This is a genomic window from Avibacterium paragallinarum, assembly GCF_011765605.1.
Classification (GTDB): Bacteria; Pseudomonadota; Gammaproteobacteria; order Enterobacterales; family Pasteurellaceae; genus Avibacterium; species Avibacterium paragallinarum.
Genome location: NZ_CP050316.1, coordinates 1950297 through 2065639, shown reverse-complemented (window position 1 = coordinate 2065639; position 115343 = coordinate 1950297). Strand labels below are relative to the sequence as shown.

Genomic DNA, 115343 nt, shown 5'->3' with positions numbered 1-115343 from the left:
TGTATTGATCTAAAAAATAGACACTGGAATATGTAACAGAAATTTTTGCCCAATCAATATTAAGAAGATGGTGTAATATCACGTAGAATAGGATTTTGCATTGAAATTAATGTTTCTGTTGATTGTATATCATCAATTAGCTGAATCTTTGTTGCTAACACAGCGTGTAATTCCGCAATAGTATGAGTCATTACTTTAATAAAGATTGAATAATTACCAGTTGTGTAATAAGCCTCTACCACTTCTTCAAATTTTTCTAGCTGAGCAATAACTTTCTCGTAGTCTTTTGCACTTTTTAAAATAATACCGATGAAACAGCATACATCATAGCCAAGTTTACGTTGATCAATACGGATCTTAGTACCCTGAATAATTCCAGATTGACGCATTTTTTCTACTCGAACGTGAATAGTACCAGGACTAACTCCAAAATTTTTTGCCATTTCGGCATAAGGTGTTCGAGCATCGTTAATTAATACACGTAAAATCTGTTTATCTAAATTATCAAGATGATGCATTAAAATCTCCCAAATTAAATTTTATTTAAAATCAATGTATTTTATTTGAATTAAATCTAATTAAAATCTTATTTGTTTTTATAAGTATTGAAATCTATACTTGTTTTGTTGAATAATACATAAAAATTTCAAACTCATATAAATAAGGTAAATACAATGAAAAAATCATTCATTCTACAACAACAAGAAATCAGCTTTACTAAAAATACGTTTACACAAAAACTTTCCGAGCATTTAGGGCTTGTTGAAGTTCAAGGTCCTATCCTAAGCCAAGTAGGGGATGGTATTCAAGATAATCTTTCAGGTATAGAGAAAGCAGTTCAAGTAAATGTGAAACAGATCACAGATGTGACGTTTGAAGTTGTGCATTCTTTAGCAAAATGGAAACGACATACCCTTGCTCGTTTTGGTTTTGCCGAGGGAGAAGGCTTATTTGTGCATATGAAAGCATTACGTCCAGATGAAGACAGCCTTGATCAAACTCATTCTGTTTTTGTTGACCAGTGGGATTGGGAAAAAGTTATCCCAGCAGGCCGCCGTAATTTATCTTATCTCAAGGAAACAGTTCGCTCAATTTATCAAGCGATTTTGGAAACAGAGGCTGCAGTGAGTGAAAAATTTAATCTAGAGCGTTTTTTACCACAAGAAATTACTTTTGTGCATAGTGAAGATTTAGTAAAACGTTACCCTGATTTAGATGCAAAAGAACGTGAAAATGCGATTTGTAAAGAATATGGTGCGGTATTCTTAATAGGTATTGGCGGAGTACTCTCTGATGGAAAACCTCACGATTTACGTGCACCAGATTATGATGATTGGACAACAACTTCAGAAGGTGACTATAAGGGACTAAATGGTGATATTCTCGTTTGGAACCCGATACTAGAACGAGCCTTTGAAGTATCATCAATGGGGATACGCGTTGATGAAACTGCATTGCGTAAACAGCTTTCTCTTACAAATGATGAGGAACGTTTACAATTTGATTGGCATCAAAAATTAGTTAATGGACATCTACCACTTTCGATTGGTGGAGGAATAGGGCAGTCTAGACTTACGATGTTACTTCTTCATAAGAAACATATTGGTGAAGTGCAATCGAGCGTGTGGCCAAAAGAAGTCACGGAGAATTTTGAAAATATTCTTTAATCACCTTGGAAACTAATTTTTTCTAGATCTAATCATTACAATAGAGAGTAAGTGCGGTATTAAATTTTAAAGAAAAAATATACCGCACTTTTTATACCTGTTTTAATTGTGCTTTTAATAATTGAATAATTTCTTGCAATGACTGAATTTCTTTATCTTTTTGTTCAATAATTTGATCTTTATATTTGAGGGATAATTTAAGTTTTTCGTTTTCAAATAATGTTGGTTCAGATGAACCATAATAAGTTGCTGATGTATGATCGCCATTTTCACTCATCATAAAATAGACACTTCTTTCATTTGGTTGTAATAATTCGATAATATCCACATCAAAAATCTGTGCAATTTTTTCTAATTTATCAAGATGCAGCCGTGTTTCTCCACGTTCTATTTTACATATTTACAGAGGTTTATCTATGAAAACTTTACTTAAAGTTGCATTTCTTTCTAGTGCATTAGCACTTACAGGTTGTGCCACAATTGTTAGCGATAGCAAATATCCTGTACTCATTAAATCAGAGCCTTCAGGTGCTGAATTTACGATTAAAAACGCAAAAGGAGAAATTATTTCTAGAGGAACAACACCTCATACGGTAATACTCAAAGCAGGCGATGGCTATTTCAAAAAAGCCCAATATACAATTACTTTCCGCAAAGGAAAATCTATTTCAACCGTTGATGTTACGCCAAAAGTTGATGGCTGGTATATTGGTAATTTATTATTTGGTGGCTTAGTAGGATTACTCATTGTTGATCCTATCACAGGAGCAATGTACAAACTTCCGGCAGAAGTTACTGGCACATTAAGTACCCAAAAAGAAAGAGCATTAAATATTATTGATATCAACACATTAACAGCAGAACAACGAGCTAAATTAGAACAAATTCATCTATAGGAGGGGCTTTTAGCTATGAGAAAAATATTATCCGTAACGATATTTTTGATGACACCGATTCTCAGTCAGGCAACAAACTTTGAAGGTGGGTATCTAGGTGGTGAACTCGGTTTTAATAAACAATCTTTTTCTATTCCAGCCGAAGAAATTGGTTATTCTTCTAATGGGAATTATACAGGTTCAAGCTCTCGCTCCGTGGGCATTAGCGTGATCGGTGGATATGCTTTTGATTATGGCAACAATTTTATTGGAATGGTTGAAGGAAAATTAAGTATTCCAAATAACAAAATAAAAGACGATGCAGGAGAAGAAATCGCGAAAGAAAATTTCCGTGTAGGGCTTCACTATTTGCAAGGCTATCAAATCGATAACATTCTTCCTTATGTTAAAGTTGGGGTTGAAGCAGGGAATTTTGATATGAATGAGAGCAACTCCAATTTTGATAGGGTAACCTTTGAAAACAGCGGTGCATTCGGTTTCAGCTATGGCTTAGGGGTGAAAGTTAAATTCGCAGATAACCTTATCGCAGGTTTAGATTATAGCCGTGTAACCTTAAAAGCGAAAAATGAGATTGAGTTTAAGAGCAATACTCTTGGTTTAAATGTGAGCTATTTATTTTAACTAACGCAGAAAGCCAAAGCCGCAATCAGAAAATTGAAGATGGCGAAATCTCAGTAGAAATCGGATTAGGTTTCAAAAAAACACACAAAAAAGCCACCGCACTTTTCGGTGGCTTATTTTTTACCCTAAAAAATATCGATAAGCTGGGCTATCTGTTACATCTTGATAGGTGTAGGCGAGTTCTTCGAGGTGTCCGTTGAAGCGGATTTCATCATTTTCATCAAGTTGGAAGCCTGCAAGCACATTGCCGTAGTCTGTGCCGTGGGCGCGGTAGTGGAACAGTGAGATGTTCCAGTGTGTGCCGAGCATTTCAAGGAATTTAAGTAACGCACCTTTTTGTTCTGGAAACTCAAAGCTGTATAAGCGTTCTTTCGCCTTGCTTGATGAGCGTCCGCCGATCATATAACGAATATGAGTTTTCGCCACATCATCATCAGAGAGATCCATAACGGAATAGCCGTGCTGTTGCAACTGCGCGATGATTTCATTTTTTTCATCTTCACCACGAATTCTCACTCCGACAAAAATACAGGCTTGCGCTTGATCCGCATAGCGGTAGTTAAATTCCGTAACGGCACGATCGCCAAGCAAGTGGCAGAAACGCAAGAAGCTGCCTTTTTCTTCAGGAATGGTTACTGCAAGCATAGCCTCGTGTTTTTCACCGATTTCGCAACGCTCAGATACATAACGTAGCGTATGGAAATTTAGGTTAGCGCCCGATAAAATATTCACCAAGGTTTCCCCTTGAATGTGATTTTCTTTAACGTATTTTTTCAATCCTGCCAGCGAAACCGCGCCTGAAGGTTCTGCAATCGCGCGTACGTTTTCAAAAATATCTTTCATTGCGGCACAAATTTCATCGCCGTCCACCAGCACCACATCATCAAGATATTGCTGGCATAAACGGAAAGTTTCATCGCCAATGCGTTTTACTGCCACGCCGTCCGCAAATAAGCCGACACGTTCGAGATCCACTGGTTGCCCTGCTTTTAAGGCTTGATACAGGCAGGCTGAATCTTTGCTTTCCACGCCGATCACTTTAATTTCTGGCATTAATTGTTTGATTAGCACGGCAACACCAGCGGCTAAGCCACCGCCGCCCACGGGGACAAACACGCGATCAATGTTGGAAGATTGTTGCAATAATTCCAACGCCAACGTGCCTTGCCCTGCGATCACTAAAGGGTGATCGAAAGGGGGAATGAAGGTCATATTTTTGCTTTTGGAAAGTTCAATCGCCTTACTTTTGGCTTCATCAAAGTTTGCACCGTAAAGCAGCACTTCGCCACCAAAATGACGCACCGCCTCTACTTTAATGCTTGGCGTATTTTGTGGCATCACGATTAATGCTTTCAAGCCCAATAATTTGGCGGATAGTGCCACGCCCTGCGCGTGGTTGCCCGCAGAGGCTGCAATCACGCCAGCTTGGCGTTGTTCATCATTTAAGGCGGCGATCATTGCATAAGCGCCACGTAATTTAAAGCTATGCACAGGCTGGCGATCTTCACGCTTAATCAAAATTTGATTTTCCAAGCGGGCGGAAAGTTTTTCCATTGGCTGTAACGGCGTGCTTTGTGCCGCTTGATATACCACAGAACCCAGTTTCAAAATGGTTTTTAAATAATCATCTCCGCTCGGAGTTGGATTGTTAAATGCAAGGGTTGTCATTTTATTATCCTTAAATAAAACCAGAAATAATGTTAATTAATAAGGAAAGCACGGTTACGTTGAAAATAAAGGCGACAATGCTATGAATCCCGCCTAACACTCGCCCCGCTCGGGAGGAAAACATCACATCGGCCGTTTGTGCTGATGTGCCGATAATCAAGGCGGTGTAGATAAAATCATAGTAATTTGGCTCGGTTTGATAGCCATTTTGCCCGTTGCTTTGTGGAATTTGCAGTGGCATTGGCTCACCGCTGACTTTCGCGTGATAGAATAAATGGGCGTAGCGAATCGCAAACAAAATATGGATCACCAACCAAGAAAGAAAAATGGAAATAATCGCTAAGGTGATATGCCACGCCTTTTCCATTGGCGGGAGATTTTGTGCAATGCTCACTAAGCGAACCAATGCCACGATACATGCGATAATGATCACGCTTACAATTAAAAACATTGCTTTTGTGCCAGTTTGACGTTCTTGAAGTATCGCGGTCATTTGTTCACGGTGGCGATGTTGTTGGCGAATTGTCCAAAATGTCCAAAATAAATACAGGCTCATTCCCATATCCCAAGAATAAATGAGATCGGTACTAATATCGCCTTGCGAAAGTAGGCGAAACGCCATAAAAGAGAGAACCACCAAGATCAAACTGGTGAAAAATTTAATATGCTGTTTTAGCATTTTTTGCATTTTGCTTTCCTTGTATGCCTAAATTTAGGCAGAAATTATAAAAAATTCGCGAAAAAACGACCGCACTTTGATTTACACAAGGCGGCCATTTTGATTTAGTCGCTTAATTTGGAACGATCTCGCACCGCGCCTTTATCTGCTGAAGTAGCGAAATAGCCGTACATTTTGAGTGCGAAAGACACTTCACGCTGACGATTTACAGGCTTCCAGCCTTTGGCATTTTGCTCTGCTCGGCGTACGCTCAATTCTTCCTCGCTAACCAATAATTGGATTGAACGGTTTGGAATATCGATCTCAATGGTATCGCCGTCTTTCACCAAGCCGATTGTCCCGCCTGCTGCGGCTTCTGGCGAGCAATGCCCAATGGAAAGCCCCGATGTGCCGCCCGAAAAACGCCCGTCCGTTAATAAGGCACAGGCTTTGCCTAAGCCCATTGATTTCAAATAGCTGGTTGGATACAGCATTTCTTGCATACCCGGTCCACCTTTTGGCCCTTCGTAGCGGATAACCACCACGTGTCCCGCTTGCATTTTGCCGCCGAGAATGCCGCTTACCGCATCTTCTTGGCTTTCAAAGACAATGGCTTTGCCGGTGAATTTCAAAATGGATTCGTCCACCCCTGCGGTTTTAACGATACAGCCGTCTAAGGCGATATTACCAGAAAGCATTGCTAAGCCGCCATCTTGGCTATAAGCAAAGGCTTTACTGCGAATACAGCCATTCTCGCGATCGTCATCAAGGCTGTCCCAACGGCAATCTTGCGAAAAGGCTTGAGTGGTGCGAATACCCGCAGGCCCTGCACGATAGAATTGGCGAATTTGTTCATCTTGCGTGAGCATAATGTCGTATTTGGCAATTTGCTCAGCTAGGCTTAAACCTAATACGGTGCGAGTTTGGTTATCAAGCAATCCTGCACGATCTAACTCGCCAAGGATCGCCATAATACCGCCTGCACGATGCACATCTTCCATATGATATTTAGCCGTATTCGGGGCGACTTTGCTTAAGCAAGGCACACGGCGGGAAAGGCGATCAATATCTGCCATTGTGAAATCCACTTCCGCTTCTTGAGCTGCGGCGAGTAGGTGTAACACGGTGTTGGTTGAACCGCCCATTGCAATATCTAAGCTCATTGCATTTTCAAACGCAGGCTTAGTGGCAATGGAACGTGGCAATACGGATTCATCATCTTGCTGATAATATTTATTGCACAGTTCGACAATTTGTTTGCCTGCGTCTAAGAAAAGCTGTTTACGATCAGCGTGGGTCGCAAGGCAAGATCCATTGCCAGGTAGGCTTAAGCCTAAAGCTTCGGTTAAACAGTTCATTGAATTTGCGGTGAACATTCCTGAACAAGAACCACAAGTTGGACAGGCAGAACGCTCAATGGTTTCCACATCAGAATCTGATACATTTTTATCCGCACTTTGCACCATAGCGTCCACTAAATCCAATTTGATGAGCTGATCGGAAAGTTTGGTTTTTCCCGCTTCCATCGGACCGCCAGAAACGAAAATCGTTGGAATATTCAAGCGCAATGCTGCCATTAACATTCCTGGGGTGATTTTATCGCAGTTAGAAATACACACCATTGCGTCTGCACAGTGAGCATTCACCATATATTCTACGCTATCGGCGATTAAATCACGGGAAGGCAAGGAATACAGCATTCCGCCGTGTCCCATTGCGATCCCATCATCAACCGCAATGGTGTTAAACTCTTTCGCCACCCCGCCTGCTTGCTCAATTTGCTGAGCCACCAGCTGCCCGATGTCTTTAAGGTGAACGTGACCAGGGACAAACTGGGTGAAAGAATTGACTACGGCGATAATCGGCTTACCAAAATCATTTTCTTTCATTCCTGTGGCGCGCCACAAGGCTCTTGCTCCAGCCATATTGCGACCTTGTGTGCTGGTCGCGGAACGTAATTTAGGCATAATCTCTCCAAACTTTATTAATATTATAATTTGTGTTTGCGGGCGAACATTCCGCCCAATAATAAACTTAGTGTAAATCTAGCACGTCGGGCAATTTAACTAATTGATTAATAAGCAATTCAACCTCTCTTTCACTTTGCACCTTGAGCTGTAAATGGAGCGTTTTTTCTTGCGTTTCGCTGTGTAATGAAATCACTTCAAAGCCACGATGACGCACCACACGCAATAAACGCTCTAAGGTTTCTGGGCGGCGATTCGCTGTAATAACTAATTGATATTGTTGCATAATTTCCCCACTTTTTATTCCATTATTGTTCTAACATATCCACATTGCACGCATTGGGTGGCACAAGTGGCCATACGTTTTCTTCTGCAGGGATACAAATATGTAATAAATACGCCCCTTCGCTCGCGAACAAACGGTCTAACGCCGCTTGCACTTCCTCGCCCCGTTCAATGCGTTCCCCTTGAATGCCAAAGGCTAAGGCGAGGGTAACGAAATCAGGGTTATCATCTAAAATCGTATTACTATGGCGTGCTTGGAAGAACAGGGTTTGCCACTGACGCACCATTCCTAAGCGTTGGTTATCCAGCAAAATTATTTTGATTGGTGTTTTTGCCCGCTTAATCGTACCGAGTTCTTGCACATTCATCATTAATGAACCATCGCCCGTTACCAAAATCACTTCATCTTGTGGACGGGCTTTTTTCGCCCCAATCGCTGCAGGCAAGCCAAAGCCCATTGTGCCGAAGCCTGCGGAGGTGATGAAATTTTCAGGGGCATAATGTTGCATATGCTGAGCCGACCACATTTGATGTTGCCCCACGTCCGTGGTAACAATGGCGTTTTTATCTTTTTGCTGTGAAACGCTGTGGATTAACCACCAAGGATTAATTGGTTGGTTGCCGTGATTTTCTGCATAACGGAAATCAAATTGTTGTTTTAATTGATTAATTTCCTTATGCCAATCCGCAAGATCCAACTTCACCGTGAGGGCGTGGAAAATTTCGCTGAGATCACCACGCAATGCCACGTCAGGACGGCGTAGTTTGCCTAATTCTGCCACGTCAATATCACAATGAATCACTTTGGCATTTGGGGCAAAGGTGTCTAATTTCCCTGTTACCCGATCATCAAATCTTGCCCCGAACACCAATAATAAATCCGATTCTTGTGTCGCTAAATTGGCGGCTTTGGTGCCGTGCATTCCAACCATTCCCATATAATAAGGCGTATCAGGCAAAATCGCCCCCAAGCCTTTTAGCGTTGAAATGCTTGGGATTTCGCTCACAGCCAAAAATTCACGCAAGGCAGGCACCGCGTTCGCCATTCCCACGCCGCCGCCCACATAGACAATCGGGCGTTTTGCATTTTTCAATAACTCAAGGGCTTGTTCGACTTGCGAATGATCAAGTGCGGTCGGTTTTTCAACAGGAATGGTGAAGGGTTTGAGATCCGTTTCAGCAAATTGAACGTCTTTAGGAATATCAATTAACACGGGGCCAGGGCGACCACTTTGTGCGATTTGAAAGGCTTTGGCGATAATTTCAGGAAGTTCGTCAATGCTTTGAACGATAAAACTATGCTTGGTACAAGCTAGCGATAATCCCAACACGTCAGCCTCTTGGAATGCGTCCGTCCCAATTAATGACGTTGCCACCTGTCCCGTTATTGCCACCACAGGAATGGAATCCATTAACGCATCACCTAATCCTGTGATTAAATTAGTTGCACCTGGGCCTGAGGTAGCAATGCACACCCCCGTTTTCCCGCTTGCTCTGGCATAGCCAATCGCAGCCATCGCAGCTCCTTGTTCGTTACGACATAAAATATGTTCAAGCCCTGAATCATAAATGGCATCATAAACAGGCATTATCGCCCCACCTGGGTAGCCAAACACCACATCAACATTATGGGCTTTCAAACATTCTGTTACTAATCTTGCACCATTCATCTTTCACCTACTTCATTGATTAATCACTTATAAAAAAAGCCTCTCGAGGGTCTCTGCGAGGGGCTTTCTAATCTGACAAGTTAAGTTATAAATTTACTCTAGTTATTAGCAAGCCAAAACCCCGCGATGAGAACCACCACGAGGTTAATAATAATGCCAATAAGAGAGTGAATTTTTGTCATTGTTTGTGTTGAATTTACATAAATTAAATTACTGGGTGTTATTGATACCATATTTAGCATAGAAATCAAGGGATTTTTTCAATTTCGCAATCGTTTTCTTTAAAACATGGGAAAAGAAAAGTGCGGTGCAAAAAATATCAAAAAATCCTACCGCACTTTTAAACTTGTGCAAATTGCTAGAATAAAAATCGTCAAGCTCCTGCTAGCGGGCTGGCACATAGGATTGCTCTTACAATTAGCTGAATAATTTCATTCGATGAAAATAAAAGCAGTTTCCCCATAAATTTGTTATGATAACGCCATTCTATTTAGGGAGTTTAACAATGCAAAATCAACCATTCCGTGCCGTTGTTTCTGATTTAGACGGCACGTTACTCAACGGAAATCACGTTATCGGTGATTTCACCATTGAAACCCTTGAAAAACTGGCACAAAAAAAGATTGATATTATCCTTGCCACTGGGCGAAGTCATCAAGATGTCGCTCACATTCTCGGTAAAGTGAAGCTTGATAACGCGGTGATGATTACCTCAAACGGTGCAAGGGTGCATAACCTGCAAGGTGAGTTATTATTAAGCAACAGCCTGCCTGAGGACATTGCCCTTGAGATAATGCAAACCCCGTACGATGAAAAAAATGTTTTCGTCAATAGCTATCAAGATGAAGGCTGGTTTATTAGTTTAGATTTGCCCGAGTTGGCGAAATATCATCAAGATTCTGGCTTTAGCTATCAGGTGGTGGATTTTCAGCACCACCACGGGCGTGGCACGGAGAAAGTGTTTTTTATTGGACGCACCGCTGCTGATCTCGCTCCTATCGAACAGCATTTAAAACAACGCTTTGGCGATGCCATTTACCTCACCTACTCCACACCGCAATGCTTAGAAATTATGAATAAAAATGTGTCAAAAGCCACCGCACTTGTACAGGTAATCGCCCCGCGTGAATATGGCTTAACTGCCTGCATCGCTTTTGGTGATGGAATGAACGATGTGGAAATGCTCAGCGAAGTGGGTAAAGGCTGCATTATGGGCAACGCCGATCCTCGCTTAAAACAAGCCTGTCCGCAGTTAGAGCAAATCGGTTTAAACCGCCACGAAGCCGTGGCAAGCTATTTGCGTGCGACCTTTGGTCTGTATTAAGTCAGAAAGCAGGTAAAAATGGCGATTTGGCAATCTTTACTCATCATAAGTAGCGGTGCGGCAATCGGGGCTTGCACCCGTTGGTGCTTGAGCGAATTGCTAAATCCGCTGTTTTCTTTTCTTGCCTTTGGCACGCTTATTGCCAATTATCTTGGCTGTTTTTTAATCGGCATTTTGATCGCCTTACTTTGGCAATATCCGCAAGTTTCTAGCGAATGGCGATTATTTTTAATCACTGGATTTTTAGGCAGCCTCACCACCTTTTCTTCCTTTTCTGCTGAAGTGGTGAATGATTTTTTAACAGAAAAATGGGCAACCGCTGTTATTGTGATTGCCCTGCATTTAGGCGGAAGCCTGTTCTTTACCTTGTTGGGCGTGCTGTTGTGGCGGGCTGGGAAATAAAGGCGTTAATCATTTCTAAGGCTTGAGTGCGAAGCGGATCTCGTTCAAATAAAATTTCGTGTTTCGCATTTTCTAGCGTGATAAGTTGCCCTTGCGGTAAGCAGCTAACTAATTTTTCAAGTCGGTCATTTGCTACGATTTTTTCTTTGCCCGCTTGCAACACCAACACGGGAATTTCAATGCGTGGCAGGATTTTTTCCAGCCCCTTAATCGCCGTTAAACACAAATGCACCCAGCGAAATGTTGGACCTCCAAGGCTTAATTCAGGAAAATAGCGATTGATACGGTTCATCCATTTCATTCGCGTTTTGCAAAAACTTAGCTCATTGTGCTGTAAGTTGGCGGGCTTATAAGGGGCTTTGCCGAATACATAACGCTGTCCTTGTCCAAACAGCATCATCAAACTAATGATCAGCTCATCACGCAATAAATGCTTGGTTGGCAAGCCAAAAAAGGGCGAAGAAAGCACCGCTCTTTGAATATGATGATCATAGTTCGCTAAATAATACGCCGAAATCAGCGAGCCTAAAGAATGAGCGAGCAGATATTGTTGCGAATAAGCATAATGGTGAGTGATTTGCTTGATGACCGCGTCCATATCTTCACAATAAAAGCGAAATTCATCAATATAGCCTTTGTCTTTATCCGCTAATAAACGCTGTGAATAACCCTGCCCGCGGTGATCGAAAAGCAGCACATCATAACCCCATTGATAAAAATCATAGGCTAATTCTGACCATTTGAGAATATTCTCAGCACGCCCATTGACTAAAATTAGCAATTTTTTTACCGCACTTTGCTGATGCACAAAATGCCGATAGGCAATTTGGCAACCCTGTTTACCCGTTAAATATTGGATGGGAAATTGATCCACAAAGGGCATTAACTGTTGCAACGCAAAGCGACAAAAATGGGGTTCTCTATGAGGATGGCAATTTTGCATTGATTTTATCCATTTACAGTGATAATCGATATCGTATTTTACTCTTCTTTATGCTCAGGGTAGAGTGTAGCACCTTTAGCCAACATTCTAAGTTGTAAAATAACACGTTCTTGTAGCTCACAGCGTTCTTGTTTATGCATATCTAATGCATTTGCTCCAGCCGTAAATACCAATGTAACAAAGCCTTCAGCTTGAACATAGGCAAGATAATAGGGATCACCATTTTTTTGGGTAATATACTCGGTGAGTTCATCAATAAAATGTTTAATTTCACGAGCAGTAGCTGTACGAAATGCTTGTGATGTTCCTGAACTTTCACGCAGTAGAAGTCGGAAATAGTTAGGATTATGGGTAATAAATTCAAAGAAGGTATTAACGGAAATGGCAATAACACTGCCACCATTTTCCAAGCGTTTTCGTGCTTGTCGCATTAATTGACGTAGCATTAGCCCAGCTTCATCGACCATTTCTAAGCCAAGTTCATCCATATCTCGGAAGTGACGGTAAAAAGAAGTGGGGGCGATACCCGCTTCTCTAGCTACTTCTCTTAGGCTGAGATTAGAAAAACTTTTTTCAGCACTAAGCTGATTAAACGCTGCTTCAATTAATGCCCGTCTTGTTTTTTCTTTTTGAAGTGCTCGAATACCAACCATTTTTATCCTTCTTAATTTATTCTCCAAGGGCTAAGATTTGCTTTATTTGTGTACTAATCGTATTGGCAACTCTTTCATAACGAAGCTTTAATGGTGAGCCTGGTCGGTAGATTAGTGCAATAGTGCGAGAAGGTTCGGGAACACAAGGAAGATATTTTACTCCTGTTCTACTCCCTTCGTTTAATACGGCAAGCTCAGGCATTAAAGTGATTCCAGCATTGGCAGAAACCATATTGCGTAAGGTTTCAAGGCTGGTGGCTTGGAAATGTGGATTTTCTTTTGCTCCTGCGGTGAAGCAATAGCCAAGAGCTTGATCGCGTAAGCAATGCCCATCATCAAGCACTAGCATTTCGCAGCCTTTGAATTTGTCCATTGGAATACTGTTCTCTTTTGCCCAAGGATGCTCTTGTGAAATTGCAAGCAACATTTTTTCTTTAAATAATGGCACTTCAATAAAGGCTTCGGTTTCTGGCACGGTGGCAAGAATAGCACAATCTAAGCGTCCACTTTCGAGCTGTTCCAATAGTTGGTGTGTTTGTGCTTCATATAAAAATAATTCCAAATCAGGGAAGGTTTGTTTGAGGAGTGGCATAATATAAGGTAGCAAGTAAGGTCCTAAAGTTGGGATCATTCCGATATGCAATGGTCCTGTCATTTCTTTACCTTGATTGCTTGCCATTTCTTTAAGTAATTTCACTTCACGCAATACGGTGCGCGCTTGATCCACGAGTAATAAGCCCGATTGGGTAAACAGCACTTTACGGCTGGTGCGTTCTAATAAAATAATGCCCAGTTCGTCTTCCAGTTTGCGAATTTGTCCACTTAAGGTAGGCTGGCTAACGTGGCAGGCATCGGCGGCACGGCGGAAATGCTTGTGTTCAGCCAGTGCGACTAAATATTCTAAATCTCGGATATTCATTATTTCCTCTCATTATAGAAAGAATCAATTAAAAGGATAGGTATTAATCGTTTGTAACTATATCACGATTTTCACTATAATTCACCCCGTCAATAAGAAATCATTATTTTAATCATAATAGGAGAAAGATTATGACAGCAACAATGGAAGGAAAAAAAGTTCCTCAAGTGACATTCCATATTCGTCAAGGCGATCAATGGGTTGATGTAACCACTTCAGATTTATTTGATAACAAAACGGTCGTGTTATTTTCATTACCGGGTGCATTTACCCCAACTTGTTCATCAACACACTTACCACGTTATAACGAATTAGCGTGTGAATTCAAAGCATTAGGTGTGGACGATATTATCTGTTTATCTGTAAATGATACTTTCGTAATGAACGCGTGGAAAGCGGATCAAGAAGCAGAAAACATCACCGTAATCCCTGATGGTAACGGTGAATTTACTGAAGGTATGGGTATGCTTGTGGATAAAGATGACCTTGGCTTTGGTAAACGTTCTTGGCGTTATTCAATGCTTGTGCGTAATGGCGTGGTGGAAAAAATGTTCATCGAGCCAAATGAGCCAGGCGATCCGTTCAAAGTGTCTGATGCAGATACAATGATCAAATACTTAAAACCTGATTGGCAAGCAAAACCTTCAGTGTCTATCTTCACTAAACCGGGCTGCCCATTCTGTGCGAAAGCGAAAGGGTTGTTAAAAGTGAAAGGTTACACCTTTGAAGAAATCGTGTTAGGTCGTGATGCAAGCACTATTTCTGTGCGTGCAATTACTGGTAAAACCAGTGTGCCACAAGTATTCATCGGTGGGGAGTACATCGGTGGTAGCGATGATTTAGAAAAATACTTCGCAGAATAATATTTAGCACTATAACATAAATTAGAACCTCTTATAAATTTTGGCTAATCCTTGTGATTAGCCTTTTTTATTGCCTTAATAATGCGGTGGCGGGGTTTCTTCTGCTTGGCTTGCGATATTCGAGGGCTGTAAATCTTTCAATTTGGCAGCGAGATGACGCAACTGCATTTTTTCAATGATGAATTGTTGATCAATCAGGGCTTGGTTTAATTCTTCAATGGCGTGTTCCTGAAATGCCACTTTTGTTTCTAATTCGGCAATTTGTTTTGCTTGCTCAACTTGAATTTGCATAAATAATCCTTAAATAAAGGTTGTTAAATTGCACAATACAATTTAACCTATCGAAATCATTCGATCATTATAAAGGATTACAAAAAATGTTAAAAATTCAAAAATATTCACTGATCACGCTCGCATTAAGTGCGGTGGTTTCTAGCACCGTTTTTGCTGATCAAGCAGCGGACAAAAAATTCAATTATGAAGCCTCTTATGCTGTGGGTTATGCTACTGGGAAACAATTCCTTGAAACCTTAATCAACGATCAAAAAGATGTGATCAATTACGACAAAGCCCGCGTATTACAAGGCGTGAACGATGCTTTAGAGGGCAAAGGGGATTTAACGGATCAACAAATCCAAGAAAAATTAAAAGCCATTGGCGACAAAGTGTATGAAGCACGTCAAGCGAAAGTACAAGCTGAAAACGAAAAATTCACCGCGGACTTTATGAAAAAAGAGGGTGCGAAAAAAACCGCTTCAGGCTTAATGTACCGCATCGAAAAAGCGGGGACAGGTGAAGCGATCAAACCTGAAGATATGGTGAAAGTGCATTACACAGGAAAACTGGCTGATGGCACGGTGTTTGACAGCTCAGTGCAACGCGGTCAGCCAGCAGAATTTAAATTAAATCAAGTGATTAAGGGCTGGACAGAAGGGCTGCAATTAGTCAAAAAAGGCGGCAAAATTGAATTGCTCATCCCCGCTAATTTAGCTTATGGTGAGCAAGGTGCGGGTCCAATTCCGCCTAACTCTACCCTTTATTTTGATGTGGAAGTATTAGACGTAACCCCTGAGAAAAAATAAGAAAAAAACCACCGCACTTTGTATCCATTGAAAGAAAAGTGCGGTGGATTTTTCCATCATTTTGAGATAAACCCAATGCTAACGGATAGACGCCCTTTTACTGATGAAGATCGTGCGATTTTGAATTCCTATGTGGCGGTGGTGGACGGCGTGAGTGCCTTAATCGGCAGTCATTGCGAAATCGTGCTACATTCTCTCGAAGATTTTGAACATTCTGCCATTTGCATTGCCAATGGGCATAACACTCACCGCAAAGTGGGATCGCCCATCACGGATTTTGCCCTAAAATCCCTTAAAACAATGCAAACGGAAAATGTGTCCAAACCTTATTTCACCCGAGCCAAAGGCACGGGGCTGATGAAATCGGTAACCATCGCCATTCGCAATCGAGAAAAACGCATTATCGGTTTACTGTGCATCAATATTAATCTCGATGTGCCCGTTTCGCAGTTTATTCAGGCATTAATGCCCGATTCCGAACAACATTTAGCCTCTGACGTGAATTTTGCCAGCTCCGTAGAAGAGTTAGTGAGCCAAACCATTGAACAAACGGTAGAAGAAATTACTGCTGATCGTCTTGTGGCGAACAACAATAAAAACCGTCAAATCGTGCTTTCGCTTTACGAAAAAGGGATTTTTGACATCAAAGATGCCATTAATCTGGTGGCAGAACGGCTCAATATTTCACGCCATACGGTGTATTTATATATCCGTCAAATCAAGCAGGATGAGGCAAAATAATGCGGTATGTATTGGCGATAAAACAGCCCGTTTATGGCTCACAAGGGGCATTTTTAGCCTACCAATTCGCACAAGCCCTACTCGAAAAGGGGCATCAAATCAGCCAAGTGTTTTTCTTCCAAAATGGCGTAAGCAACGGCAATGGCTTTGTTTACCCTGCCAACGATGAATTTAATCTTCAACAGGCGTGGCAAACTCTCAGCCAACAGCACCAAATCCCGCTTCATTTGTGCATTGCCGCCTCGCAACGGCGTGGCGTGGTGGATGCGTTAAGTAGCAAAGACAAACAGCAAAGCAATCTCGCTGACGGCTTCGTACTCGCAGGCTTAGGGGAATTTAGCCAAGCCGTATTAACCGCTGACCGAGTGATAACCCTATGATTAAATTGGCATTTGTATTTACCCAAGCCCCCTATGGCACAGCAACGAGCCGCGAAGGGCTAGACGCACTGCTCGCCGCCACCGCTTTTTGTGATGAAAGTGAAATTGCGGTTTTTTTCCTTGATGACGGGGTTTTCAATATCCTTGCCAATCAGCAAAGCGAACAAATTTTGCAAAAAAATTTCACTCAAGCTTTCAAATTGCTGGATTTATACGACATCGAACAGCGTTACCTGTGCCACCAATCGGTGCAAGCCTTTCAGCTTGAACAGGCGAATTGGCTGCTTGATTGTGAAATCTTACCGCGTTCCGCATTAATCGAAAAATTACAACAAGCAGAAAAAGTGCTGACATTTTAACTCTTGATTTATTGGAAATACCGATGCTTTATACTTTTGCTAAAGCTGATTACGACAGCCAAACCCTCACCCGCCACTTCGCTCATCTCACCCCGCAGGATTGTCTTGTGTTATGGCAAGACGGCGTACTCCTCCCTCTCAAACACCCCGCCCTTTTTGCCCGACTAAGCGTACCTTGCTACGTGTTGGAAAATGATCTCACCGCCCGAAACCTCCACGAAATCCTACTGCACTTTACGGATAATAAAACAGATAACGAGGCGGATAAGAAACAAAGCAAAGTGCGGTCAATTTCTTTAACCGATTTTGTGGATTTAACAGAAAAGTATTTCCCGCAGGTGGGGTTGTAAGGCTTCTATGGAAGAATAATAATTAGCGGAATGGTTAAGGTTTTCCCTAACAAAACAAAGTGCGGTGGGATTTTTTTTTGTGTTTTTTATTGCGAAAAAACATAGTGGAAATTACACCGCACTTTTTGCTTTTAGGGGATTTTAGTTGGCATAATCCACTAAAACATCGCTTTCTTTAATAGTATCACCATAAATCGGCAGTAGGGTTTTGTCGTAGGCTTGTTTGAGTGTGCCGTTTTTGCCGAGTTTGACTATTTCGTCATTGAGCCAGTTTAAGAGTTGGGTGTCGCCTTTTTTCACTGCGGGGGCGATGAAATCTTGATCGCCGAGGTTTTTAATGCCTACGGTGAAGCCTGGGTTTTCTTTTGCCCACGCGAATAATAGGGTGTTGTCGTGGGCGAGGGCATCGCCACGTCCGTCGCGGAGGGCTTCAAAGGTTTCGGTGTTTTGTTCAAATTTTAATAGCTTAATATTCGGGTAGTTTTTGCTGAAATAGGCATCGGCGGTTGTGCCTTTGTTTACCAGCAATGTTTTACCCTCAAGCTGTTTCACGTCGGTGATCACCGCCCCGTCTTTGGACACCACGCCCAATGCCACTTGCATATAAGGCTTGGTAAAATCCACCACTTCTTGGCGGGCTGGGGTTACGGTGAAATTGGCGAGGATAATATCCACTTTGTTTGATTGGAGATATTCCACGCGGTTCGCCGCTTCCACTAGCACATATTGCACCTTGTTTTCATCGCCGAGCAAATCTTTGCCGATAGCTTTGGCAATTTCCACATCAAAGCCTTGGCTTTCGCCTTGATTATCCACATAGCCGAACGGCGGTTTGTCGCTGAAAACGCCAATGCGAACCGTGCCATTTTTTTGTAGGGCTTAGATCCGATTTTCGGCATTTTCTTTGTCATTACAAGCGGTTAGTCCGAGTGCAAATAAGCTGGCGGCAAAAAGTGCGGTGAGTTTTAGACGATGTTTTTCTTAGCCTTGACATTGCACGCATTCAAGATTAAAATTCGGCGTCTATCTATTCTAAGATAGAGTAAAAAGTAAACATTCTTTTATGAATAACATTTAATAAACTGGAGCTTTTTTAATGGCAACTATCAACCAGCTAGTACGCAAACCGCGTGTTAAAAAGGTTGTAAAAAGCAACGTTCCTGCATTAGAGGCTTGCCCGCAGAAACGTGGCGTGTGTACTCGTGTGTACACAACTACACCTAGAAAACCGAACTCAGCATTACGTAAAGTATGCCGTATTCGTTTAACAAATGGTTACGAAGTAACTTCTTATATCGGCGGTGAAGGTCATAACCTTCAAGAGCACAGCGTTGTGCTTATCCGTGGCGGTCGTGTTAAAGATTTACCGGGTGTGCGTTATCACACTGTACGCGGTGCATTAGACTGTGCTGGCGTTAAAGATCGTAAACAAGGTCGTTCTAAATACGGCGTGAAACGTCCTAAAGCTTAATGGTTCTCCGTTAAGTAAGGCCAAACGCTAATTAAATTAAATAATTATCATAAACTCCAGTAAACGTAAGCTCTCTTACACAACAGAGTTTTGGATAATCCTGAAGATTAAAAAACGGAGAAATTGCAATGCCACGTCGTCGTCGTATTGAACCACGCAAAATTCTTCCAGATCCAAAGTTCGGATCAGAATTACTTGCGAAATTTATTAATGTATTAATGGTAGATGGTAAAAAATCTATCGCCGAATCTATCGTTTATGGTGCGTTAGAAACTTTATCTCAACGTACAGGTAAAGAAGCTTTAGAAGCTTTTGAAATCGCATTAGAAAACGTTCGTCCAACTGTTGAGGTTAAATCTCGTCGTGTTGGTGGTTCGACTTATCAAGTGCCCGTTGAAGTACGCCCAACTCGTCGTAACGCATTAGGTATGCGTTGGATTGTTGAAGCAGCTCGTAAACGTGGTGATAAATCAATGGCTTTACGTTTAGCAAACGAATTATCTGATGCTTCTGAAAACAAAGGTGCAGCAGTGAAAAAACGTGAAGACGTTCACCGTATGGCTGAAGCCAACAAAGCGTTTGCTCATTACCGTTGGTAATTTTTTATTCAAACGATTGCTAGGCTTCATCTCATTTTGTGCGGTGAAGCCTTGTGCATATTTAAAATTTTAATTTATTGATTCCAAGCAAGGAAATCAAACAAGGAAATAATAATGGCTCGTGTAACTCCTATTGAGCGCTATCGTAATATCGGGATTAGTGCTCACATTGATGCTGGTAAAACAACAACCACAGAGCGTATTCTATTCTATACAGGTGTTAGTCACAAAATTGGTGAGGTGCACGATGGTGCAGCTACCATGGACTGGATGGAACAAGAACAAGAGCGTGGTATTACCATCACTTCTGCGGCAACAACGGCTTTCTGGTCTGGTATGTCGCAACAATACCCACAACACCGTATTAACGTTATCGACACGCCGGGACACGTTGACTTTACTATCGAAGTAGAACGTTCAATGCGTGTTCTTGATGGTGCGGTAATGGTGTACTGTGCAGTAGGTGGTGTTCAACCTCAGTCTGAAACGGTATGGCGTCAAGCAAATAAATATAAAGTACCTCGTATTGCGTTCGTAAATAAAATGGACCGTACAGGTGCAAACTTCCTACGCGTTGTTGAGCAAATCAAAACTCGCTTAGGGGGAAATGCTGTCCCTCTTCAACTTCCAATCGGGGCTGAAGAAAATTTCAAAGGTGTTGTTGACCTGATCAAGATGAAAGCAATTAACTGGAATGAAGCGGATCAAGGTATGACATTTACCTATGATGATATTCCTGCAGATATGCTTGATTTATGTGAAGAGTGGCGTCAAAATTTAGTTGAATCTGCTGCTGAAGCTTCAGAAGAGTTAATGGAAAAATACCTTGGCGGTGAAGAATTAACTGAAGAAGAAATCAAAGGTGCACTTCGTCAGCGTGCATTAGCGACAGAAATCATTCTTGTAACCTGTGGTTCTGCGTTCAAGAACAAAGGTGTACAAGCAATGCTTGATGCGGTAATTGATTACTTACCAGCACCAACAGACATCGCTTCAATCAAAGGGATTAACCCTGATGAAACTGAAGGCGAGCGTCACGCAGATGATAATGAACCGTTTGCAGCACTTGCATTCAAAATTGCAACCGACCCATTCGTGGGTAACTTAACCTTCTTCCGTGTGTATTCTGGTGTGGTTGAGTCTGGTGCAACCGTATTGAATTCTGTGAAAGATAAACGTGAACGTTTTGGTCGTATCGTACAAATGCACGCTAACAAACGTGAAGAGATCAAAGAAGTTCGTGCAGGAGATATTGCAGCAGCGATCGGCTTAAAAGATGTGGGTACAGGTGATACATTATGTGCAGTTGATGCACCAATCATTCTTGAACGTATGGAATTCCCAGAGCCAGTAATTTCTGTTGCGGTAGAGCCAAAAACAAAAGCTGACCAAGAGAAAATGGGCTTAGCGTTAGGACGTCTTGCACAAGAAGACCCTTCATTCCGTGTTCATACTGACGAAGAATCAGGTGAAACCATTATTTCTGGTATGGGTGAGTTACACTTAGATATCATCGTTGACCGTATGAAACGTGAGTTTAAAGTGGAAGCAAACATCGGTAAACCACAAGTATCTTACCGTGAAACTATCCGTACTCGCGTGAATGATGTTGAAGGTAAACACGCAAAACAATCTGGTGGTCGCGGTCAATATGGTCACGTTGTTATCGACTTGTACCCATTAGATCCAGAAGGTCCAGGTTACGAATTTGTCAACGAAATCAAAGGTGGTGTAATTCCGGGTGAATATATCCCAGCGGTTGATAAAGGTATTCAAGAGCAACTTAAATCTGGTCCATTAGCGGGCTACCCAGTAGTAGATTTAGGTGTACGTTTACACTTCGGTTCATACCACGATGTGGACTCATCTGAGTTAGCATTTAAACTTGCAGCTTCTATTGCATTCAAGGCCGCGTTCAATAAAGCAAACCCAGTATTACTTGAGCCAATTATGAAAGTGGAAGTTGAAACTCCACCAGAGTATGTGGGTGATGTAATTGGTGATTTAAGCCGTCGTCGTGCGATGGTAAATGGCCAAGAAGCAAGTGAATTTGTTGTTAAGATCAACGCAGAAGTTCCACTTTCTGAAATGTTTGGTTATGCGACAGATCTTCGTTCACAAACTCAAGGTCGTGCATCATACTCAATGGAGCCATTGAAATATGCTGAAGCACCTGCAAGCGTTGCTGCGGCAGTGATTGAAGCACGTAAAAAATAATTTAATCAATGTTCCGTAGCCATTGGGCTGCGGAACAATAAACAAAGGAAACATTAGCAATGTCTAAAGAAAAATTTGAACGTACAAAACCGCACGTAAACGTGGGTACAATCGGCCACGTTGACCATGGTAAAACAACTTTAACAGCAGCGATCACCACAGTATTAGCGAAACACTACGGTGGTTCAGCACGTGCATTTGATCAAATTGATAATGCACCAGAAGAAAAAGCACGTGGTATCACCATCAACACCTCACACGTTGAATACGATACCCCAACTCGCCACTATGCACACGTTGACTGCCCAGGACACGCGGACTATGTTAAAAATATGATCACTGGTGCGGCACAAATGGACGGTGCAATTCTTGTAGTAGCAGCGACAGATGGCCCAATGCCACAAACTCGTGAGCACATCTTATTAGGTCGCCAAGTAGGTGTACCATACATCATCGTATTCTTAAACAAATGCGATATGGTAGATGACGAAGAGTTATTAGAATTAGTAGAAATGGAAGTGCGTGAGCTTCTATCTCAATATGATTTCCCAGGTGATGATACTCCAATCGTACGCGGTTCAGCGTTAAAAGCCTTAGAAGGTGATGCACAATGGGAAGAAAAAATCCTTGAGTTAGCAAACCACTTAGACACTTACATTCCAGAGCCAGAGCGTGCGATTGACCAACCATTCTTATTACCAATCGAAGACGTATTCTCAATCTCAGGTCGTGGTACAGTAGTAACAGGCCGTGTAGAGCGTGGTATTATCCGCACGGGTGATGAAGTAGAAATCGTAGGTATCAAAGAAACTGCGAAAACTACCGTAACAGGTGTTGAAATGTTCCGTAAATTACTTGACGAAGGTCGTGCGGGTGAAAACATCGGTGCATTATTACGTGGTACAAAACGTGAAGAAATCGAACGTGGTCAAGTATTAGCGAAACCAGGTTCAATCACACCACACACAGACTTCGAATCAGAAGTTTACGTATTATCAAAAGAAGAAGGTGGTCGTCACACTCCATTCTTCAAAGGTTACCGTCCACAATTCTATTTCCGTACAACTGACGTAACAGGAACAATCGAGTTACCAGAAGGCGTGGAAATGGTAATGCCAGGCGATAACATCAAAATGACAGTAAGCTTAATTCACCCAATCGCGATGGACCAAGGTTTACGCTTTGCGATTCGTGAAGGTGGTCGTACAGTAGGTGCGGGTGTGGTAGCGAAAATCATCAAATAATGATGATTGCTAGGTAGCACTAGAAAGTTAAGAGAGGGCATCGAAAGATGCCCTTTTGTTTTGCTTGGATTTTGCAATGAAAAATTTGGAAAAAATGACCGCACTTTTGTTATAAAAGAATAAATAAAGTGCGGTATAAATTTTATGAGTTTTTTCTTTGCGCAGATTTATGTCCTTATTGTATGAAATCGTGAAAATTTCTCTTATTTTTAATAGGCAATAAAATAAGAAAATGATACAATTCACCGTTCGAAGTATATCCCAATATAAAATTAAATAATGGATAAACATTATGGCGTTAGACATTCATAAACATAAACATGCTCAAGGGGCGGAAAGTAATCAAAAGTCAAAAGGGCTAAATACGTTTTTGTGGCTATTGGCAATCTGCATTATTGTTATTTCTGCGGTAGGCAATATTTATTTTGCTAACCAATTTTCTACTCCAATTCGAGTTGTTGGAATCGTAATTTTATTACTTATTACTCTTGTTATTCTTGCAATAACTAATCAAGGTGTAAAAGCAAGACTCTTTTTGAGAGATTCATATACAGAATTAAGAAAAATTGTTTGGCCGACTCGTCAAGAGGCAATGCAGACAACCTTAATTGTGGTGACTGTTACGGTTATTGTTTCTCTAATCTTGTGGGGGCTTGATTCTATTATTGTTTCTGTAATTAATTTCTTAACAAATTTGAGGTTCTAAAATGGCAGAGAATACAGCAAAGAAACGCTGGTATGTGTTACAAGCATTTTCTGGCTTTGAAGGCCGTGTAGCAGCAACATTACGCGAATATATTAAATTGCACCAAATGGAAGAGCAATTTGGTGAAGTCTTAGTGCCTACCGAAGAAGTGGTTGAAAATGTCGGGGGTAAACGCCGTAAAAGTGAGCGTAAATATTTTCCAGGTTATGTTTTGGTACAAATGGAAATGAACGATTATACTTGGCAGCTCGTGCGTAGTGTGCCTCGTGTAATGGGTTTTATCGGCGGAACGCCAGATAAACCAGCACCAATCAGCAATCGCGAAGCGGATATTATCTTAAATCGACTTGAGCAAAATTCCGACAAACCAAAACCAAGAACTGTCTTCCAACCGGGTGAAGAAGTGCGTGTTAAAGAAGGACCATTTGCTGACTTTAATGGTACGGTGGAAGAAATTGATTATGATAAAGGGCGTTTAAAAGTGTCCGTTTCTATTTTTGGTCGAGCGACTCCTGTGGAGCTTGAATTTAGTCAGGTAGAAAAAAATAGTTAATATACAAAAGGTAAGCTAAGGCTTACCTTTTTCTTTGGGTTTATTTGGGTGAATAAAATGAAAAAATATCTAGGGCTATTTCTGCTTGCAGGGCTTTGTTCTTCACCGCTCTTGGCAGAAGATTATATTGTGTTTTCTTGTTTTACGGCGAAAGGTAAGCAAATTGCCTTAATAGAAAGCGAGGGATATTATGAGTACAGTTTTGGCAAACCAGGCAAGCCCGAGTTAGTTTTTAAAAACAAAATTGCTGATGTTGAAGCGCGTTCTGAAAAATGGAACGGCGTAGGATCTTATTGGGAAGCCTATAACCTCAAAAATGGGCAATATTATTATGTGGTGTATAAATCGGAAAACCGTGTGAGCGATGAACATGAGTTCAGCGGAGGGGTAACGGTTTCTAAAGGCGATAAAGAAATCGCAACGGTTTCTTGCGAACGGTTTTAAAAAACAGTAAAAAAACGACCGCACTTTAAGGAATAAAGCCGTTACTTTATTCCTTTTTCAACAATCGGATAATTTCTTCTAACTGCCGAATTTCTTTTTCTTTTTGTTTTAGAAGCTCTTCTTTGTGCGTGATGATAAGTTTGAGTTTTTCGTTTTCTTGTGCAACGGCATCGCTGTTTGCGTAATATACGGAATTATTTTGGCTATTTTCACTGAATAAACAAAAAAATCCTTTTTCCGTTGCTGAGTATAGTTCAGAAACGTTAATGTGGAAAATTTCAGCGATCTTTTCTAATTTTTCTAAACTTAATTTTGAAATGCCGCGTTCTAGCTTTGAATATCCATTTACTGAAATCCCCAACTTCTCTGCCATTTCTTCTTGGGTAAATTGACTGATTTCTCGCATTGTTCTCACTGTTTCGTGGATTTTCATATTTTATACCTTAATTGTGTAATTTTTCATACTGAATGGTTAATTTTCAATACGGTGTGTTGGTGGTAATAATTAAATTAGAAAGTAAACTTTACCATAATACACTGATACTATGGAGAGAAAAAATGAGAAAAGCTATATTAAAATTGATTTTAACTTCAAGTCCAATCTTATTATCAGGTTGTGTATCGTTTCCAGAATACAGACCAATACAATTAACAAATGAAGCCAAAAGTATTACTACAACAGATGCTACACCATATGGTTGTAAATCATTAGGTGATATAGAAGGAGAGGATATGTTATCTTCTCAAGAAATGGCGTATCAAGTGACTTTTGAAATGTTAAGAAAAAGTGCTTTTAATGATTTACGGAATAATGCTGTTCATATTGTTGGAGCTAACAAATTAGGTGTTTTGAAAATTAATAGTAGTAGAAAATCTTGTTTCACGAAAGATTGCCAACCTGTTCTCCCTAAGAGTTATTGGTTTTCAGCAAGTGTTTTTTCGTGCGGAGATAAATAATACACTTGCTTAAAAAATATAAAAAACATATAATCCACGCCCTACCACGAGCAGCCATCTTGCTCGTGGTTTTATGTAAAGCATCTTTGATGTGTTTCAATTAACGGGGAGCTGAAAAGCGTTATCACCCATAACGAGGAAATTAAAATGGCAAAGAAAGTTCAAGCCTATGTTAAGTTGCAAGTTGCAGCAGGTATGGCTAACCCTTCACCACCAGTTGGTCCAGCATTAGGTCAACAAGGTGTGAACATTATGGAATTCTGTAAAGCATTCAACGCACGTACTGAAAGCTTAGAAAAAGGTTTACCGATTCCAGTTGTTATTACTGTTTATGCAGACCGTTCATTCACTTTTGTTACAAAAACTCCACCAGCAGCTGTATTATTGAAAAAAGCAGCCGGTATCAAATCAGGTTCTGGTAAACCGAATAAAGATAAAGTGGGTACTGTAACTAAAGCTCAAATCCGTGAAATCGCTGAAACAAAAGCAGCAGATATGACCGGTGCGACAATTGAAACTAAGATGAAATCTATTGAAGGTACTGCACGTTCAATGGGTTTGGTAGTGGAGGACTAATCAATGGCTAAACTAACCAAACGTATGAAAGCAATCAAAGCGGGCGTTGATTCAACCAAAGCTTATGAGATCAATGATGCGATCGCAGTATTAAAACAATTTACTAGCCCTAAATTCGTAGAAAGCGTTGATGTGGCGGTAAATCTTGGTATTGATGCGCGTAAATCTGACCAAAACGTGCGTGGTGCGACAGTGTTACCAAATGGTACTGGTCGTAACGTTCGCGTTGCTGTGTTCACTCAAGGTGCAAATGCAGACGCGGCGAAAGAAGCAGGTGCAGATTTAGTGGGTATGGAAGATTTAGCAGAACGCATCAAAAAAGGTGAAATGGATTTTGATGTGGTTATCGCTTCTCCAGATGCAATGCGTGTTGTTGGTCAATTAGGTCAAATTTTAGGGCCGCGTGGCTTAATGCCAAACCCTAAAGTGGGTACAGTAACACCAAACGTTGCAGAAGCCGTGAAAAATGCGAAATCAGGTCAGGTGCGTTACCGTAATGATAAAAACGGTATCATTCACACCACAATCGGTAAAGCGGACTTCACCCCTGAGCAATTAAAAGAAAACTTACAAGCATTATTGGCAGCCTTAACTAAAGCAAAACCTGCTTCAGCGAAAGGCGTGTTCATTAAGAAAGTAAGTCTTTCTACCACTCAAGGTGCAGGCGTTGCGATCGATCAAAGCAGCCTATAATCCTGTTTTATAGAAAAGTGCGGTAATTTTTGACCGCACTTTTTCCGTGGCTAATGTGCAAATAGTGCTTTACTTTGTTTAAAAAATAACTATAATTAGCCACCTTAATTTTGTACGTTGCCTTTAAGGGCGAAGTGCAAAATATTGATGGTGCTTGCCAATACAAGCCCCGTCCAAGACCGTAGGTGAAATGGCGTGAGCAATTTCTTAATTTAAATCCTACGTAGATGGTGAACAGACAGAATTTTCTGCTTCTGGACACCTTAGGCTTAGAAAAGCAGACTGGCTTGTTTATAAAGTGCGGTCGGTTTTTTTAAGATTTTTTGTAAGTTCCGCTTTGGCGGAGTGTATCAGGAGCTAAAGCCAATGGCATTAAATCTTCAAGACAAACAAGCAATTGTTGCTGAAGTAAATGAAGCAGCCAAAGGTGCCCTATCAGCAGTAATCGCGGATTCTCGCGGTGTTACTGTGGATAAAATGACTGAATTACGTAAAGCAGCTCGTGAAGCTGGTGTTTCAATGCGTGTTGTGCGTAACACATTATTACGCCGTGCAGTTGAAGGCACTGATTACGAATGCTTAAAAGATGCGTTTGTAGGTCCAACACTTATCGCATTCTCTACTGAACACCCAGGTGCAGCAGCACGTTTGTTCAAAGATTTTGCAAAAGCAAATGATAAGTTTGAAATTAAAGGTGCAGCCTTTGAAGGTAAGATCCAAGATGTTGAATTCTTAGCAACATTACCAACTTACGACGAAGCAATTGCACGTTTAATGGGTACAATGAAAGAAGCGGCAGCAGGAAAACTTGTTCGTACGCTTGCAGCATTACGCGACAAATTACAAGAAGCGGCTTAATTCAAGCCTTTCTTACTCGGTTTAATTTATTTACTTTAGGAATTGATTGTTATGTCATTAACTAACGAACAAATCATTGAAGCGATTGCTTCTAAATCAGTAACTGAAATCGTAGAATTAATCACTGCGATGGAAGAAAAATTCGGTGTTTCAGCAGCAGCGGCTGCAGTAGCAGTAGCAGCTGGCGGTGACGCAGCTGCAGCAGAAGAAAAAACTGAATTTGATGTAGTTCTTGCAGCAGCAGGTGCTAACAAAGTAGCAGTAATCAAAGCAGTACGCGGTGCAACTGGCTTAGGCTTAAAAGAAGCGAAAGACTTAGTTGAATCTGCACCAGCAGTATTGAAAGAAGGCATCGCTAAAGCAGAAGCTGAAGCACTTAAGAAAGAATTAGAAGAAGCGGGTGCACAAGTAGAAATCAAATAATTTTGATTTTTCCGCGACCAATTCTGGTTCTAAAGACCCCGATAGTGATATCGGGGTTTTTGTTTATATGATTTTTAGTCCCTTGACTTTTATTTATTTATTCTTATATAATGACCAGCCATTTTTAATTCGCAAAGCCAATTTTGGATTAAAAATATACTGAATAATTCCCGTTTTGTTGCGTTATCATCAAGTTAAATTTCTCTTTTAGATAGGCAGAATTGCTTATTTCTAGGTAATTTGATGGCAACCCGTTCATCAGAAGTAAGGTTCAGAGTGCGGTATCTGAAAACGGATTCATCATTGATATAAAAAACTGTGTGAAAAAATGACCGCACTTTTGTTTTATATCGACTCGGTCTCACTAAAATTTATTGAGGAAAACCAATGGGTTACTCCTATACTGAGAAAAAACGTATTCGTAAAGACTTCGGCAAACGTCCGCAAGTTTTAAATGTACCTTATTTATTAACTATTCAACTTGATTCTTTTGATAAATTTATCCAAAGAGATCCTGAAGGTCAGCAAGGGTTAGAAGCCGCGTTCCGTTCTGTGTTCCCGATTGTAAGCAACAACGGCAACACCGAATTACAATATGTGAGCTATCGCTTAGGCGAGCCAGTATTTGATGTGCGTGAATGTCAAATTCGCGGTACCACTTATGCTGCACCATTGCGTGTGAAGTTACGTCTTGTTAGCTATGACAAAGATGCCGCGCCAGGCACAATTAAAGATATTAAAGAACAAGAAGTTTATATGGGTGAAATCCCATTAATGACAGATAACGGAACATTTGTGATTAATGGTACTGAGCGTGTAATCGTTTCGCAATTACACCGTAGCCCAGGCGTATTCTTTGATAGCGACAAAGGTAAAACGCACTCATCAGGAAAAGTGCTTTATAACGCACGTATTATTCCTTACCGTGGTTCTTGGTTAGATTTTGAGTTTGATCCAAAAGATAACTTATATGCGCGTATTGACCGCCGCCGTAAATTGCCGGCAACCATTATTTTGCGTGCATTAAACTATACAACAGAAGAAATTTTAGACTTATTCTTCGATAAAGTTGTTTTCCAAATTGAAGATAACAAATTATTAATGACCTTAGTGCCAGAAAGATTGCGTGGTGAAACAGCAACTTTCGATATTGTGGCAAATGGAAAAACTTATGTTGAAGTTGGTCGCCGTATTACTGCTCGTCATATTCGCGCCCTTGAAAAAGACAATGTGACTCAGGTTGAAGTGCCAACAGAATATATTGTGGGTAAAGTGGCGGCGAAAGATTATGTTGATCTTGAAACTGGCGAAGTGATTTGTCCTGCCAATGGTGAAATTACGCTAGAGATTTTAGCGAAACTTGCTCAAGCAGGTTACAAAACGATCGAAACCCTATTTACTAACGATTTAGACTACGGCCCGTATATTTCAGATACTTTACGCGTAGATCCAACTACTGATCGCTTAAGCGCATTAGTTGAAATCTATCGTATGATGCGTCCAGGTGAGCCGCCAACAAAAGAAGCGGCAGAAGGTTTATTTGATAACCTATTCTTCTCACCAGATCGCTATGATTTATCTGCGGTAGGTCGTATGAAATTCAATCGCTCTTTAGGCATTGAAGAAACCACTGGCAGTGGCATTTTAAGCAAAGAAGATATCGTTAATGTAATGCGTAAATTAATCGATATCCGTAACGGCCGTGGCGAAGTTGATGATATTGACCACTTAGGTAACCGCCGTATTCGTTCAGTAGGTGAAATGGCAGAAAACCAATTCCGTATTGGTTTGGTGCGTGTTGAGCGTGCGGTGAAAGAGCGTCTTTCTTTGGGCGATCTTGAAGCTGTTACACCACAAGATTTAATCAATGCCAAACCAATTTCGGCAGCGGTGAAAGAATTCTTTGGTTCATCACAACTTTCCCAGTTTATGGATCAAAATAACCCGCTTTCAGAAGTGACTCATAAACGCCGTATTTCTGCCTTAGGGCCAGGTGGTTTAACTCGTGAACGTGCGGGCTTTGAGGTGCGAGATGTTCACGCAACTCACTATGGTCGCGTGTGTCCAATCGAAACCCCTGAAGGTCCAAACATCGGTTTGATTAACTCTTTAGCGGTGTATGCGCGTACTAACGATTATGGTTTCTTAGAAACGCCATACCGCAAAGTGGTAAATGGTCAAGTTACTGAAGAAATTGAATATTTATCTGCTATTGAAGAAGGCAAATATATCATCGCGCAGGCGAACTCAAACTTAGATGATGAATTACGCTTTACCGATACTTTCGTAACCTGTCGTGGTGAACACGGTGAGTCTGGTTTATATCGTCCAGAAGAAATTCACTATATGGACGTATCCACACAGCAAATCGTTTCTGTGGCGGCAGCGCTTATCCCGTTCCTTGAACACGATGATGCGAACCGTGCCTTGATGGGTGCGAACATGCAACGCCAAGCGGTACCAACCTTGCGTGCGGATAAACCATTAGTCGGTACAGGTATGGAAAAACCGGTGGCGTTAGACTCTGGTGTTGCGGTTGTAGCAAAACGTGGTGGAACAATCCAATACGTTGATGCTTCGCGTATCGTTGTAAAAGTAAATGAAGATGAAACCGTTGCAGGTGAAGCAGGTATTGATATTTACAACCTTGTGAAATATACCCGCTCTAACCAAAATACCTGTATTAACCAAATTCCTTGCGTGAAATTAGGTGAGCCAATTGAGCGTGGTGAAATCCTTGCCGATGGCCCTTCAACAGATTTAGGTGAACTTGCCCTTGGTCAAAATATGCGCGTGGCATTTATGCCTTGGAATGGTTATAACTTCGAAGACTCAATGTTAGTGTCTGAGCGTGTGGTGCAAGAAGATCGTTTTACCACCATTCACATTCAAGAGCTTTCTTGTGTGGCGCGTGATACCAAACTTGGTTCTGAAGAAATCACTGCAGATATTCCAAACGTAGGTGAAGCGGCATTAAGCAAACTTGATGAATCAGGGATTGTGTATATCGGTGCAGAAGTAAAAGGCGGCGATATTCTTGTGGGTAAAGTAACACCAAAAGGTGAAACGCAATTAACCCCAGAAGAAAAATTATTACGCGCAATCTTTGGTGAAAAAGCGTCTGATGTAAAAGATTCTTCATTACGCGTACCAAACAGCGTATCAGGTACAGTTATTGACGTTCAAGTGTTCACCCGTGATGGCGTAGAAAAAGATAAACGTGCCTTAGAAATCGAAGAAATGCAGTTAAAACAAGCGAAGAAAGATCTTGTGGAAGAATTAGAGATCTTAGAAGCAGGCTTGTTTGCTCGCGTTCGCAACTTATTGATTTCAGGCGGAATTGACGCTGCGCAATTAGATCAACTAGAACGCACCAAATGGTTAGAACAAACCCTTTCAGACGAAGCGAAACAAAGCCAGTTAGAGCAATTAGCTGAGCAATATGAAGAACTTCGTAAAGACTTTGAGCATAAACTTGAAGTGAAACGCGGCAAAATTATCCAAGGTGATGATCTTGCACCGGGCGTATTGAAAGTGGTGAAAGTATATCTTGCGGTGAAACGCCAAATCCAACCAGGGGATAAAATGGCGGGTCGTCACGGTAACAAAGGGGTTATCTCAAAAATCAACCCAGTTGAAGATATGCCGTATGACGAAAATGGTCAGCCAGTGGATATCGTATTGAACCCACTGGGCGTACCTTCGCGTATGAACATCGGTCAGATCCTTGAAACGCACTTAGGTTTAGCTGCGAAAGGAATTGGTGATCAAATCAATGCAATGATCAAACAAAAACAAGATGTTGAGAAATTGCGTGGTTATATCCAAAAAGCCTATGATTTAGGTGGCGGTTCACAAAAAGTGGATCTTTCAACCTTTACCGATGAAGAAGTGATGCGTTTAGCGCAAAACTTACGCAAAGGTTTACCATTGGCAACGCCAGTATTTGATGGTGCGCACGAAGAAGAAATTAAAGGCTTATTAGAGCTAGGTGGGTTGCCAACTTCAGGTCAAATCACCTTATACGATGGTCGCACAGGTGAGAAATTTGAACGTCCAGTAACCGTAGGTTATATGTATATGCTCAAATTGAACCACTTAGTTGATGACAAAATGCACGCGCGTTCAACAGGTTCTTATAGTCTTGTTACGCAGCAACCATTGGGTGGTAAAGCTCAGTTCGGTGGTCAGCGTTTCGGTGAGATGGAGGTTTGGGCGCTTGAAGCTTATGGTGCCGCTTACACCTTACAAGAAATGCTTACCGTTAAATCCGATGATGTGAACGGCCGTACGAAGATGTACAAAAACATCGTGAGTGGCAACCAACAAATGGATCCGGGTACACCAGAATCTTTCAACGTAATTATGAAAGAAATTCGTTCACTCGGTATCAACATCGACTTAGACGAAGAATAATCTGATAAGCGAAAGCTAAAGTACGCTCAAGTGCGGTGAAAAAATTCAAAATTTTACACCGCACTTGGATAAGTTTAACTCCGACAGGAGCAAAATCTGTGAAAGACTTAGTTAAGTTTTTAAAAGCACAATCTAAATCCAGCGAAGATTTTGATGTGATCAAAATTGGTTTAGCCTCACCGGATATGATCCGTTCTTGGTCATTTGGTGAAGTTAAGAAACCTGAAACCATCAACTACCGTACGTTTAAACCAGAGCGTGACGGGCTTTTCTGTGCGCGTATTTTCGGGCCAGTGAAAGACTACGAATGTTTATGCGGAAAATATAAACGCTTAAAACACCGTGGGGTAATTTGTGAAAAATGTGGCGTAGAAGTAACACAAGCAAAAGTTCGCCGTGAACGTATGGGGCATATTGAGCTTGCTTCACCTGTTGCTCATATCTGGTTCTTAAAATCTTTACCGTCCCGCATCGGCTTATTATTAGATATGCCGTTGCGTGATATTGAACGTGTACTTTATTTTGAATCTTACATTGTTACTGAGCCGGGAATGACTGATCTTGAAAAAGGTCAATTATTAACGGAAGAACAATATATGGACGCAGAAGACCGTTGGGGCGATGAATTTGAAGCCAAAATGGGTGCAGAAGCGATCCAAGCGTTATTGCGTGATATGGATCTAGAAGTGGAATGTGAAACCTTGCGTGAAGAGTTGCAAGAAACCAATTCAGAAACCAAACGCAAAAAAATCACGAAACGCTTAAAATTATTAGAATCTTTTATTCAATCAGGCAATAAACCTGAGTGGATGGTGATGACCGTATTGCCAGTGTTACCACCAGATTTACGTCCATTAGTGCCACTTGATGGCGGACGTTTTGCCACTTCAGATTTGAACGATTTATATCGCCGAGTGATCAACCGTAATAACCGTTTAAAACGCTTATTAGACTTGATTGCGCCAGATATTATCGTGCGTAACGAAAAACGTATGTTACAAGAATCTGTTGATGCGTTATTAGATAATGGTCGCCGTGGTCGTGCAATTACCGGTTCTAACCGCCGTCCATTGAAATCACTTGCGGATATGATCAAAGGTAAACAAGGTCGTTTCCGTCAAAACTTATTGGGTAAACGTGTAGATTACTCAGGCCGTTCTGTAATCACCGTAGGGCCATACTTACATCTACATCAATGTGGTTTACCGAAAAAAATGGCGTTGGAATTATTCCGTCCATTTATTTATGCCAAATTAGAAAGCCGTGGCTTTGCAACTACAATCAAAGCAGCGAAGAAAATGGTTGAGCGTGAAGACGCAATCGTATGGGATATTTTGGCAGAAGTAATTCGTGAACACCCAATCCTATTGAACCGTGCGCCAACCTTGCACCGTTTGGGTATTCAAGCCTTTGAACCGATCTTAATTGAAGGTAAAGCGATTCAATTGCACCCATTAGTGTGTGCGGCGTTCAACGCGGACTTCGATGGTGACCAAATGGCGGTTCACGTGCCATTAACTCTTGAAGCACAGCTTGAAGCGCGTGCCTTGATGATGTCAACCAACAACATTCTTTCACCAGCAAATGGTGAGCCGATTATCGTACCATCACAGGACGTTGTATTAGGTCTTTACTATATGACTCGTGATAAAGTGAACGGTAAAGGCGAAGGAATGTTATTGCAAGATCCACGCGAAGCAGAGAAAGCTTATCGTACAGGTCAAGCGGAATTACATTCTCGTGTGAAAGTGCGTATCACAGAATATGTGAAAGATGCTTCTAACGAATTTGTACCGCAAACCAGCCTTGTGGACACCACAATTGGTCGTGCCATTTTATGGATGATCGCACCAAAAGGTATGCCATTTAGCTTGTTCAACCAAACCTTAGGCAAAAAAGCGATTTCAAAATTAATTAACGAAAGCTATCGCCGTTTAGGATTGAAAGCGAGCGTATTGTTTGCTGACCAAATTATGTACACCGGTTTTGCTTACGCTGCACGTTCTGGTTCATCAGTAGGTATTGACGATATGGTGATCCCAGCGAAGAAATATGAAATTATTTCAGCTGCAGAACAAGAAGTTGCAGAAATCCAAGAGCAATTCCAATCAGGTTTGGTAACAGCAGGTGAGCGTTATAACAAAGTAATCGATATTTGGGCAGCGGCGAATGAGCGAGTAGCTAAAGCGATGATGGAAAACCTTTCTCAAGAAGAAGTGGTAAACCGTGAAGGCGAGCTAGAAAAACAAGCTTCATTTAACAGCATCTTTATGATGGCAGATTCTGGAGCGCGTGGTTCTGCCGCACAGATTCGTCAGCTTGCAGGTATGCGTGGTTTGATGGCGCGTCCAGACGGCTCAATTATCGAAACACCAATTACCGCAAACTTCCGTGAAGGCTTGAACGTACTTCAGTACTTTATTTCAACCCACGGTGCGCGTAAAGGTTTGGCGGATACCGCATTAAAAACGGCGAACTCTGGTTACTTAACCCGCCGTTTAGTCGATGTGGCACAAGATTTAGTGATCATCGAAGATGACTGTGGCACTTACGAAGGTATCGTAATGACCCCATTAATCGAGGGGGGAGATGTAAAAGAACCTCTGCGTGATCGTGTATTAGGTCGTGTGGCGGCAGAAGACATCTTAAAACCGGGTACAGACGAAGTTTTAATTCCGCGTAATACTTTATTAGATGAAAAACTTTGTGATCTGATTGATGAAAATTCCGTAGATAGCATCAAGGTACGCTCTGTTGTAACTTGTGACACCAACTTTGGTGTGTGTGCGAAATGTTACGGACGCGATCTTGCACGCGGACACCTTATCAACCAAGGTGAAGCCGTGGGGGTTATCGCAGCACAATCAATCGGTGAGCCGGGTACACAGCTAACGATGCGTACGTTCCATATTGGTGGTGCGGCATCTGCGGCTGCGAAAGAATCAAGCATTCAAGTTAAGAATAACGGTACGTTACGTTTAGCTAACGTGAAATTCGTAACGAACAAAGAAGGCAAATTGGTCTTAACTTCGCGTAACACTGAATTAACTATTATTGACGCATTTGGTCGTACCAAAGAGCATTATAAAGTGCCTTACGGTGCGGTATTAAACAAAGCAGATGGTGATGAAGTGAACGCAGGCGAAACCGTAGCGAACTGGGATCCACATACAATGCCAGTGGTTTCTGAAGTATCAGGTTTCGTGAAATTCGTAGATATTACTGACGGTGTAACTGTAACTCGTCAAACTGATGAATTAACTGGTTTATCTTCAATCGTAGTACAAGATGTGGGTGAACGTGCAACAGCAGGTAAGGATTTACGTCCAACCATCAAACTTGTTGATGCGCAAGGCAACGACATTCTTGTTGCAGGTTCAGATATACCTGCACAGTACACCTTACCAGGTAAAGCGATTGTAACCCTTGAAGATGGTGCGGAAGTTCACGTGGGGGATTCCCTTGCGCGTATTCCACAAGAATCAGCGGGAACAAAAGATATTACCGGTGGTCTTCCACGCGTAGCGGATCTCTTTGAAGCGCGTAAACCGAAAGAGCCAGCAATCCTAGCAGAAATTTCAGGTATTGTTTCCTTCGGTAAAGAAACCAAAGGTAAACGCCGCTTACTCATCACACCAACTGAGGGTGAAGTGTACGAAGAAATGATTCCAAAATGGCGTCAGCTCAACGTATTTGAAGGGGAAATGGTACAACGTGGTGATCTGATTTCTGATGGTGCAGAAACCCCACACGATATTTTACGCTTACGTGGTGTGCACGCCGTCACCGATTACATCGTAAACGAAGTGCAAGAAGTTTACCGCTTGCAAGGGGTAAAAATTAACGATAAACATATCGAAGTGATCGTTCGCCAAATGTTGCGTAAAGCTATTATCACTAAGGCTTATGACTCTGAGTTCTTAGAAGGTGAGCAAGTGGAAGTCGCACGTGTGAAACTTGTCAACCAAAAACGTGAAGCGGAAGGTAAACCATTGGTTGAGTTTGAGCGTGAATTATTGGGTATCACCAAAGCCTCATTGGCAACGGAATCCTTTATTTCCGCCGCATCGTTCCAAGAAACCACTCGTGTGCTTACCGAAGCTGCGGTGGCAGGAAAACGCGATGAATTACGTGGCTTGAAAGAGAACGTTATCGTAGGTCGCTTGATCCCAGCAGGTACAGGTTTTGCGTATCACCAACAACGCCAGAAAAACCGTGCCGCAGGTATCGTTGAACCTGAGCAATTAACCAAAGCATCAAGCATCTCTGATGAAGAAATTGCTTCAGAATTTACATTCACCGCAGACGACGCAACTGCAAGTCTTGCTGAAATGTTAAATATGGCAGAAGATGCAGAATAATCGCTAACAAGCAACTAAAAGCCCGAACATTGTGTCGGGCTTTTTTATTTGTGCAAATAAATAAGTGCGGTGAGAAAATTTATAATTTTTTTACCGCGTTTAGCAGAGAAACTGATTTTAATAATGGATTAGTGCGTAAGACAGAAGATATTCAGTGCATTTTGACATTGCATAGTGTTTGGTATGTTTAGTAAAGCACATAAAACGCGGTGAAAAAATTATAAATTTTACACCGCACTTAAAAAATCATCTTCGCCAAATTTTTCCGCTTGATTTCTATAAAATCGCTTTATTTTCAAGACAATATCTAGCATAATCCGCGTTCTTATTTTATCTCTTTCTGAGGAATATTATGACAACGCAAACAACTGAAAAATTAGCAAATCCAGGTCCGTTAGGCTTATGCGGTTTTGCATTAACCACATTTTTATTAAGCTTAATTAATGCGGGTATCTTTGATAAACAAGACGGAATTTCCGTCGTACTCGCAATGGCATTCGCTTTTGGTGGAACGGCACAATTAATCGCAGGTATGATGGAATACCGTAAAGGTAACACGTTTGGCTTTACTGCCTTTATCAGCTACGGTGCATTTTGGTGGTCTTGGGCATTATTGGTACAATTTATGCCTGCAGCAAGCCCCGCCTTTTTAGGTTGCTACCTTGCCGCTTGGGGAACATTCACCTTAATGATGTTCATCGCTTCATTCAGTAAACCAAAAGCCTTACGCACGATCTTTTTCTTCTTAGTTCTAACCTTTTACGCGTTGGCTATTGGCGATGGATTCGGGCTTCACGGTTTAGTGCAAGTGGGGGGCTGTTTAGGCTTAATCACCGCATTCTGTGCTTTTTACCTTGCCGCTGCAGAAATGATTAACGAAAATTTTGGGAGAGAAATTCTTCCTATTTAAAGGTTAAAAGTATTAACTATAAGAATGTGAAATGTATCATTCATATTAGCTGATAGCCTTTCCCTCGTTGTGTTTTAACCCAAAGGTTATTGTCTTTTCTTCTTGGGAGTTTTTTTCTTAGGTTTGAGATATGCATATCTATACTGCGATCAAAGGGTGTGATATGTTTGCCTAGAGCGTTGATGCTTAAATACTCTCGAGATAGTATTTGTCCTGGATGGGAAATTAGTAATTGAAGTAAAATAAATTCTGTAGAGGTCAATCCCAAATCTTGGTCGTTATGGCTCGCTTGTTGTTTTTTTATATCAAGAACTAGTTCGCTATATGTAATGTAATAATTTTCTTGACTTTTCTTAAGAGTATGAGGGCTTACATTTATCCTACGTAAAATTGCATTAATTCTTGTGATAAGTTCACGCTCATTGAAAGGTTGAGATAAGCAGTCATCTGCACCTAGCTCTAAGCAGGTAATGCGATTCATAGCATTACCTGCGGTTATTACAATTATAGGGATAGTAAAATGTTCTCTAATTTGTCGTAGGATTACAGTACGATCTGACTTGGTGTGGGATATATCTAATATAGCCAGATGATAATGTTCCTCTGATTGATTTAATACGTCTTGTTCATTCGTTTCTTCGACTTCAAAATTATTCTTATGAAGTAGGTGAATCAAATCATAAACAAGAGATGTACCAGCATTGATTAATAACAATCTGGTCATTTTCTCAATTCCTTATATTTTATAGAAAATTTGAACTAAGTATCTATTCCCAAAATTGCCACCATCTTTTGTCTTTTGGCTTTAGTTCAATGATGGCATTGTTTACTTCGGCCTCACCATTATTTGGCAATGGTTTATCTAGATCAAGATGAGTAACAATGCCACGATTATCAAAATTGACAACAAAGGTGTGTTGATCAGGTTTTTGATACGCTTTTTGGATCAGGAAAACGTAATACCAAGTGTTGTTGCTAAATGGATCAATTAAGACGGGCGTGCCGAGTAAATATTGCACTTGCTGGGCATTCATTCCAACTTTGACTTGATCGACTGTTGCCGCTTCTAAGTAGTTGCCCTGTGGCACATCAATGCGGTAAACCACTTGGCTGATGGTTGAGCAGGCGGTAACGCTGAGAGCCAATAGCGCTGTGGTGAGAAGAGTTTCTAATTGCATAAGGGTTCCCTTTTCCTTTGTATAAATGGGGTGATAATACCGAAACTTAATGAGATTGCCAAATTAATTCTGGTCTTTCAGCCAACGCTGTAATTGATCGCGTAAATTAGGCGGCAGGCCTTTAATGGTGAGGGTGTCGCCCATTTCGTCCCAAATCACGCGTTGGTTAATGAGTTCTGCGTCAAAGCTGATTGTTACCCCTTTGCCTGAGCCTGAAAATTTGGTTAAGCCTTTTAAGGTGGAACGCACCGGTGGGATATGTTCTTCTAAACCATAATCTTGCGTATGGGTAAATTCAGCGAAAGACTGTTCGTTTAGAGTAGGCAAACTGTCGGAAAGTTCCCGCAATTCAATTTCTTCCCCCGCATTGATTTGCCCTTTGCAGTATTCAAACACCTGTTTTTTAACCGCTTGTGATTGTTCGGTATTGAGCGAGCCTTGTTCGCAATAATCACTCACCGCCTGTAATAAACATTGGTTTTGCACTTGCGGGTTTAAGCCCTCTTCCGCACCAAGGAAATCCATAAAAAAGTCGCCAATTTTTCGCCCCACTTTACCTTTAATAAAGGTTAAATAGCGGTTAGATTTTGCGTCAAGTTGCAATTCGGTGAGGTTAATGCGTGCGGCGATGTCGAATTGGGTTAAATCTAAATATTGGGTGCGGTGAATTTCTAGATTTTCGTCCACTAACATACTGGCTCGGCTATCGAGCAAGGCGATAAATAGATAGTCGGTGGCAAGAAAGTTGTATTGACATAACACGAATGTCCCGCTGTCGGCGAAGGCATATTTGCTTAATTCGGTGGCTAATAATTTGGCAGATTGGTGGCTAAATGGCAGGAAATCCGTTTCATTTTCCAATAAACGGTTAAGATCTTGTGCGAAAACCGAGCCTTGTTGAAAAATGCCGTAAGCCTTAGCCTTATTCTGATAGCCTTGATGCAAATGCAACATCATTTGCTCCACTTCAGGGGTAATTGGCAGGAGGTTATCACGCAGTTGCACATCAAGCTGAACGGCATCTTCCTGTTGGTGTTTAACCAGTTGGTGTAAAACAATTTGCTTAACTGTAATACTCATTTTTAAATCCGTCTTTATAAAAAATTGTGCAATATTATAACCGCACTTTTGCTAAAAATATGCTAGGATACGCAAAATTATTCTCGTCTGAAATATGGACTTCAGCAAAAACGATTATGGCGAAACAATCAAAATTTCAAGATAAACAAGTCGATACTTTATTGAATGAACTCATCGCGGTGTTTGAAAAACATCAAACGCCAGTGGATTTGTCCTTAGTGGTGCTGGGCAATATGGTAACCAATGTCCTCAAAAATAATATGGGGCAGCAGCAACGTATCGCCCTTGCACAAGCTTTTTCTGATGCGTTAATGAATTCTTTAAAAGAGAAAAAATAGTCAAATGTTTGGGATTAAAACAAGCAAACAATACCGTGAACAAACCTCCCGCAAAATTGCGTGGGGACATTGGTTTGCTTTTTTTAATATCCTTTGGGCGATTGTGATCGGCGGGCGTTATGCCTTTTTGATCGACTGGCCCGATACCCTTTTCGGCAAATTGTATTTTTTCGTTAGCCTATTGGGGCATTTTAGTTTTATCGTTTTTGCCCTGTATTTGCTGATTATTTTCCCGCTCAGTTTTATCGTAAAAAACAACCGCACTTTTCGCGGGCTGAGTGTGATTCTCACCACCATCGGGGCAACCTTATTATTAGTCGATACCGAAGTTTTTGCGCGCTTTAATTTTCACCTTTCTTCACTTGTGTGGAATTTATTGGTCAATCCTGATAATGGTGAGCTTTCGCGCAACTGGCAACTGTTCTTCGTGCCAATGCCGATTATTCTGTTGATTCAAATGCTGTTTTCTCGTTGGTCGTGGGAAAAATTGCGCAGTCTTGAACGACAAAAATGGCTCAAAGGCGTGGGCGTATTCTTTGTTTGCACCTTTATTGCTACTCATTTAATTTATGCTTGGGCAGATGCCTTTATCTATCGCCCGATCACAATGCAGAAATCCAATTTCCCGCTGTCGTACCCGATGACCGCACGCTCATTCCTCGAAAAACACGGTTTTTTGGATAAAGAGCAATATAGCCAAGCCCTCGCCCAAGACGGTCGCCCTGAAGCGTTGGAAATGGATTATCCGAAATCCCCCTTGCATTTTACATCACATCAGCCAAGCAATATTTTGCTGATTACCGTGTCAGGGTTACGTTATGACGCAGTGAGTGCAGAAAATATGCCGAAGCTCAACGCTTTTGCACAGCAAGCCACGCAATATCTCAACCATTACAGCACGGGGAATAACAATAATGCGGGGCTGACGGGGCTATTTTACGGGCTAACGGCGAACTATACCGACAGCTTACTGAATAATAAAACCTCGCCAGTGTTGATTGAAACCCTAAAAAATCAGCCAACGCCTTACCAATTTGCCCTGTTTGCTAGCGATGGCTTTAAGGAGAGTTTATTAAACCAAAGCGTATTTCATCAAGAGAAACTCAACCGCAAAGCGAGCAACAATCAAACGGCAGTGCAACAATGGTCGCAATGGTATGCGAAGCACAATTCGCGTCCTTATTTCAGCTATTTGAGCCTTGTCATACCGCAAGGGTTAGACCAAACCGCCTATGCCTTGCAGCTGAATGTGTTAGACCAACTACTTGATGACGTGCTAAGCCAAGTGAATCGCGAAAATACCTTAATTTTACTCACCGCTGAGCAAGGCTATCATTTCACGGATTTGAGCGAAAAACAGCAAGCCAATTATTTCGCCCCAGAGGAAATCCGCGTGCCACTGATTATCGCGTGGCAAGGGCTAGAAAAAGGCAATGTGGAAAAACTCACCAGCCACACGGATATTGTGCCAGCCTTAATGACCCATCTTTTCGCGGTGCAAAATCCTGTTTCTGATTATGCACAAGGGCAAGATTTATTTAGCTCAATAGCACGCCGAAATTGGGTGCAAGCAGGAAATTATCGCTGGAATGTCATCATTACAAACGATGGAACACAATACCACATAGATCGTCGCGGAAACTATCAAAAATATGACCGCACTTATCAAAAAGCCGCGTCTAACACGCCTCCGATCGGGCTTTTCCTTGAGGTGTTCAGCAGAGAACGCTCCTTTTTTGAAAAATAAAAGGCAACAAAAAATCATAACCAATAGTTAAAACCGATTATATTTTTATTATTGAACCGCTTATACTATCGCCCCAGCAAAGGCATCTCGCCTGTTTTATCATTCAAATTAATCTGGACAAGATAGAATGTTATTAAGTAAAAATCTGCGAATTTTTCATAACATTACACAACACACCAATCAAGACGCTCACCGCTTGAGTGCAAAGCTATTTTCTCTTAATAACAAGATCCCACTTTATTGGGATTTTTTCATATCTAGCCTATTGTCCACCTCGCTTTCATTATTACGGAGAAAATTATGCGTAATCACGTTCGTAGCTTTAAAACCTACATCAGAGATGAAATTATCAAGAAAGGTGGTTGGGTAAATTCCCACGCACACGCCGACCGTGCGTTCACAATGACGCCAGAGAAAATCGGCATCTATCACACCAGCAATTTACAACAAAAATGGGATTTAGTGGACGAAGTCAAACGCACCTCCACCGTTGATGACTATTATGCTCGCTTCTGCCAAGCCATTGAATTAATGATCTCGCAAGGCGTAACCGCCTTTGGTACATTTGTGGACATTGACCCCATTTGTGAAGACCGAGCCATTATTGCCGCCCATAAAGCCCGCGAAGTGTACAAACACGACATCACCTTAAAATTCGCCAACCAAACCCTAAAAGGCGTGATAGAACCCACCGCAAGAAAATGGTTTGATATTGGCTCAGAAATGGTGGATATGATCGGCGGTCTTCCTTATCGCGATGAATTGGATTATGGACGCGGTTTAGAAGCAATGGATATTCTGCTCGATAAAGCCAAATCCCTCGGCATAATGTGCCACGTTCACGTGGATCAATTCAACACGCCAAGAGAAAAAGAAACGGAACAATTATGCGATAAAACCATTGAACACGGAATGGAAGGATGCGTTGTCGCCATTCACGGCATTTCCATTGGTGCACACTCAAAAGAATACCGCTACAACCTCTACGAAAAAATGCGACAAGCTAAAATGATGATGATCGCCTGCCCAATGGCGTGGATCGACAGTAACCGTAAAGAAGATTTAATGCCGTTTCATAATGCCCTCACCCCCGTTGATGAAATGATCCCCGAAGGCATCACCGTCGCTATCGGTACAGACAACATCTGCGATTATATGGTGCCATTATGCGAGGGTGATATGTGGCAAGAACTTAGCCTTCTCGCCGCTGGTTGTCGCTTCCCTGATTTAGAGGCAATGGTCAATATCGCCAGCATCAACGGAAGAAAAGTGTTGGGATTAGAGGTTTAAATTTCGCGAATAAAAATCCTCTCAAATGTGGAGGATTTTTTCATTTTATCAAACTTAAAGTGCGGTGAGATTTTTAAGCATTTTTGTAAGCCAATCAACAAAAGGGCTACCGCATTTTATCTAATCTTTCCCGTAAATCCTCTGCCGTTTGGCAGGTTTTTATTCGCTCAAAAAGTACGGTGGCTTGTGGGTAAGATTTTTTCAGGTATTGTAGCCATTGTTTGGTGCGGGCGATGTGGTAGAAGCCAGTGTCGTGTTGGTTTTCAATGTGGGCGTAGCGGTGTAGTAGGGGCATTACGCCGTTGTCCCAGTCTAATTTTTGTTGATTAAATTTCACCACAAGGCTTAAATTGGGAAGGGTTAAAGCCCCACGCCCGATCATCACATCTTGGCAGCCTGTTATGGCAAGGCAGTCTTGCACGTCTTGCCAATGCCAAATTTCACCATTTGCGATGACAGGAATGGTTAAGCGTTGACGAATTTCACCAATTTTCTGCCAGTTGATCTTTTCTGCACGATAGCCATCGGTTTTGGTGCGTCCGTGAATGGTGATTTCCGTACCGCCACCTTGTTGCACCGCATCCGCAATTTCAAAGGCGTGATTATCGCTATCCCAGCCCAAACGCACTTTGACGCTCACCACTTGCTTTTGCGGGAGAGCTTGGCGTAAGGCTTTGGTGGCTTGGTAAATGAGTTCGGGCTGTTTGAGCAACGCTGCACCGCCGTGGCTACCATTGACGGTTTTTGATGGGCAACCGCAGTTAAAATCAATGCCGTGCGATCCCAATTCAGTGGCTAAAATGGCATTTTCTGCTAGCCATTCGGGGTGTTGCCCGAGTAATTGCACTCGCACGGGCGTGCCTGAGGAGGTGTATCCCCCTTGGTGCAGTTCAGGACAGAGGCGGTAAAAGGTTTTGGCTGGCAGACGTTGATCTACAACGCGAACAAATTCGGAGATACAGAGATCATAATCATTGATTTCCGTTAATAATTGGCGAACAAGAGGATCAAGCACGCCCTGCATTGGGGCTAGGAAAACACGCATTTTATTTACTATCACTCTTTTGATAAAAATAAAAAAGCTGAATTTTTCACCGCACTTTGTTATTTGAGAGAAACGGTAAAAAATTCAGCAATAAATAAAGGTTTACTTCCACCCTTTCGCTTTACAAATCAAATCGTAAGCAGCTTGAATTTGTTGGGTTTTTTCTTTCGCCATTTCAAGCATTTCTTCTGGCAAGCCTTTGGCAACCAGTTTGTCGGGGTGATTTTCATTCATTAAACGGCGGTAAGCTCGCTTAACGGTGGTGCGGTCGTCATTTTCGCTCACGCCTAGCACATTATAAGCGTCCTGCAAGGTTGGGCCTGAGCTTTGATAACCGCCCTGATAGCTTCCTTGTTGCTGATAGTCGCCCTGTTGTGAGCCGTTATATTCATAATAAAACCCACCACGGCTAAATTGGCGAGCGGCGATTTCTGCCATTAAAATTTGTTGGAACTGGAAGCTAGACAAGCCCAATTCTTCCGCCACCACTTGCAGCACGTCTTTTTCATTTTCGTGCAAATGATCATCGGCAAAGGCAGCTTGGAGCTGAATGCGTAAGAACATTCGCAATAAGTCGCTACGCTGACCGCAGGCGGTGCAAAATTCACGGATCACTTGACGCAATGGGAAATTCGGATCTTTGCCGCGATTAAACGCCTCTTGTGCCAGTTTGCGGCCTTTGTCGTCCAAATTCATTTGGTTCATTAGGTTGTTGGCAAGGGCGATGTCGTCTTGCGTAACGCGACCTTTGGATTTCGACAAATGCCCGAGTACGGCAAAGGTGGTTTGCATAAAGAGCGATTGGCGGGTTTCTTTGCGTTGGAAAAAACTCGAACGCACGCTACCGAGTTCGTATAATTTTTTATCTGCCAAATGCCCTAAATAAGCTCCAACCAGCCCACCAAAAAAGCCACCAAAACGGTAGCCAATAAAAAAGCCTAATAGTTTTCCAATAAATGTCATTTCATTCTCCAAACTTTATCAAAGTGCGGTGCTAAAATTTGTCGTTTTTTATTCTACGCCGTACTGTTCGCGATATGCCCGCATTGCGGGCAAATATTGTTGATAAGCGGGATCTTGCTCAATAAACTGCATTAAATCATCAAAATCCACAATGGAAAGCACGTTGCATTGATAATCGCGTTCCACTTCTTGAATGGCGGAAAGCTCGCCTTTGCCCCGCTCTTTACGGTTCAACGCAATCACCACCGCACTTAATCGGGCTTGATTTTGTGCGATTAAATCCATCGCCTCGCGAATGGCTGTGCCTGCGGTGATCACATCGTCCACCAACAACACCTTGCCTTGCAACGGGCTGCCAATTAAATTGCCGCCTTCGCCGTGATCTTTGGCTTCTTTACGGTTAAAACACACGGGCTTATCAATGCCATATTGGTTGAACAATGCCACAGAGAGCGTTGTGCCAATGGGAATGCCTTTGTAAGCAGGGCCAAAAATTACGTCATAATCTAAGCCACTTGCTTGAATGGCAGCGGCATAAAATTCGCCTAAACGGGCTAAATCTGCGCCCGTGTTAAACAGACCTGCATTAAAGAAATAAGGACTAATGCGCCCAGATTTCAAGGTGAATTCGCCAAATTTCAGCACATCACGGCTGAGCGCGAATTTGATAAAGTCAATTTTGTAGCCTTGCATTTGTACCCCCAATTATGCTTGCCCTAAGGCTTCACGCTGCGCGTTGAAGATCACTTCACAGCCTTGTTTTGCAAGATCTAACAGGGTTAATAATTCTTCGTGGGAGAATGGCTCACCCTCTGCTGTGCCTTGCACTTCGATCATTCGGCCATCATCGGTCATCACCACGTTCATATCGGTTTCGGCGTTGCTGTCTTCCACATATTCCAAATCGCACACGGCTTCGCCCTCTACAATGCCCACCGAAATGGCTGCTACTAAGCCTTTGATTGGATTGTTTTTTAGCACGCCTTTTTGCATTAATCCATTGATGGCATCAATTAAGGCAACGCAAGCCCCAGTAATAGAAGCCGTCCGCGTGCCGCCATCAGCTTGGATCACATCACAATCCAGTGTGATTGAACGCTCACCAAGGGCATTCAGATCCACCATTGCACGCAAAGAGCGGGCGATTAAACGCTGAATTTCCATCGTGCGTCCGCCTTGTTTCCCTTTCGCCGCTTCACGCTGCATACGGCTATGGGTGGAACGTGGCAACATTCCATATTCTGCCGTTACCCAACCTTGATTTTGCCCTTTTAAAAAACGTGGCACACTCTCATCAACAGAGGCGGTGCAAAGCACTTTGGTTTCACCGAACTCCACCAGCACCGAACCTTCGGCATATTTGGTGAAGTGGCGGGTGATTTTAATCGGGCGCGGTTGATTTACAGGGCGATCATTTGGACGCATTCGAGATTCCTTTGATTTAGTCATAAAATGTCGCTCATTCTAACACGCAAACTGACAGATGAAAAATTTAACGGTAGAATAGGGGCAATTTTTACCGCCTATAAGGACAAATTATGATTTACAGTATGACGGCATTCGCCCGTTATGAAATCAAACAAGATTGGGGCAATGCGGTGTGGGAAATTCGCTCCGTCAATCAACGTTATTTAGAAACCTTTTTCCGCTTGCCAGAGCCTTTCCGTGGCTTAGAAAATGGCTTGCGTGAAAAACTACGCCAGCGTTTAACCCGTGGCAAAGTGGAATGTAGCCTGCGTTTTGAGGGCAAGCCACAAACTAGCGAAGCGTTAAATTTAAACCAAGCCTTAGCCCAGCAAGTCATCGCTTCGTTGCAATGGTTAAAACAGCAAGCGGGCGAGGGCGAGATTAATCTCACCGATGTGTTACGTTACCCCGGTGTGGTGGAAACGCCCGAGCAAGATCTCGATCGCATCAGCCAAGAGTTGCTTGCGGGATTTGAGCAAGCCTTAGCGGAATTTATCGCAATGCGTGGTCGCGAGGGGGAAAAGCTCCACGATCTCATCGAACAACGCTTAGCGGCGATTACGCTGGAAAGCGAAAAAGTGCGGTCAAAAATGCCAGAGATTTTGCAATGGCAACGGGAGCGTTTGCAGCAACGTTTTGACGAATTGCAATTACAAGCGGATCCGCAACGACTCGAGCAAGAAATGGTGCTACTTGCTCAACGCATTGATGTGGCAGAAGAGCTTGATCGCTTGCAACTGCACGTTAAAGAAACCCAACGCATTTTGCACAAAGGCGGTGCGGTGGGGCGTAAGCTGGATTTTATGATGCAAGAGCTTAACCGCGAAAGTAATACGCTCGCCTCAAAATCCATCAACGCTGAAGTAACCAATGCGGCGGTGGAGCTTAAAGTGCTTATCGAACAAATGCGTGAACAAATTCAGAATTTGGAATAACAATGATGATTAATTTACACCAATACCGCGTGATTTCTGTGCAAGGGGCAGACGCGGAAAAATTCTTGCAAGGTCAGCTCACTTGCGATGTGAACGGGCTGTCTGATGGGCAATCCACCCTCACCGCCCATTGCGATCCAAAAGGCAAAATGAGCAGCGTATTTCGTCTGTTGCGTGAAAATGCCGAGCAGTTTTACTTGATTATCCGCCACGCCTTATTGCCCTCTGCGTTGGATAATCTGAAAAAATATGCAGTCTTTTCCAAAGTTGCCTTTGAAGAGCAAGATTGGCAAGTGATCGGGCTATTGGATAAACAAAAGTGCGGTGCAATTTCGGCGGATTTTTCTGTTACGCTTCCCGCCCCGCTAAATGGTGTGATTCTGCTCAACCAAACCGCACAGGATCTCGTTTTCACTGGCACTGCAGAACAATGGGATCTTGCCGAAATTCAAGCGGGCTACCCGATTTTATCGCCCGAAAGCCAAAATGAATTTATTCCCCAAGCCTTGAATTTACAATGTATCGAACAAGCCATTTCCTTCCAAAAAGGCTGTTATATCGGGCAAGAAACCGTGGCGCGTGCGAAATATCGTGGTATTAACAAACGAGCGATGTTTACCTTCAACCTCGAAACGAACGAAGAAACCGCCGCACAAATTCAGCTTGGCGCAGAAATTGAAATGCAGTTAGAAAACGGCTGGCGTAAAACAGGCACTATTTTAAGTGCGGTGCATTTTGACGGCATTTCATGGCTACAAGTGGTGTTAAATAATAATTTTGAACCTAATACGCAATTTAGATTGGCTGGCAGTGAAACACTGTTAAACGCCGTTCCATTGCCTTATGGGCTTGAATAACTTGCAGGATAAAAAATTGGGCTTAATGCCCAATTTTCTGGTTTGTCGTTAATTGTTGATAAGCGAAATACGCTAACTGTATTGCAATTACATAACAAAGTGTGGCGGTTTTGCGGTTGTTTTTGACTTTAGATCTCTGTATCAATTATCCCTATTATTTTAGATCTTCAAGATGATTAAAATTTTGAAAGGCGTTTTTTTGCGTGGAGAAATCCACCGCAATGGCGTGATTTTCTCGCATAAACTGTAACATTCGCCGTTCGCCTTTTTGTAAATATGTGCGTAAATTTTCCGTTAATAAGGGGGATACAAGGCAAAATGTGGGGTGTTCGCGTTCGCCATCTGTGGCATAAGTGAGAAAAATAGGGGATTTTTTCACCGCACTTTTATTTTGCGTTTCGTTGTCTAAAAAGGGCTGTTGCAGTTTTTCCACTAAATCTAAAGGTAAGAACGGGCAATCGCAAGGCACAAATAAAACCAAATCACTTTTCGCTCGGGTTAATCCCGCTAACATACCGCTAAGCGGGCCCTGGAAATCGACTAAATCATCAGCAAACACAGGCAAGCCACTTTGTCGATAAATGGCTTGATTACGATTGGCATTCACAGCCACTTCCGCCACTTGATTTTTCAGCCGTTGATAACAATACCAAAATAACGGCGCGCCTTGATAAAGTTGCAACCCCTTATCCACACCGCCCATACGCCTCGCCAAACCGCCAGCTAAAATTACCGCACTGATTTCCATTGCTTCCTCCACTTAATGATGGTTTATTTTACGAGGTTAGTCTAGAAATGAGCAAATGAAAAGTGCGGTGTGAAAATGGAGGGATTTTCAGCTTTCATTGAAGTTTATGGTTTTTTACCCCAGCTTATTCCTTTCTCAAAATAATTAAAGTATCATTCAACCTTTTGTTATTCTTGGTGAGGAAGTGCTATGAAATGTCATCGTTTAAATGAAGTGTTGGAATTGTTGCAGCCTTATTGGTCGCAAGATCCTGATTTGAGCTTAACCCAAATTTTGCAGAAAATTGCTGATGAGGCGGGCTTTGATAAACCTGTGGCGGAATTGACCGATGAGGTGATCATCTATCATTTAAAAATGTATGGCACAGATAAAAATGAGCCAATTCCGGGAATTAAAAAAGATTACGAAGAAGATTTCAAAACTGCGTTGTTAAAAGCACGCGGTATCATTAAATAAGGATTATCTCAATGAAAAAATTGCTTTTTACACTGGTTTCTCTTTTTGCGGTGGCAAATGTGCAGGCGGCGGATTTAACTGAGGGAAAACAATATGTTACCTTAAATGCCGAGCGTTCGGTGCAGCCTGAGGTGGTTGAGTTTTTCTCATTCTATTGCCCGCATTGTTATGCCTTTGAAATGGACTATCACATTCCTGAAAAAGTGGAAAATGCTTTGCCTGAAGGAACGAAATTTAAACAATATCACGTTAATTTCTTAGGTTTTCAATCAGAAAACTTAACTCGTGCGTGGGCCTTGGCAATGGCGTTAGGCGTGGAAAAGAAAGTGAAAGCCCCTTTATTTGAAGCGGCACAAAGTGCGGTGCGAAATCGCGATCAAAATGCCCCAAGTTTAGCGGATATTCGCCAAATTTTCATTGATAATGGGGTGAGTGCGGAGCAGTTTGACGGCGGCATTAATAGCTTTGCGGTAACAGGGCTTTATAATCAGCAAGTGCAAGCGGCACAGCGTTTTGATGTCCACGGCGTGCCAGATTTTTATGTGAATGGCAAATATCGCATCAATCCTGAGGGCTTATCTCACACCCAAGACGGCTTTATTCAGGATTATGTGGACACGGTGAAAGCCTTGCTACAAAAGTAACAAATCCATTGCAAAAAGACTAAAAAATTGGTTTAATGCGTGCCGATTTTGAATACGGAAAACTGAGGATATTATGGCAGAAAGTTTTAGTGTAACCCGTCGTTTTTTTGACGATAAAAACTATCCCCGCGGTTTCGCTCGCCACGGTGATTATACGATTAAAGAATCTCAAGTGTTAGAGCAATATGGTCAAGCGTTCAAAGCGTTAGAATCTGGTGAACGCACGCCAGCAACCGAAGAAGAAACGGCATTTGTTGCTTTTTGTAAAGGCGAACGCCCAGCCGAAACGTTCTTCGAGAAAACGTGGGATAAATACCGTTCTCGCATTTCCGCAACAAAACGTGTTTATACGCTCTCTGGCGTGGTGGGTGCGGATAATTTAGACGATTTTTCTGCCGAATAAAACAGCACATTTTGACGAAACAAGGGCTTGAATATTCAAGCCCTGATTTTTTATCGCTAACACAATAAACTAGCCATTCTGACAGAAAAGAGCCAGCAATCTTATGCAATACAATCCCGATCATTATTCACAGCAATTAGAAAAAAAGCAGCAAAAACTGACCGCACTTCTATCTCCGTTCAACGCTCCTACGTTGGAAGTGTTTGACTCCCCTACGTTGCATTACCGAATGCGGGCAGAGTTTCGCATTTGGCATCAAGGCTCGGATTTTTATCATATTATGTTTGATCCGCAAACCCGCAAGCCCTACCGCATTGATGATTTCCCCATTGCTAGCCAGCTTATCAATCAAATGATGCAAAGAATTTTGCCTCTGCTGAAAGCTGAGCCTGCCCTTAGCCATCGTCTGTTTCAAATCGACTATCTCAGTACGCTGAGCAATAAGATCATCGTCAGTCTGCTGTATCACAAAACCCTTGATGAACAATGGCAACAAGCAGCCCAACAACTACGCCAAAACTTGCAACAACAAGGCTTTGATGTACAACTGATCGGGCGAGCCAGTAAACAAAAAATTTGTTTGGATCAGGATTTTGTTGATGAAGTTTTACCCGTCAATGGCAAAAATTACACCTATCGCCAAGTGGAAAACAGTTTCACCCAACCGAATGCGGCGGTGAATTGCAAAATGTTACAGTGGGCGATGGATTGCACTCAAAACAGCCAAGGGGATCTGCTTGAGCTTTATTGTGGCAACGGCAATTTTTCCATTGCCCTGGCACAAAATTTCCGTAACGTGCTAGCAACGGAAATCGCCAAACCCTCTGTGGCAGCAGCACAATTTAACATTCAAGCCAACCACATTGACAATTTGCAAATTATCCGAATGTCAGCGGAGGAATTTACCCAAGCGATGAACGGCGTGCGTGAATTTAATCGCTTAAAAGGGATTAATCTGCGTGAGTATGAATGCAACACGATTTTTGTCGATCCGCCACGAGCGGGGCTAGACCCCGACACGGTGAAACTGGTGCAACAATACGATCGCATTTTGTATATCTCCTGCAATCCCCATACCTTATGCAACAACCTCACCAGCCTTTGCCAAACGCACCGCATCGAGCGTTCCGCCTTATTCGATCAATTTCCTTACACGGAACATATGGAGGCGGGTGTATGGTTGCAACGAAAATAGCCCTTCAGCTCCTCTGCGAAACAAAAATGCCCGAAAAATTCACCGCACTTTGTGAACGAGAGGGCTTAGTTCATCAGCCAGAAAGCCCGCTAGCATTGGTACAAACCGAACAAAATGGGATTGAACGTTTAGAGCTACGCAAGTTAGATGAACCCAAGCTGGGGGCGGTTTATGTGGATTTTATCAGCGGCACGCTTGCCCATCGGCGTAAGTTTGGTGGCGGACGAGGCGAAGCCATCGCCAAAGCGGTCGGTATCAAAAAAGATTATCTCCCCACTGTGATTGACGCAACCGCAGGGCTGGGGCGAGATGCTTTTGTGCTAGCCGCAATTGGCTGCCAAGTGCGTTTAGTGGAACGCCACCCTGTGGTGCGATTGTTGTTGCAAGACGGCTTACAGCGAGCCTACCAAGATGCTGAAATTGGCACAATGATGCAACAAAATATGCAACTCCTGCCCGAAACTCATATCGCCGAATTAGCCCCACAAGGCATTCAAGCTGACGTGGTTTACCTTGATCCGATGTATCCACACAAAGCCAAAAGTGCGTTGGTGAAAAAAGAAATGCGAATTTTCCAGCATTTGGTTGGTGCAGATGAAGATGCCGATCAACTCCTCGCTCCCGCCTTACAAATCGCCCAAAAACGCGTAGTGGTAAAACGCCCTGACTACGCCACATTTCTTGCCGAAAAAGCACCGCACTTTAGCCGTGAAACCAAAAATCATCGTTTTGATATTTATAGTCTTTTGTAAAAATAGAATTGATTTTTAGAAACAATAATGGGTGATGACTAAGTTTTACTCTGGCTATTAATCAATGAAATTTTGGTAAAAGTCGCTATTGTATAGTTAAAAAAGAGGCTTAACGCCCAAATATAGGATGTTAAGCCAATTCTGTGAATCGAGAGAATGCAAAAATTAGGACTAATGAAAGTAATATATTAGACTTAATTCTTTTGATAGTTCGGAATTTTATTTCTTTCCTGCCATAAATTTAAAAGAGGTATTAATCTCTAAAATTATTAAACTGGAATGGCTGACCTAATTCTGCATTTTTTACTAGTTGGATCACTGCTTGCAAGTCATCACGAGATTTCCCCGTTACGCGAACCTGTTCCCCTTGAATTTGGGTTTGCACTTTGAGCTTGGATTCTTTAATAAGCTTGGTGAGCTTCTTCGCCATTTCGGTTTCGATGCCTTGTTTTAGCTTAATTTCTTTGCTGTATGTTTTGCCGCTGTGTTCGTATTCGGTTGGAATATCCAAAGAGGCGGAATCAATGCCACGCTTAATGCAGGCGTTACGCAAAATATCCACTAACTGCTCAACTTGGAAATCGGATTCGCTCGCTACTTTAATGGTTTCGTTTTTTTCGTTCAGTTCGATAGAAGACGGAACATTGCGGAAATCCCAGCGGTTTGATAAATCGCGGTTGGCATTTTCCACCGCATTGCGGACTTCGTGCGAATCCAGTTCGGAAACAATATCAAATGAAGGCATTTTTACTCCTCGTTTTTCATTATTCGGTCATTTGCACCTAAAATACATAAAAGTGCGGTTAAGTCGGCAAAGTTTATCACAATTTGTGCCTGTTGTTGTACTTTTGGCTTGGCGTGAAAGGCAACGCCTAAATTTGCTACCTTCATCATCGGCAGATCGTTTGCCCCGTCGCCAATAGCCACGGTGTTTTCCATTGGGATATGGTATTGTGAGGCAAGTTGTTCAAGGGTGCGGGCTTTATATTGTGCGTCCACCACTGCCCCTTTTACCTCGCCCGTTAAAATGCCATTCGCAATTTCAAATTGGTTTGACACGGCGGCATCAAGTGCGAGTTCATCTTTCAAATAGTCAGCGAAATAGGTGAAGCCCCCTGAAGCAATGGCAGTTCGCCAGCCGTATTTTTGCAAGGTTTTAAGGGTTTCTTTTAGTCCTGAGGTGAGGGGCAAGTTTTCTCTCACCTGTTGCAAAATCTGTTCTTTCACCCCTTTTAAGGTGGCGACACGGTGGCGTAGGCTTTGTTCAAAATCTAACTCGCCACGCATTGCTTGCTCGGTGATTTGCGACACCATCTCCCCCGTGCCAGCCAGTTTCGCAATTTCGTCAATACATTCAATTTGAATGGTGGTGGAATCCATATCCATCACTAGCAAGCCTTTTTGTTGTAAGCGGGCGTGAAAATTCAAATGGGCAATGTCCACCCCGAGTTGATGGGCATAGCTTTGCCATTGTGCGTCCCATTGCCCTTGTAATAACACAACGGTATTTTGCTGTTCATTCCAATAATCAAAAAGCATAAAATTTACACCGCACTTTTGTTGGAAGCTCATTAATGCGGCAAAATTCAGCTTGTCGCCATAAAGAATAAAATACGTCTGTGCCGTAGAACGCGGTAAATCTTGACGCAGCGGGCAAGGCAGGGTTGGAAATGGCTGTTGGAGCGAGTGGAGATTTTGTGTTTGCATAGGAAATCCTGTAAATTATCGTGATGTTAGGTATTTTCGTGCGACGAACCGCAAAATAGCTTAAAATGCCGACTATTCTAGCCTATTTTATAAAAATTTGGGGAAAATAACTTGCCACTCATTAAAGAAAAAGCGTTAAAAATCATGATGCTGTTGGTGATCGTCGGGTTCTGTGCGGGGATTGTCGGCGTGGTTTTCTTTGGCGTGCAACAATTTAAATGGGGTTCGCAGTTGGCGAGCATTAATCAAGTTACCAATTTGTCCCATTTATTGGTTCGCCAACAAACCCATCTGTTTTCAATTTTGCTGATTAATAATGCGAAAGCTGAGCAATTAACAGAAAATTTGGATAAATTCACCAAAGAGGGCTTTATTGTTGATGCCTCTATTTATTCTAACAAAGGGGAATTGCTCGCCCAAAGTTCCAACCACGCCCTCAGCCATTTTCCTTCAAACAGCGAGGCGACGCCGAATAAGGATTATCAACAGGTGGTTGAGCCGATTTATTCTGCCAATGGCGTAGAGGGATTTTTACGCGTTACCTTTAACAGCAAATATCGCCAAACCACACAGCAGAAAATTAATCAGATTTTCAATCGGTTGTATGGCGAGCTGATCATTCTTTTTTTTACGGGCTTTTTGCTTGCGAGCAGCCTGTATTATTTTATCAAGCATTATCGCCGTCATAAGCCGCATAAATCCACTGTGCCAACGGTGGCACAAACGTCTCGCCCAGCGTCAAGATTAACCTATCACCGCCGCCGCAAAGGATTAAGAAAATAAAAAAACCGCACCTTAAAAGTGCGGTTGGATTTTGAATCGTTTTTTAAATCTGAATTACGCTAATTTTTTGATTTGAGCAGATAATTTAGATTTGTGGTTCGCAGCTTTGTTTTTGTGGATTAAGCCTTTAGAAGCCATACGATCCACAACTTTTTGCATTTCGACAAAAGCGGCTTCAGCAACGGCTTTTTCACCTGCTGCTACGGCTGCGTAAACTTTTTTAATGTAAGTACGCATCATTGAGCGTTGGCTTGCATTGTGTTGGCGGCGTTTTTCTGATTGAACCGCGCGTTTTTTAGCTGACTTGATATTAGCCAAGGTCAAACTCCTAAAAATTTCTGTTAGTTTATGGAATAAATAAAGGCGTAAACTATGCCTTTTCGTTCAATAATTGTCAATAAACAATTAGCAAAATTTAGCTTGATTACTCGGTGAGACACAACCGAAAGTCTGCATCGTTCGCGAAAAATGCGGCTTTCAAAATTAGCCCACCAAACGATGTGGGCGAGATTTTATCAGTTTTTTTGGCTAGAATATAGCTTAAAAACAAAATTTCTATACAATTAAGCCAAATTTTTCTTCAGCGAGAAAAGCATTTTGAGTAAACGACTATTAAATCTGGCATTATCGTCAGTGTAATGACCTTAGTTTCCCGCGTCTTGGGACTGGTGCGAGATGTGATCATCGCCCAAATTATCGGGGCGGGTATGGCGGCTGACGTGTTTTTATTCGCCAATCGCATTCCCAATTTTTTACGCCGTTTATTTGCCGAAGGGGCATTTTCTCAAGCCTTTGTGCCTGTGTTAGCGGAATACCAAAAAGCCGGCGATCTCAACAAAACTCAACAATTTATCAGCAAAGTTTCCGGTACATTGGGGGATTGGTTACCCTTGTTACCCTTTTGGCGATGATCGGATCGCCCGTCGTTGCCGCTATTTTTGGCACGGGCTGGTTCATCGACTGGCTTAATGACGGGGTAAACGCGGAAAAATTCGAGCAAGCCTCGTTATTACTCAAAATCACCTTTCCCTACCTGTGGTTTATCACCTTTGTTGCCTTATCTGGAGCAATTTTAAACACCTTAGGCAAATTCGGCGTAATGGCGTTTTCCCCTGTGTTGCTCAATGTGGCGATGATTTGCACCGCACTTTTTCTTGCCCCTCATACCAGCAGCCCCGATCTTGCTCTTGCTATCGGGATCTTTATCGGCGGATTGCTACAATTTTTATTTCAACTGCCGTTCTTAAAAAAAGCGGGGCTTTTAGTGAAACCGCGATGGGCGTGGAATGATGAAGGAGTGAAGAAAATTCGTACGCTGATGATCCCAGCTCTATTCGGCGTTTCCGTGAGCCAAATCAATTTATTATTGGATACCTTTATCGCCAGTTTCCTGATGACAGGCTCGATTAGCTGGCTGTATTATTCCGATCGCTTGCTCGAATTTCCTCTTGGGCTTTTTGGTATCGCCATTTCTACTGTGATCTTGCCAACCCTCGCCCGCCACCACGTTAATCGTTCGGATAATGCCGAACAAAGTGCGGTGGATTTTCGCAACACAATGGATTGGGGCGTGCGAATGATTTTGTTGCTCGGCGTGCCTGCGATGATCGGCATTGGCGTGTTGGCACAGCCGATGTTGCTAGTGCTATTTATGCGAGGTCAATTCCTCTTTTCTGATGTGCAAGCCGCTTCCTATTCCCTGCTCGCCTTTAATGCGGGGCTGTTGAGCTTTATGCTGATTAAAATTCTCGCCAATGGTTACTATGCCCGCCAAGACACCAAAACCCCCGTGAAAATCGGCATTATCGCAATGGTGAGCAATATGGCATTTAACCTGCTTGCCATTCCTTTTAGTTATGTGGGTTTAGCCATTGCCTCTGCGATGTCTGCCACGCTGAACGCCTATTTGCTTTATCGTGGCTTGGCTCGGGCAAATATTTATCATTTTAGTAAACAAAGTGCGGTGTTTTTTGTCAAAGTTTTATTGGCAGGGCTGGCTATGGGCGGCGTAATTTGGCACTATTGCCCAAGTTTAGACCTTTGGCAACAAATGAGTTTTTTACAACGCGTTCATTGGCTCGCTTGGCTGATTGCCCTCGCCGCCCTGATTTATGTCGCAGCATTAGCTCTATTTGGTGTGCGTAAACGGCATTTATTGCATTCATAAAAAATGCGATCAAAACGCACTGCATTTACATTCATTTGAGCCTTGTGGCATAGTAGATTGAGCTAGAAATAAAGCCTAAGCTGAATAAATAACTTAGAAAAAATGATAAAATTATTACAACAAAAAAAACGCCATTTACGCATAGTATCTTGCCTAATGATGGGCTGTAGCATCATCAGTTTTAATGCTCAAGCCGAGCATCGCGTTGATTTAAAAGTTATCGGCGTGAAAGGGGTAAAAGCCATTGAAAACGTGGACATTTATACCAAAATGATCGACAGCGAAGAAGCTGACGGTTCAGATCGCTATCAATATTTAGTCAGCGAAGCCATCAAAAAAGCCTTGCGGGTTTATGGTTATTACAATATCAAAATTGATTTTTCCCTCCAGCCCGCGAAAGATGGCAAACGCCCTGTGCTGATTGCCGATGTGAATGCGGGCAAGCCCGTGTTGCTCGCGGGGTTTGATGTGCTAGTGTTAGGGCAAGGCAAAGACGATGAAGCCTTTCAAGTCTTAGAGAAAAAACTGCCGAAAATCGGTGATATGCTGTATCACTCAAAATATGACGATTACAAAAGTAGCCTGCAAACCATAGCCCTCGCACGGGGGTATTTTGATGCGGAATTTGAGGCTTCGCAGTTGTTAGTCAAGCCCTCCACTGATCAAGGCTGGTGGAAACTGATCTACAACACGGGGGATCGCTACCGCTTCGGACGGTTTACCTTTAATCGTTCGCAGATTCGCGAGGATTATTTACACAATATGATGGAGATCAAAGGGGGACAACCTTACTTGATCAATGATCTTTCCAGTTTCACCAATGATTACACCTCCACCAACTGGTTCAGCTCGGTATTAGTGCAACCTAACTTAGATGAAAAAAATAAAATCGTTAATGTTGATGTGCTACTCACGCCACGCAAAAAAAATGCAATGGACGTGGGGATAGGTTATTCCACCGATGTCGGCCCGCGCTTTCAATGGGGCTGGACAAAACCCTGGATCAACAGCCGTGGACATAGTTTCCGTTTTAATCTTTATGCTTCTGCGCCAAAACAAACGGTCGAAGCCACCTATAAAATGCCGCTGCTGAAAAATCCGTTACGCTATTATTATGAATTTTCTACGGGGTATGAACGGGAAAATAGCAACGACACCGAAACCTCCGCCGCGACCTTTGCCGCGTTACGCTATTGGAATCGCCCAACGGGCTGGCAACACGCACTGGGCTTGCGGGTGCGTTATGATTCCTTTATTCAAGCGGATCATTCCGATAAAACTTGGCTTGTCTATCCCACCGCCTCGGCAAGTCGTACAAGGCTGAAAGGTGGCGTGTTCCCAACCTGGGGCGATGCTCAGCGTATCACGGTGGATTTTGGACGCAAAATCTGGCTGTCTGATGTGAATTTCTTGAAAGTGCAAGCTTCAACCGCGTGGATTCGCACCTTCGCTGACAACCATCGCTTTTTAGTTCGCGGAGAAATCGGTTGGCTCAAAACCAGCGACTTTGAACGCATTCCGCCCGCACTTCGCTTTTTCGCGGGGGGGGATCGCAGCGTGAGAGGCTACGGCTATAAAAAAATCTCGCCCAAAAATAGCGAAGGAAAATTGATCGGTGCGTCTAAATTGCTGACGGGCAGTGCGGAATATCAATATCAAGTGTATGAAGATTGGTGGCTCGCGACCTTTGCCGACACGGGGCTTGCAGCAGACAAATACAGCGTTGATGAACTGCGTTACGGAGCTGGCGTGGGCGTACGTTGGGCTTCCCCGATCGGGACGATTAAATTTGACATCGCCACCCCCATTCGCGATAAAGACAACAGCAAAAATATTCAATTTTACATTGGCTTAGGTTCAGAATTATAAAAAGGCATATGGCTATGGCTCAAAACGAAGATCAAAAAACGCAAAATCACCGCACCGCACTTGAACAACCTCAAGTGTCCGCAGAGCAAAACGGCACGCCAACGCCGCCCGTAGTAAAAAAACGCCATTGGGGAAAATGTGTGCTGATGATAAGTGCGGTCATTTTTTTGTCTATTTTTTTCCTCATCGCCGCCTTAGCCACCCCGTTCGGGCAGCATAAGCTGATCCAGCTCGCGGATAAATTGATGGATAGCCTGAGCATTGAACGCACAGAGGGGGATTTGCAACAAGGGCTAGTGCTAACCAATCTCACCTATCAGCAACAAGGGGTAAAAACTCATCTCGCCCAAGCCCGCGTGCAACTGGATTTTCATTGCTTAATGCAAAAACAAGTTTGCCTGCGGGATCTCAGCTTGCAAGATCCGCAGATCGAGATCGATACTGCTCTGTTGCCGCCGTCAGAGGAAAAAACCGAAACCAGCAAGCCAATGCACAAAATTGAGCTGCCGATTTCCGTTCAGATGGATCAAGTGAATGTGCAAAATCTGCAAGTTAAGATCGATGAGAACCAAATAAATTTAGCCCGTTTTCACACCGCACTTCGCCTAAATAACGAACAAGGTTTTACCCTTGCTCCAACGCAGATCGATCAATTAATCGTTCAAATGCAAAGCAATGCTTCAACTCAAGCAGAAAACAAGGATACCAAATCAGCGAGCAATGAGGCGAAAAATCCCCCGATTGATTGGCAAACGTTAGAGCAAAAACTCAGCCAGCCACTTTTGGCAGATCTGCCGAACATCGTGCTTCCTTTTGATTTCCACATTCAAAATATTGAAGGAACACAGTGGCAATATGTCAGCACTAATGGCGAACAAAAACAGCAAATTAACCTACCGCACTTACAACTCAAAGCGGACACCAACGGCGATCGCGTTGAACTACAAACACTAAGCATTGAAAGCTCTGTGGGAACGCTTGAAGGGCAGGGGCAAATTCAACTGGCGGAGCAATTTCCGTTGAATGTCAAATTGCAAAGCCATATCGCCCAAATCGAGCAAGAAAAACAGCTTGTTTTACCAAAGACAGATTTAACCCTCAACCTTTCGGGGGAATTACGCGGCAAAACGCAGCTTGATGTACAAACCACTGGTGGGATTAACGCCCATCTGAATGCCGAAGCTCAACTCAACGTGGAGAGAACCCCGCTGAACCTCAGCCTCAGCAGCCAAAATGTGCAGTATCCTTTTGATCTAAAAGAAAAAGATCCGCTGAAAATTAAGGATCTTTCCTTACAAGTCAGTGGGGATTTACTGGATTATCACATTCAGCTCAACGGCAATGCACAGGGTATGGGCGTGCCTCGCACCGAACTGACGAGCCTGATTAACGGGGGGCTTTCGCAAGCGACAATCTCCCAATTTCAACTGAAAACCTTGCAAGGGACGGCAAATTTACAAGGCAATATCAGCTGGGCTGATGGCGTACAATGGCAAAGTGGGCTGGATTTTGCCCAGCTCAATATCACGCCTTATTTGCCGACAATGCCCGCTGTGCTATCGGGAAAACTCGCGACACAAGGCGAGATCAAAGGGCAAAAATGGCAAATGCAGGTGGCTGATTTAGCCATAAACGGCACACTTTCACGCCAACCGCTCAGCTTGGTGGGCGAACTCAACGCCAGTAATGACAACTTATTAACCATTCCAAACTTGGTGTTGGATTACGGCAAAAACCACATCGCTGTAAAAGGCAATGTTGGCAAGCAATCCGACTTAGCACTCAATATCCAAGCTCCTGATTTAAAAGGCTTATTGCCTGATTTATCCGCCAGTTTAGCGGGCTATGCTAATCTCAAAGGGGATATTCACTCGCCGAATATCGATGTGGATTTAACAGGAAGCCGTATCCATTTTCAACAACTGCAACTTAACCAATTTAGCCTGAAAGGCCGTATCAGTGCGGATCAAGTGATTCAAGGAAGTCTTGAGGTAGATATAAACGGCTTGCATTATGACAGTTTTGCCCTCAATCAAGCCAACTTGAGTTTGAAAGGCGATGAGAAAAATCATAGCTTGCAACTCCAATCGCAAGGCAAACCTGTAGCGGCGAATTTAAAAATCACAGGAAATTTTGACCGCACTTCACAAGTTTGGAAAGGCGTGTTAAGTGGCGTGGATATTCAATCCCCTATCGGAAAATGGCAAACCAATCAGGCGGTGAATATCGCCTATAATCAACAAAAAATCGAAGCCAACATTGCTTCCCATTGTTGGCTGAATAGCGACATTGAGCTTTGCTTCCCTACGGCATTTACTGCTGGAAAATCGGTGGAATTACCATTCCAATTACGCAAGTTAGATCTTAATTTAGTGAATAAACTGCTGGAAAAAGAACAATTTAAAGGCATTTTACAAAGTAACGGAAAAGTGGAATGGGCGACTAATCAGCCACTTAAATTAAATGTTGAACTGACGGGCAATCATTTAGAAGTGGCAGAAAAACTGGATTACCGCACCTTTAGACTGCCGATTTCCAATTTAACCGTTAAAGCCCAAATGGCAAACGATCAATTACATTTAGATAGCCAAGTGGATCTTGCGGATAACGGGCGTTTAAAGACTCAACTCAGCGTACAAGATTTAGCCAAATCACGCACGTTAGGCGGCTCGATCAGCGTTCAACATCTGAATTTAAAACTGGCAAATCAGCTACTTTCGAGCGGTGAGAAAGTCAATGGTGAAATTATGGCAAATCTCACCCTTGGCGGAAATCTGAATAACCCGCTATTGCACGGGAATTTTGATGTTAATCAAATCAGTGCCATCACCAAAACCCTGCCTTTTGAAATTAGACAAGGGAACTTGGCTCTGCGTTTTATGGGTAATCACTCCACCTTGCAAGGAGCATTGCAAACCCCAGATAGCCGTTTAGATCTAAGCGGTGATGCCGATTGGCGGGACATAGAACATTGGAACACGCATTTAATCGCCAAAGCCGATCGCTTCAGCGTAAATATCCCCGCAATGGCGAAATTAAAAGTCAGCCCAAATGTAGCGCTTTCTGCCAGCCCGAAATTGTTGGATATTTCTGGCACGGTAGATATTCCTTGGGCAAGAATTGCCATTGAAGATCTACCCGACAGTGCGGTCGCCGTAAGCAGCGATGAAGTGATTTTAGACGGGCCAGACAAAACCAAAATCACCTCGCTCACACAAGGGCAGATCAAAGCACAAACCCAAAGCGGTATGCAAATTCGTTCCGATTTGAAGATCATCATCGGCAAAGAAGTAACACTGAAAGCCTATGGCTTAAAATCTAGTCTTAATGGTACGCTTTCAGTACAGCAAGATAATGGTAATCTCGGATTATACGGACAAATTTATCTGCAAAATGGACGTTACGCTGCTTATGGGCAAGATTTATTTATTCGTAAAGGACAAATTAGCTTCTCGGGTTTACCTTCGCAGCCTATGCTAAATATTGAGGCGATTCGTAATCCAGCTACTATGGAAAATAGTAATGTTACCGCTGGGGTTAAAGTTATTGGACTGGCAAGTTCACCTGAAATTACTGTGTTTTCTGATCCAGCATCCTCACAAGATGAAGCCCTTTCTTATTTACTGACAGGGCGTTCTTTAGAAAACAGCGGCGAAGCGGGAACCGGCGGTTCGATCGGAGCAGCCTTACTCGGAATGGGCTTAGCCAAAAGCGGTAAATTAGTCGGCGGTATTGGCGAAGCCTTTGGTGTTCAAGACCTCAGCTTAGGCACGCAAGGGGTGGGCGACAGCTCAAAAGTTACCGTGAGCGGCAATATTACTCCTCGTTTACAACTCAAATATGGGGTAGGATTATTTGACGGGTTGGCAGAATTTACTGTGCGGTATAAATTACTGCCGCAACTTTATTTACAGTCTGTTTCTGGCGTAAGCCAAGCAGTGGATCTTCTTTATCATTTTGATTTCTAAGGCAATAAGGGCAATGTATGAATAACGAAAACCTTTTAAGCAAAGCGTCGGATTATGTCCATCAGCGTGGCGAAGTGAAAGAAATTGCTGCCATTGATTTAGGCTCGAACAGCTTTCATATGATTATCGCTCGTATTATCAACGGCTCAATTCAAGTGCTTTCTCGCCTCAAACAGAAAGTTCAGCTCGCCGAAGGGCTTGATGAAAACAATCGCCTCAGCCAAGAGGCAATTCAACGAGGGGTAAATTGCCTTGCTCTTTTTGCTGAACGCTTACAAGGTTTCAAGGCGGAAAATGTAAATGTGGTCGGCACATTCACCCTCCGCACTGCCGTTAATAATGATGAATTTTTACGTCAAGCTGCCCAAGTTTTCCCCTATTCTATCAATATTATTAGTGGGCAAACGGAAGCCAAAACCATTTACGCAGGCGTTTCGCATACTCAGCCTGAAATCGGGCGGAAATTTGTGGTGGACATCGGCGGCGGCTCAACAGAAATGATCATAGGTGAAGATTTCCACCCGCTCATCGCCGAAAGTCGCCATATGGGCTGCGTGAGCTTTGCGAAAAAATTCTTTCCCAATGGTGAAATTTCTGCTGAAAATTTTCAGCGGGCAAAACAAAGTGCGGTCAATAAAATTGAAGATTTATCTTTTGAATACCGCAAATTGGGCTGGCAATCAGTACTTGGCTCATCTGGCACGATCAAAACTGTTTACCAAGTGATTGCCGCTAATCTCGATCCAAATGGTATTATCACTCCATCGCGTTTAGCACAGCTTAGCAAAAAAGTGTTATCGGTTCAGCATTTTGATGATCTGCATTTAGACGGGCTAAATGAAGATCGTGCCGATGTGTTCGTGCCAGGGCTTGCTATTTTAACTGCCGTGTTTGAGGTTTTCGGCATTGAAGAAATGCGATATTCTGACGGAGCATTGCGTGAAGGTGTGATGTACAGTCTTGAAAAAACTTTTCAAATGAGCAATATTCGCTTACGCACTGCTCTTGCCCTCACCGAACAATTTAATTTAGATATTGAACAGTCGGAACGTGTTTATAAAAGCGTCAAATTGCTTACTACACAATATACGATTTGGAAAAATCTAAAGTTACAGGAAGAAATATGTGATATTTTGTTTTGGGCTGCCCGACTGCACGAAGTAGGCCTTGTAATCAACCACAAAGGTGTGCAAAAACATTCGGCATATATTTTACAAAATATGGAATTACCGGGTTTTGATAAAGAGCAGCAACGCCTGCTTGCTACTTTAGTTCGCTATCAAATTAATAATATTAAGCTCTCTGATTTGGCCAAATTTTCCCGCTATAACGTACAGGATATCCTTGCCCTAATTCGTCTGCTTCGTTTAGCGATTTTGCTCAATAAATCTCGCCAAGCTAGTGTAATTAGCGAAAAAATAACCCTAAAAACCGACCGCACTTCAACTGAGTGGACATTGCAATTTGAGGACAATTATCTAAATGAAAATCCCCTTATACGAAATGATCTTATTACAGAACATCATCGGCTTAAAGAATTAGGGTTAGCACTCTATTTTGAATAACACATAAAAAACGTATTTAATCTGAGATTAAATACGTTTTCACTTATTAGGATTGGTTAAACCAAAATAAAATTTTGCTCCAAAGACAATATAATTTGAAAGGTGATAAGAATCGCATATTCTTTCGAAATTAATCTAATTTTTTGGGCAAATGAATGTTCATTTGTGGGAATGGGATTTCGATACCTGCTTCGTCAAAGGCGAGTTTGACTTTTTCTGTAACATCAAAATGCACCGCCCAGTAATCGGCAGTATTAACCCAAGGGCGAACCACAAGTTGCACACTGTTTGCCGCTAATGCACCTACCGCAATGGTTGGTTCAGGATCTTTCAACACTCGTTGATCTTGTGACAAGATGCTTGCCACGATGGCTTTCGCTTGTTCAATGTTGGACTTATAGTCAATATCAAAAATAAAATCGATACGCCGTGTAGCGTTGCTGGAATAATTTGTGATGCTGTTGCCAAACACTTTGTCGTTCGGGATTAAGATGGTTTTGTTATCGCCTGTGCGTAATTCCAAAAATAGGATCCCGATTTTCTCTACTTTTCCTACTGTACCGCTAGATTCGATCACATCGCCTTTCTTGAAAGGTTTGAAAAGCAAAATCATCACGCCTGCGGCAAAATTTTGCAGTGAGTTTTGCAATGCTAAGCCAACGGCTAAGCCAGCCGCACCAATTAATGCTACAAGGGAAGAAGTATTAATGCCGAGTTGGGAAAGGGCGGCAATAATCACCATTAAGAGGAATAAAAAATAGCTGATTGAAGAAACAAAACTTTGCAACATTTCATCTTTACTTGAATGTAGCACCGCTTTACCCAGTAATCGGCTCAAGAGGCGGGCGATGCTTTTGCCGATGACATAAATGGCAATGGCAAGTAACAATTTTGTGCCATAGGGTATGAGATATTGTTGTAATAGTTGCGAAAACTCCATTGAATGCACTTTGTTGATTAATTCGGAGGTTTGTGCCGGAAGATTGATGTTTTGCTCTGTAGTGGTTACTTCTGTTGTCATAAATTACCTTTAGCATTAGGGTTGAAAAAACAGCGATAAAATGCACCGCACTTTATCGCTCTCTACTTTTGCTTAGTCAAAAAAACTTGTTAGAGGTTCATTCTGCGTTGTCTTTTTTCTTTGGACGTTGCCAGCCTTGAATGTGGCGTTGTGGCACGCGTGAAATCACCAGTTCATCTTGTGCGATGTTTTTGGTTACCGTTGTGCCTGCCGCAATAGTCGCACCATTTGCAATCTTCACAGGGGCAACGAGTTGGCTGTCTGAGCCGACAAACACGTCATCGCCAATAATAGTTTTAAATTTGTTCGCACCGTCATAATTACAGGTGATCACTCCCGCACCAATATTACAATTTGAGCCAATTTCGCTATCGCCCACATAGCTTAGGTGGTTCACTTTTGAGCCTTTGCCGATGTGTGATTTTTTCACTTCAACGAAGTTGCCAATATGGGTTTCTGCGGCGAGTTCTGTTCCTGGGCGAAGGCGGGAGAAAGGCCCGATTTGAGCTTGTTCGCCAATTACGGCATCTTCAAACACGGAATAAGGTTTGATTTCCACATCATCACCAATTACGCAATCTTTGATAATGCAACCTGCACCAATTTTAACTCGATCGCCCAGCTTCACGTTGCCTTCAATAATCACATTCACATCAATTTCCACATCTTTACCGTGAAGGATTTCACCACGCAGATCAAAGCGGTTGGGATCACGCAAACTCACGCCCGCGAGCAATAATTTTTCCGCTTGTTTACGCTGATAATAACGCTCAAGCTCCGCCAGTTGTAAGCGGTTATTCGCGCCCTCCACTTCCATAATGTCGCTCGCTGGTACAGCGGCAACTTGGCAGTCGTCTTGGTTTGCGAACTTGATCACATCGGTCATATAATATTCGCCTTGTGCGTTGTTGTTATCCAACTTAGCCAACCATTTTTTAAAGCTCGCCCCGCTAGATACCATCACGCCCGTGTTCACTTCTTGAATGGCGAGCTGTTCAGGGCTGGCATCTTTTTGTTCCACAATCGCCACCACATTGCCGTCTTGGCGGATAATTCGCCCGTAGCCCGTTGGGTCGTCCAAATGCGCAGTCAATAATGCAATACCGTTTTCTGGTTTAGCATCAATCAGTTTTTGCAAGGTTTGTGCGGTGATAAGCGGGGCATCGCCATAGAGCATTACGATATTTTCATCGTCCTCAAAGAACGGTGCGGCTTGTTGCATTGCGTGTCCCGTGCCGAGCTGTTCCGCCTGTAGCACCCAATTTACAGGCTCATCAGCCAAGCGTTGCTGTAACAATTCCGCCCCGTGTCCATAAATTAAATGAATATTATCGGCATTGAGCTGTTTTGCTGTATCAATAACGTGCTTCACCATTGGCTTTCCTGCGATGTTATGCAGCACCTTTGGTAAATCGGAATACATTCTTGTGCCTTTACCCGCAGCTAAAATCACCACGCTAAGTTTGTTCATAAAAATTCCTTTGTATTTTAAAGATAAAAAACTTGAGTATTCTATAACAGAAGTGCTTTTCCTGCATTCTTATATTGCTTGCCCGTCCGATCTCTTGAACAGTATCAGAAAATCCAAGAACGGGCATTTACATTTTGTTATTTTTTTGTTAAAAAACAATCTCTATAACAATAATTAATAGAAATCAATGGAAGAACACTATGACAATCAATACTATCTTGAAGCTCAACAAAGAGTTGAAAAATATCAGCATTAATTGCAGGAATTAGTACAAAAAGACTTTTTCCAGATCTCCCTAATAAGTTTAGAAAAATCTCTGGAAAAAATTTAATCTAAAACCAGGTGAAGTTATTATTTTTAATAATCAAAGAACCTTACATACAAGAAATAAATTCAAGCCTAAATTTGATGGAAATGATCGATGGTTGCTAAGACTATTTGGCTTATGGGAAAAACCAAATACCGCTTCTTTTGTTTCCGAACATTGTAATCATCATTTAAAAACAAATCTTAATTAAGGAGTAAATATGTTTATTGAAGGTAGCTTAATCGCTAATAGTTTAATTATTGGCGTGATTCTTCTTGTTATTGCCTCATTTATAGCAGGATATATTGATTCAATTTCAGGAGGGGCAGGGTTGATCCTCATTCCTGCTTTTATGTTAGTGGGTTTGCCACCTCAGTTGGCTCTAGGGCAAGAAAAATTAGTTAGCACAATAGGAACTATTGCAGCAATAAAAAACTTTTTTAGAAATAATTCAATTGTTTGGCGTATTATTCCAGCGGGGATTATCTCTGCATTAATTGGTGCGTATATTGGTGCAAAATTCATTTTATTTTTACCTACCCAAGTAATTTCTTATGTGATTATTGCTCTCTTACCTTTTGGATTACTGGCAGCCTTTATTAAAGGAAAAATAAAAACTGAGGATAATCAAACAATTAAAGAATCACTACTATTGACCTTTATTACTTGCTTTGTGGTTGGGTTTTATGATGGTTTTTTTGGACCAGGCACGGGAAGTTTATTTATTATTGCCCTAACATTATTTAATGGATTAACTTTATTGCAAGCTTCTGCCACTTCAAAGATCTTTAATTTTGCTTCAAATATTGGTGCGTTCGTTGCATTTATTCTTGCAGGTCAAATGGCGTTTCTAATTGGTATTCCAATGATTATAGCAAGTTTAATTGGCAACCATATAGGTAGCTTACACGCCATTAAAACAAATGGTGAAATTGTCCGAAAAATATTAATTGTGACGGTAGGGTTAATGATGATTACCTTATTAGTCCAAGTTTTAAAATAAGATTTCTTTTAACCTTAGCCTTGCTAGCAAAATAGCAAGGCTTTTTTTATAATGACTTATTCTATTTTGAATCTTTAACTAAATTAGATGAAATCTCAATATTACCTCGGCGTGATGTCTGGCACCAGCCTTGACGGCGTGGATCTCGCGTTAATGGATTTTTCGCTCCAACCTGCCCAGCTAGTGGCAACGGATTTTGTGCCAATGCCACAAAATTTGCGTGAAAATCTCACCGCACTTATCCATTCAGGGCAAGGTACGTTACAACAAATTGGCGAATTGGATCAGCAACTCGGCTTGCTGTATGCAGACAGCATCAACCAATTTTTAACCAAGCATTCCCTTTCTTCCACACAAATTCAAGCGGTGGGCTGCCACGGGCAAACCATTTGGCACGCACCGCAGGGGCAATTTCCGTTCACTTGGCAGATTGGTGACGCCAATGTGATCGCTGCCAAAACGGGAATTACCACCATCGCCGATTTTCGCCGTAAAGATATGGCTTATGACGGACAGGGTGCACCGCTCGTTCCTGCCTTTCATCAAGGTGTGTTTGCTGATCCTACGCGGATCACCGTGGTGCTGAATATCGGCGGAATCAGCAATATTTCCGTACTTGCCCCAAACCAGCCTGTGATTGGTTATGATACGGGCGTAGGCAATGCTTTAATGGACAGTTGGATCGCCAAGCATCAAGGTAAGTCTTACGATAAAAACGGTGAATGGGCGAAAACGGGGCAAAGCAATGCCGCTTTGTTGCAAGCCCTATTAGCGGATCCTTATTTTTCGTTGCCTGCCCCGAAAAGCACAGGGCGAGAGCGGTTTAATTTGGCGTGGCTGGAAAAAATCCTCGCTAAACAGACCGCACTTTTTCCGCTTGCTCCGCAAGACGTGCAAGCCACGCTGGCGGAATTTACCGCCCAATGCACAGTTCGAGAACTCGCAGGGGTTGCTCAATCTGACTTACCGCGTCTTTTGTTGGTCTGTGGCGGCGGGGCGAGAAATCCTGTGATAATGGCACATTTACAACGCCTGCTCCCTGAATGGCAGCTCGCTACCACCACGGATTACGGTTTGGACGCGGATTATTTAGAAGCCGCCGCCTTCGCGTGGCTAGCTTATCGCCGAATGGAAAATCTTCCCTCCAATGAACCAAGCGTAACAGGAGCGAGCCGTGCGGTGAGCTTAGGGGGGATTTATCCTAAGGATTAATAAATTAAAGTGAAAAACTTGACAGTCAATGTAACACCTTGTTTTATAAGGTCATCTATCGAGTAGATGAACCTCTCGGTCGCAAATATTTTTATATTACGCCAAAATAATCTGAGGTTGGTAAGTAAATTAATTTTTGAATCCCACAAAAATATTTCTTATTCGAACCAAATTAATGATGCCATTCTTCCTGTTTGTTTATCTCGTCTAAAAGAAAAGAAATTTTCCCGTTCTAAATAGGTGCAATGCTCGCCACCGCTAATTTGCGAAATGCCTAATTTATTAAGACGTAATCGGGCGATGTGATAAAGATCCGCAAGGTATTTGCCTTGCTCGCTAGGATCTGGCATAAAGGCTTGCGCGGCATTGGGATCTTGTGCGATAAATTGTTGGCGGACATCTTCTCCTACCTGAAAAGATGTTGGCCCGATAGCAGGCCCGAACCACGCGATAATCTCTTGTGGTTGAGCTTGGAATTGTTGCACCGTTCGTTCTAATATGCCATTGCATAAACCTCGCCAACCGGCGTGAGCGGCGGCGACTTCATTGCCTTGTTGGGAGGTAAAGAGGACGGGCAGGCAATCTGCGGTCATTACAAGGCAAACTTGGTTCGGTTGATTGGTATAAACCGCATCGGCATCTACATTGTTGCCCTCATAAGGCAGACGAATTACCCTTGTGCTGTGCGTTTGATTTAGGAAAAGAGGAAATTGTGGTAAATGAAAACGCTCCACCAATAAAGTGCGGTTATTTTTGACCGCACTTTTTTTATCGCCAACATGATCGCCAAGGTTAAAGCTGTCATAAGGCGGCAGGCTTACACCGCCTTGCCTTGTGGTGGTAAAAGCCTGAATAGTTTTCGCGACTGTCCAATTGGGTTTGATGGCATCCATTTTAATAATCCAATTCGTCTTTGTGTGCGAGGTAATCTGCTTTTAAGGCATTGACTAAGCCGACAAAATCCTCTGGCAGCGGTGCGTACCATTCCATTAATTCCCCTGTGATTGGGTGTTCCAAGCGTAACATTATGGCGTGCAAGGCTTGGCGTTTGAAATTGCGTAACGTGGTGAGCAATTCCTCACTGGCGTTTTTCGGTGGACGAGGGCGTCCGCCATAGGTTTGATCGCCTAATAATGGGTGGGCGATATGTGCCATATGTACGCGAATTTGATGCGTTCTGCCCGTTTCCAAGCGAAGGCGTAAGCGGGTGTAATTGCGGAAGCGTTCCATTACGCGATAGTGGGTTGTGGCAGGCTTGCCCATTGGGTGAACTGCCATATGGGTGCGTTTGGTTGGGTGGCGTGCCATGGGTTCGTCCACCGTGCCACCTTGGGTCATAATGCCGTAAGCAATGGCTTCATATTCGCGAGTGATTTTGCGTTTTTGCAGATCTCGCACTAATTTAGTTTGGGCGGGAATGGTTTTTGCCACCACCATTAAGCCTGTGGTGTCTTTGTCTAAGCGGTGAACAATGCCCGCACGTGGCACTTCGGCAATGGGTGGATAATGATAAAGCAAGGCATTTAATACTGTGCCATTCGGGTTGCCCGCACCGGGGTGAACCACCATATCTTTTGGCTTGTTGATAACGATAATGTCATCATCTTCATAGACAATATTGAGCGGAATATTTTCTGGCTCAAAACGGCTTTCATCTTCCACTTCAACATTAATGGTGATCTGTTCGCCGCCATAAACTTTACTGCGTGGCACATTCACCACTTCACCATTTACTTTCACCAGATCATCTTCGATCCAAGTTTTCAAACGTGAACGAGAATAATCAGGGAACATTTCCGCTAAACTTTGGTCTAAACGTTGTCCCATCTGACTTGGCTGAACTTCTGCTGATAATGTAAGATATGCCATAAAATAAATCCGTGAATAATTTGCTTATTTAGCAATGTGCTATAAAATACGGAATATTGTAACTTATTTATTATTGCTCGTAAAAAAAGGATTCATCAATGCGTAAATTAACGTCTTTTACACTGGTTGCTCTCGTTGCGTTAGCCGTAAGTGCTTGCTCTAGTTCAGGAAAAGAGATAGAACAAGGCTCAGAACAAGAACTTTACACAAAAGGGCAGAGTTATTTGCAAAATGGCGATTATTCTCAAGCTGTACGCTATTTAGAAGCGGTGAAAAATCGTTTTCCTGCAATGAGTTACAGCGAACAAACACAGTTAGGCTTGATTTACGCCTATTATAAATCTCAAGAATATACAAAAGCGTTATCAGCAGCTGAAGCTTTTTTACAGCGATATCCTAATAGCCCAAATGTGGATTATGTTGTTTATATGGCAGGATTAACGAATTTCGCTTCAGGTGATAATTTCTTGCAAGATTTTTTTGGTATAGATCGTGCAACAAGAGATGCAGCAGCGATGAAAGCAGCGTTTGCAAATTTTCGGACGCTTGTGCAATATTTTCCTAATAGTGTTTATGCACAAGATTCTTTAGCTAGAATGGCTTATATTAAAGCTGCTTTAGCTCGTCACGAATTAGCTATTGCAAAATTTTATATGAAACGTAATGCTTACGTTGCGGTAGCAAATCGTGTAGCAGATATGCTTCGTCAATATCCAGATACCCAAGCTACTCTTGAAGCATTGCCTTTGATGAAATATGCTTATGAGAAAATGAACTTAGTTGAATTAGCTAAACAAACGGAAACATTGATTCAGGCAAATAAAGGGAAAGTATTTGAAAAAGTAAGCTTGCCACCATCTTCTGGATTAGAAAATCTTATTAAATAAGCAATAATAAAAAGTGCGGTATTTTTTCAATAAAAAAACACCGCACTTTTTAAAATATCTAGTTAAATTATTTCTTCAACGCCCCCATAATCCCTCGCATAATTTGTTTGGTGATTTGGTTGCGGATATTACGCCCGACGGATTTCGCCACACTGCTCACCACTTGTTCGGTAACGCTGAGCTGTTCGCCGCGTTTTTTCTTACCAAACAACATTCGGCTGAGGCTGCCCATAATGCCGTTATCCTCTTCCTGTTGGGCTTGTTCCGCTTGCTTTTGAGCGACGGCGGCAAGATCCGCTTGTTCTTGCAACATTTCAAAAGCGGAAATGTTGTCCACATAATTATTGTAGTAAGTGTAAAGATCATCGTCTTTTACCCATTGCTCACGTTGCTCAAGAGAAATCGGTTTCAGTTGGCTTTTCGGCGGGTAAATATAGGCGATTTCCACTGGTGTTGGCATTCCTTTTTCATCAAGGAAAGATACCAAAGCCTGCCCCACATCCAACGAGGAAATGCTTTCCACTACATTGACTTTCGGGTTTGAGCGGAAGGTTTCCGCCGCCGATTTCACCGCTTTTTGATCCCGTGGCGTAAAAGCACGCAAGGCGTGTTGTACGCGGTTGCCGAGTTGCCCTAAAACGGTGTCGGGCAAATCCAATGGATTTTGCGTAACGAAATAGATCCCCACGCCTTTGGAGCGAATTAGGCGAACCACTTGCTCCACTTTATCCACCAGCACTGCCGGTGCACCGTCAAATAATAAATGGGCTTCGTCAAAAAACATCACAAATTTTGGCTTGTCTGGATCGCCCACTTCAGGCAGTTGTTCAAACAATTCCGCCATTAACCACAGCAAAAACGCACTGTACATTCGTGGCGAGTTGATCAATTTTTCTGAATTTAGCACATTGATCACCCCTCGCCCATCGCGAGTTTGTAGCCAATCCTCAAGATTTAACGCGGGCTCACCAAAAAGCTTTGCCGCTCCCTCATTTTCTAAGGTGAGCAAGGCGCGCTGAATTGCACCCACGCTGGCGGCGGAAACATTGCCGTACTCTAATTGGAATGTTTTGGCATTTTCTGCCACATATTTCAGCATCGCACGCAGATCTTTTAAGTCAATCAGTAAAAGCCCTTTATCATCGGCTACGCGGAACACCAAATTGAGCAAGCCCTCTTGGGTGGCATTCAAATTGAGCAAACGGGAAAGCAGTAACGGCCCCATTTCGGAAATGGTGGTTCGTAGCGGGATTCCCGTTTCGCCAAATACGTCCCAGAATGACACGGGATAGCCCTGCAAATAGCTTTCATCGCCCAAATGAAATTGTTTGATACGCTCAGCGACTTTGCCCTGAAACTCGCCTGCTTTGACTAATCCCGACAAATCCCCTTTCACGTCCACCAAAAAAACGGGTACGCCGTCATCACTGAATGCCTCTGCCATTTTGCGTAACGTAACGGTTTTCCCTGTCCCTGTTGCCCCCGCGATCAAGCCGTGACGGTTTGCCATTTTGGCAGTTAATCCTAAGGTTTCACCCTGTTCTGTTTGTGCTAATGAGTATTGCATACAAGCCTCTGAGTAAGTCAAACTTTTGTAAAGTTAAAGAAAAAATAGAGTGCGGTTAAAAAATTAATTTAATCACAAATTTTAAACGAGAAAATAAACATCGCTTCTCATTCCCTATGATAGTGATCTTATTTTTCCATATCATTCATTCCCGTTATCATACCTTACCACTTTCTTTATTACCACTTTAAGCCGTGATGATAAGCTGTAGATGATGAAGTTTATGGGAGATTATGGTTAAATTTAGTATTAAAAGAACATATAAAAGCCCCTTTGTTGAGGAAATTTGATACAGTTCCTAAAATACTATGAAAAAACATACTCAACTTTCTGATTTTATGGGAAAATTAACTCTCCTGTTTTCTAATAGAATAAGATTATGACAACACCTGATTATCAATGGCCAAAGCCAGTCTTACTTTATCCAGATCGTAATAACAAGTCTTATCGGTTAAAACGTTTACGTTATCGTTTGCGAAGTTGGTTACATTTTAACTATATCAAGAAATTTGAACATTTCGTAAATCAGCAACCTTGGTTAATTAATCTATTAGAATCTCGAGCCGATTGGAGCTATCCTATTGCACATCGTTTTTTAGATAAACGCTTTACTCGTAAACAACGATTTGTGGCGGTTTGTGATAATTTGCAATTTTTACCTATTGAACTTGCAAAATTAGGTATCGCTCCATTGTGGGAACGTCCCATTTCTTTTGGAGAAGTTATTCCAGATTTTGAGCTTATTCTCACTTTAACGACCCATCAACCAATGGAAGGTTATTGGACGTTTGAGCTTATTCATAAACCAACAAATGAACTTATCTATTTATTGACCTTTGGTAAAGTGGAAGACGCCTTACTTATTGCTGTTGTGCAGGGACCAAATTGTGAAGGTTCAAAAGATATCGTAAAACAATTAACAAAGCAGTGTTATGGGTTAAGGCCTGCTTATTTAATGGTTGAAGTGATGAAGATTTTTACTCAAGTTTTAGGCTATAAGCGTTTGTTGGGAATACCACAGAAGTATCAAAATAAATCTCGTTTTGTTCGGGCTTCTAGATATATAGTCGATTACGATGTGATTTTTAAAGAAAGTGGAGGCGTTTTAAAAGAATATTGGCAACTTCCAATAGGTATTGAAATGAAAGATTTAGAAACCGTGTCGAGTAATAAGCGATCGATGTATCGTAAACGTTATGCAATGTTGCAAAATATTCAGCAGGTTTTTTATCAAGTACTCAATGTAAAAAATAATGATAGCTTAAGTTTAAAATAAGATCAGGTAGTGTATAACATATAAGGGATAGCTGATTTTGGAGCTAAAAACAATATTAAAAAAGGGGCTGTAGTAGATTAGCAACAATGCTATACTACAAAAATGAAGATAACATATTGTAAATTAAAGAAATCTATACAGAAAAAAACTGCTTGAGTTTTTTGTCGCAGAAGTTACTGCAAGAACGGCAGCAAATTTGCTAGATATTCAACCGAATACAGCCGCTTTGTTCTACCATAAAATCAGGCTTGTGATTGGCCATCATTTATCCCTTGAAGTTAACGAGATTTTTGAGGGGGAAATTGAACTAGACGAAAGCTATTTTGGTGGTCATCGAAAGGGAAAACGAGGACGAGGAGCGGCTGGAAAAGTTGCTGTTTTTGGGTTACTAAAACGACAAGGAAAGGTATTTACTGTTGTGGTTGAAAACACCAAGAGTGAAACATTACTCCCTGTTAAAAGAAAAATCAAGCCTGATAGCTGGGTTTATACGGACACTTATCGCAGTTATGATGCTCTTGATGTGAGTGAATTTCACCACGAACGAATCAATCATTCCGAGCTATTTGCGGTGAAACAAAATCATATTAATGGCATTGAAAATTTTTGGAATCAGGCGAAGCGGATACTGCGAAAATATAATGGAATTAACCGAAAAAACTTTCCTTTATTCTTGAAGGAATGTGAATTTCGGTTTAACTTTGGGACACCAAAAGAGCAGTTAAAAATATTGCGAAAATGGTGTGAAATTTAGGGCTAATCTACTACAGCCCCTTAAAAAATACCGCACTTTACATTTGAAAAATCAGGGCGAATTGCCCTGATTGAGTGAGAAATTATTCCAAACGTTCGCCGTGTGAAGTGAGATCTAAACCTTGACGTTCTTCATCTCTCTCTACGCGAAGTGTCATAAATTTGCTCATTCCCCATAATAAAGCAAACGAAACCGCACTGCTATAAACGAGAGTGATAAGGACGCTTTCAATTTGTATCCAAAGGCTTGCCCCTTCGCTGCCCGTGATGTCGTCGGAAACGAAAATGCCAGTTAAAACGGCTCCCACAATTCCACCAATACCGTGGATTCCAAAGGCGTCTAAGGAATCATCGTAGCCTAATTTGTATTTGAGTTTGGTTACGGAGAAGAAGCAGATCACACTGGTGATAAAGCCAATGAAAACCGCACTTTGTGCATCAACGAAGCCTGCCGCTGGGGTGATACCCACTAACCCCGCCACAGCCCCCGAAGCCAAGCCTAAGGCGGACGGTTTGTGGCGATAGCAAGCTTCACAGAAAATCCACGCTAATGCACCAACAGCGGCAGAAATTTGTGTGGTTACCATTGCCATTCCCGCATAAAACAGGGCTAGCCCAGGGATTGTCATAAACAGAACTAAAATGGCGGATAACATTACCCAAGCGGTATCCCCCGCACTAATGACTGAGAAAGGTTGCACCCAGCCTGATAAAGCGGCGTGCGATGTCAGGGGGAAGCATAAAAGGGTTAATAACCCACTGAATTTTTTCATTTTGCGATTCCTCAATTCGTTTTCTATGTTATAGAGCTTGTTCACCGGTTTCTTTGGTACGAATACGCACCACTTGCTCCAAAGGAAGCACGAAAATTTTGCCGTCGCCCACTTTTCCGCTTTGAGCGACATCAACGATAGCATCGATTGCGGGTTCAACTAGATCATCGGCAAGGGCAATATCAATTTGAATTTTCGGGATAAAATCCACCTGATATTCACTCCCACGATAAATTTCAGTATGCCCTTTTTGCCGTCCAAAGCCCCGCACTTCGCTGACGGTAATGCCACGAATGCCAATGGCGGTTAAGGCTCCTTTCACGTCCTCTAGCCTAAAAGGTTGAATAATGGCACTGATGAGTTTCATAAAGTTCTCCTGTATGATGGTTAGTATAATTAATGTTGTGTTTGCTTGGGTTTTATATATAAAAATACAAATTTGATTGGATATTTTCAAATAATAAGATGATTTGTTTATATAATATTTCAAATTGAAAGTGATTTGAGATAACGAATTGAAGATAGTGTAAGTAATAGGGTAAGGTGGATTTGTGCAAGTTTATTTTGAAATCAAATGACTATAGTTTGATGGTGGGAAGAAAGCCCATTGTTTATTCAAACAATGGGCGATCTAAGAGATAACCCCTACAACGAAATAGAAGGGTAATTTCTTTAATTAACGTTTTAGCGACTGCAGTGGGTAAACGGCATAATCATCTAAATTCTTCACGCTTTCCACTAAGGCTTCGGCGGCGGCGAGGGTGGTTTGGATAAACACTTTTTGTTGTAATGCGCTGCGGCGAATAGAATGGCTGTCTTCCACGCTTTCAGGCAGGCTGCCTACGGTGTTTATCACCATAGCAATTTCGCCATTTTTGATCGCGTCCACAATATGTGGGCGGCCTTCACGCACTTTATTGACGATTTGCGCGAAGATGCCGTTTTCACGCAGGAAGTTCGCCGTGCCAATGGTGGCGCATAAGCCGTAGCCTTGTTCTTGCAAGCGCTGGGCGATTGGTAATAAACGCGCTTTATCTTTGTTATCCACGGAAAGGAACACTTTACCTGTTTTCGCAATGCGTTCGCCTGCGCCGAGTTGGGCTTTGATGAAGGCTTCGGCAAAGGTTTCGCCCACGCCCATTACTTCGCCAGTAGAGCGCATTTCAGGGCCTAAGATGGTATCTACCCCTGGGAATTTGATGAATGGGAAAACCGCTTCTTTCACTGCATAAAAGTGCGGTTGAATTTCGCCTTGAATTTGCTGTTCGCTGAGGCTCATTCCTGCCATTACACGCGCGGCGATTTTGGCTAATGGTCGCCCTGTGGCTTTGCTCACAAACGGCACAGTACGGCTGGCACGCGGGTTCACTTCTAACACATAAACCACGCCATCTTGCACGGCAAATTGCACGTTCATTAAACCTACCACGTTCAAGGCTTTCGCCATTGCTACCGTTTGACGGCGAATTTCATCTTGAATCTCATTGCTCAAAGAGTATGGCGGAAGTGAACACGCACTATCACCACTGTGAATACCCGCTTGTTCGATGTGTTGCATAATGCCACCGATCACCACTTGTTCGCCATCGCAAATGCAATCCACATCTACTTCAATGGCATTGTTTAGGAAATGGTCGAGCAAAATCGGGCTGTCGTCCGACACTTGCACCGCCTCACGCATATATTGATTGAGTTCGTCCACGTTATACACGATTTGCATTGCACGCCCGCCCAGCACATAAGAAGGACGCACCACCAGTGGATAGCCCACTTCTTCCGCCAATTTCACCGCATCAATGGCATTGCGTGCGGTGCGGTTGTTTGGCTGTTTTAAGCCGAGCTGTTGTAAAATTTGTTGGAAACGCTCGCGATCTTCCGCCGCGTCAATGCTATCCGCCGATGTGCCGATAATCTTCACGCCATTTTCTGCCAAGGCATTTGCCAATTTCAGCGGGGTTTGACCGCCATAATGCACGATTACGCCATAAGGCTGTTCAACGTGAATGATTTCTAACACATCTTCAAGGGTGAGCGGCTCAAAATAAAGGCGATCTGAGGTGTCAAAATCGGTGGAAACCGTTTCAGGGTTACAGTTCACCATAATGGTTTCAAAGCCGCTTTCACGCAAGGCAAGGGCGGCGTGTACACAGCAATAATCAAACTCAATACCTTGCCCGATGCGGTTCGGCCCACCGCCTAAGATCATAATTTTTTTACGATCAGAAGGATTGGCTTCGCATTCTTCTTCATAGGTGGAATAAAGGTATGCGGTGTCGGATTTAAACTCGCCCGCACAGGTATCCACCCGTTTATAGACAGGGTGAAGATGGAAAGATTTGCGTAAATTTCGCACCGCACTTTCACTACTTTTCACTAGCTGAGCAATGCGTTTGTCGGAGAAGCCTTTGCGTTTTAGGCGGCGAAGCTCTGCATAATCGAGCTGTTCCAGCGTTTTTTGCTCAAGTGCCAATTCTTCTTGCACCAAATCTTGAATTTGCACTAAGAACCACGGGTCGATTTTGGAATAATGATGCACTTCTTCCAAGCTAAAGCCCGCACCAAAGGCATCAGCAACGTAAAGAATGCGGTTCGGGCCAGGGTTACCTAGCTCGGTGCGGATTTTCTCAGGGGCTTCGGAAAGCAAATTAAACCCACAAATGCCCGTTTCCAAACCACGCAAGGCTTTTTGTAAGCTTTCTTGGAAAGTGCGTCCCATTGCCATCACTTCCCCTACGGATTTCATTTGCGTGGTTAAGCGATCGTCCGCTTGCGGGAATTTTTCAAAGGCAAAGCGTGGCACTTTGGTAACCACATAATCAATAGATGGTTCAAAAGAGGCAGGGATTAATCCCCCCGTGATGTCGTTCCGCAATTCGTTTAGCGTATAGCCCACCGCTAATTTCGCTGCCACTTTTGCGATGGGGAAGCCCGTGGCTTTCGAGGCGAGGGCAGAAGAACGGCTCACACGCGGGTTCATTTCGATCACGATCATTTCGCCGTTGGCAGGATTAATGGCAAATTGTACGTTTGAACCGCCCGTATCCACGCCAATTTCACGCAACACCGCAAGGCTGGCGTTACGCATAATTTGATATTCTTTATCGGTGAGCGTTTGCGCTGGCGCAACGGTGATGGAATCTCCCGTATGCACGCCCATTGGGTCGAAGTTTTCAATGGAGCAGACGATAATGCAGTTGTCTGCTTTGTCCCTCACCACTTCCATTTCATATTCTTTCCAGCCGAGTACGGACTGTTCGATTAATAATTCGTGGGTTGGCGAGGCATCAAAACCGCGTTCGCAAATGGCGACAAATTCATCACGGTTATAGGCGATCCCGCCGCCCGAACCGCCCATTGTGAAAGAGGGACGAATTAGGGTTGGGAAGCCCACTTCCGCCTGTGCCGCCCAAGCTTCATCAAAGGTATGGCAGACAAAGGATTTTGGCGTATTTAAGCCAATTTTCGCCATTGCTTCTTTAAAGCGTCCGCGATCTTCCGCCTTATCAATGGCATCTTCACTTGCCCCGATCAGTTCCACGCCGTATTTTTTCAGCACGCCATTTTTGGATAAGTCTAAGGCACAGTTCAACGCAGTCTGCCCGCCCATTGTTGGCAAAATGGCATCAGGGCGTTCTTTCTCAATGATTTTTTCTACCGTCTGCCAAGTGATCGGCTCGATGTAGGTTACGTCCGCCATATCGGGATCGGTCATAATGGTGGCAGGGTTAGAGTTCACTAGCACCACCTTATACCCTTCTTCACGCAAGGCTTTACAGGCCTGCGCGCCTGAGTAGTCAAATTCACAAGCCTGCCCAATCACAATCGGGCCAGCACCGATAATTAATATTGTCTTTATGTCTGTACGTTTTGGCATTTTATTTCTCTGTATTCGTTAAAATTTTAGGATTATTCATTTATGTAATCGTTATATAATCAGTTATTCAGTGGCATCCTCTGGGAGGAAAAATTTACCACTTGCGACTTCAATGACTTTTCCACCTACCCAGATGGTTTTATCCTTATCCACTTTTAAAGAAAGTCGGTTTGGGCGGTTGATCACATCGCCTTGGAAAATTTGCCAATCCAGTGGAATGCGATGATTTTTAATTGCCCAGCCTCCAAGATTTGCTGCCGCTGAGCCTGTACCGGGATCTTCTAACACTGCCCCTTGTTGTGGAAAAAACAGGCGAGAGGTTACTTTGTCTTCCGCTTCGTGCCACAAATAAAGGGAACGATTATGAAAGTGCGACAAGAAAAGTGCGGTGTTAATTTTGCACGTTTTTACCGCTTGCTCGCTGACTAGTTGTACTAAGGTTTGCTCTGTTCCTGTATTGACATTCACCACCTCGCCCACAAGGTTTTCAGGGGCCAAGCCGAGCATTTCTGCCATTGCAGTCGGCTGAATAGGGCTGAGTGTTAGGCTGATGGGATTGCGTAACCCAAAGGTAATGTGTTCATTTTGATGAATGATTTCCACCAAGCCCGCTTCCGTTTCCAGTTGATAATGTTTAGGCAAATTAAGCCATTGATGTAGCACCGCTGCCGCTCCAATGGTGGGGTGTCCAGCGAATGGCATTTCATAATCTGGAGTAAAAATCTTTAATTTTCGTACCGCACTTTGTGTTTTCGCCTGCTGCACGAACACCGTTTCCGATAAATTAAACTGGCGTGCGATAAGTTGCATTGTGTCTTGCGAAAGCTCATCAGCCTCTGGAAATACTGCTAAGGGGTTACCACCAAAATGGCTTTTCGCAAACACGTTCGCAATCACATAAGGATAAGCTTGCATTGGTTACTTCCCTTGTGCTAACGCCGCGACAAATTTATCAAACAAATAGGCAACATCATTTGGACCAGGGCTGGCTTCAGGGTGGCCTTGGAAAGAGAATGCCACTTGATCGGTTAGCTCAATGCCTTGCACGGAATTATCAAATAAAGAGCGGTGGGTTATTTTCACATTTTTTGGCAAGCTGTGTTCGTCCACTTCAAAACCGTGGTTTTGGCTGGTGATATACACTTTTTGCGAATCCAAATCCTGCACGGGGTGGTTTGCACCGTGGTGGCCGAATGGCATTTTTTTAGTTTTTCCACCCACCGCAAGGCCTAATAATTGGTGGCCTAAACAAATGCCGAAAATTGGTTTTTTGCTTGCCAGTAAAGTTTGGATCGCACTAATGGCGTAATCACAGGGTTCAGGATCGCCTGGGCCATTGGATAAGAAAATGCCGTCTGGTTGGTAAGCCAGCACTTGCTCGGCGGAAGTTTTAGCTGGCACAACGGTGATTTTACAGCCACGCTCTGCCAACATTCTGAGAATATTGTGCTTCACGCCGAAATCGTAAGCGACAATATGATATTTCTGTTCTGGCTGTGGATTATAGCCTTTGCCTAATTGCCATTCCCCTTGTGTCCATTCATAAGGCGCTTGGCAGGTAACTTGCTGGGCTAAATCTTTGCCAGCCATTGAACCAAAACTTTGTGCCAGTGTAAGGGCTTTTTGTTCATCAACTTCGCCTGCCATAATGCAGCCTGCCATTGCCCCTTTATCACGCAATAAACGGGTTAAACGGCGCGTATCAATGTCTGCAATGGCCACTACGTTATTGGCTTTTAAATAATCTGCTAGGCTTTGATTGGCGCGGAAATTGCTGTGTAATAAAGGTAAATCGCGAATGATTAATCCGCTGGCATACACCGCATTGCTTTCTTGATCTTCATTATTGGTGCCAGTGTTGCCAATATGGGGATAGGTTAGAGTAACGATTTGTTGGAAATAGGAAGGATCAGTCAAGATTTCTTGATAACCGGTCATTGACGTATTAAACACCACTTCGCCAATGGTTGTGCCACTTGCGCCAATAGAGGTGCCGTGGAAAACGCTGCCGTCAGCCAAGACTAAAATTGCTGGACTAGACATAAAAAACTCCTTAATTGTAGGTGAACACTTACGAATGCTCATTAACCGAAATTTAGCAAAAAAACACCGCACTTTATGTCTGGCGTTTAGGCTAAATTACATTGGTGGTTAGCTCACAGGCTAAACGGGCTAATTCTAAAAGACAATAGCCCAATATTCAAGCAAATTCGTAAGGAATAAACAATATATTTATTCATTAATTTTGCATAAATAATCAATATAATGCAAGCGATTTATTTTTCTCTGATTTATTTTGTAGATTTTCACCAAGTTGTTTACAATGTACCTTATTTTAAGTAACAAGGCTTATTTATGAAAAAATCCGTATTACTTGCCAGCCTGGTGCTGGGTTCTGCAATGCTTACAGGCTGTGCCACGCTTGATCCACAAACGGGGGAGCGCAAAGATCCTTTAGAGGGCTTTAACCGCGCAATGTTTGATTTTAACTATCATGTCGCTGATCCTTATCTTCTTAAACCTGTTGCAAAAGGCTGGAAAAACTATGTGCCGCAGCCAGTGAAAACGGGCATTATTAATGTGGCGAATAACCTTGATGAGCCAGCCAGTTTCGTCAATCGCCTATTGCAAGGTGAATTTAAAAAAGCAATGGTGCATTTTAATCGCTTCTGGATTAACAGTATTTTTGGCTTAGGCGGCTTGATTGACTGGGCAAGTGCAAGCCCACCATTACGCGTGGAAGAAAAACGCCGCTTCGGTGATACATTAGGTGCTTATGGTGTCGAAACGGGTACTTATGTGATGTTACCAATGTATGGACCTGCAACGCCACGCCAAGATCTAGGCAATTTAGTCGATACTACCTACCCAATGCTATCTTTGCTTGGCCCTTGGGGATTATTGAAATGGGGTATTCAAGGCATTGATAGTCGTGCCAAACTGCTTGATAAAGACGCCCTTTTACAACAAGCACAAGATCCTTATGTCACCTTCCGTGAAGCCTATTTCCAAAATTTGGAATATCATGTTAAAGATGGCAATGTGAGCAGTGAAACGCCCGCATTATCGGCTGACGAACTAAAAGAAATTGACTAAAGACTAAAAATAAGAAGGAATGAAAAATGGAAATGACCTCAACACAGCGTTTGATCTTAGCCAATCAATATAAATTAATGGGCTTATTAGATCCAAATAATGCGACGCAATATACACGCTTGGAGACGATCGTGAAAGGCGGATTTGGCTTAGAATTAAAAGAGTTAGACAAAGAGTTCTCTAACCTTTCAGAACAAGAATGCCAAACTGTGCGCGACACGCTGGAAATGTACCACGCCTTGCACGTTTCTTATAATAATCTCGGCGACAAATCTGCTGTTACGCCACACCGTTTACAATTTGCCGGTTATTGTGCGGTGCGTGAGAAAAAATACCTCAATTACTTACGTTTTATCACCACCACAGAGGGTAAATACCCAGAATTTATGCAATGCGAACACGGCTGTGATTCACAAACGCCAATGTGGGATAAATATATCAAAATGCTTGAAGCTTGGCGTAGCTGTCCGCACGAATATCATTTAAGTATGGCAGAAATTCAGAAGATTTTGAATGCTTAAAGATTCGGGACTGTAACAGATACAATGGAATACACCAGTATTGGTATAAGATTATAAAATATAAGGGAGCAGCTCATAATGCTCCCTTTTTTATTATGCGGTTAATTGTTTTAAAATACGGCGTACTGGCTCAGCCGCACCCCACAATAATTGATCACCTACAGTAAAGGCGGCGAGATATTCAGGCCCCATCGCTAATTTGCGTAAACGCCCTACTGGTACGCTTAATGTACCTGTTACTTTAGCAGGCGTTAATTCACGTAAGGTGGTTTCTTTATCATTTGGAATCACTTTCACCCATTCATTGTGCGATGCCAAAATTTGTTCAATTTCCTCTAATGGTAAATCTTTTTTCAACTTAATAGTGAAAGCTTGGCTGTGGCAACGTAATGCACCGATACGCACGCATAAACCGTCCACTGGGATTGGATTGTCGCTTAAACCTAAAATTTTGTTGGTTTCTGCGTAGCCTTTCCATTCCTCTTTGGTTTGCCCTGTTTCTGGCAATAATTTGTCAATCCAAGGGATTAAGCTACCAGCAAGTGGGGCGCCAAAGTTATCGATTGGGAAAGAAGCATCACGCATTTTTGCTGTTACTTTGCGTTCAATGTCTAAAATTGATGAGGCAGGGTTGCTCAATTCAGCGTTTACGGACGCTTCCAATTCGCCCATTTGCACTAATAATTCACGCATATTTTTCGCACCTGCACCTGATGCGGCTTGGTAAGTGGCAACAGATACCCATTCCACTAAATCACGCTCAAATAAGCCACCCAATGCCATTAACATTAAGCTAACGGTGCAGTTACCGCCAACGAAGGTTTTCACGCGATTTTTTAGCCCTTCGCTAATCACATTTTGGTTTACGGGGTCAAGCACGATGATCGCGTCTTTATCCATACGCAATGCAGAAGCAGCGTCAATCCAATAGCCGTTCCAGCCTGTGGCTTTTAATTTTGGATACACTTCGTTGGTGTAATCACCACCTTGACAGGTAACGATAATATCTAATTTTTGTAATTCAGCGATGTCAAAGGCATCTTTTAACACGCCTGCATCTTTACCAGCAAATACAGGCGCTTTTTGACCTGCTTGTGAAGTGGTGAAAAAGATAGGGTTGATATTAGCGAAATCATTTTCTTGTTGCATACGATCCATTAGCACTGAGCCAACCATTCCACGCCAACCGATAAAACCTACGTTTTGCATAAATTTTTCCTTATAGATAATGTTGTGTTGAAAAGAGAATACTGGTGAAATGAGGTGAGCAATTTTATGATTAATGATGCTCACTTGCTAGCTCATTACACCAACTATTCGCAAAGGATTTATTACGTTAAATCGTAGGAAAAAACCTACAAGATAGCTTCTCCAAAAGCAAGCCTTTTTCTAAAAAAAGTTGAGTGATATTGATCTTTTTATAAAAATAGGATATTTCATCTACAATTTATTCTTTGGTTGGCGACGTTTTCCAATATTTTTTTGATCTTTATGACGTAGTTTAGCTTTTTTCTGTTGTTCATTTTTTTTCTTATCATCGCGTATTTTTTTGAGACGAGCTTTTTGCTTTTTACTCACTTTTTTTACTTCACCGTCTTTCGGTGCTTTGGTACGCGGTTCTAAGCCTTCAATAATCCGAGGTTTAAGCAATTCCTCAGTATAACGCTTAATTTTGCCGAGCAATTTATAATCGTGAGCCTCAACAAAAGAAACCGCAATGCCTTTTTTACCAGCACGCGCAGTGCGTCCAATACGGTGTAAATAAGTGTCTGCGCTGTAAGGCAAATCCATATTCATCACGTGGCTGATGTCATCAATATCAATCCCACGTGCCGCCACATCGGTGGCAACTAGCACGGTTACCACACCGTTTTTGAGTTTATCAATGGCATTATTGCGTTGCGTTTGTGCCATTTCCCCTTCTAAATAGGTACTGCGAATGCCACGTTTACGCAAAGTGTCGGAAAGCTCTCGCACGGTTTCACGGCGACGAACGAAAATAATGCCCTTACTCACCTTTTCCTGCTCAATAAAACGAGCAAGCAATTTCACTTTATGCTCATCGCTGTCTGCGTGATAGTACCATTGTTGGATTTTTTTACGCTCACGGCGACTTGGCTCCGCATCAATTTGCACAGGGTCATTGAGTAATCGCCCTGCAAAATCCATTAGCAGTTCCCCTTCCAATGTGGCAGAAAACAGCAAGGTCTGTTTACGCCAGCGCGTTTCGGCAGCAATTTTTTCCGCATCTTGTCCAAAGCCCATTTGCAACATTCTATCCGCTTCGTCAAAAATCAGAATTTCTACCGCGCGACAATCAAAATTTTCTTCTTGGATATATTGCAGCAAACGCCCCGGTGTGGCGACCACCAAATCTTGGTTGCTGTTAAACACTTCGCCGTGGTTTTGATACGCCACACCGCCTGTGATGGTGGTAATATCAAGGTTAGTAAATTGTGCTAATTGCTCCGCTTGCTCTGCCACTTGCATCGCCAACTCTCGAGTTGGGGTGAGAACTAACACCCTTGGCGTACCAGGTTTACGGCGTGGATTATCCAGCAAATGTTGCAAGGCGGGCAATAAGAAAGCAGCGGTTTTCCCCGTACCCGTTGGGGCTGAACCTAGCACATCTCGCTCCGCCATTGCCGCTGGAATGCTTTCCAACTGAATGGCGGTGGGGCGTTGGTAGCCTTTTTTCGCTAAGGCTTTTAATAATTCTGGGGCGAGATCCAATTCTTCAAATTGTGCTAAGTTCATATTTATTGTTACTATTAGGAAAAAATTAGTGCAGATTATACCGCACTTTAGGGGCAAAGTGCGGTCAATTTTTGGGAAGTTTATGGCAAAGAAAAATCAAGGTTTTCGCTTTAAGCAGTTTCAGGTTAATCATCATCGCTGTGCGATGAAAGTGGGAACAGATGGCATTTTGCTTGGCGCTTGGGCAGATATTCAAGGGGCAAAAAACCTTTTGGATCTCGGCACAGGCACGGGGTTAATTGCGTTAATGTTGGCACAACGCACGGCGCAAAATTGCCATATTAGTGCGGTGGAACTTGATAATGCTGCGGCAGAACAGGCGCAGGAAAATATTCAGGCTTCCCCTTGGGCTGAGAAAATCTCGCTATATCAAATGGATATAGCAAAATTCGCACAAAATCCACCGCACTTCTTTGATTTAATTGTGGCTAATCCGCCCTATTTTGAACCTGCGCAAGCTTGCAAAAATGCACAACGTGATCTTGCCCGCTACACCCTTGAACAAAGCCATAATGACTGGCTCAATGTGGCAGCACAATGCTTAAATGAACAGGGTAAAATCCAATTTGTGTTGCCTTATGAGGCGGGAAAAATCTTGCAAAAAAGCACCGCACTTTATTGCACGGAGCAATGCGATGTCATAACCAAAATTGGCAAGCCAGCACAACGAATATTACTCACTTTTCGTAAACTAGCTGAACCTATGCAATATTCACAACTGATTATTTATGACGAAAATAATCAATACCACCCTGATTTTGTGGCATTGACGAAAGAATTTTATCTGAAGTTTTGAATAAAAAAACCTAGCACAAACGTGCTAGGTTGGTGAGATTACTCCGCAAATTCGTCCAACATATCTAAGGTTGGGACGAAGAAAAGTGTGCCTGTGCGGGTGCGGCTGAAATCAAGCAAGCGGTCGTAGTTGCCTGCTGGATTGCCGATAAACATATTGTTTAGCATTGCTTGCACGGTACTGAAGGTGTTGGCATAGGCAATGAAATAAGTTCCCACTTCGCCGTTAGCAGAAAAGGGCATATTGTCGCGAATGACTTTGCGATCATCGCCCACGTTAGCTAATGCGCTGTGGCTGTTAGCTGGTTTGGTGTCATCGTCCATTTCAATGTCATCTGCTTTAGAGCGACCGAACACTTTTTCTTGCTCGCTTAATGACAGCGCACGCCACGCTTGCATATCGTGAACATATTTTTGTACGAATAAATAGCTACCGCCTTGGTAAGCAGGGTCTTCTTCCCCTACGGTGCCGAATAAGATGCGGTCTTCTGGATCGTGTGGGTTTTCTGTGCCGTCCACAAAGCCAAGAATACTGCGTCCGTCCCAATAGCGGAAGCCTTGAATATCCACCACGCATTTCGCCACATCGTGTAATACATCGGTGATATTTTGTGCAATATCAAAGCAGTAGCTTGGTTGATCACAACGAATATGGAAATGCAAATCGCCACGGGTTGCCACGGCGGTATATTTTGCACCTTTAATTGGTTCAAAAGGGGCAAGCTCTTTTGGCAACGGCTGTGGTAAATCAAGGCGTAACCACGCATCGTGTCCAATGCCCATTACTACGCTGGCTTTGGCATCAGGAAAACGGGTTTTCGCTGAATTATTAAGATTGCCAATTAATCCGCAAAGTTGTTGGAAAGCGGGTTTTACGTCGATATTATCGTGAAAATTCCACACCATAAAAATGGTGTTTTTGTTTGGTTCATCAAGAACATTTTGTAAAGCAGCCATAATATTTCCTTTCTATTTGTTGAGAGTGTGTTTATTTGTTATCTATAAGTTTTGATTTTATAAGAAAATTATAAATACCATCTTCCTCTATACGATCGGTAATGTGAGAGGCGACCTTTTTCAATGAGGTATGTCCATTTCCCATTGCAACGCCAACACCTACTGAATTTAACATTTCTATATCGTTAAGACCATCACCAAAAGCCATAACATTTTCCATTGTTAAACCTAAGTGATGAATAATTGCTTTAATTCCTCTGGCTTTTGAGCCTTCAGAATCAAAAATATCTACGGAGTTAGGATGCCAGCGTACAGTTTTTAAATTATCTAAGATATGTGCATTCTTAATAAGGTTATCTTGAGTATTAGAATAGAATGCTAAAATTTGGAAGACTTCATTGTTTTTAAAATAATCTTTTTCTACGTGATAATTCGTTGTAATGGGATCGAGAGCTTCTTTTAACTCAGATGTAATGTCTGATACACAAATTTTATTATTCGATACAAAAGCATAAACAATGTTATTTTTTTCAAGAAAATGCGTTAAATTTTGTATTTTTGCTGTAGAAATGGGATGTTTTTCAATGAGTTGATTTTGATATTCGACATATTGCCCATTCATTGTAATAAAGGTATTAAGGTTTTCTAACTTTATAAGTTTATTAATTTTTTCTGGGAAACTACAGCGGGCTCTTCCTGTTGCTATACCAACTAATATATTGTTTTCTCGGAGTTTTTTTATCGCAAGTTGGGTGCTTTCGGGAAGATAATTCGTATTTTTTGAAAATAGCGTTTCGTCAATATCAAAAAATACGGCTTTTATCTGTTGTTGATAGTTTGGGATAGACATTTAATTGCCTCGCATTCATATTCTTATGTTATAAAAAGTTAAATAATTTCTTGTATAGATTAATTGAATTTACTATGAGCTAAGCTATCTTCATTTTTCCAGTTTATCATACCTGACTATCTACTACAGCCACAATGTTTTTATGATGAGAGAATCAAAGCCTCTCTGAATGGTTTTTTATACTTTTAGATATGGCTTAAAGTAAAATAGGCAAGCAATTAGCTCACCTACGTTCCAATTTAGTAATTAAACGATAAAAGGTTTTTATTTAACGAGAAATATCTAAACAAGGCTGAATTTTATTTAGCATTTCTTTCACTAAACGTGCAGGAGCGGCGACCACGTTGCCTGAAGTTAAATAGCTGTGTCCGCCTTCAAAATCAGTGACTAAACAACCTGCTTCGCGGGCGATAAGATCACCTGCTGCAATATCCCAAGCTTTCACGCCCATTTCAAAGTAGCCATCAACACGGTTGGCTGCCACATAGCACATATCTAACGCTGCTGAACCTGTGCGGCGGAAATCAGCGACACCCCCTTCACTCACTAAGGTGTTCATAATAGCAAATTGGGTTGGCATTGCGGTTGTTTTTTTGAATGGGAAACCAGTGGCTAAGATTATGCCTTGTAATTCACGCTTGATGTTTTCTGCACGCAGGCGAAGCTCGTTAATTTTCGCACCCTGTCCGCGTGATGCGGTGAACAGTTCGTTGCGGATAGGATCATACACCACGCCCACTTCTGTTCTGCCTTTCACACGAACGGCAATAGACACAGCAAAGTGCGGTAACCCTTTCACGAAGTTTGTCGTACCATCTAGTGGATCAATCACCCATTGTACATCACTATCTTTGCCCTCTAATGCCCCACTTTCTTCGGTAATAATCGTATGGTCGGGGTAGGCTTTTCTAATCACATCGATAATCGCCGCTTCTGAGGCTTTATCAATATTGGTAACAAAATCATTGGTACTTTTTGCGACAGTTTGAATATCATCACGGCGTTCATAACCTTTAGCAATAATATTGCCCGCTTTTCGTGCCGCACGAATAGCGATATTTAACATTGGATTCATATTTCCACCAGATTTTAAAGAACATCATTTAAGGTCACGAATTATAGTGATTTTTTAAGCAAAAAGCGAGAAAAACCCAGTTAGGCGTGAAAAATTTTCCTATTTCTGACCGCACTTTGTGGGTATTGTGCTAGAATACCCACAATTTGTAGTCAGATAATGCAGAATCAAAATGTTAGAAAATATTCGCATTGTGCTAGTAGAAACCTCTCATAGTGGCAATATTGGATCAGCGGCGCGCGCAATGAAAACAATGGGATTAAACCAGCTTTATCTCGTTGAGCCAAAACAAGGGGTTGATGAGCAAGCCATTGCATTAGCAGCGGGGGCTGATGATGTGGTGAGAAATGCAGTTATCGTGCCAACCTTTGATCAAGCTGTGGCAGATTGTGAATTTGTTATTGGGACAAGCGCTCGCCTGCGCCATTTGCAAAGCACCTTACTTGAACCCCGTGCTTGTGCAGAAAAAGCGGTCGCCTTTGCGAAACAGCATAAAGTCGCTATCGTGTTCGGGCGCGAACGTATTGGGCTAACCAATGAAGAATTGCTGAAATGTCGTTATCATTTAACCATTCCTGCCAATCCTGATTATTCTTCGCTGAATTTAGCAATGGCAGTGCAATTAATAAGCTATGAATTGCGAATGGCGTGGTTAGAAAAAAATAAAAAGGAAGGAAATAAAAAAGACGTGGATTTTTCTCTTTCATCAATAGAAACCACCTATCCAACGGCGCAGGAATTAGAATACTTTTTTGCCCATACGGAACGCCTTTATCAACAGCTAGGTTTCATTCAAAATCAAGGTGTTATGCAAAAATTAAGACGTTTATATCTGCGCGCTGAAGTGGAAAAAAATGAATTAAATATCCTACGCGGAATGTTAAGTGCGGTGGAAAAAAGCGGAAATTTCAATAGGGAATAGTTGACTAATTTAGAAGGTTATGTAAGATAACCGCCTAATTGCTAGAAGGAAGTAGAAGATGAAATTAACGTCAAAAGGTCGTTATGCTGTAACTGCGATTTTAGATATTGCATTAAATACTGAAAATGGCCCTGTTAGCTTGGCTGATATTTCAGAAAGACAGCATATTTCCCTTTCTTATTTAGAACAATTATTCGCAAAATTACGCCGCCACGGTTTAGTGAAAAGTGTGCGTGGCCCTGGTGGGGGGTATCAGCTTGGGCAGCCAAGCGATAAAATTTCCATTGGAATGATCATCGCTGCGGTGAATGAAAATATCACCGTAACCCGTTGCTTAGGACAAGGGGATTGCAAAGGCGGGCAGCAATGTTTAACCCATTCTTTATGGGACGAACTCAGCCAGCGAATTGAAAATTTTTTAAATGAAATTACTTTGGCGGAACTGGTGGAAAAACATCATCAGGAAAAGCCTCAGCACCGTCATCATAAAGATTTTGACAATTTAGTGATGCTAAACGAAAACGCTTAGTGTTTTATCATCAAAATCTTTTACCTTAAAAATAAAGCTCTTAGCTTTAATAAAGTGAAGCCCTTAGCTTTAATAAATAAAGTGCGGTGCAAAATAATAGATTTTTTTAGGAGTGTAGAATGAAATTACCTATTTATTTGGATTATGCGGCAACTTGCCCTGTGGACGAACGTGTTGCCAAAAAAATGATGGAGTTTTTAACCATCGAAGGCACCTTCGGGAACCCAGCTTCCCGTTCTCATAAATTTGGCTGGCAAGCAGAAGAAGCCGTTGATGTGGCGCGTAATCACATTGCCGATTTAATCGGTGCGGATAGCCGTGAAATCGTGTTTACGTCAGGCGCAACAGAAGCGGACAACCTTGCCATTAAAGGGGCTGCGCATTTTTATCAAAGCAAAGGCAAACACATTATCACCTGCAAAACAGAACACAAAGCGGTGCTAGATACTTGCCGTCAATTAGAACGTGAAGGCTTTGAAGTTACCTACTTAACACCGAAATCAGACGGTTTAATCGACTTAGAAGAATTAAAAAATGCGATGCGTGATGACACCATTTTAGTGTCCATTATGCACGTTAACAATGAAATTGGGGTGATCCAAGATATTAAAGCCATTGGCGATCTTTGCCGTGAGCGCAAAATTATTTTCCACACCGATGCAACACAAAGCGTGGGTAAATTGCCGATTAATTTGGCGGAATTGAACGTGGACTTAATGTCGATGTCAAGCCACAAACTTTACGGGCCAAAGGGGATTGGTGCACTATACGTACGCCGTAAACCGCGCGTTCGTTTAGAAGCGATCATTCACGGCGGTGGCCACGAACGTGGTATGCGTTCAGGTACATTGCCTGTTCACCAAATCGTGGGTATGGGCGAGGCTTATCGCATTTGTAAAGAAGAAATGGCAACCGAAATGCCACGCTTAAAAGCATTGCGTGATCGTTTATACAACGGCTTAAAAGACATCGAAGAAACCTATGTGAATGGTTCAATGGAACACCGTGTGGACAACAACCTAAACATCAGCTTCAACTATGTGGAAGGTGAAAGTCTAATGATGGCATTGCGTGATATTGCCGTTTCATCAGGTTCAGCTTGTACTTCAGCCAGCCTTGAGCCGTCTTATGTGTTGCGTGCTTTAGGATTAAACGATGAGCTTGCACACAGCTCAATCCGCTTTACTGTGGGACGTTACACCACCGAAGAAGAAATTGACTACACCATCAATCTGGTGAAAGGTGCGGTGGAAAAATTAAGAGAATTATCCCCATTATGGGATATGTTCAAAGAAGGCATTGATCTTAACTCAATTGAGTGGACTCACCATTAATTTAGCAAAAGGAACAGAAAAATGGCATATAGCGACAAAGTAATCGATCATTATGAAAACCCGCGTAACGTAGGTTCATTCGACAAAAAAGATCCAACCGTGGGAAGTGGAATGGTGGGCGCGCCGGCTTGTGGCGATGTAATGCAGTTACAAATCAAAGTGAATGATGACGGCATCATTGAAGATGCGAAATTCAAAACGTACGGCTGCGGTTCAGCCATTGCTTCAAGCTCATTGATCACTGAGTGGGTGAAAGGCAAATCTCTTGATGAAGCTCAAGCCATCAAAAATAGCCAAATTGCGGAAGAATTAGAACTTCCACCAGTAAAAGTGCATTGCTCCATTTTGGCAGAAGATGCCATTAAAGCAGCTATCGCTGATTACAAAGCAAAACGCGGCGAATAATTTAAGCAAATAAAAGTGCGGTGAAATTTAACCGCACTTTTCATCATTTTGTGGAGAACCTTATGAGCGTAACATTAACCGAAAGTGCAGCAAATCGCGTCAAAACCTTCCTTGCTAACCGTGGCAAAGGCATTGGGTTACGCTTAGGCATTAAAACCTCAGGCTGTTCAGGCTTGGCTTATGTGCTTGAATTTGTGGATACCTTAAACGAAGACGATCAAGTTTTTGAAGATCACGGTGTGAAAGTAATCGTGGATACCAAAAGCTTGGTGTATCTCAACGGCACACAACTGGATTTTGTCAAAGAAGGCTTAAACGAAGGGTTCAAATTCACCAATCCTAACGTGAAAGATGAATGTGGCTGCGGCGAAAGTTTTAACGTTTAATAGGAACACCAATGAACAATCCTTTTGCATTGTTTGATTTGCCAGTGGCATTTTCACTTGATCTTGATCTCTTGAATAACCGTTATTTGGCATTGCAAAAATCCCTGCATCCCGATAATTTTGCACATCGTTCAACGCAAGAACAGCGTTTAGCAATGCAAAAATCGGCAGAAGTGAATGATGCCTTGCAAATATTAAAAGATCCCATTGCCCGTGCTGATAGCATTATTGCCTTGCATTTAGGCAGCCAAAATGTGGAAGAAAAAACCAATCACGATATGGCATTTCTAATGCAACAAATGCAATGGCGAGAGCAACTTGAAGACATCGAGCAAGCCCAAAACACCACCGAGCTTGAAGCCTTTCGCGATGAGATCGAACAACATCAGCGTGAAATTCTGGCTCAATTAAGCACCGCACTTTCCGATCAAAATTGGGAACAGGCACAACAGCTCACCGATCGACTGCGTTTTATCAAAAAATTATTGCTTGAACTGGAACGCATTGAAGATAACTTAATGGATTTTTAAAGAGAAAGAGAATGGCCTTATTACAAATAATGGAAGAATGGCAAAAACAACTTCAAAAGATCGAGCTTGACATCGAGGAAAACATCGAACAAGCCCAGAACGCTGATGAACTTGACCTTTTTCCCAATGAGCTTGGGGATTTGAGATACGAGATTGAACAACATCAGCTTAAAATTAAGGGGCAATTAAGAATCGCACGTTCCAAACAAAATTGGGAACAGGCACAACAGCTCGACGATCAACTGCGTTTTATCAAAAAATTATTGCTTGAAGCAGATCGTCTTGGAGATAGCTTACTTGATGTGCATATAGAGAAAGAGAGATAGAATGGCGTTATTACAAATTGCTGAGCCGGGGCAAAGTGCCGCACCGCACCAACATAAATTAGCCGTAGGAATTGATCTTGGCACGACCAATTCACTGGTTGCCACCGTACGAAGCGGAATGGCAGAAATTTTGCTTGATGAAAAAGAGCGTGCTTTAACCCCTTCTATCGTGCATTTTCCCGCCAATCAGCCTGTTATCGTGGGTTATGAAGCGGGGGAACTTGCCAGCCTTGATCCACAAAATACTATTATTTCGGTGAAACGTTTGATCGGGCGATCCTTAACGGATGTGCAACATCGCTATCCGAATTTGCCCTATCGCTTTCAGCAAAGTGAAAACGGCTTACCCGTGTTTGAAACCGCACAGGGGTTACGTAGTCCCATTGAAATTTCAAGCGAAATTCTGAAAAAATTGACCGCACTTGCAGAAAAACGCCTAGGTGGCGAATTGCAAGGGGCGGTGATCACCGTGCCAGCCTATTTTGATGACGCACAACGCCAAAGTACCAAAGATGCGGCAACCCTCGCGGGCTTAAAAGTGTTGCGTTTACTCAACGAACCTACCGCCGCTGCCATTGCTTATGGCTTGGATAGCGAACAAGAGGGCGTGATCGCGGTGTATGATTTGGGCGGCGGCACGTTCGATATTTCCATTTTGCGTTTATCCAAAGGTGTGTTTGAAGTGTTGGCAACAGGCGGCGATACCGCACTGGGTGGTGATGATTTCGATCATTTGATTGCCGATTGGATCGTGGCTCAGTCTGGCATTAGCCCACAAAACGATCAGCAAACTCGCGAGCTTTGGCAGTTAGCAAAACAGGCGAAAACCCGTTTATCTGATGAGCCAAGCACGGCTATTCAATATCAAAATTGGCAAGGGGAACTCAGTCGCGATGAATTTAATCAGCTGATTGAGCCGTTGCTCAAACGCTCTTTAATGGCGTGTCGCCGTGCCTTAAAAGATGCAGGCATTAGCCCGCAAGAGGTGCGAGAAGTGGTGATGGTTGGCGGCTCAACCCGTGTGCCGTTTGTGCGTGAGAAAGTGGGAGAATTTTTCCAACGTGAGCCATTAACCTCTATCGATCCCGATAAAGTGGTGGCACTGGGGGCAGCAATTCAAGCGGATATTTTAGTCGGCAACAAGCCAGATAGCGAAATGTTGCTACTTGATGTAATTCCGCTCTCTTTAGGCATTGAAACAATGGGCGGTTTGGTGGAAAAAATCATTCCACGCAACACCACCATTCCTGTGGCAAGAGCACAAGAATTTACCACCTTTAAAGACGGTCAAACCGCAATGAGCGTGCATATCGTACAAGGGGAGCGTGAAATGGTGGCAGATTGTCGTTCGCTCGCTCGTTTCACCTTGCGAGGCATTCCCCCAATGGCAGCAGGGGCAGCACATATTCGCGTTACCTATCAAGTGGACGCGGACGGTCTGCTTAGCGTTACCGCAATGGAAAAATCTACGGGCGTACAATCGTCTATTCAGGTGAAGCCGTCCTATGGTTTAAGCGATGAAGAAATCGCCGCAATGCTAAAAGCCTCAATGGAAAATGCCAAAGAAGATATTCAGGCTCGCTTGCTTGCGGAACAACGTGTTGAAGCCTCGCGTGTGATTGAAAGCGTGCAATCCGCCTTGCAACAAGATGAAAATCTGCTGAATGACGAAGAATTAAGTGCGGTGAAAAATGCGTTAATTTCTTTGCAAACATTAGTACAACAACAAGATAGCCTTGCCATTAAACAAGGCATTAAAGCTTTGGATCGTGCCACGCAAGAATTTGCGGCACGCCGTATGGATAAATCAATTAGAACCGCTCTGTCTGGGCATTCTATTGATGAAATTGAGAATTTTAAGGAATAGTGATTATGGCTAAAGTCATTTTTTTACCTCACGAAACCCTTTGTCCGGAAGGAATGGTGGTGGACGCTGCCGAAGGGGATAATTTATTAGATGTGGCATTAGATGCCGGCATTGAAATTGAACACGCTTGCGACAAGTCTTGTGCTTGTACCACCTGCCACGTTGTGATCCGCGAAGGTTTTGATAGTTTAAATGAAAGCACCGAAGCCGAAGACGATATGCTAGACAAGGCTTGGGGCTTAGAAGTGGACAGCCGTTTAAGCTGCCAATGCCAAATTGGTAATGAAGATTTGGTGGTGGAAATTCCAAAATACAGTTTAAACCACGCCAGAGAAGAGCATTAAGCGAGAACAAAAGCAAAAACTGATTAAGGTTTTCTAACTGGGGCGGAGTAAAATCCGCCTATCTATTTTATGGCGAAATATGTCGTGATTTGTTTAAGATCAAATCGCTATAACTCATAAAGATTTAGTTTTTGCCTTTTTAGTAATGAGCTTAGATAATAGTCAGCATTGCCCTGACCTTGAATAGAAGGAAAAATATGAAAATCCAACAAACCATTAAGCAAAACCATCTTGGGCTGTTATTCCAACAAGGCTCATTTGGGATTGAAAAAGAGAGCCAGCGTGTACACGCAGACGGTTCTATCGTAACCACTGAACACCCTAAGGTTTTTGGCAATCGATCGTATCACCCTTATATTCAAACGGATTTTGCTGAAAGCCAAGTAGAAATGATCACCCCGCCACAGCATAAATTGGAAGATAGCTTGCGTTGGCTTTCTGCCATTCATCAAGTGGTGCTGCGTTCTATTCCAGAAGATGAATATTTGTTCCCACTCAGTATGCCAGCAGGCTTGCCGCCAGAAGATCAAATTCAAGTGGCGCAATTAGACAATGCCGAAGATGTGGCTTACCGCGAGCATTTAGTGAAATCTTATGGCAAAAATAAGCAAATGGTGAGTGGGATTCATTACAACTTCCAGCTTGATCCTGAACTAGTACAAACCCTTTTCAAAGCGCAGTCAGAATATCAAAGTGCGGTGCAATTTCAGAATGATTTATATCTCAAAATGGCGAAGAATTTCCTTCGTTATCAATGGGTTCTGCTCTATCTACTAGCAGCTACGCCAACGGTGCAAGATAATTATTTCAAACAAGGCAACCCATTAAAAGCGGGGCAATATGTGCGAAGCCTGCGTTCGAGCCAATATGGCTATGTGAATGCTCCTGAAATCAAAGTGTCTTTCGACAGCATTGAGCAATATGTAGAAAGTCTTGAGCATTGGGTAAACAGCGGAAAGCTGATCGCCGAAAAAGAGTTTTATTCCAATGTGCGTTTGCGTGGTGCGAAAAAAGCTCGCGAATTGCTCAACAACGGTATTCAATATTTAGAGTTTCGCTTGTTCGATCTTAACCCGTTCGATCAATACGGTATCACCCTCAGCGATGCGAAATTTATCCATTACTTCGTTTTATTAATGATTTGGCTTGATGAAACCGTGGATCAAAATGGTGTGGAACTCGGTAAAGCCAGATTGGCTGAAGTGGCATTAGAAAATCCGCTTGCCCCAACCCAATATCGCCAAGAGGGAGAAGCCCTGCTTCATCAACTGCTTGCAATGTTGGAAGAAATTCACGCACCGCAAGAAATCAGTGAAATCGTGCAACAAAAATTACAACAGTTTGCCGATCCAGCTTTAACCCTTGGCGGACGTTTAGTGCAAGCCATTGAAAAAGCAGGTGATTATCAAAAACTTGGGGCAGCCCTTGCGCAACAATATAAAGCCAATGCTTTTGAGCGTTTTTATGCATTGGAAGCCTTTGATAATATGGAATTATCCACCCAAGCGTTATTGTTTGATTTGATCCAAAAAGGCATCAAAACAGAAATTTTGGACGAGCAGGATCAGTTCCTTTGCTTGCAAGTGGGCGATCATATTGAATATGTGAAAAACGGAAATATGACCTCAAAAGACAGCTACATTTCACCATTAATTATGGAAAACAAAGTGGTCACCAAAAAAGTGTTGCATAAAGCAGGCTTTAACGTGCCACAAAGTTTGGAATTTACCTCCGCCGAACAAGCCATTGCGAATTACGGCTTATTTGAAGGGTGCGCCGTAGTGATTAAGCCAAAATCCACCAATTACGGTTTAGGTATCACTATTTTCCAACAAGGTGTTAGCAACCGTGAAGATTTTGCGAAAGCCATTGAAATTGCCTTCCGCGAAGATAAAGAAGTGATGGTGGAAGATTACCTAAGCGGCACGGAATATCGTTTCTTCGTGCTAGGTGATGAAACCCTTGCCGTGCTATTACGCGTGCCAGCCAATGTGGTGGGCGATGGCAAACACAGCGTGGCAGAATTGGTCGCGGCGAAAAACGATCACCCATTGCGTGGCGATGGCAGTCGTACACCATTGAAAAAAATTGCTCTTGGCGATATTGAAAAACTGCAACTCAAAGAGCAAGGCTTAACGGTGGATAGTATTCCTGAAGCAGGGCGCATTGTGCAGTTACGCGCAAATTCAAATATCAGCACAGGCGGTGATAGCATTGATATGACCGATGAAATGCACCCAAGCTATAAAGCCCTCGCGGTGGGCATCACCAAAGCAATGGGGGCTGCAGTGTGTGGCGTAGATCTCATCATTCCAGATCTCCACAAACCTGCCGAACCAAGCTTGCAATCTTGGGGCGTAATTGAAGCCAATTTTAATCCAATGATGATGATGCACATTTTCCCTTATTCAGGAAAATCACGCCGTTTGACGCTCAATGTGATAAAAATGCTCTTCCCTGAGCTACCGCATTAATACTTCAAGTGCGGTCATTTTTTCCTTAGTTTTTATGGGCTTAATCATTGCATTAAGCCCATTTATAATCGTTTAACAAAATATAGCTAAATTGATTTCACTTTCATACAAGGCTACGAACCTTGCCATACCATTTATACTATCTGCAGCTCAAAGCCTTGTCTTGTTTTGAACTTAACCGACTATATTTGTTTGGATTTTTCTGTGGCATATTGCTGTAAAGCCGATAATTCTTTTTTCGCTTTCTTCGAGAGCACCTTATTGTCTTGCAGAATTTGATCAGAACGGAGAAGGATAAAAGTGAGATACTCAGGGTTCTGATTTTGCTCAAATTGTGATTTAGCGAAATACATTTCCGCAAAATCTTTATTAATTTGTGAAAGTAATAATTTTTGCCCTACCAATATCATCAGAGCGATCACAAGGGCAATCACCGTGCCATATCCTTTCGTTGGGTAATAGGCAATACCGCCAATAATAAAAAGTGCGGTAATTAATTTGGAGCTATTTTTTAAGTACCCTTCACTTTCGGGATCTTTGATCAGATCTTTAAACTTCATTAAATATTCCTTCTTTTTGCTCTCTTGCCAACTGATAATAAAAAAGCGGTTTATTCACTAAACCGCCCGATAAATTAAGCTAAGATACCAAAATAATATCCTACGATGCCAACACCGAATAAGGCAAAAATAATGTACATTGCGTTCACTTTTTTCTGTAATAAGTACATACACAAGAAAGTTAAGCCCAATGCGGCAAGCCCCGGGAGCAATTCATTTAACACACTTTGCACGGTAGTTACCACTTCCTGCCCTTGTGCATTAACATAACGCGATAATTCAAGCGGAATATTGATGGTTGTCCATTTTGATACCAGCACCCCCATTACAAATAACCCCAAAATAGAGGTCCCTTGGGTGAGTTTTTGTAAGCGACCGCCGCCCATATCTTGCACAATTTCCGTTCCTTTCGCATAACCATAATGGAAACCATACCAACGGGTTAAGGCACGGAAAATGTTAATACCGATAAAGAATAACAATGGCCCTAATAGGCTTCCGCTAATGGCTAAACCTGCCCCTAAGGCGGCGAGAACAGGGCGTAATGTTCCCCAGAAAATCGGATCACCCACACCAGCTAATGGCCCCATTAGCCCCACTTTTACCCCACTGATTGCCGCATCATCAATATCTGTCGCACCATTAGCACGCTCTTGTTCCATTGCCGCTGTAACGCCAATAATTGACGAGGCAACCCAAGGCTGGGTATTAAAAAATTCAAGGTGGCGTTTTAACGCATCGGCTTGATCTTCTTTTTTACTGTATAAACGCTTAATGGCGGGGATCATTGATACACAAAAGCCCATCGCTTGCATACGTTCAAAGTTAAATGAACCCAATAAAAATGTCGAACGCCAGTAAGTGCTACGAATATCGGCTTTCGTTAATTGTTTTTTCTCTGACATAATCAATTCCTTCTCTTATAGACCTTCAAGTTCATCATCGGCAAGTTCTTTTTTCGCACTTGCAGCAGGCAGGGTTGCCTGATTAAAACGTGGGTTTAATTGTATATAAATTAATGCTAAGCAGGCCCCTAATAACCCTAAACCAACAAGGTTATAGTTAGAGAATGAGGCAATCACGAAGCCCACGAAGAAGAACGGCATTAATGCACCAGCACGCATCATATTAATCACCATTGCATAGCCCACAACCACGATGAAGCCTCCTGCAATTTGTAAGCCACGGGTTACCACTTCAGGGATCGCATTTAAGGCTGTGGTTACAGTATCTGTGCCTGCCACTAATGCCACGAAGAAAGTTGGAATAGCCACCCTTAACGCTTGTAAGGCTAAGCCTGAAAAATGGCACAATTCAATACCTCTGAAATTCGCCTGTTTAGCAAAATCATCGGCTTTATGTTGTAAGAAAATCGTGAGGGTTCGCACAAAAATGGTTAGCACCTGCCCTGCCGCTGCCACAGGAATAGCGATCGCAATCGCTGTGCCTTTATCTTGCCCACCTTTGATCACCAAAATAGCTGCGATCACCGAGGCTAAGGCTGCATCAGGCGCCATTGCTGCCCCAACGTTCATCCAGCCAAGAGCAAGCATTTCAAGCGTACCGCCAATAATAACGCCAGAAGTAATATCGCCTAGCACCAAGCCGATCAAAGTGCAAGCCACTAATGGACGGTGTGTTTGTCTTTCATCTAACACGCTTCCCATACCACAAATTGCGGCAACAAGGGTTACGAGGATAATTTCCATAGTCGTCATAAATAAGTCCTCTTAATTAAAATTTTAATGCGTCAAGTTTTTGTTTGGTTAATGGCTCTTTCGGGCTGCTTGCTACTTGTTGCAAGCTCAGATCAACCCCTAAATCTAATAATTTGCGGAAGGCTTCCACATCTTGTTGGTTCACGGTAACCGCTTGTGAAAGCTGTTGATTGCCTTCTTTATAAGTCATACCGCCCACATTCACTTTATCCACTTTTACGCCCCCTTCAATTAGGCGAACAATATCTGTTGGATTGGTTACCAGCCACAGAATATTTTTCCCTGCATATTTTGGATTGTGATAAACCTTAATGGCTTTTTCTACGGGGATCGCATAGGATTTCAAATGTTCTGGTGCAACTTGCAAAAGCAAATCACGGCGAATAGGATCTTCTGCTACTTCATCACTCACTGCAAAAATCGCCTCGCACTTCACCGCTTTTGCCCAAGAGGTCGCCACCTGACCGTGAATTAAACGGCTATCAATACGTAGCAATGAAATATTCATATTTCCCGAAAGTGCGGTGCTTTTTTCTGAGTTTTTTGGTGTTTCTGAAGTGGTAGCCTGAACGGGTGCAGCCTGTTTTGTTGTGCTTTTCTCAGGCTGGAACGAACGCACTGCCGCCACGCCCACTTCTTTTGCCGTACTTACCAATTCATCAAGCGAAACGGAATCTTTAGCATCCAACACCTCAAGTAACATTGGTAAATTCACCCCTGTTACAATATCCGTATTTTCTCCACGCATTGTGGCAACACGGCTTGCCGCGTTATAAGGGCTGCCACCAAATAAATCCACCAAAAATAAAACAGGTTCATTCTCTGGTAATTGGGCAATAATCGCCTGATATTTCTCAACTAAATGCTCACCACCCTCACCCGGTAAAAAGGTTACAACGTGGGTATTTTCATCTTCGCCGTAAACCATTGCCGCTGAATTTACCAGTTCTTCTGAAAATTTACCGTGCGTTGCAACAATAATATGGGTCATATAACCTCCAAATTTATTTGAAAAAACGTTTCAGCAAAATAACTAAAGCAATGCAATCGATTGCAATGCTAAGAAAGTGTAATCCTAATTTTTTGTAGATTAAACGTCTTTTTGCTGAAAATATGATCTGTATCATAAAAAGAAACAAAGGAAATTAGCTGGGATTTTTCGAACCTTTACTTTTCACGGTGGGATTCTTAGAATGAAAAATACAAATGGGCTAGCTAAAGGCGTAAATCGAATGGCATATAAAATGGTTTTCTCAGATATGGACGGTACATTACTCAATAGCCAACATCAAATTACCCCTGCAACGGTGCAGTCCATACAACGCATTATGAAAAAGGGCATTCCTTTTATTCCTGTTTCCGCTCGCCCTCCTTACGCCATTTTGCCTTATATGGAACAACTTCATAATAAAAATGAAATTGTCTGCTATAGCGGGGCATTAATTTTAGACAAAAATCTCACCGCACTTTATTCCATCACCTTAGAAAATACGCTTTTGCCTCAACTGGCGCAGATCTTAGCTCACTACCCTACGCTTTCAGTGAGCTATTATTCTCATCTTGATTGGTTTACCACAGATTTAGACAGTCATTGGATTAAGCAAGAAAGTGAAATCACAGGGCTAACAGCGAAAGAAAAACCGCAATATTTAAGCAATGTACACAAAATTTTATTAATGGGAGAAGCGACACAGATTGAGCAAATTGAACCTTTGCTCAAACGACAATTTCCACAGCTTTCTATCCACCGTTCCAAAAAAGAATATTTAGAAATAATGAATAAAGCCGCGACCAAAGCCAATGCCATTCAATTTATGGCACAGCGAGCAGCCGTAGATAAAGCAGACATTATTGCTTTTGGTGATAATTTTAATGATCTTGATATGTTGGAATATGTGGGCTTAGGCATTGCAATGGGAAATTCGCCAGAGGAAATTAAACGCATTGCTAAACAAATCACTGTAAGTAATAACAAAGATGGAATCGCTTTTTCCTTAAATAAACTTTTTTAAATGCTAAGCAATAGCTATTAGTTCAATGTTGCTATACTAGCTTTTTTTCCATTAACGATGTATAAAAATATAATAAAAAACCTATGTAATAAGGACGGTATTATGCCAACACTAAGTGTCGCGATGATTGTTAAAAATGAGAGCCAATATTTAGCTCAATGTTTAGACAGCGTGAAAGATTGGGTTGATGAAATTGTTATTTTGGATTCGGGCAGTACCGATAATACAAAAGAAATCGCTTTGCAATATGGGGCAAAATTTTATCAACATACCGATTGGCAAGGCTTCGGCAAACAACGCCAACTTGCCCAGCAATATGTTACGTCTGATTATGTGTTATGGCTAGACGCTGATGAGCGGGTAACCGATGAGTTACGGGAAAATATTCAGCAAGCGGTGGCAAACAATTTGCCTAATGTAGTGTATGATATTCCACGCATTAGTGAAGTGTTCGGACGTTTAATTCGTCGTTCAGGCTGGTATCCCGATTATGTCGTACGCCTCTACTCAACCCAATATGCGGGCTACAATGATGCCTTAGTTCACGAAAAAGTGGTGTATCCAGCTAATACAAAAGTAGAAAAATTGTCGGGTAACTTGTTGCATTATCCTTATAAAAATTTACATCATTACTTGGTGAAATCGGCTAACTATGCACAAGCTTGGGCAGAACAACGGCAAAGACAAGGAAAAAAAGCCTCGCTGTTACAAGGTGTTACCCACGCCATAGGCTGTTTTGTCAAAATGTACTTGGTAAAAGCGGGCTTCTTAGACGGCAAACAAGGATTTCTGTTGGCGGTGTTGTCGGCTCATTCCACCTTTGTCAAATATGCGGATTTGTGGATCAGAACAAAGTAAAAATAAATAAAGTGCGGTATAAAAAACACCGATTTTTCTGACCGCACTTTACTTGAGCTTAACGCCACTGTTCGCGAATAAAATCTTGAATTTGCGGGAAGATTTGTGCGATTTGAATAGTCGTAAGCGTTTTCTCTTCATTTTGTGGACAAAATGCCAAATGGCGTGCGGGGTCGTTAATCGGCTGCCAGCGTAACGGTGTTGCGGAGCGGTGGCTCGGGTAAAAGCCAATGGTTGGCACATTCAATGCACCGCAAATATGCAGTGGGCCAGTTGAACCCGCAATAAAGAGATCCGCACAAGCTAAAGAGGCGGTGAAATCTGCTAAACCCTCATTTTTATCATAAATCACCACGCGTTCATTATTGACAAGCTGGGCGAGTTGCTGAGCTTTTTCGCTTTCATTTGGCCCCGCCGTCAAAATAATATCCGCCTGAAATTGTTGCAACAATGCGGTGATCAACTCGGCATATTGGGCTAAAGAGAGATTATTGGCGGAGCCACCTGTACCACTATGTACAAAAATCCACTTTTTATTTTCTGCGATGCCTAGCTGGGTTTTCAATTTGTTTTTTTGGGCTAGCAAGGTTTCTTGCGGAAAGGTTAAATAAGGCGGTTGAGGCTCAATAATCTGCCACTGCTGATCGCGTAAAAACGCACGGGCTAAATCCAAATTATATTCAAATTCAGGTTTCAAGGAACGAGAACGGCGTTGGGTTAGGCGATGATTATAGGCGATTTGAGCGAATTTAGTGGCTGGGGCAAGGCGGTATTTGATACCACTTAGCCACACTAATTTTGCATTATGCCAATTTGAGAAGAAGCTAATCACGCCATCAAAATGTTGGGCTTTGATCGCTTGTAAAACCTGCTTAAACTGGGCTTTACTTTTTTTATCTTGCACATCAATGATGATCTCATCAATATCAGGGCAAAGCTGTGCCATTGGTACGGTATATTGTGGAACCAGTGCGGTTATGTGGAGTTGTGGATTAGCTTTTTTTAATAATGCTAATGCGGGGAAAATCAGGACGAAATCGCCTAATTTATCATTGCGAATAACGAGTAATTTTTGCATAGTAATTCTGTGGCTGTGCTGAAAAATACGAATGGGGCATTGTAACAAAGAAGTGCGTGGGTTGTCGCGAATTTATCCGCCTTTCGTGTAAAAGTGCGGTGATATTTTCTTGCATTTTTTGCAAATAAGAGTACAATCCACAGGCTTTTTGTCTATATAAACAGAGAAAAAAGTAAGCATTCCCACTCCTTCGATGTGGGTTTTCTTTTCGTAATTATTAATTAGAGGAAGGTTATGGTAACCATTCGTTTATCTCGTGGCGGTTCTAAAAAACGCCCATTTTACCAAATTGTAGTTGCTGACAGCCGTTGCCCACGCGATGGTCGTTTTATTGAGCGTGTTGGCTTTTTCAACCCATTAGCCGCTGGTAAAGCTGAGCGTCTTCGTATCGATCTTGAGCGTGTTAATGCTTGGGTTGAAAAAGGGGCGAGCTTATCTGATCGCGTAACTTCTTTGGTAAAAGAAGCGAAAAAAGCTGCATAATTGCAGATTTTGAGATTTATAGGTGAATAAAATGACACAACAAAGAATCGAAGTGGTTGGCAAATTAGGCTCGACATATGGCATTCGCGGTTGGTTACGCATTTATTCATCAACAGAACAAGCGGAAAGCATTTTTGATTATCAGCCTTGGTTTTTAAAAATCAAAGGCCAATGGCAGCCAACAGAATTAGAAAGTTGGAAACATCATAATCACGAACTTATTGTTAAATTAAAAGGCATTAATGATCGTGAAATCGCACAAACCCTAACTAATGTTGAAATTGGAGTGGATTTAGCGGTTTTCCCAGAACTTAAAGAGGGCGACTATTACTGGCACGATTTAATCGGCTGCCAAGTGGTGAATCTGCAAGGTTACAATATGGGAACGGTGGCTGAAATGATGGAAACTGGCTCAAATGATGTATTAGTTGTACGAGCAAGTCAAAAAGATGCTTTTGGAAAACAAGAACGGTTAATTCCGTTTTTGTATGAACAAGTAGTTAAAAGAGTAGATCTCACCACCAAGACTATTGAAGTGGATTGGGACGCTGGTTTCTAAACTCAGGCATACAGTAAGCTTTAGGCTGTAGCATTTCGAGCCTACAAATTAGGAAAATAACAATGTGGATTGGTCTTGTTTCATTGTTCCCCGAAATGTTTAAAGCGATCACTGAGTATGGGGTAACGGGCAGAGCCGTAAAACAAAATCTCTTGCAAATACAGTGTTGGAATCCGCGTGATTTCACCACGGATAAACACAAAACCGTTGATGATCGCCCTTATGGCGGCGGGCCTGGAATGTTGATGATGGTGCAACCATTGCGTGAGGCAATCCAAGCGGCTAAAACGGCAGCAGGAGAAGGGGCAAAGGTAATTTATCTTTCTCCACAAGGACGTAAACTCGATCAATGCGGCGTAACAGAGCTGGCAAAAAATCAGAAATTGATTTTCGTCTGCGGGCGTTATGAAGGCATTGATGAGCGAGTAATCCAAACTGAAATTGATGAAGAATGGTCAGTGGGTGATTACGTTCTTACGGGGGGAGAGCTGCCAGCAATGACATTAATTGATGCCGTTGCAAGGTTTATCCCCGGAGTGCTAGGCAAGCAAGCCTCTGCAGAAGAAGATTCTTTTGCTGACGGTTTATTAGATTGCCCGCACTATACTCGGCCGGAGGTGCTAGACGGAATGTCAGTGCCTGCGGTGTTGATGTCGGGTAACCACGCAGAAATTCGTAAATGGCGGTTAAAACAATCGCTATTAAGAACGTGGTTAAGACGCCCTGAGCTATTGGAAAGCCTAGCTCTGACTGACGAACAACGGAAACTGCTGGTGCAAGTCAAACTTGAACAGCAAGCAAATAAAGTTGATTAGTTGATTGCGAGTTTAACCATTCGCAAAATCATCAGTTAATACTAGGATCTTAGAAGGATTACACAATGAGTAACATCATTAAACAAATTGAACAAGAACAATTAAAACAAAATGTACCTAGCTTCCGCCCAGGTGATACTTTAGAAGTTAAAGTATGGGTTGTTGAAGGAAGTAAACGTCGTTTGCAAGCATTCGAAGGCGTGGTTATTGCAATTCGTAACCGTGGCTTGCACAGTGCATTCACTTTACGCAAAATTTCTAACGGTGTAGGCGTTGAGCGTGTATTCCAAACTCACTCACCAGTTATCGACAGCATCGCCGTGAAACGTAAAGGTGCAGTGCGTAAAGCGAAACTTTACTACTTACGCGAACGTTCAGGTAAATCTGCACGTATTAAAGAGCGTCTTGGTGATTAATTCTCTTTCTGTCTAAGAGAATGAAATGAAGAGGGCTGGTAGCAAAATGAAGCAAACCAGTCCTTTTTTATATTCGATGGCATTACTGTTTGAGTTAAAATAATTTTCTGTTACTTCATTGTTGCTATGCCATCTACATCTAGTACTTGTTGCCTTATTTTAAATTTACGCAATGATAAATCGTGTAGGACAGAACTTTTATTTGTCAAAACTAGTCTAATAAGCATATTCAATTAATGTAGAACCTCTATGAATTTTTTAAGATCCTCTTTTAGTTTTTTATCCCCTATTTTTAGTTTTTTCTTGGCAAATCTTGCTTTATTATCAGTAAGCCGTTTATTACTTGCTATTTGGCAAAATGAACGAATTTCTGCCGTGAATGGATGGGTATCGCTTTTTCTACAAGGAATTAGAATTGATATTGTAAGTTTATGTTGGTTGTTTTCCGTACCAATTTTACTGACTTGTTTTTTTGCCAATAAAACCAGTTTGGGAACGGCGGTAAATCATTTTGTCCGCGTCTGGCTTGTTGCAAGTACGGTATTTATTCTATTTATGGAATTTGCTACACCCGCATTTATTGAGACCTATGATTTCCGCCCAAACCGCTTGTTTGTGGAATATTTAGTTAATCCAAAAGAAGTGTTCACAATGTTGGCAAACGGGCATCTTGTGGCATTAATTTTAACCCCAATTCTGACCGCACTTTCTGTTTATGGCGTGTGGAAATTCTCTGCTCATTTATGGGACGATTTAGTGTACCCTCAGTGGCAATGGCGACCTGTGATTTTCTTGGTCGTCGGGCTACTGACCTTTATTGGTGCACGTTCTAGTTTTCAACATCGTGGCATTAACCCAGCAATGGTAGCGTTTTCTTCCGATCCGCTGGTAAATTCCTTAGTATTAAACTCGGGTTATTCTGTTATCTTTGCAATTCAACAGTTTAAAGATGAAAGTAACTCCTCAGAAATTTATGGCAAGATGCCTCTTGAAGAAGTGGTGGAAACTTTGAAACAAGTGCGTGGTCGCCCTGAGAGCGATTATATTTCTGCAGATTTCCCAACGCTCACACACAACAAGCCAACCTATAACGGAAAGCCAAAAAATTTGGTGATTATTTTGGAAGAAAGTTTAGGTGCACAATTTATTGGTACACTAGGCGGCAAACCGCTTTCCCCGCATTTTGACGAGCTTGCTAAACAAGGCTGGTTATTTGAAAATCTCTATGCCACAGGTACGCGTTCCGTTCGCGGAATAGAAGCGGTTACTGCAGGTTTCACGCCAACACCTGCTCGCTCAGTAGTGAAATTGGCAGGAGCACAAAATGGCTTTTTTACCATTGCATCTTTGCTCGGACAACAAGGTTATCACACTTCCTTTATTTATGGTGGGGAAAAACATTTTGATAATATGGCGAGCTTTTTCTACGGCAATGGTTTCCAAAAAATTATCGATCAATCTGAATATAAAGAACCAAAATTTACGGGAACTTGGGGCGTGAGCGATGAAGATTTATTTGATAAAGCCAACGCGGAATTTACCGAATTACACCGCACTGGTCAGCCTTTCTTCAGTCTTGTGTTTACTTCAAGCAACCACGATCCATTTGAGTTTCCTGATGGCAAGATTGATCTTTATGAGCAGCCAAAACAAACCCGCAATAATGCGGCGAAATATGCGGATCACGCATTAGGACATTTTTTCCAATTAGCGAAAAATTCAGATTATTGGAAAGACACAGTTTTTCTTGTGATTGCCGATCACGATTCCCGCGTGGGAGGTGCATCGCTTGTGCCAATTAAACATTTCCATATCCCAGCATTAATTTTAGGCGAAGGTATTGAACCACGCCGTGATAACCGCTTGGTAAGCCAAATTGATATGCCAACCACCTTGCTTTCCTTGATTGGAGTAGGTGGCGACTATCCAATGTTAGGTTATGATTTAACCCAGCCAGTCGATCCAAACCGTGCATTAATGCAATTTGACCGCACAATGGCATTCCGCCGTGGTGATGATGTCGCCATTTTACAACAAGGGCAGCCCGTACAAGGTTTCCACTATGATGAAAAAAGTGGGCAGCTTACTCCAAATGATATTGCACCATCATTACAAAAAGAAGCTTTAGCTTATGCTTTATGGGGTAGCTATGCCTATAAACAAAAATTGTTTCAGGGGAAAAAGTCAAAAGAGTGATGTAAATTTATAGGAAGCCAATAGATGGATATTGCGATTTCTAACTAAATGTTAGTGAGTGTTCGTGAGTAATGAAGTATAGTTTATTACTAATTTTTCATACCGCTCTATTATGGAACGGTATGACTTTTAATGAATAAAAGTATCTTCAAGCAAATAACGATATAAATATCAATTTATATACCGTTTATTTTCGTACTCAAAATAATAAGGACTACTATCCTGAAAGAAAAAATCCCGCTTTATTAAGCGAGATTTTTTCTTAAATTAGTAAATTAAAGATTCACTTTTTTTCAAAACGCTCTGCGGCGTAATCCCAGTTTACTACGTTCCAGAATTCTTTAATGTAGTCTGGCCGACGGTTTTGAAATTTTAAGTAGTAAGCGTGTTCCCAAACATCTAAACCGAAAATTGGGTAGCCTTCGCAACCTGCGATTTCTTTGCCCATTAACGGGCTGTCTTGGTTTGCAGTAGAAACCACTTCTAATTTTCCGTTGTTTAGCACTAACCACGCCCAACCAGAACCGAAACGGGTTGCCGCCGCTTTTTCAAATTCTGCTTGGAATGCTTCCACAGAACCGAAATCACGGATAATGGCGTCTTTTAACGCACCTTGTAAGGTAGTGCCTTTTTTCAAGCTTTTCCAGAATAAGCTGTGATTAGCGTGTCCGCCTGCGTTGTTGCGTAAACCTGTGCGTTTGTCAGCAGGCACTTCCGCGAGTTTAGTGATAAGCTCACCTGGGCAGAGGTCAGCGAATTGAGGTAAGGTTTCTAAAATGGCATTAGCGTTATTCACATAAGCTTGATGATGTTTGCTGTAATGAATTTCCATTGTTTGTGCATCAAAATGGGGTTCTAATGCGTCGTAGGCATAGCCTAGTTCTGGTAATGTGTAAGCCATAAATTTTTCCTTCTTAAAAGTCATTATTAGGGGTAAAAATCCCGCTCATTTTAGCAAAAAACTTGATTGAGATCATTAAAAGTTTAAATTTTGATAAGTAAAGGGCGATGTTTTTCGCCCTGATCAGACAAAATTAACGCTCTTGTTGGGCTTTAACCGCCGCGATCGCGACCATATTGATAATACGGCGAACGGAAGAGGCAGAGGTTAAAATATGCGCGGTTTTATTTACGCCCATTAAGATTGGCCCAATGGTGATTGGCGTTGCTGTGCCTTGTAGCAGGTTTAGGCTGATGCGTGCCGCCTCCATTGTTGGCATAATGAGTAAGTTTGCTGCACCTTTTAATGGGCTGTCAGGCATAATTTCTTTGCGTAAACTTTCGGAAAGGGCAATATCGCAGTGCATTTCGCCATCAATGATTAAATCAGGGGCTTTTTCTTGCACCAGTTTTAGCACTTGACGCATTTTCACTGCGTTTTCATCATTGGCACTGCCGTAATTGGAATGCGAAACAAGTGCCACTTGTGGTTCAATACCGAAACGGCGAACTTCTTCCGCTGACATCAAGGTGATTTCCGCTAATTCTTCCGCTGTTGGGTTTGGATTAACAAAGGTATCCGCAATAAACAAGTTGCCCGTTGGTAGCACCAAACCGTTTACAGTGGCAGGAATCGCCCCCGCTTTCACGCCGTTGAATTCTTTAATCGCATTCAAGTGGGAAGGATAAGGCCCGACTAATCCGCATAGCATTGCATCAGCTTTGCCAAGTTCCAATAGCACAGAACCAAGTGCGGTCGGATTATGCAACATTTTTCGTTTTGCCCCTGCGGGTGTCATTCCTTGACGTTTGAGCTTTTCATAATAGCTTTGCCAGCATTGTTCATAATGTGGGTTATTTTCAATATCAATGATGTCAAAATCACGCCCTGCTTCAAGGTGTAAGCCTAATTTTTTGATTTTCTCTGCGATGATATGCGTACGTCCCAATAGCACGGGCTGAGCAATGCCCAAGGTGGCGATTTCTTGCACCGCGTGCAATACGCGAGTTTCTTCGCCGTCAGTGAGTAAAACGCGTTTTTTATCTTGTTTCGCTTGGGCGAATACCGGTTTCATAAATAAATTCGTTTTGTAAACGAACTGAGTCAGTTTTTCTAAATAGGCATCAAAATCTTCAATCGGGCGGGTTGCCACACCGCTATCCATCGCAGCTTTCGCGACCGCAGGGGCAATTTTTACGATTAAACGAGGATCAAACGGTTTTGGAATGAGATAATCTGGACCAAAAGACACTTCTGCACCACCATAGGCGGAAGTAACCACTTCGCTTTGCTCTGCCAAGGCAAGATCCGCAATGGCATACACCGCAGCTAATTTCATTTCTTCATTGATGGTCGTAGCACTCACATCTAATGCACCACGGAAAATAAATGGGAAACAAAGCACGTTATTTACTTGGTTTGGATAGTCTGAACGGCCAGTACACACAATGGCATCAGGACGAACGGCTTTTGCAAGTGGTGGTAGAATTTCTGGTTCTGGATTAGCAAGTGCGAGAATAAGCGGATCTCTTGCCATAGTTTTAACCATTTCTTGGGTTAATGCCCCCGCGGCGGAACAGCCAAGGAAAATATCACTATTCGGCATTGCATCTGCCAAGGTACGCGTGCCGTTATCTTCAATGGCGTAAAGCTTTTGGTTTCGTCCATTCGCTCATCACGGCCTTTGAAAATCACCCCTTTGGAATCGCACACGGTGATGTGTTCTTTTTTCATTCCAAGGGAAACTAGCAAGTTCAAGCAAGCGATAGACGCCGCACCCGCACCTGAAGCCACCAGTTTGACGTCCTCAATTTTTTTATTCACAATACGTAGCCCATTGATGACCGCAGCCGCTGAAATAATGGCTGTGCCGTGTTGATCATCGTGGAATACAGGGATCTTCATTCGCTCACGCAATTTTTGTTCAATATAAAAACATTCTGGAGCTTTAATATCTTCAAGGTTGATCCCACCAAAGGTTGGTTCAAGTGCGGCGATAATGTCCACTAATTTATCAGGATCTTTCTCGTCGATCTCAATATCAAACACATCTACGCCAGCGAACTTTTTAAAGAGAACGCCTTTCCCTTCCATTACAGGTTTACCTGCTAATGCCCCAATATTGCCTAAACCTAGCACGGCTGTGCCATTAGAAATTACCGCAACAAGGTTACCGCGTGCAGTGTATTTATACGCGGTGGAGGGGTCTTTTTCAATTTCTAAACAAGGCTCTGCGACCCCTGGTGAATAGGCTAAAGCGAGATCACGTTGTGTGGCGAGGGATTTAGTTGGGGTAACTTCAATTTTCCCCGGTTTTGGAAATTCGTGGAAATCCAGTGCGGCTTGACGTAATTGTGCGTCCATAAAACAGTCCTTATAACAATATGAAAGTCTAGTAAGAATAAATTTCGCACCTTATTATAGGTGAAAAAATCAGAAAAACTGTGATGTAGCACACATTATTTACAATTTATTTACAAAATCAACCACACATTCGTTTTTGAGTAAAATTAGAGATTTATATTGAGTTGCTGTACAATGTTTCCCTTATTTAATAAGGAATATTACGAATGCGATTAGATAAATTTTTAGCCGAGCAAACGGGATTAACACGCTCGCAAGCCAATAAAGCCCTGCGTCAAAGTGCGGTGCAAATTAATGGCAAAATTGAGAAAAGCGGGGCGGTGAAAGTGAGTGCGGAAGATGAAATTTATTTTGAGGGGCAACGTCTGAGCTGGTTGGAGTCGGGGCAGTATTTGATGCTAAATAAGCCGCAAGGCTATGTGTGTTCGCACGATGAGGGGGATTACCCTACGATTTATCAATTCTTTGATTACCCTTTGGCAGGCAAGTTGCACAGTGCGGGGCGTTTAGATGTGGATACCACAGGGCTGGTATTGCTCACTGATGATGGACAATGGTCGCATCGCATTACTTCGCCGAAATACCATTGCGAAAAGACCTATTTAGTTACCCTCGCCGATCCTGTGGAAAGCCATTATCAGCAAGCCTGTGAAGCGGGCATTTTGCTCCGCGGCGAAAAAACAGCGACTAAGCCTGCGAAGTTAGAAATTATTGATGATTACAACGTCAATCTCACCATTAGCGAGGGGCGTTATCATCAAGTGAAGCGAATGTTTGCCGCCTTAGGTAATAAAGTGATCGCCTTACACCGTTGGAAAATTGGCGATGTGGTGCTTGATGAACAGTTAGAGGAGGGGGAATATCGCCCGCTTTCTTCGCAGGAATTGGCAGCATTGAAATAAGGAGCTATTTTGACCACCATACCCGCAGTTGTGAAGCCAAGCGTGATTTTTATTTTAACGCTGAGTATTTTATCAATGTTACCCGCCCTTGGGGTGGATATGTATTTGCCCGCCTTTTTGCGGATCAGCCAAGATTTGCATATTGACGCAGAGGAAGTACAGCATACACTCACCTTTTTTGCTTACGGCTTAGCCATCGGACAGCTCTTTTGGGGGCCCGTGGGGGAT

At 42.4% G+C, this 115343-nt stretch carries 111 protein-coding genes and 4 pseudogenes (1 of these 115 only partly in view); 69 read left to right on the top strand and 46 right to left on the bottom strand.

Annotated elements, in window-relative coordinates; genetic code table 11:
- Positions 1-59: 59 nt before the first annotated feature.
- Entirely contained in the window at positions 60-518 is a 459-nt protein-coding gene (gene asnC, locus HBL79_RS09980; protein ID WP_035686390.1) for a transcriptional regulator AsnC, read from the bottom strand.
- Positions 519-674: 156 nt separating this feature from the next.
- Here asnC and asnA point away from each other — a divergent pair, with 156 nt between their 5' ends.
- The gene (gene asnA / locus HBL79_RS09975) at positions 675-1667 is read left to right on the top strand and encodes an aspartate--ammonia ligase (RefSeq protein WP_017806648.1); all 993 of its coding nucleotides are present in this window, start codon (positions 675-677) and stop codon (positions 1665-1667) included.
- A 91-nt stretch (positions 1668-1758) separates the two neighbouring features.
- Here asnA and HBL79_RS09970 read toward each other — a convergent pair whose 3' ends face one another.
- Positions 1759-1995: a hypothetical protein gene (locus tag HBL79_RS09970; protein WP_021724662.1), complete on the bottom strand. Its 237-nt coding sequence runs from the start codon at positions 1993-1995 to the stop codon at positions 1759-1761.
- Between the two features lie 88 nt (positions 1996-2083).
- On the opposite strand from HBL79_RS09970, the gene HBL79_RS09965 reads away from it, so the two are divergent.
- Together HBL79_RS09965 and HBL79_RS09960 are read left to right on the top strand one after the other, a co-directional pair.
- Entirely contained in the window at positions 2084-2563 is a 480-nt protein-coding gene (locus HBL79_RS09965; protein WP_017806650.1) for a hypothetical protein, read from the top strand.
- A 15-nt stretch (positions 2564-2578) separates the two neighbouring features.
- Complete coding sequence (locus HBL79_RS09960) at positions 2579-3184, top strand: outer membrane protein (RefSeq protein WP_081603144.1); 606 nt, start codon at positions 2579-2581, stop codon at positions 3182-3184.
- A 120-nt stretch (positions 3185-3304) separates the two neighbouring features.
- Here HBL79_RS09960 and ilvA read toward each other — a convergent pair whose 3' ends face one another.
- The 5 genes from ilvA to ilvG all read right to left on the bottom strand — a co-directional run bounded on the left by ilvA (position 3305) and on the right by ilvG (position 9432).
- Positions 3305-4852 (bottom strand): threonine ammonia-lyase, biosynthetic, encoded by a 1548-nt coding sequence (gene ilvA, locus HBL79_RS09955; protein ID WP_017806652.1) that lies wholly within the window; start codon positions 4850-4852, stop codon positions 3305-3307.
- A 10-nt stretch (positions 4853-4862) separates the two neighbouring features.
- Complete coding sequence (locus tag HBL79_RS09950; RefSeq protein WP_017806653.1) at positions 4863-5540, bottom strand: DUF1345 domain-containing protein; 678 nt, start codon at positions 5538-5540, stop codon at positions 4863-4865.
- A gap of 95 nt (positions 5541-5635) precedes the next feature.
- Positions 5636-7477: a dihydroxy-acid dehydratase gene (gene ilvD, locus HBL79_RS09945; RefSeq protein ID WP_035686387.1), complete on the bottom strand. Its 1842-nt coding sequence runs from the start codon at positions 7475-7477 to the stop codon at positions 5636-5638.
- Positions 7478-7544: 67 nt separating this feature from the next.
- Positions 7545-7763, bottom strand: a complete 219-nt coding sequence (ilvM, locus tag HBL79_RS09940; protein WP_017806655.1) for an acetolactate synthase 2 small subunit — start codon at positions 7761-7763, stop codon at positions 7545-7547.
- Between the two features lie 22 nt (positions 7764-7785).
- Positions 7786-9432 carry an acetolactate synthase 2 catalytic subunit gene (gene ilvG / locus HBL79_RS09935; RefSeq protein ID WP_017806656.1) on the bottom strand — a complete coding sequence of 549 codons (1647 nt, stop codon included), beginning with the start codon at positions 9430-9432 and terminating at the stop codon, positions 7786-7788.
- Positions 9433-9937: 505 nt separating this feature from the next.
- Between ilvG and HBL79_RS09930 the strand changes: the two genes are divergently transcribed.
- Together HBL79_RS09930 and crcB are read left to right on the top strand one after the other, a co-directional pair.
- A complete protein-coding gene (locus HBL79_RS09930; protein ID WP_035686384.1) occupies positions 9938-10756 on the top strand; it encodes a Cof-type HAD-IIB family hydrolase in 819 nt (272 codons plus the stop codon).
- A gap of 18 nt (positions 10757-10774) precedes the next feature.
- Entirely contained in the window at positions 10775-11158 is a 384-nt protein-coding gene (gene crcB / locus HBL79_RS09925) for a fluoride efflux transporter CrcB (protein ID WP_035686381.1), read from the top strand.
- On the opposite strand, the gene HBL79_RS09920 is transcribed toward crcB, so the two are convergent.
- The 3 genes from HBL79_RS09920 to oxyR are packed head-to-tail and all read right to left on the bottom strand — an operon-like array spanning position 11118 to position 13673.
- Positions 11118-12101 carry an alpha/beta fold hydrolase gene (locus tag HBL79_RS09920; protein ID WP_035686376.1) on the bottom strand — a complete coding sequence of 328 codons (984 nt, stop codon included), beginning with the start codon at positions 12099-12101 and terminating at the stop codon, positions 11118-11120. The genes crcB and HBL79_RS09920 overlap by 41 nt on opposite strands.
- A 38-nt stretch (positions 12102-12139) precedes the next feature.
- A complete protein-coding gene (gene fabR / locus HBL79_RS09915) occupies positions 12140-12754 on the bottom strand; it encodes an HTH-type transcriptional repressor FabR (protein ID WP_035686373.1) in 615 nt (204 codons plus the stop codon).
- 16 nt (positions 12755-12770) lie between these two features.
- Complete coding sequence (gene oxyR / locus HBL79_RS09910; RefSeq protein ID WP_017806662.1) at positions 12771-13673, bottom strand: DNA-binding transcriptional regulator OxyR; 903 nt, start codon at positions 13671-13673, stop codon at positions 12771-12773.
- A gap of 131 nt (positions 13674-13804) precedes the next feature.
- On the opposite strand from oxyR, the gene HBL79_RS09905 reads away from it, so the two are divergent.
- Positions 13805-14536 carry a glutathione peroxidase gene (locus HBL79_RS09905; RefSeq protein WP_017806663.1) on the top strand — a complete coding sequence of 244 codons (732 nt, stop codon included), beginning with the start codon at positions 13805-13807 and terminating at the stop codon, positions 14534-14536.
- Between the two features lie 75 nt (positions 14537-14611).
- Here HBL79_RS09905 and HBL79_RS09900 read toward each other — a convergent pair whose 3' ends face one another.
- Positions 14612-14827 carry a SlyX family protein gene (locus tag HBL79_RS09900; protein WP_017806664.1) on the bottom strand — a complete coding sequence of 72 codons (216 nt, stop codon included), beginning with the start codon at positions 14825-14827 and terminating at the stop codon, positions 14612-14614.
- Between the two features lie 86 nt (positions 14828-14913).
- On the opposite strand from HBL79_RS09900, the gene HBL79_RS09895 reads away from it, so the two are divergent.
- The 5 genes from HBL79_RS09895 (at position 14914) to HBL79_RS09875 (ending at position 17448) form a co-directional block, all read left to right on the top strand.
- Positions 14914-15618, top strand: a complete 705-nt coding sequence (locus HBL79_RS09895) for an FKBP-type peptidyl-prolyl cis-trans isomerase (protein WP_035686371.1) — start codon at positions 14914-14916, stop codon at positions 15616-15618.
- 75 nt (positions 15619-15693) lie between these two features.
- Entirely contained in the window at positions 15694-16359 is a 666-nt protein-coding gene (locus HBL79_RS09890; RefSeq protein WP_035686369.1) for a helix-turn-helix transcriptional regulator, read from the top strand.
- A complete protein-coding gene (gene tusD / locus HBL79_RS09885; protein WP_035686366.1) occupies positions 16359-16739 on the top strand; it encodes a sulfurtransferase complex subunit TusD in 381 nt (126 codons plus the stop codon). The genes HBL79_RS09890 and tusD overlap by 1 nt, the downstream gene beginning before the upstream one ends.
- Positions 16736-17098, top strand: a complete 363-nt coding sequence (gene tusC, locus HBL79_RS09880) for a sulfurtransferase complex subunit TusC (RefSeq protein WP_035686360.1) — start codon at positions 16736-16738, stop codon at positions 17096-17098. Before tusD ends, tusC begins: the two co-directional genes overlap by 4 nt.
- Positions 17099-17121: 23 nt before the next feature.
- Complete coding sequence (locus HBL79_RS09875) at positions 17122-17448, top strand: DsrH/TusB family sulfur relay protein (RefSeq protein ID WP_046097274.1); 327 nt, start codon at positions 17122-17124, stop codon at positions 17446-17448.
- A gap of 141 nt (positions 17449-17589) precedes the next feature.
- Here HBL79_RS09875 and HBL79_RS09870 read toward each other — a convergent pair.
- Positions 17590-18411, bottom strand: a pseudogene (locus HBL79_RS09870) (cysteine ABC transporter substrate-binding protein); the annotation flags it as partial.
- A gap of 133 nt (positions 18412-18544) precedes the next feature.
- Between HBL79_RS09870 and rpsL the strand changes: the two are divergent.
- From rpsL to HBL79_RS09835, 7 genes are all read left to right on the top strand, one after another.
- Positions 18545-18919, top strand: coding sequence for a 30S ribosomal protein S12 (rpsL, locus tag HBL79_RS09865; RefSeq protein WP_017805438.1), 375 nt, complete (start codon positions 18545-18547; stop codon positions 18917-18919).
- Positions 18920-19047: 128 nt separating this feature from the next.
- Positions 19048-19518 carry a 30S ribosomal protein S7 gene (rpsG, locus tag HBL79_RS09860; RefSeq protein WP_011609791.1) on the top strand — a complete coding sequence of 157 codons (471 nt, stop codon included), beginning with the start codon at positions 19048-19050 and terminating at the stop codon, positions 19516-19518.
- 114 nt (positions 19519-19632) lie between these two features.
- Positions 19633-21735 (top strand): elongation factor G, encoded by a 2103-nt coding sequence (gene fusA, locus HBL79_RS09855; RefSeq protein WP_035686355.1) that lies wholly within the window; start codon positions 19633-19635, stop codon positions 21733-21735.
- A gap of 59 nt (positions 21736-21794) precedes the next feature.
- The gene (gene tuf, locus HBL79_RS09850) at positions 21795-22979 is read left to right on the top strand and encodes an elongation factor Tu (protein ID WP_035689535.1); all 1185 of its coding nucleotides are present in this window, start codon (positions 21795-21797) and stop codon (positions 22977-22979) included.
- Positions 22980-23271: 292 nt separating this feature from the next.
- Positions 23272-23685 carry a preprotein translocase subunit SecE gene (secE, locus tag HBL79_RS09845; protein ID WP_017807502.1) on the top strand — a complete coding sequence of 138 codons (414 nt, stop codon included), beginning with the start codon at positions 23272-23274 and terminating at the stop codon, positions 23683-23685.
- A gap of 1 nt (position 23686) precedes the next feature.
- Positions 23687-24238, top strand: a complete 552-nt coding sequence (gene nusG, locus HBL79_RS09840) for a transcription termination/antitermination protein NusG (RefSeq protein WP_017807503.1) — start codon at positions 23687-23689, stop codon at positions 24236-24238.
- Between the two features lie 57 nt (positions 24239-24295).
- On the top strand, positions 24296-24682 hold the full coding sequence (locus tag HBL79_RS09835) for a hypothetical protein (RefSeq protein WP_017807504.1): 387 nt from the start codon (positions 24296-24298) through the stop codon (positions 24680-24682).
- Between the two features lie 46 nt (positions 24683-24728).
- Here HBL79_RS09835 and HBL79_RS09830 read toward each other — a convergent pair whose 3' ends face one another.
- A complete protein-coding gene (locus tag HBL79_RS09830) occupies positions 24729-25115 on the bottom strand; it encodes a helix-turn-helix domain-containing protein (RefSeq protein ID WP_035686336.1) in 387 nt (128 codons plus the stop codon).
- 125 nt (positions 25116-25240) lie between these two features.
- On the opposite strand from HBL79_RS09830, the gene HBL79_RS09825 reads away from it, so the two are divergent.
- From HBL79_RS09825 to HBL79_RS09790, 8 genes are all read left to right on the top strand, one after another.
- Positions 25241-25639, top strand: a complete 399-nt coding sequence (locus HBL79_RS09825) for a DUF4156 domain-containing protein (RefSeq protein ID WP_051128079.1) — start codon at positions 25241-25243, stop codon at positions 25637-25639.
- A 147-nt stretch (positions 25640-25786) separates the two neighbouring features.
- The gene (gene rplK, locus HBL79_RS09820) at positions 25787-26215 is read left to right on the top strand and encodes a 50S ribosomal protein L11 (RefSeq protein WP_017805430.1); all 429 of its coding nucleotides are present in this window, start codon (positions 25787-25789) and stop codon (positions 26213-26215) included.
- A 3-nt stretch (positions 26216-26218) separates the two neighbouring features.
- Positions 26219-26908 carry a 50S ribosomal protein L1 gene (rplA, locus tag HBL79_RS09815; RefSeq protein WP_035686332.1) on the top strand — a complete coding sequence of 230 codons (690 nt, stop codon included), beginning with the start codon at positions 26219-26221 and terminating at the stop codon, positions 26906-26908.
- A gap of 366 nt (positions 26909-27274) precedes the next feature.
- Entirely contained in the window at positions 27275-27766 is a 492-nt protein-coding gene (gene rplJ, locus HBL79_RS09810) for a 50S ribosomal protein L10 (RefSeq protein WP_017805428.1), read from the top strand.
- A 51-nt stretch (positions 27767-27817) separates the two neighbouring features.
- Positions 27818-28189, top strand: coding sequence for a 50S ribosomal protein L7/L12 (rplL, locus tag HBL79_RS09805; protein WP_017805427.1), 372 nt, complete (start codon positions 27818-27820; stop codon positions 28187-28189).
- A gap of 387 nt (positions 28190-28576) precedes the next feature.
- Positions 28577-32605 carry a DNA-directed RNA polymerase subunit beta gene (gene rpoB, locus HBL79_RS09800; RefSeq protein ID WP_035686329.1) on the top strand — a complete coding sequence of 1343 codons (4029 nt, stop codon included), beginning with the start codon at positions 28577-28579 and terminating at the stop codon, positions 32603-32605.
- A 98-nt stretch (positions 32606-32703) separates the two neighbouring features.
- Positions 32704-36966 (top strand): DNA-directed RNA polymerase subunit beta', encoded by a 4263-nt coding sequence (rpoC, locus tag HBL79_RS09795; RefSeq protein WP_035686326.1) that lies wholly within the window; start codon positions 32704-32706, stop codon positions 36964-36966.
- Between the two features lie 352 nt (positions 36967-37318).
- Complete coding sequence (locus HBL79_RS09790) at positions 37319-37876, top strand: acetate uptake transporter (RefSeq protein ID WP_035686323.1); 558 nt, start codon at positions 37319-37321, stop codon at positions 37874-37876.
- A gap of 40 nt (positions 37877-37916) precedes the next feature.
- Here the strand turns inward: HBL79_RS09790 and HBL79_RS09785 are convergent, their stop codons facing one another.
- The 3 genes from HBL79_RS09785 to yejK form a co-directional block, all read right to left on the bottom strand.
- Positions 37917-38600: a winged helix-turn-helix domain-containing protein gene (locus tag HBL79_RS09785; protein ID WP_035686320.1), complete on the bottom strand. Its 684-nt coding sequence runs from the start codon at positions 38598-38600 to the stop codon at positions 37917-37919.
- 43 nt (positions 38601-38643) lie between these two features.
- The gene (gene bamE / locus HBL79_RS09780; RefSeq protein WP_046097232.1) at positions 38644-39054 is read right to left on the bottom strand and encodes an outer membrane protein assembly factor BamE; all 411 of its coding nucleotides are present in this window, start codon (positions 39052-39054) and stop codon (positions 38644-38646) included.
- Between the two features lie 63 nt (positions 39055-39117).
- On the bottom strand, positions 39118-40134 hold the full coding sequence (gene yejK / locus HBL79_RS09775) for a nucleoid-associated protein YejK (RefSeq protein WP_035686313.1): 1017 nt from the start codon (positions 40132-40134) through the stop codon (positions 39118-39120).
- A gap of 116 nt (positions 40135-40250) precedes the next feature.
- Between yejK and HBL79_RS09770 the strand changes: the two genes are divergently transcribed.
- The 3 genes from HBL79_RS09770 to HBL79_RS09760 all read left to right on the top strand — a co-directional run bounded on the left by HBL79_RS09770 (position 40251) and on the right by HBL79_RS09760 (position 43509).
- A complete protein-coding gene (locus HBL79_RS09770) occupies positions 40251-40472 on the top strand; it encodes a YejL family protein (RefSeq protein ID WP_035686310.1) in 222 nt (73 codons plus the stop codon).
- A 4-nt stretch (positions 40473-40476) separates the two neighbouring features.
- Entirely contained in the window at positions 40477-42219 is a 1743-nt protein-coding gene (locus tag HBL79_RS09765) for a DUF3413 domain-containing protein (RefSeq protein WP_035686307.1), read from the top strand.
- A gap of 300 nt (positions 42220-42519) precedes the next feature.
- Complete coding sequence (locus HBL79_RS09760; RefSeq protein ID WP_035686305.1) at positions 42520-43509, top strand: amidohydrolase family protein; 990 nt, start codon at positions 42520-42522, stop codon at positions 43507-43509.
- A gap of 106 nt (positions 43510-43615) precedes the next feature.
- Here HBL79_RS09760 and dusC read toward each other — a convergent pair whose 3' ends face one another.
- The 4 genes from dusC to rph form a co-directional block, all read right to left on the bottom strand.
- Entirely contained in the window at positions 43616-44554 is a 939-nt protein-coding gene (gene dusC / locus HBL79_RS09755; RefSeq protein WP_035686302.1) for a tRNA dihydrouridine(16) synthase DusC, read from the bottom strand.
- Between the two features lie 102 nt (positions 44555-44656).
- A complete protein-coding gene (djlA, locus tag HBL79_RS09750) occupies positions 44657-45517 on the bottom strand; it encodes a co-chaperone DjlA (protein WP_035686299.1) in 861 nt (286 codons plus the stop codon).
- 48 nt (positions 45518-45565) lie between these two features.
- Positions 45566-46210, bottom strand: a complete 645-nt coding sequence (gene pyrE / locus HBL79_RS09745) for an orotate phosphoribosyltransferase (RefSeq protein WP_035686297.1) — start codon at positions 46208-46210, stop codon at positions 45566-45568.
- Between the two features lie 12 nt (positions 46211-46222).
- Positions 46223-46942 (bottom strand): ribonuclease PH, encoded by a 720-nt coding sequence (gene rph / locus HBL79_RS09740; protein WP_046097231.1) that lies wholly within the window; start codon positions 46940-46942, stop codon positions 46223-46225.
- Between the two features lie 113 nt (positions 46943-47055).
- Between rph and HBL79_RS09735 the strand changes: the two genes are divergently transcribed.
- Together HBL79_RS09735 and ygfZ are read left to right on the top strand one after the other, a co-directional pair.
- Positions 47056-47919 carry a YicC/YloC family endoribonuclease gene (locus HBL79_RS09735; protein ID WP_035686294.1) on the top strand — a complete coding sequence of 288 codons (864 nt, stop codon included), beginning with the start codon at positions 47056-47058 and terminating at the stop codon, positions 47917-47919.
- Positions 47916-48776: a CAF17-like 4Fe-4S cluster assembly/insertion protein YgfZ gene (gene ygfZ, locus HBL79_RS09730; RefSeq protein WP_035686291.1), complete on the top strand. Its 861-nt coding sequence runs from the start codon at positions 47916-47918 to the stop codon at positions 48774-48776. The genes HBL79_RS09735 and ygfZ overlap by 4 nt, the downstream gene beginning before the upstream one ends.
- Positions 48777-48930: 154 nt before the next feature.
- Here the strand turns inward: ygfZ and mobA are convergent, their stop codons facing one another.
- Positions 48931-49524, bottom strand: a complete 594-nt coding sequence (gene mobA, locus HBL79_RS09725; protein WP_035686289.1) for a molybdenum cofactor guanylyltransferase MobA — start codon at positions 49522-49524, stop codon at positions 48931-48933.
- A 189-nt stretch (positions 49525-49713) separates the two neighbouring features.
- Here mobA and HBL79_RS09720 point away from each other — a divergent pair, with 189 nt between their 5' ends.
- The 5 genes from HBL79_RS09720 to HBL79_RS09700 all read left to right on the top strand — a co-directional run bounded on the left by HBL79_RS09720 (position 49714) and on the right by HBL79_RS09700 (position 52974).
- Complete coding sequence (locus tag HBL79_RS09720) at positions 49714-49980, top strand: YihD family protein (protein ID WP_017805394.1); 267 nt, start codon at positions 49714-49716, stop codon at positions 49978-49980.
- An 11-nt stretch (positions 49981-49991) separates the two neighbouring features.
- On the top strand, positions 49992-50624 hold the full coding sequence (gene dsbA, locus HBL79_RS09715) for a thiol:disulfide interchange protein DsbA (protein ID WP_035686286.1): 633 nt from the start codon (positions 49992-49994) through the stop codon (positions 50622-50624).
- Positions 50625-50697: 73 nt separating this feature from the next.
- Positions 50698-51027, top strand: a complete 330-nt coding sequence (locus HBL79_RS09710) for a MaoP family protein (RefSeq protein WP_017805396.1) — start codon at positions 50698-50700, stop codon at positions 51025-51027.
- A 103-nt stretch (positions 51028-51130) separates the two neighbouring features.
- Entirely contained in the window at positions 51131-52222 is a 1092-nt protein-coding gene (gene trmA, locus HBL79_RS09705) for a tRNA (uridine(54)-C5)-methyltransferase TrmA (protein ID WP_035686282.1), read from the top strand.
- Positions 52204-52974, top strand: coding sequence for a class I SAM-dependent methyltransferase (locus HBL79_RS09700; protein WP_035686279.1), 771 nt, complete (start codon positions 52204-52206; stop codon positions 52972-52974). The genes trmA and HBL79_RS09700 overlap by 19 nt, the downstream gene beginning before the upstream one ends.
- A gap of 253 nt (positions 52975-53227) precedes the next feature.
- Here HBL79_RS09700 and HBL79_RS09695 read toward each other — a convergent pair whose 3' ends face one another.
- Positions 53228-53719: a YajQ family cyclic di-GMP-binding protein gene (locus HBL79_RS09695; RefSeq protein ID WP_035686277.1), complete on the bottom strand. Its 492-nt coding sequence runs from the start codon at positions 53717-53719 to the stop codon at positions 53228-53230.
- A gap of 2 nt (positions 53720-53721) precedes the next feature.
- Complete coding sequence (gene serB / locus HBL79_RS09690; RefSeq protein ID WP_035686276.1) at positions 53722-54681, bottom strand: phosphoserine phosphatase; 960 nt, start codon at positions 54679-54681, stop codon at positions 53722-53724.
- A 111-nt stretch (positions 54682-54792) separates the two neighbouring features.
- Between serB and HBL79_RS09685 the strand changes: the two genes are divergently transcribed.
- Complete coding sequence (locus tag HBL79_RS09685; protein WP_035686275.1) at positions 54793-55464, top strand: YtjB family periplasmic protein; 672 nt, start codon at positions 54793-54795, stop codon at positions 55462-55464.
- A gap of 54 nt (positions 55465-55518) precedes the next feature.
- Here HBL79_RS09685 and rpsT read toward each other — a convergent pair whose 3' ends face one another.
- Positions 55519-55782, bottom strand: a complete 264-nt coding sequence (gene rpsT, locus HBL79_RS09680) for a 30S ribosomal protein S20 (RefSeq protein WP_017805402.1) — start codon at positions 55780-55782, stop codon at positions 55519-55521.
- A gap of 320 nt (positions 55783-56102) precedes the next feature.
- On the opposite strand from rpsT, the pseudogene murJ reads away from it, so the two are divergent.
- From murJ to ppx, 4 genes and pseudogenes are all read left to right on the top strand, one after another.
- Positions 56103-57631: pseudogene (murJ, locus tag HBL79_RS09675) on the top strand (murein biosynthesis integral membrane protein MurJ).
- A gap of 156 nt (positions 57632-57787) precedes the next feature.
- Positions 57788-59500: an autotransporter assembly complex protein TamA gene (gene tamA, locus HBL79_RS09670; protein ID WP_241431800.1), complete on the top strand. Its 1713-nt coding sequence runs from the start codon at positions 57788-57790 to the stop codon at positions 59498-59500.
- 14 nt (positions 59501-59514) lie between these two features.
- Complete coding sequence (tamB, locus tag HBL79_RS09665) at positions 59515-63468, top strand: autotransporter assembly complex protein TamB (RefSeq protein WP_081637517.1); 3954 nt, start codon at positions 59515-59517, stop codon at positions 63466-63468.
- Positions 63469-63485: 17 nt separating this feature from the next.
- Positions 63486-65033, top strand: coding sequence for an exopolyphosphatase (gene ppx, locus HBL79_RS09660; RefSeq protein ID WP_035686266.1), 1548 nt, complete (start codon positions 63486-63488; stop codon positions 65031-65033).
- A 130-nt stretch (positions 65034-65163) separates the two neighbouring features.
- Here ppx and HBL79_RS09655 read toward each other — a convergent pair whose 3' ends face one another.
- The gene (locus tag HBL79_RS09655) at positions 65164-66054 is read right to left on the bottom strand and encodes a mechanosensitive ion channel family protein (RefSeq protein ID WP_035686263.1); all 891 of its coding nucleotides are present in this window, start codon (positions 66052-66054) and stop codon (positions 65164-65166) included.
- Positions 66055-66151: 97 nt separating this feature from the next.
- Entirely contained in the window at positions 66152-67525 is a 1374-nt protein-coding gene (gene glmU / locus HBL79_RS09650) for a bifunctional UDP-N-acetylglucosamine diphosphorylase/glucosamine-1-phosphate N-acetyltransferase GlmU (RefSeq protein ID WP_035686260.1), read from the bottom strand.
- A gap of 350 nt (positions 67526-67875) precedes the next feature.
- Between glmU and HBL79_RS09645 the strand changes: the two genes are divergently transcribed.
- The 3 genes from HBL79_RS09645 to HBL79_RS09635 all read left to right on the top strand — a co-directional run bounded on the left by HBL79_RS09645 (position 67876) and on the right by HBL79_RS09635 (position 70047).
- Positions 67876-68043: a hypothetical protein gene (locus HBL79_RS09645; RefSeq protein WP_124994920.1), complete on the top strand. Its 168-nt coding sequence runs from the start codon at positions 67876-67878 to the stop codon at positions 68041-68043.
- A gap of 9 nt (positions 68044-68052) precedes the next feature.
- Complete coding sequence (locus tag HBL79_RS09640) at positions 68053-68835, top strand: sulfite exporter TauE/SafE family protein (RefSeq protein ID WP_035686257.1); 783 nt, start codon at positions 68053-68055, stop codon at positions 68833-68835.
- Positions 68836-68922: 87 nt separating this feature from the next.
- Positions 68923-70047: an anhydro-N-acetylmuramic acid kinase gene (locus HBL79_RS09635; RefSeq protein WP_035686254.1), complete on the top strand. Its 1125-nt coding sequence runs from the start codon at positions 68923-68925 to the stop codon at positions 70045-70047.
- A 158-nt stretch (positions 70048-70205) separates the two neighbouring features.
- Here the strand turns inward: HBL79_RS09635 and pgeF are convergent, their stop codons facing one another.
- Positions 70206-70940, bottom strand: coding sequence for a peptidoglycan editing factor PgeF (pgeF, locus tag HBL79_RS09630; protein WP_035686251.1), 735 nt, complete (start codon positions 70938-70940; stop codon positions 70206-70208).
- A 1-nt stretch (position 70941) separates the two neighbouring features.
- A complete protein-coding gene (gene rluD, locus HBL79_RS09625) occupies positions 70942-71916 on the bottom strand; it encodes a 23S rRNA pseudouridine(1911/1915/1917) synthase RluD (protein ID WP_035686249.1) in 975 nt (324 codons plus the stop codon).
- A 98-nt stretch (positions 71917-72014) separates the two neighbouring features.
- Here rluD and HBL79_RS09620 point away from each other — a divergent pair, with 98 nt between their 5' ends.
- Entirely contained in the window at positions 72015-72803 is a 789-nt protein-coding gene (locus HBL79_RS09620) for an outer membrane protein assembly factor BamD (RefSeq protein WP_021724796.1), read from the top strand.
- Positions 72804-72870: 67 nt separating this feature from the next.
- On the opposite strand, the gene HBL79_RS09615 is transcribed toward HBL79_RS09620, so the two are convergent.
- Entirely contained in the window at positions 72871-74370 is a 1500-nt protein-coding gene (locus HBL79_RS09615; protein ID WP_035686247.1) for a helicase HerA-like C-terminal domain-containing protein, read from the bottom strand.
- 379 nt (positions 74371-74749) lie between these two features.
- On the opposite strand from HBL79_RS09615, the gene HBL79_RS09610 reads away from it, so the two are divergent.
- Both HBL79_RS09610 and HBL79_RS09605 read left to right on the top strand, forming a co-directional pair.
- Entirely contained in the window at positions 74750-75646 is an 897-nt protein-coding gene (locus tag HBL79_RS09610; RefSeq protein WP_035686244.1) for a VirK/YbjX family protein, read from the top strand.
- A 102-nt stretch (positions 75647-75748) separates the two neighbouring features.
- Positions 75749-76400 (top strand): annotated as a pseudogene (locus HBL79_RS09605) (IS1595 family transposase).
- Positions 76401-76482: 82 nt separating this feature from the next.
- On the opposite strand, the gene HBL79_RS09600 reads toward HBL79_RS09605, so the two are convergent.
- From HBL79_RS09600 to carA, 5 genes are all read right to left on the bottom strand, one after another.
- On the bottom strand, positions 76483-77172 hold the full coding sequence (locus tag HBL79_RS09600) for an ammonium transporter (RefSeq protein ID WP_035686237.1): 690 nt from the start codon (positions 77170-77172) through the stop codon (positions 76483-76485).
- Between the two features lie 28 nt (positions 77173-77200).
- Positions 77201-77539 carry a P-II family nitrogen regulator gene (locus HBL79_RS09595; protein ID WP_035686235.1) on the bottom strand — a complete coding sequence of 113 codons (339 nt, stop codon included), beginning with the start codon at positions 77537-77539 and terminating at the stop codon, positions 77201-77203.
- A gap of 309 nt (positions 77540-77848) precedes the next feature.
- Positions 77849-81046 (bottom strand): carbamoyl-phosphate synthase large subunit, encoded by a 3198-nt coding sequence (gene carB, locus HBL79_RS09590; protein WP_035686233.1) that lies wholly within the window; start codon positions 81044-81046, stop codon positions 77849-77851.
- 63 nt (positions 81047-81109) lie between these two features.
- On the bottom strand, positions 81110-81961 hold the full coding sequence (locus HBL79_RS09585; protein WP_035686231.1) for a PhzF family phenazine biosynthesis protein: 852 nt from the start codon (positions 81959-81961) through the stop codon (positions 81110-81112).
- Positions 81962-81964: 3 nt separating this feature from the next.
- The gene (gene carA / locus HBL79_RS09580) at positions 81965-83089 is read right to left on the bottom strand and encodes a glutamine-hydrolyzing carbamoyl-phosphate synthase small subunit (RefSeq protein WP_035686229.1); all 1125 of its coding nucleotides are present in this window, start codon (positions 83087-83089) and stop codon (positions 81965-81967) included.
- A gap of 312 nt (positions 83090-83401) precedes the next feature.
- On the opposite strand from carA, the gene HBL79_RS09575 reads away from it, so the two are divergent.
- Both HBL79_RS09575 and HBL79_RS09570 read left to right on the top strand, forming a co-directional pair.
- Positions 83402-84142: an MlaA family lipoprotein gene (locus HBL79_RS09575; RefSeq protein ID WP_035686227.1), complete on the top strand. Its 741-nt coding sequence runs from the start codon at positions 83402-83404 to the stop codon at positions 84140-84142.
- Between the two features lie 26 nt (positions 84143-84168).
- Positions 84169-84663, top strand: a complete 495-nt coding sequence (locus tag HBL79_RS09570) for a YfbU family protein (protein WP_035686224.1) — start codon at positions 84169-84171, stop codon at positions 84661-84663.
- Between the two features lie 93 nt (positions 84664-84756).
- Here HBL79_RS09570 and asd read toward each other — a convergent pair whose 3' ends face one another.
- On the bottom strand, positions 84757-85872 hold the full coding sequence (gene asd / locus HBL79_RS09565) for an aspartate-semialdehyde dehydrogenase (protein WP_035686221.1): 1116 nt from the start codon (positions 85870-85872) through the stop codon (positions 84757-84759).
- A 231-nt stretch (positions 85873-86103) separates the two neighbouring features.
- Complete coding sequence (srmB, locus tag HBL79_RS09560) at positions 86104-87420, bottom strand: ATP-dependent RNA helicase SrmB (protein ID WP_035686218.1); 1317 nt, start codon at positions 87418-87420, stop codon at positions 86104-86106.
- A gap of 82 nt (positions 87421-87502) precedes the next feature.
- Between srmB and HBL79_RS09555 the strand changes: the two genes are divergently transcribed.
- Entirely contained in the window at positions 87503-88216 is a 714-nt protein-coding gene (locus tag HBL79_RS09555) for a tRNA1(Val) (adenine(37)-N6)-methyltransferase (protein WP_035686215.1), read from the top strand.
- A 38-nt stretch (positions 88217-88254) separates the two neighbouring features.
- On the opposite strand, the gene HBL79_RS09550 is transcribed toward HBL79_RS09555, so the two are convergent.
- The 3 genes from HBL79_RS09550 to suhB form a co-directional block, all read right to left on the bottom strand.
- Complete coding sequence (locus tag HBL79_RS09550) at positions 88255-89172, bottom strand: Dyp-type peroxidase (protein ID WP_035686213.1); 918 nt, start codon at positions 89170-89172, stop codon at positions 88255-88257.
- A 31-nt stretch (positions 89173-89203) separates the two neighbouring features.
- The gene (locus HBL79_RS09545; protein ID WP_035686210.1) at positions 89204-90022 is read right to left on the bottom strand and encodes a Cof-type HAD-IIB family hydrolase; all 819 of its coding nucleotides are present in this window, start codon (positions 90020-90022) and stop codon (positions 89204-89206) included.
- A gap of 268 nt (positions 90023-90290) precedes the next feature.
- Complete coding sequence (gene suhB, locus HBL79_RS09540) at positions 90291-91097, bottom strand: inositol-1-monophosphatase (RefSeq protein WP_035686207.1); 807 nt, start codon at positions 91095-91097, stop codon at positions 90291-90293.
- Positions 91098-91269: 172 nt separating this feature from the next.
- Here suhB and trmJ point away from each other — a divergent pair, with 172 nt between their 5' ends.
- From trmJ to gshAB, 10 genes are all read left to right on the top strand, one after another.
- On the top strand, positions 91270-92019 hold the full coding sequence (gene trmJ, locus HBL79_RS09535) for a tRNA (cytosine(32)/uridine(32)-2'-O)-methyltransferase TrmJ (protein WP_035686204.1): 750 nt from the start codon (positions 91270-91272) through the stop codon (positions 92017-92019).
- A 58-nt stretch (positions 92020-92077) separates the two neighbouring features.
- The gene (gene iscR / locus HBL79_RS09530) at positions 92078-92548 is read left to right on the top strand and encodes a Fe-S cluster assembly transcriptional regulator IscR (RefSeq protein ID WP_035686202.1); all 471 of its coding nucleotides are present in this window, start codon (positions 92078-92080) and stop codon (positions 92546-92548) included.
- A gap of 119 nt (positions 92549-92667) precedes the next feature.
- Positions 92668-93882: an IscS subfamily cysteine desulfurase gene (locus tag HBL79_RS09525; protein WP_035686199.1), complete on the top strand. Its 1215-nt coding sequence runs from the start codon at positions 92668-92670 to the stop codon at positions 93880-93882.
- Between the two features lie 21 nt (positions 93883-93903).
- Positions 93904-94287 carry a Fe-S cluster assembly scaffold IscU gene (gene iscU / locus HBL79_RS09520; protein WP_035686196.1) on the top strand — a complete coding sequence of 128 codons (384 nt, stop codon included), beginning with the start codon at positions 93904-93906 and terminating at the stop codon, positions 94285-94287.
- A gap of 62 nt (positions 94288-94349) precedes the next feature.
- Positions 94350-94673 (top strand): iron-sulfur cluster assembly protein IscA, encoded by a 324-nt coding sequence (gene iscA / locus HBL79_RS09515; RefSeq protein ID WP_035686194.1) that lies wholly within the window; start codon positions 94350-94352, stop codon positions 94671-94673.
- An 11-nt stretch (positions 94674-94684) separates the two neighbouring features.
- Positions 94685-95203 (top strand): Fe-S protein assembly co-chaperone HscB, encoded by a 519-nt coding sequence (gene hscB, locus HBL79_RS09510; protein ID WP_035686191.1) that lies wholly within the window; start codon positions 94685-94687, stop codon positions 95201-95203.
- A gap of 11 nt (positions 95204-95214) precedes the next feature.
- A complete protein-coding gene (locus HBL79_RS09505) occupies positions 95215-95529 on the top strand; it encodes an iron-sulfur cluster co-chaperone HscB C-terminal domain-containing protein (protein ID WP_035686188.1) in 315 nt (104 codons plus the stop codon).
- A gap of 1 nt (position 95530) precedes the next feature.
- A complete protein-coding gene (gene hscA / locus HBL79_RS09500; protein WP_035686185.1) occupies positions 95531-97396 on the top strand; it encodes a Fe-S protein assembly chaperone HscA in 1866 nt (621 codons plus the stop codon).
- Between the two features lie 5 nt (positions 97397-97401).
- Complete coding sequence (gene fdx / locus HBL79_RS09495) at positions 97402-97740, top strand: ISC system 2Fe-2S type ferredoxin (protein WP_035686183.1); 339 nt, start codon at positions 97402-97404, stop codon at positions 97738-97740.
- Positions 97741-97937: 197 nt separating this feature from the next.
- Positions 97938-100214, top strand: coding sequence for a bifunctional glutamate--cysteine ligase GshA/glutathione synthetase GshB (gshAB, locus tag HBL79_RS09490; protein WP_035686181.1), 2277 nt, complete (start codon positions 97938-97940; stop codon positions 100212-100214).
- A 182-nt stretch (positions 100215-100396) separates the two neighbouring features.
- Here gshAB and HBL79_RS09485 read toward each other — a convergent pair whose 3' ends face one another.
- The 4 genes from HBL79_RS09485 to HBL79_RS09470 form a co-directional block, all read right to left on the bottom strand.
- Positions 100397-100774, bottom strand: coding sequence for a hypothetical protein (locus HBL79_RS09485; protein ID WP_035686179.1), 378 nt, complete (start codon positions 100772-100774; stop codon positions 100397-100399).
- A gap of 74 nt (positions 100775-100848) precedes the next feature.
- Positions 100849-101679: a PTS mannose transporter subunit IID gene (gene manZ, locus HBL79_RS09480; RefSeq protein ID WP_035686177.1), complete on the bottom strand. Its 831-nt coding sequence runs from the start codon at positions 101677-101679 to the stop codon at positions 100849-100851.
- A 15-nt stretch (positions 101680-101694) separates the two neighbouring features.
- Entirely contained in the window at positions 101695-102492 is a 798-nt protein-coding gene (locus tag HBL79_RS09475; protein WP_035686175.1) for a PTS mannose/fructose/sorbose transporter subunit IIC, read from the bottom strand.
- A gap of 16 nt (positions 102493-102508) precedes the next feature.
- Complete coding sequence (locus HBL79_RS09470; protein ID WP_035686173.1) at positions 102509-103483, bottom strand: mannose/fructose/sorbose PTS transporter subunit IIB; 975 nt, start codon at positions 103481-103483, stop codon at positions 102509-102511.
- Between the two features lie 202 nt (positions 103484-103685).
- Between HBL79_RS09470 and HBL79_RS09465 the strand changes: the two genes are divergently transcribed.
- Both HBL79_RS09465 and HBL79_RS09460 read left to right on the top strand, forming a co-directional pair.
- Positions 103686-104504 (top strand): Cof-type HAD-IIB family hydrolase, encoded by an 819-nt coding sequence (locus HBL79_RS09465; protein ID WP_035686170.1) that lies wholly within the window; start codon positions 103686-103688, stop codon positions 104502-104504.
- 102 nt (positions 104505-104606) lie between these two features.
- Positions 104607-105362: a glycosyltransferase family 2 protein gene (locus HBL79_RS09460; protein ID WP_035686167.1), complete on the top strand. Its 756-nt coding sequence runs from the start codon at positions 104607-104609 to the stop codon at positions 105360-105362.
- Between the two features lie 58 nt (positions 105363-105420).
- Here HBL79_RS09460 and HBL79_RS09455 read toward each other — a convergent pair whose 3' ends face one another.
- Complete coding sequence (locus HBL79_RS09455; protein WP_035686164.1) at positions 105421-106440, bottom strand: glycosyltransferase family 9 protein; 1020 nt, start codon at positions 106438-106440, stop codon at positions 105421-105423.
- 234 nt (positions 106441-106674) lie between these two features.
- On the opposite strand from HBL79_RS09455, the gene rpsP reads away from it, so the two are divergent.
- From rpsP to HBL79_RS09430, 5 genes are all read left to right on the top strand, one after another.
- Complete coding sequence (gene rpsP, locus HBL79_RS09450; protein WP_017805167.1) at positions 106675-106923, top strand: 30S ribosomal protein S16; 249 nt, start codon at positions 106675-106677, stop codon at positions 106921-106923.
- Between the two features lie 31 nt (positions 106924-106954).
- Positions 106955-107482 (top strand): ribosome maturation factor RimM, encoded by a 528-nt coding sequence (gene rimM, locus HBL79_RS09445; protein ID WP_035686161.1) that lies wholly within the window; start codon positions 106955-106957, stop codon positions 107480-107482.
- A 62-nt stretch (positions 107483-107544) separates the two neighbouring features.
- The gene (gene trmD / locus HBL79_RS09440; protein ID WP_035686158.1) at positions 107545-108297 is read left to right on the top strand and encodes a tRNA (guanosine(37)-N1)-methyltransferase TrmD; all 753 of its coding nucleotides are present in this window, start codon (positions 107545-107547) and stop codon (positions 108295-108297) included.
- Between the two features lie 65 nt (positions 108298-108362).
- Positions 108363-108713, top strand: a complete 351-nt coding sequence (gene rplS / locus HBL79_RS09435; protein WP_017805170.1) for a 50S ribosomal protein L19 — start codon at positions 108363-108365, stop codon at positions 108711-108713.
- A 249-nt stretch (positions 108714-108962) separates the two neighbouring features.
- Entirely contained in the window at positions 108963-110909 is a 1947-nt protein-coding gene (locus tag HBL79_RS09430) for an LTA synthase family protein (RefSeq protein ID WP_017805171.1), read from the top strand.
- A gap of 283 nt (positions 110910-111192) precedes the next feature.
- Here HBL79_RS09430 and sodA read toward each other — a convergent pair whose 3' ends face one another.
- Together sodA and HBL79_RS12550 are read right to left on the bottom strand one after the other, a co-directional pair.
- Positions 111193-111810 (bottom strand): superoxide dismutase [Mn], encoded by a 618-nt coding sequence (gene sodA / locus HBL79_RS09425; protein ID WP_035686155.1) that lies wholly within the window; start codon positions 111808-111810, stop codon positions 111193-111195.
- A 133-nt stretch (positions 111811-111943) separates the two neighbouring features.
- Positions 111944-114213: pseudogene (locus HBL79_RS12550) on the bottom strand (NADP-dependent malic enzyme).
- Between the two features lie 206 nt (positions 114214-114419).
- Here HBL79_RS12550 and rsuA point away from each other — a divergent pair.
- Positions 114420-115115, top strand: a complete 696-nt coding sequence (gene rsuA, locus HBL79_RS09415) for a 16S rRNA pseudouridine(516) synthase RsuA (RefSeq protein ID WP_035686150.1) — start codon at positions 114420-114422, stop codon at positions 115113-115115.
- Between the two features lie 75 nt (positions 115116-115190).
- Positions 115191-115343, top strand: the 5' end (the start) of a protein-coding gene (locus tag HBL79_RS09410) for a Bcr/CflA family multidrug efflux MFS transporter (protein WP_081637519.1). The gene runs 978 nt beyond the window's last position; the window shows 153 of its 1131 coding nt (coding positions 1-153); it begins with the start codon at positions 115191-115193; its stop codon lies off the right edge, out of view.

Coding starts and splice junctions, on each gene's coding strand:
- rpoB (WP_035686329.1), top strand. CDS start 28,577: ATGGGTTACTCCTATACTGAGAAAAAACGTATTCGTAAAGACTTCGGC.
- HBL79_RS09920 (WP_035686376.1), bottom strand. CDS start 12,101: ATGCAAAATTGCCATCCTCATAGAGAACCCCATTTTTGTCGCTTTGCG.
- rplS (WP_017805170.1), top strand. CDS start 108,363: ATGAGTAACATCATTAAACAAATTGAACAAGAACAATTAAAACAAAAT.
- hscA (WP_035686185.1), top strand. CDS start 95,531: ATGGCGTTATTACAAATTGCTGAGCCGGGGCAAAGTGCCGCACCGCAC.
- bamE (WP_046097232.1), bottom strand. CDS start 39,054: ATGCAATTAGAAACTCTTCTCACCACAGCGCTATTGGCTCTCAGCGTT.
- asd (WP_035686221.1), bottom strand. CDS start 85,872: ATGCAAAACGTAGGTTTTATCGGTTGGCGTGGAATGGTTGGCTCAGTG.
- HBL79_RS09620 (WP_021724796.1), top strand. CDS start 72,015: ATGCGTAAATTAACGTCTTTTACACTGGTTGCTCTCGTTGCGTTAGCC.
- HBL79_RS09655 (WP_035686263.1), bottom strand. CDS start 66,054: ATGACAACAGAAGTAACCACTACAGAGCAAAACATCAATCTTCCGGCA.
- HBL79_RS09600 (WP_035686237.1), bottom strand. CDS start 77,172: ATGAAAAAATTCAGTGGGTTATTAACCCTTTTATGCTTCCCCCTGACA.
- tuf (WP_035689535.1), top strand. CDS start 21,795: ATGTCTAAAGAAAAATTTGAACGTACAAAACCGCACGTAAACGTGGGT.
- HBL79_RS09465 (WP_035686170.1), top strand. CDS start 103,686: ATGAAAAATACAAATGGGCTAGCTAAAGGCGTAAATCGAATGGCATAT.
- HBL79_RS09765 (WP_035686307.1), top strand. CDS start 40,477: ATGTTTGGGATTAAAACAAGCAAACAATACCGTGAACAAACCTCCCGC.
- rpsP (WP_017805167.1), top strand. CDS start 106,675: ATGGTAACCATTCGTTTATCTCGTGGCGGTTCTAAAAAACGCCCATTT.
- HBL79_RS09825 (WP_051128079.1), top strand. CDS start 25,241: ATGAGAAAAGCTATATTAAAATTGATTTTAACTTCAAGTCCAATCTTA.
- HBL79_RS09430 (WP_017805171.1), top strand. CDS start 108,963: ATGAATTTTTTAAGATCCTCTTTTAGTTTTTTATCCCCTATTTTTAGT.
- glmU (WP_035686260.1), bottom strand. CDS start 67,525: ATGAACAAACTTAGCGTGGTGATTTTAGCTGCGGGTAAAGGCACAAGA.
- tamA (WP_241431800.1), top strand. CDS start 57,788: ATGATGGGCTGTAGCATCATCAGTTTTAATGCTCAAGCCGAGCATCGC.
- HBL79_RS09835 (WP_017807504.1), top strand. CDS start 24,296: ATGAAAAAATATCTAGGGCTATTTCTGCTTGCAGGGCTTTGTTCTTCA.
- HBL79_RS09950 (WP_017806653.1), bottom strand. CDS start 5,540: ATGCAAAAAATGCTAAAACAGCATATTAAATTTTTCACCAGTTTGATC.
- fusA (WP_035686355.1), top strand. CDS start 19,633: ATGGCTCGTGTAACTCCTATTGAGCGCTATCGTAATATCGGGATTAGT.
- rplA (WP_035686332.1), top strand. CDS start 26,219: ATGGCTAAACTAACCAAACGTATGAAAGCAATCAAAGCGGGCGTTGAT.
- HBL79_RS09595 (WP_035686235.1), bottom strand. CDS start 77,539: ATGAAACTCATCAGTGCCATTATTCAACCTTTTAGGCTAGAGGACGTG.
- HBL79_RS09555 (WP_035686215.1), top strand. CDS start 87,503: ATGGCAAAGAAAAATCAAGGTTTTCGCTTTAAGCAGTTTCAGGTTAAT.
- carA (WP_035686229.1), bottom strand. CDS start 83,089: ATGTCTAGTCCAGCAATTTTAGTCTTGGCTGACGGCAGCGTTTTCCAC.
- yejK (WP_035686313.1), bottom strand. CDS start 40,134: ATGAGTATTACAGTTAAGCAAATTGTTTTACACCAACTGGTTAAACAC.
- HBL79_RS09505 (WP_035686188.1), top strand. CDS start 95,215: ATGGCCTTATTACAAATAATGGAAGAATGGCAAAAACAACTTCAAAAG.
- HBL79_RS09965 (WP_017806650.1), top strand. CDS start 2,084: ATGAAAACTTTACTTAAAGTTGCATTTCTTTCTAGTGCATTAGCACTT.
- HBL79_RS09550 (WP_035686213.1), bottom strand. CDS start 89,172: ATGGCTGCTTTACAAAATGTTCTTGATGAACCAAACAAAAACACCATT.
- asnA (WP_017806648.1), top strand. CDS start 675: ATGAAAAAATCATTCATTCTACAACAACAAGAAATCAGCTTTACTAAA.
- manZ (WP_035686177.1), bottom strand. CDS start 101,679: ATGTCAGAGAAAAAACAATTAACGAAAGCCGATATTCGTAGCACTTAC.
- pgeF (WP_035686251.1), bottom strand. CDS start 70,940: ATGGATGCCATCAAACCCAATTGGACAGTCGCGAAAACTATTCAGGCT.
- rpsG (WP_011609791.1), top strand. CDS start 19,048: ATGCCACGTCGTCGTCGTATTGAACCACGCAAAATTCTTCCAGATCCA.
- HBL79_RS09930 (WP_035686384.1), top strand. CDS start 9,938: ATGCAAAATCAACCATTCCGTGCCGTTGTTTCTGATTTAGACGGCACG.
- HBL79_RS09770 (WP_035686310.1), top strand. CDS start 40,251: ATGGCGAAACAATCAAAATTTCAAGATAAACAAGTCGATACTTTATTG.
- carB (WP_035686233.1), bottom strand. CDS start 81,046: ATGCCAAAACGTACAGACATAAAGACAATATTAATTATCGGTGCTGGC.
- gshAB (WP_035686181.1), top strand. CDS start 97,938: ATGAAAATCCAACAAACCATTAAGCAAAACCATCTTGGGCTGTTATTC.
- HBL79_RS09470 (WP_035686173.1), bottom strand. CDS start 103,483: ATGACCCATATTATTGTTGCAACGCACGGTAAATTTTCAGAAGAACTG.
- ilvM (WP_017806655.1), bottom strand. CDS start 7,763: ATGCAACAATATCAATTAGTTATTACAGCGAATCGCCGCCCAGAAACC.
- ilvA (WP_017806652.1), bottom strand. CDS start 4,852: ATGACAACCCTTGCATTTAACAATCCAACTCCGAGCGGAGATGATTAT.
- HBL79_RS09720 (WP_017805394.1), top strand. CDS start 49,714: ATGAAATGTCATCGTTTAAATGAAGTGTTGGAATTGTTGCAGCCTTAT.
- HBL79_RS09575 (WP_035686227.1), top strand. CDS start 83,402: ATGAAAAAATCCGTATTACTTGCCAGCCTGGTGCTGGGTTCTGCAATG.
- srmB (WP_035686218.1), bottom strand. CDS start 87,420: ATGAACTTAGCACAATTTGAAGAATTGGATCTCGCCCCAGAATTATTA.
- tusD (WP_035686366.1), top strand. CDS start 16,359: ATGCGGTATGTATTGGCGATAAAACAGCCCGTTTATGGCTCACAAGGG.
- mobA (WP_035686289.1), bottom strand. CDS start 49,524: ATGGAAATCAGTGCGGTAATTTTAGCTGGCGGTTTGGCGAGGCGTATG.
- HBL79_RS09475 (WP_035686175.1), bottom strand. CDS start 102,492: ATGACGACTATGGAAATTATCCTCGTAACCCTTGTTGCCGCAATTTGT.
- tusC (WP_035686360.1), top strand. CDS start 16,736: ATGATTAAATTGGCATTTGTATTTACCCAAGCCCCCTATGGCACAGCA.
- rpsL (WP_017805438.1), top strand. CDS start 18,545: ATGGCAACTATCAACCAGCTAGTACGCAAACCGCGTGTTAAAAAGGTT.
- secE (WP_017807502.1), top strand. CDS start 23,272: ATGGCGTTAGACATTCATAAACATAAACATGCTCAAGGGGCGGAAAGT.
- HBL79_RS09695 (WP_035686277.1), bottom strand. CDS start 53,719: ATGCCTTCATTTGATATTGTTTCCGAACTGGATTCGCACGAAGTCCGC.
- HBL79_RS09960 (WP_081603144.1), top strand. CDS start 2,579: ATGAGAAAAATATTATCCGTAACGATATTTTTGATGACACCGATTCTC.
- HBL79_RS09570 (WP_035686224.1), top strand. CDS start 84,169: ATGGAAATGACCTCAACACAGCGTTTGATCTTAGCCAATCAATATAAA.
- HBL79_RS09700 (WP_035686279.1), top strand. CDS start 52,204: ATGGTTGCAACGAAAATAGCCCTTCAGCTCCTCTGCGAAACAAAAATG.
- fdx (WP_035686183.1), top strand. CDS start 97,402: ATGGCTAAAGTCATTTTTTTACCTCACGAAACCCTTTGTCCGGAAGGA.
- HBL79_RS09615 (WP_035686247.1), bottom strand. CDS start 74,370: ATGCAATACTCATTAGCACAAACAGAACAGGGTGAAACCTTAGGATTA.
- rplK (WP_017805430.1), top strand. CDS start 25,787: ATGGCAAAGAAAGTTCAAGCCTATGTTAAGTTGCAAGTTGCAGCAGGT.
- HBL79_RS09460 (WP_035686167.1), top strand. CDS start 104,607: ATGCCAACACTAAGTGTCGCGATGATTGTTAAAAATGAGAGCCAATAT.
- ppx (WP_035686266.1), top strand. CDS start 63,486: ATGAATAACGAAAACCTTTTAAGCAAAGCGTCGGATTATGTCCATCAG.
- asnC (WP_035686390.1), bottom strand. CDS start 518: ATGCATCATCTTGATAATTTAGATAAACAGATTTTACGTGTATTAATT.
- HBL79_RS09585 (WP_035686231.1), bottom strand. CDS start 81,961: ATGCAAGCTTATCCTTATGTGATTGCGAACGTGTTTGCGAAAAGCCAT.
- HBL79_RS09760 (WP_035686305.1), top strand. CDS start 42,520: ATGCGTAATCACGTTCGTAGCTTTAAAACCTACATCAGAGATGAAATT.
- HBL79_RS09890 (WP_035686369.1), top strand. CDS start 15,694: ATGCTAACGGATAGACGCCCTTTTACTGATGAAGATCGTGCGATTTTG.
- serB (WP_035686276.1), bottom strand. CDS start 54,681: ATGCAAACACAAAATCTCCACTCGCTCCAACAGCCATTTCCAACCCTG.
- sodA (WP_035686155.1), bottom strand. CDS start 111,810: ATGGCTTACACATTACCAGAACTAGGCTATGCCTACGACGCATTAGAA.
- rplL (WP_017805427.1), top strand. CDS start 27,818: ATGTCATTAACTAACGAACAAATCATTGAAGCGATTGCTTCTAAATCA.
- iscU (WP_035686196.1), top strand. CDS start 93,904: ATGGCATATAGCGACAAAGTAATCGATCATTATGAAAACCCGCGTAAC.
- HBL79_RS09635 (WP_035686254.1), top strand. CDS start 68,923: ATGAAATCTCAATATTACCTCGGCGTGATGTCTGGCACCAGCCTTGAC.
- HBL79_RS09830 (WP_035686336.1), bottom strand. CDS start 25,115: ATGAAAATCCACGAAACAGTGAGAACAATGCGAGAAATCAGTCAATTT.
- crcB (WP_035686381.1), top strand. CDS start 10,775: ATGGCGATTTGGCAATCTTTACTCATCATAAGTAGCGGTGCGGCAATC.
- HBL79_RS09895 (WP_035686371.1), top strand. CDS start 14,914: ATGTTAAAAATTCAAAAATATTCACTGATCACGCTCGCATTAAGTGCG.
- HBL79_RS09545 (WP_035686210.1), bottom strand. CDS start 90,022: ATGTCTATCCCAAACTATCAACAACAGATAAAAGCCGTATTTTTTGAT.
- iscR (WP_035686202.1), top strand. CDS start 92,078: ATGAAATTAACGTCAAAAGGTCGTTATGCTGTAACTGCGATTTTAGAT.
- nusG (WP_017807503.1), top strand. CDS start 23,687: ATGGCAGAGAATACAGCAAAGAAACGCTGGTATGTGTTACAAGCATTT.
- HBL79_RS09710 (WP_017805396.1), top strand. CDS start 50,698: ATGGCAGAAAGTTTTAGTGTAACCCGTCGTTTTTTTGACGATAAAAAC.
- ilvD (WP_035686387.1), bottom strand. CDS start 7,477: ATGCCTAAATTACGTTCCGCGACCAGCACACAAGGTCGCAATATGGCT.
- HBL79_RS09610 (WP_035686244.1), top strand. CDS start 74,750: ATGACAACACCTGATTATCAATGGCCAAAGCCAGTCTTACTTTATCCA.
- ilvG (WP_017806656.1), bottom strand. CDS start 9,432: ATGAATGGTGCAAGATTAGTAACAGAATGTTTGAAAGCCCATAATGTT.
- rplJ (WP_017805428.1), top strand. CDS start 27,275: ATGGCATTAAATCTTCAAGACAAACAAGCAATTGTTGCTGAAGTAAAT.
- HBL79_RS09735 (WP_035686294.1), top strand. CDS start 47,056: ATGATTTACAGTATGACGGCATTCGCCCGTTATGAAATCAAACAAGAT.
- iscA (WP_035686194.1), top strand. CDS start 94,350: ATGAGCGTAACATTAACCGAAAGTGCAGCAAATCGCGTCAAAACCTTC.
- hscB (WP_035686191.1), top strand. CDS start 94,685: ATGAACAATCCTTTTGCATTGTTTGATTTGCCAGTGGCATTTTCACTT.
- HBL79_RS09525 (WP_035686199.1), top strand. CDS start 92,668: ATGAAATTACCTATTTATTTGGATTATGCGGCAACTTGCCCTGTGGAC.
- rluD (WP_035686249.1), bottom strand. CDS start 71,916: ATGGCATATCTTACATTATCAGCAGAAGTTCAGCCAAGTCAGATGGGA.
- rph (WP_046097231.1), bottom strand. CDS start 46,942: ATGCGTCCAAATGATCGCCCTGTAAATCAACCGCGCCCGATTAAAATC.
- HBL79_RS09790 (WP_035686323.1), top strand. CDS start 37,319: ATGACAACGCAAACAACTGAAAAATTAGCAAATCCAGGTCCGTTAGGC.
- trmD (WP_035686158.1), top strand. CDS start 107,545: ATGTGGATTGGTCTTGTTTCATTGTTCCCCGAAATGTTTAAAGCGATC.
- HBL79_RS09785 (WP_035686320.1), bottom strand. CDS start 38,600: ATGACCAGATTGTTATTAATCAATGCTGGTACATCTCTTGTTTATGAT.
- tamB (WP_081637517.1), top strand. CDS start 59,515: ATGGCTCAAAACGAAGATCAAAAAACGCAAAATCACCGCACCGCACTT.
- dsbA (WP_035686286.1), top strand. CDS start 49,992: ATGAAAAAATTGCTTTTTACACTGGTTTCTCTTTTTGCGGTGGCAAAT.
- HBL79_RS09640 (WP_035686257.1), top strand. CDS start 68,053: ATGTTTATTGAAGGTAGCTTAATCGCTAATAGTTTAATTATTGGCGTG.
- HBL79_RS09900 (WP_017806664.1), bottom strand. CDS start 14,827: ATGCAAATTCAAGTTGAGCAAGCAAAACAAATTGCCGAATTAGAAACA.
- HBL79_RS09455 (WP_035686164.1), bottom strand. CDS start 106,440: ATGCAAAAATTACTCGTTATTCGCAATGATAAATTAGGCGATTTCGTC.
- djlA (WP_035686299.1), bottom strand. CDS start 45,517: ATGACATTTATTGGAAAACTATTAGGCTTTTTTATTGGCTACCGTTTT.
- HBL79_RS09875 (WP_046097274.1), top strand. CDS start 17,122: ATGCTTTATACTTTTGCTAAAGCTGATTACGACAGCCAAACCCTCACC.
- HBL79_RS09905 (WP_017806663.1), top strand. CDS start 13,805: ATGACAGCAACAATGGAAGGAAAAAAAGTTCCTCAAGTGACATTCCAT.
- rsuA (WP_035686150.1), top strand. CDS start 114,420: ATGCGATTAGATAAATTTTTAGCCGAGCAAACGGGATTAACACGCTCG.
- trmJ (WP_035686204.1), top strand. CDS start 91,270: ATGTTAGAAAATATTCGCATTGTGCTAGTAGAAACCTCTCATAGTGGC.
- trmA (WP_035686282.1), top strand. CDS start 51,131: ATGCAATACAATCCCGATCATTATTCACAGCAATTAGAAAAAAAGCAG.
- HBL79_RS09485 (WP_035686179.1), bottom strand. CDS start 100,774: ATGAAGTTTAAAGATCTGATCAAAGATCCCGAAAGTGAAGGGTACTTA.
- rimM (WP_035686161.1), top strand. CDS start 106,955: ATGACACAACAAAGAATCGAAGTGGTTGGCAAATTAGGCTCGACATAT.
- dusC (WP_035686302.1), bottom strand. CDS start 44,554: ATGCGTGTTTTCCTAGCCCCAATGCAGGGCGTGCTTGATCCTCTTGTT.
- suhB (WP_035686207.1), bottom strand. CDS start 91,097: ATGAATCCAATGTTAAATATCGCTATTCGTGCGGCACGAAAAGCGGGC.
- pyrE (WP_035686297.1), bottom strand. CDS start 46,210: ATGCAAGGCTACAAAATTGACTTTATCAAATTCGCGCTCAGCCGTGAT.
- fabR (WP_035686373.1), bottom strand. CDS start 12,754: ATGGTTGGTATTCGAGCACTTCAAAAAGAAAAAACAAGACGGGCATTA.
- oxyR (WP_017806662.1), bottom strand. CDS start 13,673: ATGAATATCCGAGATTTAGAATATTTAGTCGCACTGGCTGAACACAAG.